The sequence below is a fragment of the Paraburkholderia lebeckiae genome (genome assembly GCF_014201005.1).
GTDB classification, from domain to species: domain Bacteria; phylum Pseudomonadota; class Gammaproteobacteria; order Burkholderiales; family Burkholderiaceae; genus Paraburkholderia; species Paraburkholderia tuberum.
The window spans coordinates 1-104,324 of sequence record NZ_JACHDK010000020.1 but is presented as its reverse complement, the minus strand read 5'-3'; the positions used below and the strand labels follow the sequence as shown (position 1 = coordinate 104,324).

Genomic DNA, 104,324 nt, shown 5'->3' with positions numbered 1-104,324 from the left:
CCGAACGTGACTCAGTCGTTGAGATGGCGTCGATCGGCGCAAATAAACAGCCTCTGGCTGCATGAGTGAGGCGACAACCTGCTTGACGCGCGCCGTTTCGTACTCCGTTGCAGGCGTGGAAACCCATCGTTAAACCACGATTCTCGCGCGCGTGCAGGCGCGGGTCTACGATGGATTCGAACCGCCGTATCTTGCAAGCACGCGGTCGCCAATTCAGGTATTGGGCAGGACTCGCCCTCGGTTATCGATTGGAGTTCAACCATGTTGCCACTTCTCTCGCCTCACGCGCTCGCGGCCCAACGCGGCGACGGACTACGCCATGAACAATAACGCCTGGTGCAATCGGCTATGTCGGATGCATCGCGGCCATGCTTCATGGACATGCCACAATCGTGAAGGTCGGTCGTGGGGGCGAAGTGGAAGCGTTCGAAGCGGCTAAGACGGATGTCGTTTGCCGCCCGCTTCAAGGAAGATGAGGACTTCAATCCGGCTTGCCATCGGCTCGGGCGAGGAAAAGCCACGCGGCGTATCGGACGTAGTAGAGACCCAGCGCGGCCGCCCAGCATAGACCGGACGCGTATCTCCAGGCCATCGTGAACTGTGGCGCGAGCCACGGGCCGAGTACCCGGATCAAGGTCGCCAGAATGAAGAGGCCGTAGCAAGCGATCTCGACCCTACCGGCCACGAGTTCGCGTCCGGTATATTCGATCCTGATGGTCCGCTTCATGACTGCTCCAAACGGCAACCGACTGTTGATTCATCGTATACGCAGGCCTTTTCGCCGCATGCGACGAATGTTCGCGATAGGGGAAACGACTGGATTCCGATAAAGTGCCTATTTCCGATCGAACGTTGATTCGCTCCGTCATTAGCGATACCTTTACGTCTATCCAGGTCGTCTGGTGCTGGTCAACGAAGGGAGAACCGTTTCGTGAAGAGAGCGTGGGCTGTCTCCTGCATCGTCGCATTGAGCGCGATCTTCGGCGGATGCGGCAAGCAGGGACCGCAAAACGCCACTGAGGCATCGGGCGCATCCGCGAGCTCGGCGCCGGTTCAGCCGGTACAGGGTGCGAGCGATGCAACCGCTGCATCAGGTGCCCATGGAACGGGCGCGCTGGTCACGGTCACCAAGGCGCAGTTGCCGGCGGAGGCGGCCGAAACTCTGCGACTGATCAAAGCGGGCGGCCCCTTCCCGTTTAGCGATGACGGCGTCTTGTTTCGTAACAGTGCGGCTTTGCTGCCGAAGCATCCGCGCGGTTACTACCACACCTATACGGTTCGCACACCAGGCGCGACGGATCGCGGGCAGCGTCGGATCGTATGTGGTGGGCCGCGCAAGCAAACCGGCGAGTGCTATTACACCGACGATTACTACGCCAGCTTCAAGCGCATTGGAGAATAAGGACGGAATGAACCGCATCAGCGATGCTATCTGCGAACAGGCGGCGGCGTCGCAAGGCATCTTTTCGCTAGCTGCGATGCCGCCTGTTTCAGCGAGTTCGGCGACGCAGTCATCGTGCCATTGAGGCCCACAACGATGAGATACCTGCCGACAGCATCAATCCATCGACCAAAAGTCTGAACGTTGATGGCTTCATCCTGATCACCACAGATCTGGCGAAGAACGACCCCCAGCCATCAGCGCGGCACCTACGATCACCCCTTTGACGACCACGCCGAGCGGAAAGGCGCCGAACTGCGTTCAGCAGTACGTTCGAGCGCCTGGCCATCGCGGCGAGCCGACTGCGCCGAAGTGAAGTCGCGCCTCGGGTCTCGGGGATCGTGCGTGTGAACCCGGAGGGGTTTCCAGACAGTGCGAGTACACCGTTGAGGGCGGGTCAGTAGGAGATCTCTCAATCAGAAAACCTGAGGGCAGCCATCAGAACTATGAGATTTTCCTGGCATCAGGCTTCTGCGATAGTTGTTCTCAACCGTTGTGTTGGATTTCCGTACCGCGCGTCGTCGTCCAGGGAGAATCTGCATGCATCGTTTTGTGATCGTGGGAGGAGGGGCGGGTGGCATCGAACTCGCAACGAGGCTAGGCGATCGTTATGGTGGTCGGCGAAGAAGCGGGGCGCAACGTGCCTCCATTACGTTGATCGACCGCAACCCGACGCATATCTGGAAGCCCCTGTTGCACGAGGTCGCAGCGGGAAGTCTGGACCCATTCGCACAGGAACTGGCGTACGCCGCGCAAGCCCAGTGGCACGGCTTCCAGTTCATCCAGGGCGAACTTGTCGGACTCGATCGTGGCTCGAGGCAGGTCCTGCTTTCGCCACTGCTCGATGACGACGGAGCCGAACTGGTACCGCCGCGCCGAATCGGGTACGACTCGTTGATTCTTGCCATCGGTAGTACAACGCACTACTTCGGCGTGCCGGGCGCGGCGGAAAATTCGCTCGCGCTTGACAACGTCGCTCAAGCGGAACGCTTCAGAAAGCGCCTGATTTCAGCTTGCATTCGCGCCGAACAACAACGAAACGCCGGTGAGCGGAGTGCATGTGGAATGCCCGTCGATCACGCGCCTCGTGTCCAGGTCGCGATCGTTGGCGGGGGCGCTACGGGCGTGGAATTGTCCGCCGAATTGCGCAATACGGCGAAGGTACTTTCAGCATACGGCTTGCATAGGCTCGACCCCACACACGACGTCGGGATCGTGCTCATTGAAGCTGGGCCGCGGATTCTGCCAGCGTTGAAAGAACGCGTGTCCACCGCAGCTACGGGACTGCTGGGCAAACTCAATGTCAAGTTGATGGTCGGCGAGCGGGTCGCGGAGGTCGCGCCCGGACTCATCCGCACGAAAAACGGCAAGACGATACGTGCGGATCTCACGGTGTGGGCCGCGGGCATCAAGGCACCCGCGGTGCTTTCAACGCTCGATGGGCTGACAGTCAATCATCTGGGGCAACTCAGTGTGCGTCGCACGCTTCAAACGGATCTTGACGACCATATATTCGCATTCGGCGATTGCGCGGCCTGTCCATGGTTGGGTTTCGAGCGCAATGTTCCACCGCGCGCCCAGGCGGCTCATCAGCAGGCATCGTTTTTAGTCAAGGCACTTGCGCGACGCATCGAGGGGCAAAAGCTTCCGGAGTTTGCCTATCGCGATCTCGGCTCGCTAGTGTCGCTCGGGCACGCGAATGCGGTAGGGAGTCTGATGGGAGGTCTTATCGGCGGCAGCATGCTCGTGGACGGACTGCTTGCTCGCTTCATGTATTTGTCGCTGTATCGGATGCACGTTGCAGCGCTGCATGGATATGCACGCATGATCGTCAATACCCTCGCGCATCGGCTCCGTCGAAGCACCGCGCCGCACGTCAAACTGCACTGAGCACCATTTTGCTTTGGATGGCAAAAGGGTCTGGCTGCCACAAGTCAATCAACCGGTTCTAAACCCAGGAAGACGGAGGGAACACTATGAACAGCTCCGATCTATCGCCTTTCAGCGTCGACTCGAGCAGATGTGCCACGCGCGCTCGAAACGGCAAGAATGGCTCTGAAAATCGATCGCGCTCGGTGGCTACAACTGACACGCGTCGTCTGGACACGGAAGCGGAGCAGACATCCCTTCCCGCTTCAGACCCACGCACTTTCGCGACCTTCACGTACTGATCGTTGACCTGTGCGACAACTTTCGGCGACCAATGATCCGACACATCGGCGAACGCGGCTTCAAGGTCGAACGATTCGGCGAACGGATGGGAAGACATGCTTATCTCCAGGTCGGGATGAGGGATGCGGCGAGCAGCACACCCATCGCGAGATTGAGAATGCGCCAGTGGCGCGGCGTCCGAAACAGCCGCGCGAGTAGCACGCCGAGCGCACACCACAGCGCGAGCGATGCGCACGCAGCCACCCCGAACGCTGCACCGAGCAGCATCGCGAGGTGGTTCGGATTGTTTGCGAGCAGCGCGAAAGACGCCGCCGCGCCAACTGTCATCGCCCAGCCTTTCGGGTTGAGCCAGAGCAGCAGGAAACCGTTGACGAGCGAAACCGGGCGCACGGGGCCATTGCTCGCGTTTGGCGGCCCGCTGCGCGCGATGCGCCACGCGAGCCACAGCAGATACGCGGAGCCGAGCGTCCTCACCGCCGTTTGCAGCGACGGCAGCGTGAGAAGCAGACCGCCAAGCCCGAGTGCGGCGACCGCAGCGAGCAAGGCGAGGCCCATAGCGATGCCGAGCATCAGCGGTATCGAGCGTACGAAGCCGAAGCGTGCGCCTGAGGCGGTGGCGAGCGTGGTCGCGCCGCCGGGCGTCACGGTTGCGACGGCGACGAAGAGCAGAAGCGGCAGAATCGAGGTCATCGGTGCACATTCGGATCAGTGAATTTGCACTGTACGGATCGTCAAAGCATCGTGAAAGCTAATAATATTGATGCGGTACATTACGCCGCATAATGCATAGATGAGCCGAAACCTCGACCTCGATCTGGTCCGCACCTTCGTTGCCGTCGCCGATAGCGGCAGCATGACGGTCGCCGCGAATCTGCTGCACATGACGCAAGGCGCCGTGAGCCAACAGGTGAAGCGCCTCGAAGATGTGCTGGATTGCCTTCTATTCGTTCGCAAGACGCGCCGGCTGGAACTGTCGCACCAGGGCGAGCAGTTTCTCGTGAAGGCGCGCAAGCTGCTGCGGCTGAACGATGAAATCTGGGCCGACATGACCGGCCAGCCGTTGCGCGGCGCCTTGCGTGTGGGCGTGCCTTACGATCTCGTGACGCGGCTCGCGCCCGCGATGAAGGCATTCGCCGAGGCGCATCCGCACGTCGAAATTTCGTTGGTGTGCGCGGCGTCCCCAGAGCTGAGCGAAGCGGTGAATAGCGGTCGCGTTGACGTGTCGTTGGTCGAATATGTCGCAAGCGAAGCCGAAGGTGAAGTGGTCTGCATCGAGCCGTTGGTGTGGGTCAAGGGGCGCGGCAGTGATGCATGGCAGAAGCGGCCGTTGCCGCTGTCGATGGTAGACGAGCGTTGTGCTTTCCGTCCGGTGGTGCTCGGCGCGCTCGCGGACGAGGGCATTGCGTGGCGCACGGTGTTCGAGAGCGGAAACATCGAGGCGACCGCCGCAACGGTGCGCGCGGGCCTCGCGATCACGGCCTGGCTCGCCTCCACGGTGCCGGCCGATCTGGAGACGCTCACGTTTCGAGTCAGCGGCTTGCCTGCACTGCCTCCGTTCGCGATCTGTCTGCGATTGCCCGCGACGGTTCAGCCCGCGGCACTGGAATTCGCGCGTCATGTGCGGGATTCGATGTCGAGCGACGCAGGCACTCGACGCGCGCCGCTCGCGAACATTGCGTGACGTACGGCGTTTGAAGTGCGCGCCGGAATCGACTGATTCAGATGCACGCAGTGCCGCCGGCCATCTTTTAGTTCACGGACGTCGCGATCCTACAAGCGCTGCGGAAGCGCAGCCGCAAAAAAGTCAGTCACCCTGCGCACGCGCGCAGGCACGAAACGACGCCTCGGCCAGATGATGCTGACATCACGGGCGTCGCGAATGAAGTCGTCCAGCACGGTCACAATGTCGGGGTGCTTGAGTTCGTCGGCGAGCGAGAGCTTCGCGAAGAGGCCGATTCCCACGCCTGCGAGCACGGCCGATCGTATTGTCTCGACGCTATTCGACGACAGGTTGCCTCGCACCGGTACGCTGAATCGGCCTCGTGGCCCATGAAACGGCCAGTTTGCCGACTCCATCAGACCGCCGTAGAGCAGGCAATTGTGATTGGCGAGTTCGGTAGGATCCTTCGGAACACCGTATTGCTCGAAATAGCGACGCGATCCGACGCAGACCAGCGGGGTGCTGGCAATCCGCTTCACGACCGAATCCGGGTCGTTGACGGAGCCCACTCGAATCGCGAGATCGATTCGATCCTCTACCATATCGCGTACGAAATCCGACAACACGAGATCGACCCGAAGACCAGGATAGCGCGACAGCAGCTCGGGAATGAGCGGAACGACGTGCAGGCGACCGAACGTAGAGGCAGAGGCGATCCGGACAAGCCCCGAGACATCCAGCGTGCTGCTGGTCAGTTCGCTGTCGGCCACCTCAATCTCGTCCAGCAACGGCTTGGTGCGTTCGTAGTATTTCTGCCCCTGATCCGTCAGGGTCACGCTGCGTGTGCTTCGATTGAATAGCAGCACGCCAAGGCGCTTTTCCAGCGCGCCGATCGACTTACTGATCGCGGACTGTGACTCGCCGGTTCTGCGCGCCGCGGCGGAAAAGCCACCCGCTTCAACCACGGCGAAGAAGGCGTTCAATTCGTGAAACCGATCCATTGTATTTCTCTCGTGCGATCTATTCTCTCGGTGAATGGATCTTATGATAAATCCGCCGATTATCATTCGCAGGGGCCGCAATTACGATGTCACTTCCATTCACCAACAGGCAGAAGCTTCAATGTCTACTCTCACAGGGAAGATCGCGGTTATTAGCGGCGGAACGACCGGTATCGGCCTGGCGATCGCCAGGCGATTCGTCACCGAAGGTGCTCACGTCTTTATCTTCGGTCGGCGCCAAGGCCAGCTCGACGAGGCCGTCAAACTGCTCGGACGCAACGTTACCGCGCTTCAGGCCGACGCCGCGAATCTCGATGACCTCGACCGTGTCGCTGCGGCAGTCAGGGACGAAAAAGGCGTCGTCGACATCATCGTGTCGAACGCGGGCTTTACCGAGCAGGCTTCGATCGACACCATCACGCCTGAGCATTTCGACAAGGCATTCAACCTCATGGCGCGCGGCCCGGTATTTCTGGTGCAGAAGCTGCTGCCGATGATGACAGGTGGCGGGTCGATCATCCTGGTTTCGTCGGCCATGCACGTCATGGGCATCCCTGGTCATACCGCCTACGCGGCGACCAAGGCCGCGTTGCGTTCTTATGCTCGCACGTGGGCCGCCGAATTCAAGGATCGCGGCATTCGCGTCAACATGCTTAGCCCTGGTGTGACCGACACCCCGATTCTCGACTCCCAGTCGGCGACACGCGAGGATCTGGTGAGCATGTACAAGAGCATGGTCCCGATCGGTCGACTCGCCCGCGCCGACGAGATGGCCAGCGCGGCACTCTTTCTCGCCTCCGAACAGAGTTCCTATATGACGGGCGCGGATTTGATGAATGACGGCGGCATCGGCCAGGTCTGAGGCCCGAGGCTTTCACCTCCGCGATTTTTACTCGTGCTATTTAGCGCCCGCGTTGTACCACTCGACAGCGTCCTCGCCGGCGGGGATGTTGAACGGGCTCGATGAATCGGTCGCTGCGAGCCAAACCGCTTCGGCGACATCCGATGCGTGCGTGACGGCCGTTTCTTTCTGCCAGTTTGCGAAAATCTGCTCCACGAGCGCGCCGTACGGCTCGGCGAATCCGTCTTTCATACGTGCCTGCGCGTTCTCGCCGAAGCGGGTGGAAGGCGCGCGTCCCGGCAGCACGACACGCACGCGCACATTGAACTGCTCCAGTTCGAGCGCGAGCGATTCGCTGAACGCGTTGACCGCGGACTTGCTCGCGGTGTAGACCGACAGCAAATGCAGCGGTCTGCAGGTGACGGTCGACGTCACATTGATGACCACACCTTCGCGGCGCTCGCGGAACTGCGGCAACACGGCCTGCGCCATCGCAATGGTACCGAGCGTATTGGTCTCGAAGATATCGCGCACGGTGTCCATCGGCGTTCCTTCGAGCGCGTTCAGAAAACCGATACCCGCATTGTTGACGAGCACGTCGATCCGACCGGCGGCATCGATGACGGCGCGAATGCTTTGCGGGTCCTTCACGTCGAGGGCGAGAATCGAAAGACGATCGGAGCGCGGCAAGAGGTCTTCGCGTGGCGCGCGCATCGTGGCGATAACGCGCCAGTCGCGATCCAGAAAATAACGCGTGATTTCGAGGCCAAAGCCGGACGAGCAACCGGTAATCAAGACGGTCTTCATATCGAATCCTGTGGTTGGTGACAGTCCCAACACAATAAGTCCTGACCACCCGGACTCGCTACAATTGAGCGTCCAGGTTTCATTCGAAATCGTCCGATCATGATCGACCCGCTCGCCGAAATCGTCACATTGCTGAAGCCGACGCCCACGTTCTCGAAAGTGCTGAGCGGCGCCGGGCGCTGGCGCGCGAGCCGCACGGAAGTCGGCCAGCCGTTCTATTGCGTGGTGCTCGAAGGTTCCTTCCGTCTATCCGTCAATGGTTGCGAGCCGCTCATTCTTCAGGCCGATGACTTCGTGCTCGTGCCCGAAGTTTTTAGCTTCACGATGACGAGCATCAACCCGCCCGACGATGACGACGTCTCCGATATCGCGCCCGCGGCACTGCCCGACGGCAGCTTTCGTTTCGGCGATGCATCGGTCGCGCCAGAAGCCCAATGGCTTGCGGGCCTCTGCGCGTTCGGTTCGCCGGATGCGGCCTTGCTTGTCTCGCTCTTGCCCAAGCTCGCGCACGTGCGCGGTGAACCCAGGCTGGCGACGCTCGTCAAGCTCGTGAGGGAAGAATCGCGCGCGCAGCGGCCCGCGCGCGAGGTCGTGCTGGCGCGACTGCTCGAGGTGCTCTTCATTGAAGCGTTGCGAGCCACGGGGACGGGGGCATCGCCCGGACTCGTCCGCGGCCTCGCCGACGCCCGTCTCGCGCTTGCCATCCGTCATATGCACGAGAGTCCGCACAAGCCCTGGACGATCGCACAACTCGCAAAAACCGCCGCGCTTTCACGGTCCTCTTTCTTCGATCGATTCAGCCGCGCAGTCGGCGTGGCACCGATGGAGTATCTGTTGTCGTGGCGCATGGCCGTCGCGAGGAGCCTGCTGCGCCGGAACGAAGTCAGCATCGCAGTGATCGCGGAACGTGTCGGTTACGGCTCGGCGAGCGCATTCAGCGTCGCGTTCACGCGTCATGTCGGTCTGCCGCCCACGCAGTATGCTCGAGACGCAGCGAATGTCGTCGCTCGATAGCGTCATGAAAAGGCTATCGGGCCTGGGGCCGCGAGCTTTCGCCGGATTGCAATCCGTTCGAGGCAGGCCTGGCGTTCGCCCGCAAGCTCGACCAGGACATCGCCTTCCGCGGTCGCGACGCCCTTCTGCGTCTGCGCGAGGCGCCGCTGCGCCGGCGTCTCGCGATCCTGACGGTCGACGGCGCCGAACATCTGATGCTGTGGGGTGGCGAAGCTATCTTGCGCGACGGCAAGCCGGTAGGGGCGGTAACCTCAGCCGCGTTTGGAGCATCGCCTTCGCCGAAGCGATGAAAATAACATCGAGCCTATCCGGCCGATGCCGCGAGACGTTGCCCAATGCTTGCTGCATCGCTCTCTCGCACTGTCAATCTGTTCGTCACCGACTTGACTCCCAGCACTGATCTTGCTGCATTGCCAGCGCGCGAGATCTGCCAGCTTTCCGGCACCGACCCGGTGAGCGTGACGATGCCGTGGCTCACCCTGATGTGAATCTCTGAATCATCCATATCCGGTACACGCCTGAGGGCACGGCGAACGTCGCGAACTATCGAAGTATCCGGCCTGGGTCGAGGCGGTGAGCCCGAGGCCGCCACCCGTTGTGCGACCGCGCCAGCCGTCGCGCTTACACCTGGTTGCGCTTTCGCATAGTCCGCGCCACTCGCGATGGCCGCAATTAACATTGCGCCGATTATTCTGCTCGCATTGCTTATGTTCATGCTGGCTCCTTTGGGCCCTGTGAACCTTGCAAAATCCGCTGTCCGTGTCGAACGATTTCTTTGACCAGCAGATCCAGGTCGTCCTTGCGGGTTCGGTGGTTGCATATCGCGACCCTGAGGCAATGCACGCCGTTCACCGTTGTGTCGGACAACGCCGCGATGCCTGCTTCCTGAAGCTGCAACATGATCTCGATGTTGAGCGCCTTCAATGCCGCCTCTTCCATCTGCTCCGGGCGATATCTGAAGCATACGATGTTGATGCTGGTTGGCACGACTAACTCGAGGTGTCGCGCGGAGTCGATGAGGTCACTGAGGTAGCGAGCCTGCGCGATGTTCTGGTCGATCAGACGGCCGAACTTCTCGACTCCATGCTCTTTTAGAGCCATCCAGACTTTTAGCGCACGGAAACCTCTGGACGTCTGTAATCCATACTCGTATAGCCAGGGGGCCGAAGCAATTCCGCGCGCTGTTGGTTGCAGATATTCCGGTGTCACCGAGAATGCGCCTCGATGCGCGGCAGCGTCGCGAACGAGGGCGCAGCCGACCTCGAACGGAGCGTGCAGCCACTTGTGAGGATCGAGGGCGATCGAATCAGCGCGTGCAATGCCCGCAACGCGATATGAATTGTCGGGTGCGATCGCAATCAGCGCGCCGATGCATCCGTCTACGTGTAACCACACGTCCTCTTCAGCGGCCAGATCCGCCAGCGCCATCAGATCGTCGATCGCACCTGTGTTGACTGTCCCCGCCGTTGCGATCACGCAAGCAGGCTGAAAGCCCGCTGACCGGTCCTCTGCGACCGCAATCCGCAGAGCGGCGACGTCGATTCTCAGCGCCGCGTCTGTCGGGATCCGCCGCAACGCCGTGTTTCCCAGCCCTAGCGACTCCATCGCCTTACGATGGCAGCTATGCATCTGATCCGAGCCATAAAATCGCAACGGTCGGTCGATGGCGGCTACACCATGCTCGCGCACGTCGATTCCAGCCTTCGCGTTGCGTGCCACTGTCAAGGCAATGATATTTGCCATTGAGCCGCCGCTGACCAATGTGCCGCTGGCCGAAACGGGAAAGCCAACCATCTCCTTGCACCAGTTGACGACCTGCTGATCCATCAAAGCCGCCGCGTGATTGCCGCCACCCAGATTAGAACCCTGAATTGCCGCCAGGAAGTCCCCGAGTGCCCCGGTGAAGTTGCTTGCACCCATATACCAGGACCAGAAGCGAGGATGTACGTTGCCCAGTGGATAGGGCATCAAATTCTCGCCAAGCTCGTGATAAATACTTTCCACTGGTGACGCGGAGCGTGGCAGCGCCTGCTCGAACAAGGCCCTGGCCTCCTCGGGCATGCTTCGCCACACTGGCCGGCTGCGCACGTCGCGCAGGTAGTCGACCGCATCGTCGACGATGCGGTGCGAGAGTGTCCGCAGCGCAGTCCAATCGTCCGGATCGAGCGTTTCCTCGGAACGCGGCTGAACGCCGTGCATAGGGAGCAAACCGGCTGCGTTGTTCTTCTCCATCACGGCACCTGTCGGGTTCAATGTTGAGCAAACAAGAATAGCCCCAGGAGGAGGCAAGATCGGCGCCGTAAGCCGTCACCACTCGGACACGATGCGATACACGCTTGCCCTGCCGTGGAGGCCGCGAAGCGGAGCCTCAAATTCGACGACCGTGCGGCCATCAAGGAGGTCGCGGACCCCAGGCGCACTATAGAGCGCTTCCGAAATGCAAATCTCCCCGGCGTCAGCGAGAGACTGCACGCGCGCGGCGACGTTGACGGCCTGACCGAAATAATCGAGATTGTCGTTCAGTGTCACCGCAATCGACGGCCCGCAATGTGCCCCGATCTTCAGGATGATCGCCGGTTCTCCACGTTCGCGATTGAAGCGCCCGATTTCCTCCACGATACTCAACGACGCGGAAACTGCGTCCGTTGGTCGACAAAAGACGGCCATCACAGCGTCGCCAATCGTCTTTACGATAGCGCCGGAGTACCGTTGCGCGATCATCTCAAGCAAGGCGAAATGCTGTCTGACGAGGCCGTACGCATTCAGATCACCGATGCGTTCATACATGGCCGTCGAACCCTTGAGATCCGTGAAAACGAATGTCACTTGCCGAATCCCAAGGCCTTCCTTCTCGTCAACGTTCTCCGAGCGGAACAGGCGCCGGAAGGTTTGTCGCGCCACCAGCGCCCCTCCGGAGAGATACGGTTCGAATTCGAGCGGTGGCTTGATGGCCTGAGCGACGACCTCTGGAGGCCAATTGATCAAGAGCAGCGACCCACGCGTGCTCCCGGTATTCCTTACTTGAATGACGACAGGACCAGGCGGCACAACGGAGAGCGCCGGGGCAAACCGGTGACCGTCATAACCGACCTGCAACAGTGTCGGCGAGGTGGCGGGCTCACCAGCGATCGGAACAATGAGAGCGGCTTGCGTCTCGACATTCACACCCGTCAAGGCACCGGGGCCAAGAACAGCCTGCAGGGTCGTCGTCGAACCTGGCGGCAGGAACGTGAGGCCGCGCACGAGCCCTCGCAAGAAGTCGAGAAACCGGACTTGCTGGCCGGCGAACCGACCGTCACCGTTAAATCGCAGTTTCCAGTGGAAATCTTCAACGGAAAGCGACTCGGGATCGTGGAACGTCAGCCTCCGAAGTTCGGGCGATATCGAAAACGTGACCTGGATGAAATCGTCGAGGTCGGTTTCGCCCGTAACGTCGCATAGCCCACAGACGTAATGGGTCTTGAGAGTGCGCAATGATCCGAAGCTGTGGAGGACCATTCCCGACTGCGGACAAAGAACGTCCCAGTTCATCTCGAACAATCCGTATCGCGCCGCATGAAGAAAGAGGTCAATGCATTCAGCCTCGCTTATGCCGCGATCTCGCGCAAACGCCAGCGGATTGACCCGGTAGACGGAAAGCTCGTCGTCGCTCCTGATCAGAGTCTCGAGCTTGGAAATGACGCGTGGACTCCATGATCTCGCCTGTTCGATCGCGATCATTTTGCTCTCGAGAAGCCGATCGTCAATGTTCATCGTCGTGGCCAGGTCAACGGAAAACAGTCAGACACAACCGCCGTGTCATGTCGCTTTACCTTGGATTGCAAGATACGGTGACGGTTGGACGGTGTCAACAGGAGTGAGCGCGGCGACCTGATCCTCCTCTATCGGGCTTCGCCCGAAAGCGCGGCCTCGATCGCCTGGAGCGCATAAATGAAACCCAGGCTGCTGCCCTCCTGCCGTAGCCGCTGGAGTTCCTTCAGCGATGCCGGATCGCGATTGCCGGTTCCATACGAGACAAGCGCCCGTGCGCGCGCCACGAAAAATCCGGAAAAGGGCGATGGCTCGCGGCGTGCATAGTCTTCAAGGGCCGCAGCATGATGCGCGGCCGCATCCCAGCGTTTGCGGTCGATGCATGCATCTATCGCATCACGTCGAAACAGAAAGTGGTTGTGGCTCACCGCTCCGGCCGCGAGCAAAGCTTCGCCTTCCGCGAGCGCCTGTGCGAAGACAACGGGATCGTCCGTCGTGCGCGCGAGCACGCCGAGATAAGCGGGGCCCAGGTAGTTCATGCCGGTTTCCCGGCTGATCGACAGCGCCGCTTCGATATCGGCGCGCGCTTCGCGCGAACGGCCGGCGACCCGATGCAATTCCGCGCGAAACGCGAGCGCTTCACCTTCGAAGCGCCTTGATTTCAGCTCGCGCGCGCACTGCAGCGCAGGAGCGACGTGCTCCCACGCACGATCCCACTCCGCGCGATCGTGCAGGCAGTGCCAGGCAGCGTGATGGGCGACGGCGAGTGCGCGGGGGTGCCCCACCTTCTGCGCTGCGGCGACGCTGGCAAGCGCGGCGTCGAGTGCGCTCGCGGCTTCGCCGGTAAACCACGTCGTGATCGCCCGCATCGGAAGGTTGGCCACCTCGATCCGTCCGAAGCCATGGCATTGACAGAGTTCGATGCAGCGGCTGAAGGCCGCGTGGGCGCTGATCATCCGGCCGCGCATGTACTCGCCGTCGCCCAGGCCGCCGAGTGCGGCCGCCTCCTGTTCGGGATCACACGCGTCGCGCGCGAGGGCAAGGCTGCGTCCGTGCTCACGCACGCAGCCGTCGATATCGCCGCGGGGAAAACACAGATTGCCGCGCAGGAAGTGAATGCGCGCCTCTTCGCGCAACAGGCCTTGGGAGGCTGCAGCGGCGTAGTCGAGGTCGGCCCATGCACCGTCGAGATCGTCGATGATCCGCTTCACAGTGGCCCGCCCGATCCATGCGCGGCAACGCTCCGCGTCCGTCGTCGCATATTCGAGGGCGCTTTCGAATGCATGAAGTGCCGACTTCATGTCGCCGAGGTCATGCAGGACGCTGCCCCGTAGACACTCGAGTGCGGCGCGGTCGCTACGTTGATCCGCGAGATCGAGCCCTCGTTCGACAAGCCGGAGCGCGGCTTCATGGCGGTGCCCCGACGCCTGCGAGCGCGCTGCTTCGCAATAGGCGAGCGCTGCCCCGGGTTCTCCCGCGCGATCGAGATGTTCGGCTCGCAGGACGAGGTCGCGCTCGCCGTACCACTGTGCAGCGCGACGATGCAAATCGCGGCGCCGGCTTTTCAGCAGCCCGTCATAAATGGCGTCGCGAATCAGTGCGTGATGGAAGATGAATCCGGTGCCCTGACGTCGTAACAGCAGACCGATCACAAGCGGTTCCAGCGCAACGCCGGCATCAGCATCGGCGCCACCGCCATCGACGAGAAAATCGACCGCCTCCTTCTCGAACAACTGGCCGAGCACCGAGGCAGCCTGCAGCACTGTCTTATCGGCGGGATCAAGCCGATCCAGCCGCGCCTGTACGAGGCTTCGCACCGACCCCGGCACACCGGTCCCTTCACCGTCCTGCGCATCGTTCAGCAACTGCTCGAGAAACAGCGGATTGCCCGCCGCCCGTTCGATGCAGCGTCCCGCCAGACCTGCCTGCGCCCCGGGAAACGATCTGGCCATCGCATGCGCGTCGCCGGCGCTCAGCGGACCCAGATCGATCAGCGAATACGGTTCGCCGGTCGCCACGCGCCACGGCTCCTCACTCGAATCGCCGTGCGTCCGCACTGTCAGCACGAGTACGGCCGGACATCCCGCCGTGGTTTCCGATAGTCCGGCGAGGTCGCGAAGCGTCGATTCGTCCGACCAGTGAATATCCTCGACGACCAGTACCCGAGGTTGCTGGCGGCTCGCGCGTTGGACTAGCCGGGTCAGGGCGTTGCGTCGGCCGCGAACGCGCATTTCATTGTCCATGGCCTCGTAGACTGCCCGGTCCTCGAACCCCATCGGCAAATCGACCAGATCTTCGAGAAAGAGTGTGTCGCCAGCGTCGATCAAACCGCTGGCGAGCGCGTGCTCGACGTCAGTGGCACTCGCGGCTTCGTCGGTTGAGCCGTCGGCTGCCAACAGGCCGCGCACGAGAGACTGGATTGCGCCACGTCCGGTTGACGCACCGAAGTCGAGCACGAGGCCAGTATGAGAAAGGAATCCTGACTCCCGTGCCTCGCGTACGAATTCCTCGACCAGGCGTGTTTTGCCGATTCCGGCCTCACCGCGCAGCAGAACGGTGCGTCCGCCTCCGGTGTCGCGGCACGACTGGAGCACGGATCGAAACTGCCGCATCTCATGATGCCGGCCGACGAACGGCCGGCCCGGGCGTGAGCGCCGAAGGCCGGCAACACACCACGCCGTCACCGCTTCCGCGAAGCCTTTGACCGACAGCGCGCCGCCTTCGACACAGTCCAGGCGGTCAGCCAGCGGGCGTCGCACGCTTTCCGAGATCAGGATCTTCCCCGGCTCAGCCGCATCGGTGAGACGCGAGGCGAGGTTGACCGTGTCGCCGGTGACGGTGTATTCCCTGTGAGTCGCGCCACCGGTGCCGCTTGCGACGACTTCGCCGCCGGCTATGCCGATATGCACGCAGACCGGGCGGCCGAGCGCACGCGACAGGTCGGGCATCCCGTCCCTGATGGCGAGTGCCGACCGCACGGCGCGTTCGACATCATTTCCATGCGAGACCGGCGCGCCGAATACTGCCATGACGCAGTCGCCGACGTGCTTGTCGACGTGCCCGCCATGCTGCTCGACGGTGCGGTCAACCTGCTCGAAGTAGCGATCGAGCACGGCGAGTACTTCCTCCGCGTCGACTTCACGGCTCATCCGCGTGAAGCCACACAGATCGGCGAACAGGACGGCGACTTGCCGTCGTTCCCCTTTCGCCTCGCCAGGGCTCGCGGCGCTATGTCGGGGCCCGGTTTGCGCCCGCAATTCGGTCAAGGCATCGAGCAGTTTGCGGCGATGACCGACCGACGCAATACCCAGTTCTTTCAGATCGTCCGCGGTGAGATCGCGAAGCACGTCGGCGTCGATGGCGTTCTCGCGAAACACCGGTTCATACCGCTCCATTCCGAGGCTGTGCAGCCACACGGCGACGTCCACGAGCCCTCCTGAGAGGAAGGTGTCGAATTCGTCAAAGATAGCACGGGGCTGGTTTCGTGGAGCTCGGCGCCCCGGGCGGCGGCCGACGCATTGCCGCCGCCCATCGGCGCGGTTGTCGACCGGTGGGAAACAGCGGAGAAGGGGGTGTCTCGCGCGTTGCCGATTGGACGCCTGGGACTTCAGCGAGGCAGATATCGACGAGCCAGCGCCTCATATAGCGGCGGGGCGAACAGCTTCGGCACTGGCTCGAAACCAGCGCGGTGGTCGTCAAGGAAATCACCAGCCGCGCGAAACGGCAGTGAGGCTACACCGCGCCTGTCCTGGGCTTTGAGCGTGCCAACGCTAGCGCCAGCCTTGCTCCGACCTCGGCGTTGTGTTTCACGAGCGCGATGTTTGTGGCCAGGCTGCGCCCGCCTGTCAACGCCTTGATGCGCGCCAGCAGGAAGGGGGTGACGGCCTTGCCGGTGATTCCTTGTGCAGCGGCTTCGTCGAGCGCCTGCCCAGTCAGCGCGTCGATCTCTTCGAACGACATCGCTGCCGCTTCCGGCACCGGAGAGCTCAACACCACACCGCCGGCGAGGCCCAGGTCCCACTTGGTGCGAATGAACCGTGCCTGTTCCTCCGCGTCGTCCAGCCTGAAGTCCGCGCGAAAGCCGCTGTCACGCGTGTAGAACGCCGCAAAATTGTCCTGTTCGCAACTGAGCACCGGCACGCCGTGGGTTTCCAGGTATTCCAATGTGAGCCCAATGTCCAGGATCGACTTCGCACCGGCACAGATCACCGCCACCGAGGTCTTCGCCAGTTCCTGCAGGTCGGCCGAGATGTCAAAGGTTTCCTGCGCGCCTCGATGCACGCCGCCAATGCCTCCGGTGACGAAGACCTCGATGCCGGCCAACGCCGCGCATATCATCGTGCCAGCCACGGTCGTGGCGCCCAGCCCGCCGCCGGCCAGCACGGCCGGCAGGTCGCGGCGGCTGACCTTGTGTACGTGGTCGGATCGGCCGATCGTTTCCAGTTCGTCATCCGAAAGGCCGATGTGGATTCGCTTATCGATCAGCGCGATAGTCGCCGGCTCGGCACCCGCGTCACGGATCAAGGCTTCCACTTCGCGCGCAGTGCGAACGTTCTCCGGGTAGGGCATGCCGTGGGCGATGATCGTCGATTCCAGCGCTACGAGCGGGCGACCGGAGGCCTGCGCAGCGGCTGCAGGCGCGCTCCAGGTCAACCAGGAGCGTGCAAGGTCAGCAACCATGTCGATCCTTTCGGTGGTGTGATTCACTGAAGTTTGCGGTGCAAGAGGCCCTCAGCGAGTGCTTAGGCGTCCGTGTGCCCTTGGCGCCTTAGGACGACATGCGTGGCCTTCTCCGACGCTACGAATTCAACGCATTCGTACCTCAGAGCCCGCAAGTCGACCCCTTCGAACAGCGATTCTCCCCGACCGAGCAGGACCGGCGCGACGGCAATGTGCAGATCATCGATGAGGCCCTCGCGAAGATACTGCTGAATTGTGTCCGGCCCACCGCCGATCCGCACGTCCATTCCGGCAGCGGCCTCGCGTGCACGGTCGAGCGCCTCGCGGATGCCTCCTGTTATGAAGTGGAACGTCGTGCCGCCTGCCATCTCGATGGGGGGACGAGCGTGATGGGTCAAGATGAAGACTGGAACGTGATACGGTGGATTGTCTCCCCACCAGCCTTTCCAGTTTGTGTCCGGCCAGTCCCCACGAATGGGTCCGAACATGTTGCGCCCAAGAATCCAGGCCCCGACATTCTGAAAACCACGGGCGGCGAAATCATCGTCAACCCCGGTCGTACCGTCGTCCTTGCCGAACAAGGCTTGCTGGAACGTGTGTGTTGGGACTAGCCACTGATGCAGTTCCGTCCCGCCAACGCCGAGCGGATTGTTGATGTCTTGATTCGGGCCTGCACCATATCCGTCGAGCGAGATGGTGAAGCCCGCAACGCGAACGCGTGTCATCGTTTGCCTCCGTTTAGACGCCTAACGTAATGTGGACCGCAAAGCTGCATGGTTTACCGGAACTACGCGAAATAGTCTGGCAGCAGATTTTTGCTCAACCATATGTCTCCAGGAGAAGTTTTCCGAATTTGTAAGCTGGCATACAGCGGCGACCCTCGATCCAAACACGGCACGCACCTGCCCAGAGCCAACTTTTGCCTGCCACAGGCGTACGATGAACGTCATCGTCCCGTTTGAGGACGGCTTGATTGATGGAGGGTCGAGATGAGACGTCTTTATTTCCTCGCATCTGACACGTCGACGGCGAAGGCGATCGTAGACGACTTGCTGCGGACGCGGATCACATGGCGACATCTCCATGTTCTCGCGAATCACAGCGTCGCACTCGAACCGTTACCCGAGGCAACTTTGCTGCAGAGCAGCGACGTCGTGCACTCGCTCGAACGAGGCGTGGCGCTCGGCGGTGCGACCGGAGCGCTTGTCGGCCTCGTGGCGCTGGCGTTTCCTCCCGCGGAGCTCGCGATTGCGGGCGGAGCCGTCATCGCATTGACGTTGGCGGGTGCCGGCTTCGGGGCCTGGACGGCCGCGATGATCGGCGTCTCCGAACCGAATGCACGACTCGAGCGCTTTCGGGACGCCATCCGTGACGGCCAGCTCCTGATCATGGCCGACGTGCCTGGATCGCGCGAGCAGGAGATCGAGCAGATGGTCGCGCAGCATTTTCCGAAGGCCGATATCGAGGGCGCGGAGCCCACGACGCCGATCTTCCCCTGAGAAGCAGTCGGGAGGAGGCGAGCGGCGCCATCTTTGGGGCGACAGCGATCGAAGAAGGGCGGGGACGTCTCGGCCGATACCGTTGCAGGCGGCTTTCGTTAGAATCTGTTTTCGATTCTTTTACCCGTCAATTACCGGAGGCGAACGTGCCAGGTTTACTTCCCGATGTCGACCGCGAGGGACTCCTCGAATATTCGGTCGTCTACACCGACCGATCGATCAATCACATGTCGCAGCTCTTTCAAGGAGTCGTACGCGATATTTCCGGCGCCCTGAAAAAAGTCTACAACGCGAAGTCGGCCGTGATCGTCCCGGGCAGCGGGACTTTCGGCATGGAAGCCGTCGCCCGGCAGTTCGCGACGAACAGGAAGTGTCTGGTCATCCGCAATGGCTGGTTCAGTTTCCGCTGGTCGCAGATTTTCGACATGGGCGACATTCCGTCTGAATCGATGGTGCTGAAGGCGCGTCCGGTCGAACGAGGTAGGCAGGCCGCATATGCACCGGCTCCGATCGAAGAAGTCGTCGCTGCGATCAAGGAAAACAAGCCGGATCTGGTCTTTGCGCCGCATGTCGAAACCGCATCCGGGATGATGTTGCCTGATGCCTACTTGCGCGCGGTGTCCGACGCGGTGCATGCCGTCGGCGGCATGTTTGTACTCGATTGCATCGCCTCCGGTACGGTCTGGGTGGACATGCAGGCCAGTGGCATCGATGTCCTGATCAGCGCACCGCAAAAAGGATGGAGCGCGTCACCCTGCTGCGCAATGATCATGCTCAGCCCTCTCGCCCGCGAAAGAATCGACGCAACGACCAGCACCAGTTTCGCTTGTGATCTTGGGAAATGGCTGCAGATCATGGAAGCCTACGAGAACGGCGGATTCGCGTATCACGCCACGATGCCCACGGACAGTCTCGCGACGCTGCGCGACGTCATGAAGGAAACCGAGGCATATGGCTTCGAGAAAGTCAGAGCTGAGCAGCTTGAACTCGGCAAGCGCATTCGCTCACTCCTGACTGACAAAGGTTTCAAAAGCGTGGCGGCTGAAGGTTTTCAGGCTCCTGGCGTCGTGGTCTGCTATACGGACGATGACGGCATACGATCCGGCAAGAAATTCGCCGATGCCGGCTTGCAGATCGCGGCCGGTGTTCCCCTTCAATGCGACGAGCCAGAAGACTTCAAAACCTTCCGCGTCGGTTTATTTGGCCTGGACAAACTGCATGACGTCGAAGGCGTGGTCGCCAGGCTCGCCAAGGCGTTGGACAGTATTCTTTAGAGCGTTTTTCCAAAGCACGTGCGCGTGGCTCGCTCTCGCGACCGTATCGGCGGGAGCATTCCGGAAGCTGCTGGAATAGTTACGCCGCAGGATCGTGACAACAAACGCAAATCTTGTTTCCCTCCGGGTCGCGGAAGTACGCCCCGTAATAGTCCGGGTGATAGTGTGCTCGCAAGCCGGGAGGACCTTCGCAAGAACCTGAGTTTGCCAGCGCGCTAGCGTATGCGTTGTCCACTGAACGACGATCAGGCGCAAGCAATGCCACCATTTGGCCGTTTCCGTGTTCTGCTGCGTTGCCGTCATATGGCCTGCCGATAAGGAAAAGCGGACGCGGCATACCCTCAGCCATCCAACCAGCCCACGGTTTATCTGGCTCGCAAAACTTCAGTCGATGTCCCAACTCGCTCATGACGACCGAATAGAACTTCAACGCACGGTCAAAGTCATTAACCCCAACGAAAACATGCGAAATCATCCTGATCTGTTCCTGTTCGAGTCGCGATGTCTTTGCACGTTATCACGGCGGAGTCGCGCTCGACCTGTTAGACACTCGCGAGCGTCGGGCACGCGAGGGCACCCTGAAAGCCTGGTTTAATGAATGTGTAATCGCAAGCGACAGAACCGTGCACATATGCCCCCGATTGGGCGGACGACGGGAAACCGCGCTCGCACATGGTGCCTCGGTACATCCAGTCCGTACGCCGAATTCCGCCAAGAAGCCTTCTGACAGGTCAGCTGCCCAATCCCGCTCCGTTCCTCACAACATCCATCCGAGCGACATAGGACCCGAAGCGCGGCTCCGTCGATAACTCCCCGCTCCAGTACCTGCCGTGCGAATGGCATGACAGTTGCTTTGAACGTCTCCGCGCTGAGCCACGGTCATTCGCGGCCAACATCGGGATCGACGTTCAACGGAGAGGCAAATTGAAACTAATCAGTGCAGTCATCAAGCCATTCAAGCTTGATGAGGCTCGAGAAGCCTTGTCATCGCTTGGCGTCTCTGGAATCACGGTTACGGAGGTCAAGGGTTTTGGGCGTCAGAAAGGGCACACCGAACTGTATCGGGGCGCGGAGTACGTCGTCGATTTCCTGCCGAAAGTGAAGATCGAGGTCGCCGTCCCGGACGACATCGTCGATCAGGCTATCGAGGCGATCGAGCGTGCGGCGCGTACCGGAAAGATTGGTGACGGGAAGATCTTCGTGACGCCGATCGAACAGGTGATCCGGATCCGCACCGGCGAGACCGGCGCCGACGCCCTATAAAAAACACTGGGATAAGAGGAAAGAGAGATGCGCAAACTGTTGATGACGTTGTTGATGGCCGGCTCATTGCTCGCCGGCGGGCTGGGCTCCGCATTCGCGCAAGACGCCTCGGCGCCCGCGGCCGCCTCCGTGCCGGTCGCGCAAGCGTCCGCGGCTCCAGCAGCACCGGCCGCGGCGGATGCCGCTGCATCGGCACCGGCCACCCCAACCGCACCGTTCTCGGTCGATTCATCGAAGATCAACTCCGGCGACACCGCGTGGATGCTGACCTCCACCGCGCTGGTGCTGTTCATGACGATCCCGGGTCTCGCGCTGTTCTACGGCGGCATGGTCCGCAAGAAGAACGTGCTCGCGACGCTGATGCAAAGCTTCGCGATCACCTGTGTCGTGACGATCGTCTGGACCGTGGTGGGCTACAGCCTCGCGTTCACGCCTGGCGGCTCGTTCATCGGCGGCTTCTCGCGTGTATTCATGACGGGCATGAACTACATCAAGGGCGACAAGGCCACGACGCTGACCGTCAGCCACCTCGCGCCGACGATCCCCGAGACGGTCTACTTCGTCTATCAGATGACCTTCGCGATCATCACGCCGGCGCTGATCACCGGTGCGTTCGCGGACCGCATGAAGTTCTCGGCGATGCTGGTGTTCATGACGCTGTGGTCGATCATCGTCTACTCGCCAATCGCGCACATGGTGTGGGAGCCGAGCGGCTGGCTGGCTAGCGCGGGCATCCTCGACTTCGCGGGCGGCACGGTGGTGCACATCAACGCCGGTATCGCGGGCCTGGTCTGCTGTCTGGTGCTCGGCAAGCGCGTCGGCTACGGCAAGGAAGCGATGGCGCCGCACAACCTGACGCTCACGCTGATCGGTGGCGCGATGCTGTGGGTCGGCTGGTTCGGCTTCAACGCGGGTTCGGCTGTGGCAGCGGACGGCCGTGCCGGCTTCGCGATGTTCGCGACGCAGGTGGCGACCGCCGCGGCGGCGCTCGCGTGGATGTTCGCCGAATGGGCGGCCAAGGGCAAGCCGTCGGTGCTCGGTATCGTGTCGGGCGCGGTCGCGGGTCTGGTGGCGATTACGCCGGCGTCGGGCTTCGTCGGTACGCTCGGGGCGCTCGTGATCGGTATCGTCGCGGGTGTGGTCTGCTTCTGGGCGGCCACGTGGCTCAAGCACAAGCTCGGTTATGACGATTCGCTCGACGCATTCGGCGTGCACTGCGTGGGCGGGATCGTCGGCGCGCTGTTGACCGGCGTGTTCGCGGTCAAGGACATCGGCGGCGCGGACGGTGACGTGATGCTGCAACTCAAGGGTGTCGCGACGACGCTGATCTACAGCGGGGTGGTCTCGTTTGTTCTGCTCAAGGCAATCGACGCAGTGATGGGGTTGCGTGTCGCCGAGGAAGAAGAGCGCGAAGGACTGGACCTGGTCCTGCATGGCGAGGCGGTCGAATAACGGTTGCGCCGCGGATGGAGCGGGGACGACGGTCACTTTCCGTTCGCTGGGGTGGCCGCCGGTACTGCCGAAGCACGCCCGGACGAGCGAGGAGGTCGTGCCGGGTCCGAGCAACCGGATTTCCGCCAGCCGATGAAAAAGAATAATCAGCAGCATGTTGTCGTACTGGTTGTTCTCATGTCGCAAATCGCCTTTTTGGCAATGTTCGCATTCGCCGAACATGTCGTCAGGCATAACAGATGGCTTGCCGCAGGATTCGGGTTCGACTTTTTATTCGGGCTGATTCTGTCGGTCGGCTTTGTCGGGATGTGGCGCACGCGCTCCGCCGATTCAGATTTTCTCGGATTTCTTCTGGCCAATCCGGTTGATCTGGCGATCGTGATTGCGACCGCCGGTCAGCTAGTGGCTATTCTGCTTGTTTGATGCGATTGGAAAGCGCATTTCGATTTAGAAGCAGATCGGTGCGAGTTGACCATCCCACGTGGAATGTGCCGGATGGAACTCCAATCAAAAAGAGCTGTTCTATTTTTCTGCAATCGCAAATGGGACATAAAGGCATGAAAAAAACCTTGGTGGCAATCGGGGTCTTGGGCGCATTTTCGGTTTCCGCGTATGCGCAAAACAGCGTGACCCTGTACGGTCTTATCGACACGGGACTCATCTATACCAACAACCAGGTCGGTCATAGCAATTGGCAAATGGCGACCAGCTCCACGCAGAATACGGTGTTCGGCCTCAAGGGTACTGAAGATCTGGGAGGTGGTGTTCGTACGATCTTCAAACTCGAGCAGGGCTTCAATCTAAACAACGGTAGCCAGGCTTTTCCGGGTGACGCCTTCGGTTCTCAGGCCTGGGTTGGGCTGCAAAGCGACAATCTCGGCACCGTGACGTTGGGCCGCCAGTTCGACGTGCTGAACGACCAGCTCGGACCGATCTCCGCGGGCAGCAACACGTGGGGCGGCAACCTCGCCGCACACCCGTTCGAGAACGACAACCTGGCGGCTGATTCGGTAGTCGTCAACAACTCGGTCAAGTATGTGAGCCCGACCTATGCCGGCGTGACGTTCGAAGGCATGTATTCGTTCAGCAACAAGGCGGGAGGATTCGCTGACAATCGCGCGTACGGCTTTAGCGTAGGTTATGCGCAGGGCCCAGTGAATCTTGCTGGCGGATACCTGCAGTTCAATAACGCAGGCGGCGGCTTATCGGGCACGAATCCGAATGGGGCAATCGCGCAGGGCGACGGCAGCGCGAACTTCATCGCGGAGCGCCAGCGTATCTGGGGCGCCGGCGGCAATTACACGTTCGGCCCCGCAACTGTCGGATTCGTGTGGAGCCATACTCAGATCGACAACATGGCGGGCGTCATCTCGCTGGGCCTCGGCAGCTATCTGCCGCTTGGCGGCAATCTGCGATTGGACAATTACGAGGTGAACGCACACTACTCGGTGACGTCTGCGTGGAGCGTATCCGGTGCCTATACGTTCACTGACGGTGCTTACAACCAGGGGGCCACGAAAGCCTCTCCAAAATGGAATTCGGTCATGCTGCAGACCGACTATTCGTTGAGCAAGCGTACCGACGTGTACCTGGAAGGCGTCTATCAGCATGTTCATGGCGCGCCGGCGGATTCCGTGCTCGCAGATGCGATGATCAATACCCTCTCGCCATCGTCGACGGGCACGCAGGTCGCGGTCACCGTGGGACTGCGACACCAGTTCTGATCTTCTGATTGCACGAATCGTGCGCTGTAGCGATGCGGCTGTGGGCGTAACGTGATGCACGGACACAGCCGCGTCGCAACAGAGGTCGCCTGACTCGCAACTCGTCGCCCCGGGCTACGAGACCTATCGTGGCTTCGGCCGGGACGGGTTATCCGTCAACGTCTTACGCAGGTCGGATCGACCGTAGGCAGCGCGCGGACTCAGCGAGTGCGGACGCTCAGCTATCGGGATGGCCCGCGACAAAACTGGCGAACGCATTGTACGGAAGCGCAAGCGCCGTGCCGTTGATCATCAGACCGTAGGTTGCGTCCCCGCTATCGAGCTCGTAATACATCGCCGATTGAATGTTCTTCGTCTTTCTCGCCTGATAGTAAGTGAGCAGGCGCGACGTGATGTAGTTGGCCCGGTACGCCTCGGTCTTCTCCGGTCCTGTGTTCCATTCCGAGATCACGAAGGGGACGCCATATCGGGCCTTGCAATAGGTGGGCAAATCGAAGCCCGGGCCGGACCCGTCGGAGCCGATATCGAAGATGTCGCCGTATACCTCGTAGTTGTGCCATGTAGTCAAGTCCCACCTGACGGTCGAATGGCCGCTCGTGCCATCGGGCTGCTTGCCATCCCACAGAGCGTCGGATGCGCCGGTGTCCGCGACGCAAAAGTTGACGCCGCATTTAGCATCCGCCTGCACCGACTTGACCCCGTCGATCATGCCGCGCATCGCGCCGCGCATCAGCGGCCAGTTCGCATTGTTGAAGTCGACGACGCTCGTTCCTGCGTTGGTGGAGTCGAGAATGATCCCGTTCGCGCGCGTCAGTTCGTTGCCGCATTCATACAGGGTCACGCCGTGGGGTTGCAATGCCGTCGCGACAGTTACCGCGCAATTGAAGCCGCGCGTGTAGGCGGCCGATTCGCTCGTGAACAGGTTGCCGTTACCGTCGTAGATGCCGACATCGATCAGCACGAAAAGGGTCAAGCCCGCTGGCTGGAACGCTTGTGCCAACGCCACGACCGCGGCGAGTTGCGGTGCGTAGTCGGTACAACTGAGCCGGTACGTCGAGCAGCCCAGGGCTTGCATGATCGACACGAGCTGCGACGTCGAATACAAATAGTCGTAATGCCCGTTGATACCGTGAAACGAGCCGGCCGGCGCCGCGGTCACGATGCGCGGATCGTTGCACGGCAACCATTCATCCGCATCGGCGCACACGTAGAACTGGCCGCCGGTCGATTGTGCCCAGAACTTGCCGCCGTACCACAGCAGAAGCGCCGCATTCGACATCGTGCCGACGGCACTCCGATCGCGGTACACGACACCGTTCACGACGGTCCATATCGTGCCGACCTTGTCGATCAGATACGACGCCGGCGGGATCATGGTGCCGTCGGCGGAGGTGCCGCCCAAACGTGGGTCATTGCACGACTGCCATCCCGAACCATTCCATCCGTAAAATTGGCCGCCGGTTCCCTCGTGATAGATCGTACCCCCGTACCAGAGTATCAACGAGACGTTGTAGGTGTTGCCCTCCGCGACACCGTTCCTGTAGACAGATCCGCCGACCAGGGTCCACGACGCGTTCTGACTGTCGATAATCACTGTCGCCGGCGGGATGGTCGTGTTCTGTGGCGAAGCGTTCGAAGCGTTGCCGGGTGACCCCGAGTTCGGGTCCGACGGAGAGCCAGAACTGTCGCCCGAGGTCGAGCCGGACGTACCGGTGGACGCTGTTCCAGTCGAGGCGGTCGGCGACGAGCCGTTCGCCACCGTCGTCGTGCCGCCAGTCGAAGTCGTAATACCGGAACTGGTCGTGCCCGTCGAGGTCGCGAGACCGGAGGTTGCCGTGCCCGTCGAGGGTGCCGCCGTCGTGCTCGACGGGTTCGTGGAATTGCCCGTGGAAGAGCCGCCGGCATCCGCAGTACCGCTATCACCACCACCACCACCACCGCCGCACGCGCTCAATACGACGCCTCCGCCGAGCGCAGTGAGACAACCAAGAAATTGACGTCGCGCAATCATGACAATAGCGCGAGCTGCCGCGAGGCGGCCCGCAAGGAATCCGGAGGGAAGTTGGGGAGTCCTTCGGGTCGCGAGTGCGTCGCGTGAGCCGTTCAGGACATTCGATGCGCGGTCGTGGGTGGTCTCTCGTTGCGACCGATCACTGAGTGCGGCAAGTCATGCCTGTCTGTCGGCACAATCTGCGCATGGGAGCAGGGTTGTGCCGAAATAAAATCTTTTCGCTCGCAATGGACGAACTGCGAAAAGATTTCACTCTGCGGGTGAAGGCGTGGGAATCGGACGCTGGCTGCACAGCGGCAGACTCAGACGGGCGATCGCAATGCCGCTTATGTGTGATGCGGCCCGACGATGCCCAGCCGCGCGATGCTGTACCGGCGCATCGTCAGGCTCGGGATCGTGGGGCCTCATCGGGTTTAACGGGAGCCGTTGGTTTGCTTCGGTTCTGAAGGGCAGTTTTCAGGACAGTAAGTGGTTCACATGATTGCATTCCGGCGCAGATTGCGAGACACCCAGCCTTTGGCTGCGGCAGTCACCCCCAGAAGCCTGCTGCAGTCTGGATAAGACCTCGCGCATCTTGAGCAGGTCGAGAAATCCGACGATGCGCACCGTCCTCTTTCTCATCGCCGGAAAGCTGGATTGCTCCAGCTTCAACCCGCACCCCCCGTGAGCCCCGTTACCCACAGCATTTTTGAAGAAGATGCCAAGTTTCCGAGGATGGCATCGAGGTTCCGCGGGTCGATGAGCAACCTCCGCCCGGGATAAGTGCTTGCGAAAATCGAGCCAAGGGCGGCCTGCTGATCGTCTTCGGACCGTAGCGATAGAGCGAGCTGCCGGGACAATTGATCGCGTCGTACTGACCACTGAGCTGCAACGTCAGCAATCTTCGAACGGCGACGTAGCGAAAAGTGTTTCGTCGACTGACGGCGACAGACCAGTCCTGGTCAGTAACAAACCATCGCACCACACACGTTCGACGCGTCCCCACACACAGGCTGAAGCAGCGTCCGGGAAGAAACCTCGTCCGTGATAGTTGGCGCTCGTGTTGCAGAGCAACGGAATTCCCGTCAGCTTTTCGTATTCGACCAGAAGTTGCGCCACCGGATGCTCGGAAGTCCTTGAGATGGTCTGCAATCGGGCAGATCCGTCAAGATGCACGACGGCAGGGATTTTTTCTCGCCATTCCGCGCGCGTCTGATGATCGAACAACATATAGGGATCAGGGCTGCCCGGGCTAAAAATGGTCGGCGCACGATCCTCAAGGCAAATTGGCGCCACGGGACGGAAGTGCTCTCGAAACTTGATGTCGTTGAGATGATCCTTCATTGTGGGCAAAGTCGCGGCGGCCAGAATGCTTCTGCCCCCCAATGCTCGTGGTCCGAGCTCGGCCCGGCCGGCAAGGAAAATGACGGGCTCGCTACTGGCGAGTATGCCGGCGAGTTCTGCAATGGAGCAAGTAGACGCCGTCCATCCGGGCGGTACTTGGCAACCTTTTAAGGCCGGTCCGCTATATACCGACCACTCTAGCGGCACGAACCCCTTCTCAGCTGCCAGCGCGCAACAAGCGGCGCCAATCGCAGACCCGCTATCGTTGGGAAACGGCGGCACCCAGATTGCGTCGAACAAACCGCTCGCGCGCAGGGCGCTGTTCCATTTGATATTGAGTCCGCATCCGCCGGCGATGCACAGATTTTTCGGCCCCGCAATCGAATGGCGCTGCAGCGCGATACCCATTTCATGAACGAGAAGACGCTCGAGGAATACATGGAACGAGGCGAGTACGTCTTCGGGCGGCTTGGCTTCCAGTCGCAGCGCGCTTGCTTCGAAGAACTCTCCTACAGCCGCTAGTGACGCGTCCGCGCTGTGGATGTTCTCGCGATAAGCTTGCGCACACTCCGTGTCGCCAGCAAAGCGTGCCTGATAAAGCTCGCGAAATACCTCAACGATATCTTCGTCAACGGAGCCCAGCGCGATGTAAGCCATCAGCTTGCCGGCCACACCCAGATCCCACCGGGCGCCGCCCGGCTTCTTATAAGGACCAAAGTGATGACCCGCCGCAGCGTAGATGTGACCTATCACGGGGAACAGGCAGTCAACATGGCGGGCGTGGTGGCGTTCTACATGATAGAGGCGTGGGACGATGCCACCATCCCACACCAAACAGAATGCGGGTTGCTCGCTTTGGGCAAAGGGACTGGTGCAGTACGCGGAGGCCACATGGCCTGACACGTGAGGATAGCTTTTATAAGGAAAGGACTGGCCGCCGACAAGCAGTCCGGAGCCGTCGAGCGAAGCGAGAAGATCATCGGCTCGGCGTTCGGCATAAGGGGCCCCTTTCAGGCTGACGGGAATCGACCCACTGAGGACGCGAAACTGCGACTCGACTACTCCGTCCCAGCCGTCGATGACAAACTGGTCGATATCGTGCGCATCGAAACCATGCTCGGCCAATGCGATCGCGATCGCGTCGAGGTCGTCGATCGCCTGATACCGCGGATTGTTGTCTCGCTTTTCCTGCTCCACGCAAAAAACCAGTTTTCCATCCTCGACAAGGGCGATTGCTCCGTCGTGCGTCAGTTTGATCCCACAGATGCGCATAATATCTCCCGGCCTAACGCTGGTAAGTTGATCCACACGAAGGCGAAGCCGCGTTCCGAAAACAGGCGAGCAGACAGTCTTCATTCAACGACTGACCGACGCACCTCAAACGATCGATTTCAACCAGCTCTTCTTCCAGGATGGCTATGACCGTCTCGGCTCCGGCAATGTGGCCCCATCGCCGGCAATTGGCGTCATGTGCCGATCCGAAAACCAGCTGTCCACCGGGCGCAAGCATCCGTGCTAAATTGCGGACAGCCGCACGCACCTCGGCGCTGCCGTCGAGGTAATAGAGAACCTCCGCGACCACGACCAGATCGAACTTTTGCTCAGTCGAAAAATGCTGGACATCGGAGACGATCCAATTGATGTGTGGTGGGTCCATCATCCGTTCGCGTGTCTTGGCAATTGCGTGTGGCACGATATCGATCACGGTGAGCCGTTGGCAGTGCGGTGCCAATTTTTCCGTGAAGGCTCCGCCTGCGCATCCGACTTCGAGCGCATGTGTGACGGATCCCTGCGAAAGTGCCATCCGAAGCATTTGCCTGTGGCGCTCGTGCTCAAAGGGATTGCTGTCGAGCTGCCATGGATCGTCTGCGTCCAATTCCCGACGCAGCAATTCGAAGTTCGTTTGATGTGTCAATTCCGCCTACCTTTATGGTGCGCCGCTGCAAGTGTCCGGACCTTGGGCCGGGACTGGTGCTCCGTTGGACACCGGCGTGTTGGTACAAGAACTACACGGCGGCCAAACGCTATTGTTTAAAGTTCTAGAAAAATAGCTCGCGAGCGCTGTTACCTAGCTTCAGATCTTCAGCCACTCATTGGAAGGGTGTCGTTACCGTGATAACGTCCGTGAGGGATGTAGCCGAACCCGACGCTGTTCCCACAATCCGCGCAGCTCATTGACGAGGGCTTCACGTCGAGTCTGCTCTGGCGTAATCGTATCGAGAAGATGTCCGAGCACGGCTTCGCCTTCGATCCGCATCAGCAGATCGAACAACTCATGTGAAATACGCACACTGTCACAGTTCGAGCCGCCGGTGCGAATTTCGCACACCGTCTCCTGACGATCCCGCGCTGTGTGAGCGCGGACTCGATAGAGCGATGCATAGGGCGGCAGTGAAACCGCGAGCGCAGTCCAATGTTCCTGCGTTGCGGGCCGCTTTTTGACGAGGAACGGCCCGACCACAAGTCCATCCAGCTCTGTCGTCAGAAACGTGGCAATCGCGTCTGCAACCGAATCTACGATCGGCTCAGCATTGTTATTAAAGGAAGTATTGAGCAGAATTGGGATTCCTGTGTGCTTCTTGAACGCATTAATAACGTCCCAGTAGGCGGGATTGGTCTTGCGCGAAACTGTTTGCAACCGCGCTGTACCGTCAATGTGCGTGATTGCGCCGAGCAAGGCACGCTTGGAGTCGCGCACGCGAACTACAAAATTCATAAAAGGGAATTCGCGGGTGCCCTCAGGGAGGTCAAAAAATTCGTGCGCATCGTCCTCGAGCACTGATGGCGCGAACGGTCGGTAACCCTCGCGCTTCTTGACCATGGCGTTGATCCGGTCCTTGTTGGCGGCCGGCCTGGGATCGGCAAGAATGCTGCGGTTGCCAAGCGCGCGTGGCCCGAACTCCGAACGACCCTGCACCCAGCCGATCACGGCGCCATTGGCCATCCAGTCGGCTGCTCTGCCTGCCACGTCATCACTGCGTTCAACGTCGAGGTGTCCGGCCCACGCATTCAATTCTTGCTCCACGACTAGATCGCGCCCAATATCGGGCCCCCAATAAACGTCCTGCAATCGCTCACGCGGCGGGGGCCGACCGAAGTCGTTTGACATCATAAGGGCAGCGCCTAATGCGCAACCGGCGTCATGCGCTGCGGGCTGCACGAAGATGTCTTCGAAAAGTCCCGAATACAGCAGCTTACCGTTCATGCTGCAGTTATGAGCTACTCCTCCGGCTATACACAGCCGCTTCATACCGGTGACCTCGCGATGATGGCGGAGAATGTGAAACACGATCCGCTCCAGCGCTTCCTGCAATGAAGCACCCACATCTCGATGCTGCTGTGTGAATGGCATTCCCTTTCGCCGGACCTGGATGCTGCGGAGCAACGTCGGACCGATGCGGTCCAGGTAGACGCGGTACTCACCGTTGGCGGACAGTTGATAGAATTGCTCGAAGAGCCCGCGATAGGGAGCGGGATCCCCAAAAGGTGCAAGCCCCATGACCTTGTATTCGTCGAACAAGCCGTAACCGAGATACCGGATGGTTTCGAGATAAAACAGCCCTAGAGAATCATGCTCTGCGAAAGTCGCGAGTTGCGTAATTTCGGTTCCAGATCCGAGCGCCAAGAGCCCCGAGAGGAAATCACCGCCGCCATCGACCGCGAGGATCAGACTTTGCTCGAATCCAGACATCGCAAACGCGCTCACGGCATGCGCCAGATGGTGACTCACGAATGAGACTCGCGAAGGATCGACCTCGGTACCGAATTCCCGCATTAGTAAGTTACGCAGAAACAGCTTGGCATCCACCGGAATGGAGATGTTCGGCTGGGACAGGAACAGGCGTTCGAGCATGACGTTGCAATAGGCCTCGGTAGCGTAAAACGCGATGTGGTCGATATCGCTGAGCTGAATCCCTGCGGATGCGAGGCAGTATTGAATTGAACTGCTCGGGAACTTGTTAGAGTGCTTGATCCGGTTGAGGCGCTCCTCTTCGACGGCCGCTATTACGCGTCCGTCCCGGACAAGCACCGCAGCGCCGTCGTGCAGAAATGTGTTCGGCAGTTCGAGTGAATTTTCATGAACTTTGTCTAGCCCGCCGCTCACTCCTAAGCACAGCATGTCTCTCTCCTTCATCGTGGTGGGAAGGCCCTATTGGCAAGACTCGAATCCCTACCACCTAAGTAAGGCAGGGTATCGCTCACCGCTGGGAACACCGGTCAGACGTCACCAGCCCCAAAGAATCTCGCCGCAATTCATGAAAATTCTGTACCGTTTGGTCCAGGGGTTGCGTTTCTTGGCGCTGAAGGATGGCGCCAAGAAAGCTGAAGCGCTGGAACCCCGAGGAAATCTCCAATCTCTGCCAAACATGCGGCGGGTTCGCGAGGAGGCTCCCGATGCATGTGATTGGTCGACAACTGCGGCAACGTGATTTCCTCGGCTTCGCTCAGTTCTACGACACACTTCATCCACTACCTCGGCACCACGATGGCGCCAGCAGGTTTGTGAAATTGAAATGGATCTACCAGGAACACTATCCTCCATGTCGTACAATTCGTAAAATCGATTGTTTTGATGGAACACATCTACATTATGGATAACTTGGGATCATGCGTTTCAAGGGCCTCGATCTAAATCTCCTCGTCGCGCTCGATGCTCTGATGACCGAGCGTAATCTCACCGCGGCGGCACGCAGCATCAACCTGAGCCAGCCGGCCATGAGCGCGGCCGTCGCCCGGCTACGCACCTATTTTTGCGACGAACTATTTACGATGAGGGGCCGGGAATTTGTCCCAACACCGCGTGCAGAAGGGCTCGCTGCGCCAATCCGCGAGGCTCTGGTGCACATCCAGCTCTCCGTTATTTCCCGGGACGTCTTCAACCCAGCCAAATCGGATCGCCGCTTCAGGATCATCCTTTCCGATTTCATGGCAGTCGTATTTTTTCGAAAGATCGTGGAGCGTATTGCACGGGAAGCTCCCGCCGTCAGCTTCGAATTGCTGCCACTTGCCGATGATCCCGATGAGGTTCTCCGGCGCGGCGAAGCCGATTTTCTTATCTTGCCGGAAATGTTCATGTCGAGCACGCACCCTAAAGCGAAGCTGTTCGAGGAGACGCTCGTGTGCGTAGGCTGCCGCACGAACAAGCAGCTATCAGGGCAGCTCACATTCGAGAGATATATGTCGATGGGGCACGTTATGGTCAAGTTCGGACGTACGCGGCAGCCCTCCATCGAGGAATGGTTTTTGCTTGAGCACGGTCTCAAGAGACGGGACGAGGTCATCGTGCCGAGCTTTAGCATGATCCCGCCTATGCTATTAAACACTGACCGTATAGCGACGATGCCCTTAAGGCTGGTCAAGTATTTCGAAAAAATGATGCCTCTGCGGATCGTCGAACTTCCGCTGCCACTTCCCGCATTTACCGAGGCCGTCCAATGGTCTGCCCTTCACAACAGTGATCCGGCAAGCAATTGGATGCGGGAGATAATATTGCAGGAGGCGTCACGCATGATTGCTCCGCGTAAGACCACGCGAAGACCAATCCAGCCAAGTTAGGAAATGGGATCTTTCAGCAAGGTTTTTGCGGCATGAATTCGTGGGGTTTCGAGGGTTTTGTGGCGATATAACGTGTATCGCCACACCAGGCCTCATTCGGCGCGGTGACGGCAAACGCCTGATCGAGCAGGTTCGACGCGACCGGCAAGCCGTGTGTCAATTTGGTTGTTGCCTTGATTTGCGTTTCTGGTTGCAACGCAATCCCTGCTTGCGACGCAGTCTCTTGATCGGATGTACGCCGAATTGTCGGCACCGCTGGGCTACCGGTTTCCACGGCTCGCTGAAAAAAACGTCCACGGCATGGCGCGCGCGCCCGCCCGAATTTGCGGTGAGCGTCGGCTTTGACTACTGAAACGATCGCCATGAACTGCAATGGAGTTCTGCCATAGCCGTGCCGGGGACATATTGTCAATCTGTCAGTTGATCTTCCGGCGGCGATTATCGGGACCCGGACTGTTCGAGCAAGGCTTCCACGACGTCCAAGCCTATGCAATCGATGGGGTCTAGCCTGCGCAGCTTGGCGATCAGCTTCAGTGCAACGGCGCGCTCACCGCGCCGCACGCTAATGAACGCGAGCGCCTTCAGTGTGAAGAGCCAGAAGCGGCCCGGACCAGGAATGGTGAAGTCGGTGTCGCCCGGCTGTACCGCACACCAGTCGCTGTCGAGCGACGCTTGCCGGGCGGCGACCGCCAAAGCCTTGGTCGCGACCTCCTGCGCCTCGCCAAGTTCACCCCGGTTCGCATGGAACTTATACAGCAGAAAGTAGGGTGGCAGGCAGCGCGGGTACGACAGGACCGCAGTCCACAACGCGGCGGCCACATCGTCATTGCTGCCGCCGCGGGTTCTCTCGATCAGCTGTAGCACAGGGGAGGGAACGTTGCCGCCGAAGAGATCGGTCGATTCGATACCAGTAGTGAGATTCATCAATTTGCTCCGATATGGTGAGTGGTGAGGCGCCCGGCCGCTTTTGCGGCGCTCGGAAGCCGATGTGACGATGGATGTGTTTGTCTACGCGAACCAGAACTGGATGCGATGCCCGCCGCGCGGACACGCCCATTCGAGGTTGTGATGGTCCGCGCACAGAATGCGGCAACTACGGGTCAATGTTCAGCTCAGTGCAGTGGGCGGTGAGGCCGGTCAAGAGCGTCGTTGCGACAGATCCGGCGAGATCCCGGCCCATCGAGGTTGCACCGAGCAGCAGAATCTCGGGGCGGTGCACGAGTTTCAGCGAGACGTCGCGCAGGCTGGACGCTTTGAAGACCTTTTGCTCCGCGGGCGTGGATACAACGAAGTCGTTGTAGGCCTTCTGCAGTAAGCATCGATAGACGGCGAGCACGGCCGTCGCGTTGTTACGCGGCAGTTCTTTCTGTTGCTCGATGTACTGAAAGAAGCGCTTGAGGATGTGCAGGCGGCTCACTTTCACTACCTTCTCGTCGAATGCGATGTCGAAGAATCGCAGGAAATTTTCGGCCGACGACAGGTGACGCAGTTGTTCGATAACTTCTTGCATGTCGTTACTTCTATTGGACAAGTTTGGCCGCCGTAACCACACTCACGACACCCTCACCCGCGTGCCGTGGGCTTGGGTCAGGAAGCGGCGCAGATCGCTTGCATTCGGCGCCTGCTTGTACTGCGTGACGAAAGAGCGGATGTGCGCAAGCAGGAGCGGGATGAGCCGCTCCGACACGCTCACGCCTAGAGCGTCGTAGGCCTCACGCACACTTTGAGATCCAGAATGTTTCCCGAGTATCGTCGACCGTTGCCGGCCGAGCTCTGCTGGATCGAATCCCTCGTAGGTCGTGGGGTGCTTCGCGAGGCCGTCCGTGTGAATGCCCGACTCGTGAGTAAAGATGCTCCTACCGATGATGCTCTTGTTGAAGGAAACTGCGCGGCCTGAGGCTTGTTCGACCAGCGACGAAATGTCGGGCAGCGCTCTGGTGTCGACGCCAGTGTCTCGTCGCAGCAGGTGCCGCGCGCCCATCACGACTTCTTCCAGCGCTGCATTGCCGGCGCGCTCACCCAACCCGTTGACGGTGGTGCTCGCATGGGTCGCGCCGGCCCCAAGGGCGGCCAGTGTGTTGGCTGTGGCGAGCCCGAGGTCGTCGTGCGCATGGATTTCGATCTCCAGATCGACGGCGACGCGCAGCGCTGCAATGGCGTAGAAGGTCTTAAAGGGGTCCAGGATACCGACAGTGTCGGCAAAGCGCACGCGCTGGGCCCCATGCTGCTGCGCGCATTGAGCCACTTCTATGAGAAATGAGGGATCCGCGCGCGAGGCGTCTTCCATGCCGAGGGAAATCTTGGGATGGTTTTTCGCTGCCTCGTCGACGACGCGCGCGATCTGCGCCAGGACCCAACTGCGCGACTGCCGCAGCTTGTGTTGCAAATGAATATCCGAAACGGGAACCGAGAGATGGACGATATCGGCATCGCAGCGCAATGCCGCGGTGAGATCCTCGTCGGTGAGGCGCCCCCAAACCATCAGGCGGGCGTCGAGGTTCAGGTCGACGATTGCAGCGATGCACGCGATTTCGTCTTCGCCCATGGCAGGAATTCCGATTTCGAGTTCGGCCACGCCGGCTTGCGACAGTGCGGCGGCGATTGCGCATTTTTCCTCGGTGCGAAAAGCGACGCCGGCGGTCTGCTCGCCGTCACGAAGCGTCGTGTCATTGATGATCGGAGTGAGCATGTCAGGTCTCTTGAGTTGTCGGCGATGGATCGCAAGCGTTGTGCCAAGCGAGCATCTACAGTCGGAGCACAATTTGCGGGATGTTGACCGGCACAATGTCGGGTTATGGCGGTGCATCGTCCGATTGTTCGTGTCGCGAATGTTACGTTCCGGACAATGCGGCAGTGCTGGAGGTGGCTCGATCGGTTCCGCAAGACCCGTCGCGATCAGGGCCGCAAAAGCGGGATACGGATTGAGATCCGCAGCGCCAATGCGGCACTCAACGCGGACGGCATCCGAGCCTTCGCCGTAAAGGCGGAAACCGACCGTCCGATTGTCTTGTCTCCATGCGACCTTGGTCGGCGCGAACGTACTGATCTGGAATCGCCTGTAGGAGTTGATGTGGGGCGCCAGAAAGAGGGTGATGCCCTTCGAATATTTCAGCAGGGCCCCAAGGTAATGGTGCATCAGATTGAGACGTTTATATGCGGATGCGGTACGAACGCTTTGCCGCGCGGCAACGTTTCACAGGGGAATCTTCCTGTCCGTGCAAAGTCTGGCGGTGGGCGAGTGCCGAGCTGCTTGCGGTAAGGCTCAGTAGCTCCCAGTTTTCACGGAGTCGACGGATGCACAATTCGTTAGTCGGTAAGGGATTTTAGAAACCAACTGCCAGGTTCTCAACGGAAAGCGCGATCGTCTCTAGATGCTTGCACGATCACTCGTCGCTACAAACGCTGTCATATGCCACCACCAACGTCGAAGAACCGCGCGTAAGATCGGCTCTGCGAAGCGCCATCGCGATACCGAACATTCTGTAGCGTTCGGTCCCGCCTTCGGGTTTCCGGTGGCGGCCTGTTTCCACCCCGGTATGGTACGTTGGCAGCAGCGCTCCGTGACAGCCAATCGCTATTGCTCATGTAAACAGCGCATAGGCTTTCAGGGGGAGCAAGAGCGCATAAAACGAGACAGCGACAGTGCTAGTTGCGCCAAGCATGTTCATAGGGTGTCTGGTTCGTCCGGTTAGGTTGAGGAAGCGATCGGATTGCAAACCCCCGGTCATGCAATGCTGGAATCATGAGGGAAAGCGCCATGAGGGTCTGCTCGCGCCGACCAGCGTGAGTGCATCGTCCCAACTCATCGGGAGGGCATCCGTCGTGCAAGAGCACAATTGCACCCGGCCGGACAGAGGCCAGCACTGCGCTGACAATCGCGTCCACGCCGGGACGAGACCAGTCTCGCGGGTCTACCGACCAGTGGAGGGGCGCCAGACCAGCGCTCGCTGACGTAGTGAACACTGCTTCGGTCCACATGCCATACGGGGCACGCATATACCGCAGCGAAGCATGGGGGCTCGCCATCCTGATGACCCTGCTTGCCGTTAGTATTTCCTGTTGTACTGCGGTGGGTTCGCATCTGGACAGGTCCGGATGAGTCATCGTGTGGTTTGCGACCTCGTGTCCTTCTGCGATCATGCGTCGGATCAGCTTCGGCTGGTCCGCTGCGTACGCGCCGATGACGCAGAAAGTCGCTGGCACCCGGTGTTCCGCCAGCACATCGAGGACGTCCGGTGTGCAGAGTGGATTAGGGCCGTCGTCAAACGTCAAATAGACGTCGCGACGTCCGTTGGTGTCAGCGCACTGGCTGCGCGCTTCGGATAAGCAGTACCTCACAGCTCTGGCCCGTTCCGATCAATTATCGTTCCGGTCGGCCAATCGCTCATTGACCGTCCAATCGGTAAGACGACAATGAGTACGTCCTCGATGCGTGTGGGCGGCGTGTCGAGATGCACTTCTCGAAGGGTCGACCTCACGCGAACTCCAGACACAATAGTCGCCAGACCGGGTCGGCCGAGCAGCCTTGCAATATGTTGCCGCAACGCGTGTCGAACCGTGCCGAAGCCAAATGGAACGCCAAGTTCCTGCAACACGGGATACATCACGCGCATTAATTGAGGGATTCCGAGTCCCTCAAGATCCGGACGTACCGCGTACAGTCCTAGTTCGGCCACTAGTAGATCGACTGCGCCAACCTTGATGAAACGACGCAGTGCGCCGATATGAGCCGCTACGCCGCGCGCGTCGTAGCCGATTGCACGGAACTCTGGCCTCGCACCAGCCCAACTGTGATTGCCTTCGAATGGTTTTGCATTAAACGCCCCGGTCGGTCCGTAGGTCTTTCGGAAGAACTCGGACAGTTCGATGTGGTCGGCGAGTCGCAATTCATTTTCCCAAACCAGCCTCCACCGCACCTGAGAGCGCATGGAGAGAGGTCCTCTATCTGTGGACACGGCCAAATTCACGACTGCCTCCTATGCGCCGTCCGGCCTTTGAGGGTGGACCTGACACACGCGAAGGACTTGCTGAGAAAGCGGTTCGATTTCAAGAAATCATCCGCACTCTGGAACAGTTCTGGGATGAAGCCCGAAGAAAAGAGTATTTCCGTCAATGCTTCACGGACCGATCGAACCTCATCCACGATGGAGATTACATCGAGTGCGCGTGCCTTTCGCATCAGATCTACCAAAGACTTCCCCCGCATCTTCCGCACGATCTGACCGCGATTGACACGAGATCCATTTGGCCGGGTCGCTGAAGCATTTGGCACCTGCAATCGGCTGCTCCCGATTCGTCGCGAAACCAAGGCGAAGTCGAGGGTTGCCTCAACTGTACGAAGGTAAGCGGTCGATATAGAAAGGGTTTGGAGAACTATGCGAAGTTTTGCCGGTAGTAAGCTGCCAGACGCTTGTCGCGTCGTGTCGGCGCGATCCAGCTTGCCCATGCCGCCGAAGACCGTGGCCGCATTGGACATGTGCCTCGGTTGATGCTCGGCGTACACCTGAGGATTTTTCTCGGAGTCAGGGCAAAGACTGACAACCATCTTGATATGCCCAAATTCTATTTCTCCGGCCCGACGTTTTGCTACAGTATTCATGAGAGCGTCCACGAGAAACTGACTTGAAATTTGGTGCCGTGTCCGCCGAGAAAGTTCAGCGAGTTCGGGATCTGCGATTTCCTTCATCCAGGTGATGAAGCGTCGCCAGTGGTGCTTCATGTGCCCACCGTTATGGCCGCCCATCGGGCCGGACACGCCGCTGTTGCGCCATGCGTGAGCCAGTCACAGATCGACTGCCCGCTCACGCCGAGTTGCTCGGCGGTGAGCTTGCGCTTGATCCTGTGTCCGAGCGGCGACAGGGCCGCCGCTCGCGTGCGCGAGTCCCGATGCATGTGATTGATCGACAACTGCTGCAACGTCATTTCCTCGGCTTCGCTCAGTTCTACGACACACTTCATCCGCTACCCCGGCACGACGAAGGCGCCAGCAGGTTTGCGAAATTGAAATGTATTTACCAGGAACACTATCCTCCATGCCGTACATTTCGTAAAATCGATTGTTTTGATGGAACGCATCCACACTATGGATAAGTTGGGATCATGCGTTTCACGGGCGTCGATCTAAATCTGCTCGTCGTGCTCGATGCTCTGATGACCGAGCGTAATCTCACCGCGGCGGCACGCAGCAAGGCCCAACTCAACGTCGTTCGCTACGCCGATGACTTTATTGTGACCGGTATGTCGAAAGAAGTGCTCGAATTCGAGGTGCTTCCGGCGGTCAGGCAGTTTATGGCCGCTCAAGGTCTGGAGCGCTCGGAAGAGAAGACCCGGATCACGAACATTGCAGACGGTTTCGATTTCCTTGGCCAGAACGTGCGCAAGTACGACGGCTACTGGCCCAGCGCCTGCCCGCGTTGCCCGCTCAAGGAACGATGTCACCCAGCGACTACCGGCGCATTCGACGATGGGAACATGAGCATATACTTGAGGCCATGCAGCGTCGGCTAGAGCGCAAGCCTGACGCAATGACCATGCGCAGAAGCACTGTCGAACCTTTCTTCGGCACGCTGAAGCACTGGATTCGGGGCCACACACTTCCTGACCCGAACGCTCGGACGGGGCAGCACCGAAATGAGTCTACAGGTGTTGGCCTACCAACCTGAAGCGCGTCGTGAAGATACTTTGGGCTGCCAAAACAATAGAGGTAGGGAGGATGGCTGGGACCTAGAGCCCGGAGGGGCTTTTTTTGCACTGGAAACGTTACGCTAACGCAGCCATGACTTACCAAACCAGATTAATCGGACCGATAGGCTCGGATCTGACGATCTGAAAACAGTTTCCATACGTCCTCGGCCAGTTCAAGACGGACATTTTGTCGCCCGACATGGAAGCGCTTCTTGTGCCAAATATCCCGCTGCGCCGGGCGGGCATGCCCGAAGAGGTCGCAAAGATAGATCGTCTTCGTCCTAGGCTCGGATGCGGCGAGTTATCTCACGGGCACCGAGGCAGCAATCAATGATGGACGACACCTGTAATCGGCTGCACCAGGAGTAGACAAATCGCAGTTGATTTGAGCGACATCAATGGAACTCGCTTTCCTAACGGAATTTACGCAGCGAGATCGCCAAAGCAAAAGATAAGTAAAAAGGCATTACAGTTTCACCGTCCTTCCATGAAAGGGCATTATCTTTTGAAGTCAGCCCGTGAAATTGGGCGCTAGATCGAGGATGATATGCAACACAATGCCCGCAAATCCGAACAAGGTGACGGGGAGCACGGTCCCAACAACGGGGACGTCGTCATGTTGCATATCGCTTCCGTACGCGAAAGGCCTAGCTCAAAGTCCGAGACGGACCACGCCGTCCCTATTGTGCAGTGGCACGAGAGCGTGCTTACCGGCATCTTCGAAATATCGAAGGTACTGACCGCCCCCTACCGGCTCGAAGTCACGTTGGCCAACGTCATCAATCTCCTGCAATCGTTTGTTCAGATGCGGCTCGGTATCGTCTCTCTCTTCGACGATGATGGCGTACCGGACATTACCGTTGGCGCGGACTGGAGCGAAGGCAGCGATGAGCACTACCGGACGCGCCTGCCGCAGAAGGCAATTGACCAGATCATGGCGACGGACAGGCCGCTCGTCGCCGAGAACATAGCGGTGCATTCGGGCTTCAATGCCGCCGACATGGGCGTGCTCGGTGCCTCCGACAACATGCGCGTATCGTTCATTGGCGTCCCTATTCGCATCGACGCGAAAGTCGTAGGCACGCTGACCATCGACCGCGTCCTGGACTATGGGTCGAACTTCCGGCTCGATTACGACGTGCGGCTGCTTACCATGGTCGCCAACCTGGTGGGGCAGACGGTGAAGCTGCATCGCTTTTTCAAGAGCGACTGCGAGCGACTGATGGCGGGGAAGGACGGGCTGCAAAAGCCATTGTCCGAGCTTAAGCGCCCTGCAGGAGAGCGTAAGAAGTCTCAGATCGAGGGGGTCATTGGCGACAGCCCGGCGCTGCGCGGTCTGCTCGCGAAGATCGCGGTGGTAGCCGAATCGAACAGCACGGTTCTGTTGCGCGGCGAATCCGGTACCGGGAAGGAGCTGGTCGCCAAGGCGGTTCACGAGCTGTCACCGCGCGCCAAGCGGCCCTTCATCAAGCTCAATTGCGCGGCGCTCCATGAGACGGTGCTGGAATCCGAATTGTTCGGTCATGAGAAGGGTGCCTTTACCAGCGCCTTCAATTCGCGCAAGGGGCGCTTCGAGCTCGCCGACAAGGGGACGCTGTTTCTGGACGAGATCGGCGAGATCTCGGCCTCGTTCCAGGCAAAGCTGCTGCGCGTCCTGCAGGAGCAAGAATTCGAGCGCGTCGGCAGCAACCAGACCATTAAGGTCGATGTTCGCGTGATTGCCGCCACGAATAAAAACCTGGAAGAGGCGGTGGCAAGGAACGAGTTCCGCGCCGACCTTTATTATCGCCTCTGCGTGGTTCCCTTGCTGTTGCCGCCGTTGCGTGAAAGGCGCAGCGATATTCCGCTCCTCGCCGTTGAGTTTCTCAAGAATTTCAACAGCGAGAACGGCCGTACGCTGACCTTCGATGCGAGTGCGATTGAAGTATTGATGAGCTGCGGTTTTCCCGGTAATGTCCGCGAGCTCGAGAATTGCGTGCAGCGGAGCGCGACCCTGGCGCCGGGACCAGCGATCGTGAGAAACGACTTTGCCTGCTGCCACGGCCAGTGCCTGTCCGCGATGCTGTGGAAGAGCGGATCGGACGAAACCGCGCTGCAGCCCGGGCGATTCGTACCCGTGCCCGTGAAGCCGGCTACGCCGCGGGCTGAGGTTGTTACGTCGGGCGCAGTTGCGGTCCAGCCTGTCGACAGCGAGCGGGCTCCGTTAGCGGCTTGCGGCGCAGTCCTCGGAAGTGATGCGAAGATGACCAACCGCGAGCGTCTCATCGCCGCCATGGAAAGATCCGGCTGGGTGCAGGCAAAAGCGGCGCGGCTGCTCGGACTGACGCCGCGCCAGATTGGCTACGCGCTGAGGAAATACGGTGTCGAGATCAAGCGTCTCTGAAAGGACTGTCGGACTTGCGGCGTGTCGGGGCCGCGACATCGCGACTGAGGCGAATGGCTCGGAGAAGTCAAATCTGGATTTGGCGCGGACCTTGGCACGATCACGATCGGAAGCGGTCCGTATCTCGACTAAGGTGGTGCGAACGCGGCGCTGTCATCGCCGGTTCGTTGACCATGTCGCGCTCAGCGCACGGTCGGCTGCTGCCACGCCGCCGGCTGCCAGATTGTCGTCGGCCAACGATGCGATGGCGGGCTGTTTGGACATCGTGTGTCTCCTCAGACGGACCGTTGCAGCAACGCTTCCACTACGAGCCGAGGCAGCCCGAATACGTGATCGCGACGGTATCGGGCGGCTGGCGTTTCTGCTGTTCCGCCCAGAAGGCCTTCAGCAGCGCGGTCGAGCCCTTGTCGCCCGGCGCCCCGCGGATGCGGCGGCGGCCGGTTCTCGGTGCAAGCAAACACATGTCGTTCTGGTCTGGCAATGACGATGTTCCTCAACCGAACTTGAACAGGATGCCGTGACCACCGCGCGGGTAGTCCCACTCGATATTCTGGTGGTCGGTACAGAGGATGCGGCAACTGCCGCATTCGAGGCAGCCGTCGGTGATCAGCGTCACCGCGCCGTTGCCTTCGGCCTTGTAGCACGAGGCCGGGCAGACGAAGGTGCAACTCTTCGCGCTGCATTCGCTCTGGCAGACGTCGGCATCCTTGATGTGGACATGCGGCCGTCCTGCATCGACGCGATAACGGTTCTGGAACAGCTTTTCCTCTACGTTGACGGGTAGGGTGCTCATCGGAAGGCCCTCAGGAGTTTGTAGGCGTCACCCACGATGCCGGAAAGCGAACGGGCTGTGCGGAAGCTCGAAAAAATCTCGCGCTCCTTGCTTTTCTTGTCCTTACCGTCGACCGTGATCATCGTGCGCGCGGCGCGTGCCATGAGGTCGGGGTAGGTCGTGAAGAACTGCGGATTCTGGTGCAGCACGGCCGGCATGTCGCGGTACTTGTGCAGGTCTTTCATCACGAAGCTCTGATCGAGCGCGGCCTTGTAGGCCTTGAGCGTGCCGGCGCGGTAGCCTTGGCCCGCGGCTTTCGCGTGGATCACCGTTTCGGCGGCGAGGCGTCCCGTGGTCATCGCAAGATTCGATCCTTCTCGGTGCGCGGCGTTCACGAAACCGCCTGAATCGCCAACGATCATCCAGCCGTTGCCGTAGACCTGCGGGATTGCGTGAAAACCGCCTTCGGGAATCAGATGCGCGCAATACTCCTTCATCTCGCCGCCCGCAATCAGCGGTGCGATCGACGGGTGCTGCTTCATCTTTTCGAGGAGCACGTAGGGGCTCGTGCGGTTGGGGTTTTTCTTGAAGTCGCTCAGCATGCAGCCCACGCCTATGGTGAGCGATTCCTTGTTGGTATAGAGGAAGCCAGTGCCCATCATGCCGTCGGTGATCCTGCCGACCATCTCGATCACGACGCCGTCGTCCTCGCCGACGTTGAAGCGCTGGCGGATCGTCTCCTCTGGCATGAAGAGAATCTCCTTGACGGCGAGCGCAACGTTGCCGGCCCCGATCTCTCCATGAAAGCCCGCCTTGCGCGCGAGCGTCGAATTCACGCCGTCGGCTAGCACCACCACGTCGGCATAGACATCGCCGTGCTCGCGGTCGCACTGCACGCCGACCACCCGGTCGCCGTCCATGATCAGTTCCTTCACCGTGGTCTCGCAGAGCAGCAGTGCGCCGGCTTCGCGCACTTTCGATGAAAACCACTTGTCGAACTGCGCGCGGATGATCGTGTAGCGGTTATAGGGCGGCTTGTTGTAATCCTCGCTGCGCACATGTGTACCGACAAACGACGTATCGTCGAGCATCCACATCCGCTGCTCGATGACGTGGCGCTCCAGCGGCGCATCGTCGCGGAAGTCCGGGATGATCTCTTCGAGCGCCTTCGCGTACAGGATCGCACCCTGAACGTTTTTGCTGCCCGGATATTCGCCCCGCTCGATCTGCAGCACTTCCAGACCTGCCTTGGCCATGGTGTAAGCAGCAGCGTTGCCGGACGGACCGGCGCCGACCACAATCACATCGAACTGTGAAGGTTTTCTCATCGTGATTCTCCTCAGGCAGCCTGCTCGCGGCGCCGGGTCAAATGCTCCACAAAAGCCTGCTTCAGCGCGGGCAACACTTGCAACGCATTGCCGACAATCCCGTAGTGTGCAAAATCGAAGATGGGTGCGTTCGGGTCGGTGTTGATCGCCACGATCACGTCTGCGCTTTCCATGCCCACGCGGTGCTGGATCGCGCCGGATATGCCGGCGGCGATGTAGAGCTTGGGCCGCACCGTCTTGCCGGTCTGTCCCACCTGGCGCTCCCCCTCGACCCAGCCGGCCTGCACGCATGGCCGGGTCGCACCCACTTCGCCGCCGAGCACGTTCGCCAGTTCGAACGCCAGCTGGAAGTTCTCCGGGCTCTTCAACCCCTTGCCGCCGCTCACGATCACATCGGCATAGGGCAGGTTGATCCGGTTGCTGCTCGCATCCGGGATAAAGTCGAGCAGCCTCGTGACGATGTCCGTCTCGATCATCCCCAGCGTTCCATGGACCATGTTGCCGGTGCGTTTGGCGTCGCGCAGCGGCATCGGCATCACGCGCGGGCGCACCGTCGCCATCTGCGGACGGTACGCGAGCGTCATGATCGTGCACAACAGCGAGCCGCCGAAGGTGGGGCGCGTCGCCGCCAGCGCCCGCGACGCGGGATCGATGTTGAGTTCGGTGCAATCGGCGGTCAGCCCGGTCAGCAAGGTCGTCGCTACGGAGCCGGCGAGGTCGCGGCCCATCGACGTCGCGCCCAGCAGCAGGATCTCGGGCTGATGCCGGTTGACGAGGTCGGTCAGCCCTTTCGTGAACGGCTCGTTGCGATAGCCTTGCAAGACCGGGTCGTGGACGATGTACGCATCGTCCGCGCCGTAAGTGAAGGCTTCTGCGGCGAACTGTTCGAGCGGTTCATTCGCGCCGCCGAGCACCGCGATGCCCACTCGGCTGCCGAGCGTGTCGGCCAATTTGCGCGCTTCACCGAGCAGTTCCCACGAGACGCTGTGCACGTGTCCACGGTCGTGCTCGATAAAGACCCAGACGCCTTTGTAGGCCTTCAGGTGTTCCGGCAGTTCGAGGTTGCGTCCTGCGCGGCCGGCGGGTTTCTTCGCGGGGGCGGCGGGTGCGTTCATGACCCCTCCTTCATCAGCAGGTCAGCTTCCAGGGTTGGATGGCGCGTGAAGATCTTTTGCAGCAGGTTCACCGACACGTCGCAAAGATTCGATGCGTCGAGGTCGAGCATCTCCGCTTTCTCGCTGCGCGGCGTCGGTCCAAAGACTTTGCTGACCACTGTCGGCGAGCCCTTCAGGCCGATCTTGCTGAGGTCTTCGATGCCGGCCTGTTCGCAGTTCCATTTGTGCACCGGATAGCCGGCCGCATGAATCATCGCGGGCAGCGTCGCAAAACGCAGTTCGTTGGTGTTCTCCAGCATTGTGATCAGGCACGGCAGCGCAGTCCTGAGCACCTGCACGCCGCCCTCGGCGCGGCGCTCGACGGTGATCGTGCGCGCATCGAGAGCGGTCTCGACGATGCGCGACACGTAGGTCAGCAGTTGCAGCCCGAGGCGTTTGGCGATACCGGGACCGACTTGCGCGGTGTCGCCGTCGATCGTCTGCTTGCCAGTGAACACGATGTCCACCGCCTGCTCCTTCGCGATCTGCTGGATACCCGCTGCCAGCGCGTACGACGTAGCGAGCGTATCCGCGCCAGCGAATGCACGGTCGGTGAGCAGCACGGCGTCGTCCGCGCCGAAGCTGATGCACTTGCGCAGCGCTTCCTCGGCCTGCGGCGGGCCCATGCAAAGCAACGTGACCTTGCCGCCGAAGCGGTCCTTCAGTCGCAGCGCCTCTTCGAGTGAAAACAGGTCATACGGGTTGACGATCGCCGGAACACCCTGGCGCATGATCGTGTTGGTGACCGGATGAACGCGGATCTGCGTCGAGTCCGGGACCTGCTTGATGCAGACGACAATGTGCATGGTCTTAACGATGTGCATGGTCTTGCTCCACCTGTCAGGCAAGGGTGCGCGCGGGCAGCGATGCGCGCAGACTGTCGAGTGAAACGTGCTGCCGCCCATTTGTGTCCCGGAACACCTTGAACACTTTTTCCTGCGCCGGCGTGGAGGTGACGAAGTCGTCGTAAGCCTTCAGCAGCAGCGCGTGATATGACGCGAACAGGGCGGGTTCGTCGCCTTCCGGCAACGCGTCCTGTTGCTGGATGTACTGAAAGAAGCGCTTGAGGATGTGCAGTCGACTCACGTTGACGACCTTCTGGTCGAACGGAATGCCGAAGAACTGCAGGAAGTCCTCGGCTGAGGACAGCGCCTTGAGTTGCTGGACAAAGCTTTCCATCGCGTTTACTCCTTGCAAGCGGATGAGGATAGGTATGGACAGAGCGTCGGCTCGGCGAAGTACTTGTCGCAGGCGCCGCTGGTGGCGCACGGCGTCGTCGTGCCCGACTGTTCGGGTCGCGCGACGCACTTCGTGAAGCCGACCACAACGCCGCTCATGACAATTCTCCGACGGTGTAGCGCAACTCGATCAGGAAGCGATACAGGTCGGCGGCGCTGGGCGTTTGCTTGTGTTGGGTGGCATGGTGGCGGATCCGGGTCAGCAGCAGCACGAGCAGCTTTTCACTGACGGCCAGGCCGAGCGCGTCATAAGCCCGGCGCACGCTTTGCGAACCCGAATGCTTGCCGAGCACGACCGAGCGTTCGCGACCGAGTTCGGCGGGATCGAAGCTCTCGTAGGTCGATGCATTCTTCGCGAGCCCGTCTGTGTGGATGCCGGACTCGTGCGTGAATACGCTGGCGCCGACAATGCTTTTGTTCAGCGCGACCGGGCGTCCTGAAGCCCGTTCGACAAGCCGCGAGATGCTCAATAGCGCGGTCGTGTCGACGCCGATGTTGCGACCCATGATATGGCGCACGCCCATCACGATCTCCTCTAGCGCGGCATTTCCGGCGCGTTCGCCGAGACCATTGACAGTGGTGTTGGCGTGGGTTGCGCCGGCGCGCAGTGCGGCAAGGGTGTTCGCGCTCGCGAGCCCGAGGTCGTTGTGCGCGTGGATTTCGATTTCCAGATCGACCGCGTCGTGCAATCGCGCAATCGCTTCATAGGTCGAAGAAGGATCGAGGACGCCGAGCGTGTCCGCAAAGCGGATGCGTTGCGCACCGCACTGTTGCGCGTACCGCGCCACGTCGGCAAGGAACGAGGGGTCCGCACGCGAGGCATCCTCCGCGCCCAACGAAACCTTGCTGCCGCTCTTGACGGCGGCGCTGATCACGCGATTCACCTGCGCGAGCACCCACGAGCGCGGCTGGCGCAATTTGTGTTGAAGTTGGATATCGGACACGGGAATCGACAGGTGAATGATGTCGGGATTGCAGCACAAGGCCGACGCCAGGTCCGCGTCGGTAAGACGGCCCCAGACCATCAGATCGGCGTCGAGATTCAGCGCGACGATGGTCTGGATGCAATCGATTTCCTCGGCACCCATCGCGGGAATACCGATTTCCAGTTCGGGTACGCCGGCGCTTGAGAGCGCCTCGGCAATCGCGCATTTTTCGGCAACCGTGAATGCGACGCCAGCGGTCTGTTCGCCGTCGCGAAGTGTGGTGTCGTTGATGATCGGATTCGACACGGGAAGTTGTCCTTTAGGCATTTGAACATACGGTTTGCAAGTACTGCGCCATGCACGGTTAGTGCGAATAGCCGCTTGCCGCGGGGCTTTCCGGTGTTCGCTGGCGCTGTGATGAAGCGGTTCCAACGAAGACCTGTCGCGAATGTCCTGTTTCGAACAGCCAGGTGTAGCGATGAACACAGCGCTGCAGAAAGCGATGCGCGATGCGATGGCGTCGTCAGCCAGGATGTACGGATGCGGTCGGCGCGATGCAAACGCTGTAGGGATTGGCTATCCATAGGAACGGCGATCCGGGAAGACAAACACAGGCGGCGGCTATCAGCGCGGATATGCGCTCGCGGCGATTGACCGCTATGGCGCTTGAAGAGGCCGCACAGCGCTAAGGACGCACGCCCTCAATGCTCACGCGCGAGCTCGCGCGTATGTGGCGGCAGTTCGATCGTCAGGTCGGCGTCGCAGCTTCACGCAGCACGCGAGACGCGATTGCACGTCAACGTCCCACGCATTGTCGAACTGGTTGTTCTCCTCGTCGTCGGGAGGCGCCAGTCAGTGAGATTTTCATGATTGCCTCACACGGAAAACGAACTGCCGCAGCCACAGGTGCTCTGCGCATTGGGGTTGTGAATGACGAAGCGCGAACCTTCCAGGCCGTCTTCGTAGTCGACGCGCGCGCCGGGCAGGTATTGCTGGCTCATCGAATCGACCAGCAGCGTGACGCCGTCCGTGACGGTCTGCATGTCGTCGTCCGCCACCTGGTCGTCGAACGCGAAGCCGTACTGCAAGCCCGAACAACCGCCGCCGGACACGTACAGCCGCAGCTTCAGGTTGGGATTGCCTTCTTCCTCGATCAGCGAGGCCACTTTCGCAGCGGCCTGAGGCGTGAATTCGAGTAGGCCGGGCATGACGCCGGGTGTGGCGGAAGCCGGTTGGGTGAGCGTTTCCATGGAGGTTCCTCTCAGGCTTGAATGGACTCACTTCGGGTTAGACGAGCAGGTTGGTTGCTCGGCGAGTTACAGGTCGTCGGCTGCTGCGCCTCGAATCGTCTGGCGCGAGCGAAAGTCAGACACGGCCGCCTTGACCGCGTCCTCGGCGAGAATCGAGCAGTGGATCTCGACCGGCGGCAATGGCAGTTCCTCGAGGATCTGATGCGTGCACAACGTCCCCGAGCGCATGCCGCGCTCGTGGACGCCGCCGTGCATTTGGCACGCGATCCGCATGCGCGGCCGGAGCTCCACGAGGTCCAGACAATCTCGTGCGGGTCCCCGTTGACGAGCGAGCTGACCTGCTCGCGGGCCAGTTCCACCGCTTCTTCGCCGACCCAGCCGTAGGCATGCGAACGGCTGGTGGGATTGCCGTACATCTCGGTCAGGTAAGGCGGCATGCGTCTGATCACGCGCGGATCGACCGGCGTGGTGGCGGCATGACCCAGATGCACCGGGTTGGCGCCGCGCGGATGGAGGCCGGTACTGACGCGTTGGAAATCCGACATCGCAGGCTCCTGAAAGCGGGGTAATGCGACCTTCAGGGCAACTTCCATGCCAGTGGATTTTCACGCTCTAGTGGCCTCTTTCAACTGGGCCGCTGTTGTTTCGCTGTTGTTTTTGTGTCGATGCGCCCGACGAGTGAGGATTGCCGCCGTTCTTTTTGTCGGATTTGTCGTTACGCGCGCGGGATTGCCATGCGCGATGGCTGAAAAGCGTTGGACGGCGTCTACGAGGTGAGCAAGACGCTGGTTTCGTCGCTCGATGTGGCGAAAGCCTTCCGCGAGTCCCTGAACTATCTTGTGCAGACGATGGAGTGGCGGCGCGCCGTTGTGGTGCTGGCCGAACCGGACGGGCAACTGCGCGGCCTGAGCGCTACGGGTCCTTCGCGGGACGAGCAGTAGCGTCTTCAGTTCCGGCCCGGCGAAGGCACCGTCGGCCGCGCGCGAAGGAGCGGCATTGGGGTGATCGTGCCCAACGTGAACGATGAACCGGCGCTCCTGTTCGCATGAGTGGCGCGGTCCAGATAGCAGCGAGTCGTTGGTCGCGGCAATTGCGCGGCGTTGATGGAGTGCCTGCGGGAAAGCGGGCTGTTCGGCCAAGAGAACGGTGCGTTCACCGGCGCGGAGGGGCCAAGTAAGCGCTGCTTCGAACTGGCGCACGGCGGTAGGCTGTTCCTTGACGAGATCGGCGATATCTCGCCGTCGTTTCAGGCCTCGCTGGTTCAGAACATGCTGTCCGGGTCGTGTGAGATTTGTCGCAACACCGACACGACGCAACGAAATTGTAGGGATACGTCGCGCGCCGAGATCAAACAGAACTGCGAAATATATCCTAACTCGTTGATTCCTGGCGTTCTTGTCGAGTGGCATGGATCTGGCTCTATGGCTTGCGCGCGGCCGCCGTCGGTTGCGAGGAGATATCCATGCAAGCGAGTTCCAATGCGAGCGACTTGCCCGCAGCGGCCTATATCAGCATCGGGCAGATTAAACCGCTCGGCGTAAAGATCGAAGACCCGTCCACCGGTGGCGGCTGCGGCACGCACGGTGGCGAGGGTAAGGCCAGCTGCGGTGCGTCGGGTAGTCTCGACGACATGCCGCCGGACATCTGGGAGAAGGTCAAGAATCACCCATGCTACTCGGAAGAAGCCCATCATCACTATGCGCGCATGCATGTGGCGGTGGCGCCGGCTTGCAACGTCCAGTGCAACTACTGCAACCGCAAATACGACTGCGCGAACGAGTCGCGTCCCGGCGTGGTCTCTCAGAAGCTAACGCCGCAACAGGCAGTGAAGAAGGTCGTGGCGGTCGCAAGCGAGATTCCACAGATGACGGTGCTTGGCATCGCCGGTCCCGGTGATTCGCTGGCGAGCCCGAAGAAGACCTTCGAGACGTTCCGGATGCTGCAGGAACAGGCGCCGGACATCAAGCTGTGCCTGTCGACCAATGGCTTGGCGTTGCCCGACCTCGTGGACGAAATCTGCAAGTACAACATCGACCACGTGACAATCACCATCAACATGGTCGACCCGGCGGTGGGCGAGAAAATCTATCCGTGGATTTTCTGGAAGCACAAGCGCGTGACCGGTTACGAAGCAGCCCGCATCCTTCATGACCGGCAGATGGAGGGTCTCGAGATGCTCACCGCACGCGGCGTGCTGACCAAGATCAACTCGGTGCTGATTCCCGGCATCAACGATGAGCATCTGATCGAGGTCAACCGCGACGTCAGGAAACGCGGCGCGTTCCTGCATAACATCATGCCGCTGATCTCGGAGACCGAGCACGGCACTCACTTTGGCCTGAGCGGCCAGCGCGGACCGACTGCGCAGGAACTCAAGGCCGTGCAGGACGCCTGCATGGGCGGCGCCAACCTGATGCGTCATTGCCGCCAGTGCCGCGCGGATGCGGTTGGCCTGCTGGGCGAGGACCGCAGCGAGGATTTCACGCTCGACAAGATCGAGCAGATGGAAGTGGTCTACGACCTCGACCGCCGCCGTGAATACCAGCAGCGCGTCGAAGCCGAGCGTCAGGCGCAGCACGACGCGAAGCAAGAAGCGCTGGCTGTCTCTCGCGAGATCGACGTCGCCGACGACATGAAGGTGCTGGTCGCGGTCGCAACGAAGGGCGGCGGCCGGGTCAACGAGCACTTCGGCCACGTCACGGAGTTTCAGATCTTCGAGGTCTCGGCAGCCGAAGCGCTGTTCGTCGGCCATCGCCGGGTGGACCTGTATTGCATGGGCGGTTACGGCGACGACGAGCAACTCCCGTCGGTCGTGCGCGCGCTTCGCGACTGCCACGCGGTGCTGGTCGCGAAGATCGGCGCCTGCCCGAAAGACGAACTGGCGCAAGCGGGCATCGAGCCGGTCGATCAGTACGTCGGCGAATTTATCGAAAAAGCGGTGCTTGCTTGGTTCAACGACTACCGCAGTCGCATCGCCAGCGGCGCCATCGTGCACCGGGACCGCGGCGATGCTTCGATTCGCCAGGGTGCTTATACCTCGTCAGCCTCAGCTGCGTGACACCCCACACCCTTCCAGACAGGACAACAGGAGAGCCTCCATGCCTCTGAAGATTATTGCGTCCACCTGTACGGGATGCTCGGCCTGCGAACCGGAATGCCCCAATGTCGCGATCAGCGAGAAAAGCGGCGTGTTCGCGATCGACCCCAAGAAATGCACCGAATGCGAAGGCCACTTCGACGACCCGCAGTGCGTCGCCGTGTGTCCCGTGGACGGCTGCATCGTTCAGGTTTGAGTCTGGCTCGTGGCCGGGCCGACCATTCATCCATCAGGAGACTACGCATCATGCTGTCCAACGTAACTGTGACGAGTGCCGCCGAGAAGTTCATGCGTCGTATCGTGCGCTTTTCGGGCCTGCCGGCTGGCGCCGGCTTTCGTCTGGTGGTGAGCGCCGGCGGCTGTTCCGGCTATACCGCGAAATTCACCGCCGAGCCGGCGCTGCAACCAGGCGAACAGGAACTCGACATCAACGGCCTGCGCGTATTCCTGCCGGCTGAGAGCCGGCTGATGCTCGAAGGCATAACGATCGATTTCGCCGACACGCCAACCCAGTCCGGCTTGATCTTCTTCAATCCGAACCAGGCCGCTTGTGGTTGCAGCAGCAGTGTGGAGTCGGCGCCGCCGGGCGTGGCGACCATCGATGTCAGCGCGATTGGCCGCGGGCGGCCGCCGCTGCCGCGTCAGATCTCCTGAAGAGGAGCGATGGCGATGGAGTCTAGCGACCGTGCCCTCGACGACGTAATGACCGCGTTTGCGCAGAGCGCGATCGGCGGCGGCTTGCCGTCAGGCGTCAACGCATTGATCGCCGAGGCGGGTCGGCTGCGCGAGCGCCCCGACGAGGCGCTCGCGCTGTTGCAACGCGCCCGAGCCGCCGCGCCGCGCCATCCGGTGCCGTTGATCGCGCTGTACCGCTTTTACTTCTACGGCCATCAATTGGCGCAGGCGCGTGCGATCGGCGAAGACGCGCTGGCGGTCGCCCGCACCGCGCTGGGCTCAGATCTCGGCGACGACCCGCTTGCGGCCGCGATCGTGACCACGCGTTATGACGCGGCCGCGCGTTTTTATCTGTTCACGCTGAAGGGCCTCGCGTACCTCAACATGCGTCTCGGCGACTTTGAAGAAGCGCGCATGCTACTGCGCGAATTGCGCCGGCTCGATCCCGAAGACCGGGTGGGCGGCGCGCTGCTTTCGCAGGTCTTGGATCGTCATGAGACCGGCGTCGGGTCCGACGATGCAATGGATGCGCTGAGTGAGTATCCGACGCGCGGCTGGACGGGGACGCAACCATGAGCGTACAGAACGCGCGCGTACCAGGCGGCGACATTGCACCGCGCCACTGGCAGGGCGGTCCGCTCGACTGCACTGGCTGCGGGTACGTGCAGTTCCGCGAGTTGCCGGCGGAGCACGGTTGCAGGCCAGCGAGTCACGCCGATGTGTTTTGTCTGCCGGCATTGCTCGGCGACCCGGACGAGATGGTCCGGCTGCAGCTCGCGTTGCGATTGCCGCAGGCGCAACTGGCGCGCCTGATCCACGATCCGCATCGCGAGGTGCGGATTCGCGTGGCGCAGCGCCTGTCGCCTGCTGCATTGGTCGGCATGCGGGGCGTTTCCGACTACGGCGTGCGCGAATGGGTGGCGCAGCGTCTGCCGCTCGCGCTGCTGCCGCAGATGATCGGCGACCCTGATCGCGTATTCCGGATGCGACTGGCCGAGCGTCTTGAGATGCCCGCGCTGCTGCGTATTGCCGACGACAGCGAGGCCGAACGATCAGCAGGAGTGAAGCATGGCTGACATCAACCGCGACGACGACCTGATCGAGGTCGCGTTTCCCCCGCGCTTCAACTACGGCGAGCGCGTGATCGCACGCGCGGTGATCCGAAACGACGGCACCTACAACGGCAAGGACATCGGCGAAGTGCTGGTGAACAAGGGCGAGTTCGGCTACGTCACCAGCATCGACACCTTCCTTCAGCGGTTCTATATCTACGCAGTGGATTTCGTCGAGAGCGGCCACCGTGTCGGCATGCGCGCGAAAGAGCTATGCACGCTCGACAATCTGCCGGACGACGTGCTGCAAGGCTTGGGCGAGCGGGCCGAAGCGCTGCACAAGATCGGCACACGGGTCCAGCCGGAGACGTCGCAACCGCAGGAGCCGTCAGCATGAGTATCGAACCGGTTCAGCCTGCTTATCAGTGGGGCATGCGCGTGATCGCGCTGGATGACCTGTGCAACGACGGCAGCTTTCCGGAGCGCGGCCAGGACGATTGTCTGGCCGAGGCGGGTACGGTCGGCGAAATCGTCAACGTCGGCCAGGTGGTTGAGAGCGGCGAGCCGGTCTATCTGGTGGAGTTCGGCAACTGTGTCGTCGGATGCACGGAGAATGAAATTGCGCCCGCACCCGCCGGCCTGCTACCCGAAGAAGGAGCCATTTCATGACGGTTCAGGCGAGCGCGCCAGAAGCGGCGCCGCCGCGCGACGGTTTGCGCGCGGGCCGCCCGTTCGACCTGACCCAGCGCCAGATCGAGCAAGCGTTGCGCGAGCGTACCCGCTACCGCTATGTGCAGCCGCGCGTGCTGCGCGATGGGCAGGGGTTCCGTGTCGAGAGCCCGTGCTGCTCTCGCAATGTCGACGCGAATGGCGGGCTGATCGACATAGCCTGGCTCACGCGCGATGAAGACGGTATGTGGCACCTGAGCGCGCGCGATCATGCGTCGCACCGATGGATGCCCCAGCATGAGAGCACCGACCTGGCCGAGCTGCTGGACATGCTGTGCATCGATCGCGAATGCGTGTTCTGGCCGTGAAGCAAACTAACGGAGCCGGGCGACGATCTATCTCGACCACAACGCGACCATGCCGCCAGCCTCCGCCGTGGCGGGCGATGCTGTCCATCCTGACGGATGTGTGGGGCAACGCGTCGTCGCAGCATGCCGTCAGGCAGCAGGCGAAGGGCACGCTCGCTGCGGCCCGCGCGACGATCGCGCGAGCGCTCGGTTGCAAGCCCGCAGAGTTGATCTTCGCCAGCGGCGCCACCGAAGCCAATCACCTGGCCGTGTGCGGGCTGCACGCGGCGGCGCCGGAAGGCCGGCACCGTGGCGTATTCAGCGCGATCGAACATGCAGCGCATCTGAAGCTGGCGCGTGCGCTGGCTGCACGCGGCGTTTGCTTCGTCCACTGCTGGAGGAAGCAGCGCATCCCGCTTGAACCTGGTTTGAACCTGTCATCAATCTCCGGAGTCCGCAACCATGAAAGTCATGATCCGCAAGGACAGCAAGGGCGCGCTGAGCGCCTACGTGCCAAAGAAGGACCTGGAAGAGCCCATTGTCGCGATGGCGCAGCCCGGGATGTGGGGCGGACTGGTCACGCTCGCGAACGGCTGGCAACTCGAATTGCCCGCGATGGCCGACGATACGCCGCTGCCGATCACGGTCGAAGCGCGGCGCATTGCTGGCGTGGAGGAGTGAGATGAGCCTGAACGCCGAGCAATTGGACTTCGCGGCGGACCTGCTCCGCACGGCACCGACGCTACGCGACGCCGCCGCGCAATGGCACGAACGTTATCCCGAGGTGCGCACAATGCATGTCAGCGCAACGGTGATGCGCGACGAGACAGCAGCGCTCCGGTTCGGTGTGCGCAGTATCTATTTCGCGATATCGGCCGGGTATTACAGGTCCATCACGCAGCGGCCTGAAGAGGCCGATGCGTTGATCCTGACCGAGGACAAGGCGCATGGAAATCGATGAGATCGCGTTGAGCGAACCGGCTTGCGCGGCGCGCGAGATCGATCTCGTCAACGCGGTGCTGCAATCCTCGCGTTGGAGCGACGGGCCGATGCTTGATTCGTTCGAGCGCGCGTTTGCGGGCTGGGTTGGCCGGGAATATGCGGTCGCGGTCGCGAGCGGCACGCTCGCCACCTGGATTGCGTTGCGCGCGACGGGGATCGGCGCGGGAGACGAGGTGGTCTGCGCGTCGCACACCTGGCATCAGGTGGCGCAGGCGATCACGCTGGCGGGAGCCGTGCCGGTGTTCGCCGACATCGACTACTGGAGCGGTTGTCTGAGCGCCGAAAAAGCCGCGCAGAAGATCGGCCCTCGCACACGCGCGATCCTCGCCGGCAATACCAACGGCCACCCGGCCGCGTGGGCGCTGCTGCGCGAACTGGCCGACGCGCAACGCTTGCGGCTGATCGAAGACAGTACTGAGGCGTTGGGCTCGCGCTACCGGGGCCGCAACGTCGGCTGTTTCGGCGACGTATCAGTGTTCGACTTCTCCAGCCCGTCCGCGCTGTGCACAGGAGCGGGCGGCATGCTCGTCACCGACGATGACGAACTCGTCCATGAACTGCGCTATCTGCGCGAGCGGCGCGTCACAGACCGCGCGTCCGTCTCGGTCGGCTCGCGGGTGCCGCTGCAGGCGGGCATCAGCGATCTGACCGCCGCGCTCGGTCTCGCGCAACTGGCCGAACTCGACACGCGCCTCGCGCAGCGAAAGCAGGTCGAGACCTGGTATCACGAAGAGATGCAAAGCTTCGAAGGGATCAAGCCGGCCTACGTGGCCCAGGACGTCGAAGAAGTGCACTGGATGCTCTATGTTGTGCATTTGGGCAAGCGTTTTACGCAGAGCGCGCGCGCCCAGATGATCGACGACATGAAATCTTGCGGCATTGAGACGGTGGCCTACAGCCATCCGCTGCATCGGCAGTTCCACTACATGAACACGGGCGATGCGATCGGCCGCAAGAGCGGCCTGTTGCCCGACACCGAGCGCATCGGCGATCGCGCGCTGGCGCTGCCGCTGCACACGCTGCTCGACACCGACCAGGTCAAGTACATCGTCAAGACGCTGAAAGACACCGCGACCAACGTGGGCGCTGGCGCCGCCATTTATCTGTGAGGCGCACTCCATGACCGTCTCAGTCCAGACCATCGCCGAACGCCTGTGTGCGGGCGGCGTCATTCCGTACCTGGGACCGGCGCTGCTCGCGCTGTGCCCCGATACGGCCGTCCCTGCCACGCCGCTCGCGCTCGCCGAAATCATCACGGCCAAGGTCAGCGTGCTGCACAAGATCCGCACCCGGCTGACCCAGGCGGCGCAGTTCATCGAAAACTTCAAGCATCGCAAGTCGCTGGTGAGCGTCATGAATGAGGCCTTCGCCATGACGCCGACGCCGTCGGCACTGCATTGCGCGCTGGCGCAGGCGCGGCCGCAGGGCGGCTGGGCGCAGTTGCAGGGGCTGTCGCAGGCCGAGCATTTCGGCCATTGGTTCGCGGCCTATAGCGCAGACGGCGCGTTGCTGGATGACGTGCCGGCCTCGGGCGCGCTGCTCTACAAGCCGATTGGCGGCCATGCGCCGGCCTCTAACTACCTGGGCTCTGACAGCGACTTCGTCGAAGTCATGACCGAGATCGATATCCAGACGCCCATTCCGCCCGCCGTGCAGGCGTGGCGCAGCGGTCGCAGTTTCTTGTTTCTGGGCTGCCGTTTCGATGACCAGCTCACACGCAGTTTCGCGCGCCAGATCATGAAGCGCTCCTCCGACACGCACTGGGCCGTGCTGCCCGACGAACCGACGCGTATGGAGGCGGGCTTTCTCGAAGAGCAGGGCATCACGTGTATCGCGATGCCGCTGGGCGGGTTCGCCGAAGCGTTGGTGGATGCCTTGCAACCCGCACTGGCCGCGTGAAGCGTGGCCGCTATCCATCGTTCTTGATCCGTAGCCTTTTATCAAGATCGCCATCATGACCACACTGAACGTACTGCCTTCGGGCAAGACCTACGACGTTGCCGCCGGCGCGACCCTGCTGCAGGCAACTCGGCCTCGCGCTGGCGCGCGTACTGCATGCGCAGGACGTTTCCGTCGTGGTCATCGAAGCGCGCGAGCGCGAGGGCGGCCGTGCTGACGCAATGTTGCGAAGCCACGCGTCGAGATACGGGCAGATGCCCTTCGCGCGTTCCAGCAGGCTGTCGGCGGTGGCCTGATCCAGCGTGCCGGCCATGAAGACGGTGAGACGGAGTGCCATCCCGTAGGCGCCCTCGGGGTTCATATACATCGACCTCGCGATTCCCCGTTGAGCTCAGCGCAGCAGCTTGCGGCGCTCGGCCGGCGAATAGTTGCTGAGGTGCCCTTCGCGCGCCGCCTGACGCCGCGCGCGGGAGATGATCGCGCGGCTCTTGCCGGGCGAGGCCGGCGCGCTGACCTGCTTGTCCAGCGCGGTGCCGCCGCATTGCGGGCAGACGGGCGTGTGGCCGGCGCGCACCAGCGTTTCGAATGCGTGGCCGCAGGCCGCGCAGCGGTAGTCATACAGAGGCATAGTGACCAGATCTCCGTTTCAGGTGGATGGGGCGGAGCGGATCGCCCGTTGGTGCGAGCTGTGGTCTGTCATTGCGCGCTCGCTAGAACTTCATTCCGACGCCTATTCCCAGTACCAGTGGGTCGATGTCCAGCCGGCCCAACGAACTATCGCCGACCGAGGCGTCCGTGTGCATCCAGATCTTCTTGATATCCGCGTTGAGAAAGACGGTCTTCGTGATCTGCACGTCGACGCCAGCCTGCACCGCCGGACCGAAGCTGCTGCGTGACACCTGGATGCCTTCGGAGCCCGCGCTGAGGCCGTCGTTGTAGAAGTACGTGTAGTTGACCCCCGCGCCGACATACGGTCGGATCATGCCAGCATGGTTGAAGTGATATTGCAGCAGCAGCGTCGGTGGCAGCACGTTCACGCCACCGAGATCGCCGAGGCCAGACGTCACGTGATGCCGCGAGGTGGCGAGAATCAGCTCGATGCCGATCGCGTCGCGGATCATATAGGTCAGGTCCAACTCCGGCACGAGTGCGTTATTGACACCCACGCCGAGCGACGACAACGTGCCGCTGGTGTGTACTTCGGGCTCGATCGAGATGGCACGCAGACGCACGAGCACGTCACCGGCGTGGATCCCTTCCGCCGTCACCTCGCCTGCCATCGTGCTTCCGTTCGCGCTTACGTCATCCGCGTATGCCAGCACTTCGAACAAACCCGTAGCGCACAGGCTTGCCACGATCATGACGGCCTTAATCATGTGCTTCATCGCTTTCCCCTTGTTGATGTATGCGGGGAATTGTCGACGCGCAAATCAGGGCTGCCCTTGCGCAGGGTCAACCGGTCCCGATCCCGAAGTCAAGATGCGACATCGGGTCACGCGTGGGAATGTCGAGATAGCGGGAGCCTTGAGGCCGGACTATTGGCCTTCAACCGCATTGACTGGTACCCAAGATGTTTCTCGCACCCGGAGACACCGATTTCGCAGCCATTGCCGGACTGGCTGCAGCCGCCGAACGGCACGCAGATCACTCTGCTACTTCTGCGCATGCAACAAGGTCATTACGCACGACCATGGCTGCAGCGCTAGATATCTGAGCTACCTCGTTCGTGAGATGGACCTGGTCGCGTCACATCTCGGACCTGACCGGCGAACCGTGCAGCTGCATCTGGGAGGTGGAACGCCGACCTTCTTCCCTGTTGCCGAACTCGAAGAGCTTGTCCAGCAACTGCAGAACCGCTTCGCGTTCTCGATCGCCGCAGAACTTGCCATCGAAATTGATCCGCGAACCGTCAGCACCAAAACGCTTTCACCACTCGCGCGCCTCGGCTTCAACCGAGCGAGCTTCGGCGTACAGGAATTTGCTACCGACGTTCAGCAGGCTGTCAATCGCATCCAGCCACTCGATGTGGTGAAACGCGCAGTCAGCGGCGCACGCGATGCGGGATTTCTCTCAATTAACGTCGACCTGATCTACGGTTTGCCGCAGCAGACTGTCGCCTGATTTAGCCCGCGCACTGCGTCAGTGCACCGCACCCCGCCGCTTTGTTCGTCCTTGATCGGCATCAATCACAAAGCTGGCCGGTTGTCGGACCATGATGCTGCGAGTGTGACGCCGCATGCGTCAAGCCAGCTTCAGGTCAAAAGTGCCACAACCCGGACTTAACCACTATGACAGACAGAAAAACCTTAAGGAAACGGTCGATAGCCATCGTCACGACATTGAGCGCCTGTCTATCGGGATGTGATCTGACTGTGCTTGATCCAAAAGGGAGCGTCGGCGCGGCCGAGAAGTCGCTGATCGCCACCGCCACGTGGGCGATGCTGATCGTCGTGATCCCGGTGATCCTGCTGACGCTGTTCTTCGCGTGGCGCTACCGTGCGTCGAACCGTTACGCGGTCTATGCACCCAAATGGGCGCACTCGACGGCGATCGAGATCGTCGTCTGGACGATCCCCGCCCTGATCATCCTGTACCTCGGTATCCTGACGTGGCGCACCACGCATGAGCTCGACCCGTACCGGCCGCTGCAGTCGAGCGTGAAGCCGATCGACGTCGAGGTGGTCGCGCTCGACTGGAAGTGGCTCTTCATCTACCCGGACCTCGGCATTGCGTCGGTGAACCAGCTCGCCGTGCCAGTCGATACGCCGGTGAATTTCCGGATCACGTCGGACTCGGTGATGAACTCATTCTTCATCCCGCAACTCGGCACCCAGGTGTATGCAATGGTCGGCATGCAGACCCGTCTGCACCTGATCGCGGATGCCCCGGGAAATCTCGAAGGCATGTCCGCCAACTTCAGCGGCAAGGGATTCGCCGACATGAAGTTCCGCACGCTCGCGACGAGCGTCACCGACTTCGACGCATGGGTACGGAAGGTCAAGGCTTCGCCGGACCGCCTGAGCATGGACGAATACGCCGAAGTCGCGAAGCCGAGCGAGAAGCAGTCGGTACGCTACTTCTCATCGATCGACCAGCACCTGTTCCGCAACATCGTTGCCCGATACAACAACGGCAATGTCACGGCCTTCCGCGACGCCGCCTGTCGCACGCAGACCACGGAGTAAGCCATGTTTGGAAAACTCACGCCCGGCGCGATTCCGTTCGATCAGCCGATCATCATGGGCGCGGCCGCGTTCATGGCGCTCATCGTGCTGGCGGTCATCGCCACGCTCACGAAGCTCGGCCGCTGGAAGTGGCTCTGGACCGAGTGGCTGACAAGCGTCGATCACAAGAAGATCGGCATCATGTACATCATCGTCGCGGTGCTGATGCTCATGCGCGGTTTTGTCGACGCCGTAATGATGCGGCTTCAGCTCGCGATCGCGTTTCACGGCCCCGGCTACCTGCCGCCGCACCACTACGACCAGATATTCACCGCGCACGGTGTCATCATGATTTTCTTCATGGCGATGGCGCTGATGGTCGGCCTCTTCAATCTTGTCGTGCCGCTGCAGATCGGCGCGCGCGACGTCGCCTTCCCGTTCCTGAATTCGCTGAGCTTCTGGATGACGGCGATCAGCGCGATTCTGATCAATCTGTCGCTCGTGATCGGCGAGTTCGCGCAGGTCGGGTGGCTCGCGTATCCACCGCTGTCGGAGCTGCAGTTCAGTCCCGGCGTCGGGGTCGACTACTACATCTGGAGTCTGCAGCTCTCCGGCGTCGGTACGCTGATTACCGCGATCAACTTCTTCGTGACGATAGTCAAGCTGCGCGCGCCCGGCATGACGCTGATGAAGATGCCGGTGTTCACGTGGACCGCGCTGTGCTCGAACGTGCTGATCATGGCAACGTTCCCGATCCTAACCGTGACGCTCGCACTGCTCGGCCTCGACCGCTACGCAGGCATGCACTTTTTCACAAATGAGCTCGGCGGCAACGCGATGCTGTACCTGAACCTGATCTGGGCGTGGGGCCACCCGGAGGTGTACATCCTCGTGCTGCCCGCGTTCGGCATCTACTCGGAAGTGATCGCGACCTTCGCGAAGAAACCGCTGTTTGGCTACAGAACGATGGTCTACGCGTCGTGCGCGATCACGGTGCTCGCATTCCTCGTGTGGGCGCACCACTTCTTCACGATGGGTTCCGGCGCAGACGTCAACGCGTTCTTCGGCATTATGACGATGGTCATCGCGATCCCCACGGGCGTGAAAATCTTCAACTGGCTGTTCACGATGTACCGCGGTCGCATCGAGTTCACCGCACCCGTGCTGTGGACGATCGGCTTCATGGTCACGTTCACGATCGGCGGCATGACGGGCGTGATGATGGCGATCCCGGGCGTGGACTTCGTGCTGCACAACAGCCTGTTCCTGATCGCGCACTTTCACAACGCGATCATAGGCGGCGTCGTGTTCGGCTATCTCGCAGGCTTCCATTACTGGTTCCCGAAGGCGTTCGGCTTCAGGCTTAACGAGAAGCTCGGCAAGCGGGCGTTCTGGTGCTGGTTCGTCGGCTTCTACGTGTCGTTCGTGCCGCTCTACGTGCTCGGCTTCATGGGCATGACCCGGCGCCTGAATCACTACGACAACCCGACCTGGCATCCCTGGCTGTTCGTCGCCGCATGCGGCGTGGTGCTGATCGCACTCGGTGTCGTGCACCAGATCGCCCAGCTCGTCGTGAGCGTGATCCATCGCAACGAGCCGGAATACGGCGACCTGACGGGCGACCCGTGGAACGGCCGTACGCTCGAATGGGCCACCGCGTCGCCGCCCGCTGTCTACAACTTCGCGCGCATACCGGTCGTCCACCAGCTCGACGCGTTCGCGCACATGAAGGAAAGCGGCGCAGCAAATGCCGCACTGGCGCATTACGAGGACATCCACCTACCGTCGAACACCGCGGACGGGTTCCTGATCGGCGCATTCAGCCTCGTGCTCGGCTTCGCCGGCGTCTGGCACATCACGTGGCTCGCCGTGCTGGCCTTCGTCGCAATCGTCGCCGCGCTGATCGCGCGTAGCTTCCGCGACGACCATGGCTACGTGATTCCGGCCTCGCGCGTGCGCGAAATCGAAGCACGTCGCGGCAGCGCACCCACCCCGGCCGCCCTTGAACTATCCGAATCCGCGGAGACCTGATCCATGTCGCAATCTGCATTACTCGTCCATCACGCCAGGTCGAGCGCTGACCACGGCCCAACGCCCACCGTGTTCGGCTTCTGGCTGTACCTGATGACCGACTGCATGCTGTTCGCGTCGTTGTTCGCCGTGTTCGCCGTAATGGCGCACCAGTTCGCGGGTGGCGCGTCCGGACGGGACCTGTTCGACATCCCGGGTGTCGCACTTGAAACCGGCGCGCTGCTGCTGAGCAGCACCACCTACGGCTTCGCGATGCTCGGCGCGCAGCGCCAGGGGCGTGGTGCCGTGATCAGCTGGCTCCTCGTGACGTTCGTGCTTGGCGCGCTGTTCCTCGCGTTAGAGCTGCGCGAGTTCTCGCACCTGGTCGCCGACGGTGCTGGCCCCAGTCGCAGCGCCTTCCTGTCGTCGTTCTTCACGCTGGTTGGCACCCACGGCCTGCACGTGACAGCCGGCCTCGTCTGGATGGCCGTGCTCGTCGTGCATGTCGTCCGCTCGCCTGAACTGTCCGGTCGCGACCTCACGAGTCTGACATGCCTGAGCCTCTTCTGGCACTTCCTCGACATCGTGTGGATCTGCGTGTTTTCGTTTGTCTATCTCGGGAGCGTGCTCTAAATGGTCCATTCACACTCGACGTCCACGACCGCCTCGCGTGGTGACGTCGCCGGTTATATCACCGGTTTCGTGCTCGCCGTGGCGCTGACGGCTGGCTCATTCTCGATCGTCACGCAACGGTTGCTGCCGTCCGGCTCCGCGATTATGGCGCTCGCGTTGCTGGCGTTCGTGCAGATCGTCGTGCAACTGGTGACGTTCCTGCATCTGGACCTGTCGCGCGGCCAGCGCTGGAACGTGCTGGCGTTATGCTACACCGCGCTCGCCGCGCTGTTCCTGATCTTCGGCACGATCTGGGTGATGCACAATGTCAGCATGAACATGATGTCGCGCTGACTCGCCACCAGCGCGAAACGGTCTGATCACATCATCGCGGACACGGCATGCAGCCGTCGGCCGCGTGCGTAGTGTTGTGCTGCACCGCTCTACCGGTCACTCTTCATGAACAGTCCGAATCACCCCGTTCCCGCCAATGAGCCATTGCCCCATCGCAAGGTCATCCGCTCGTGGCTGACACCGTTCGCCGAACGCCGCACCGCCTACGCGCTTCTGCTGCTCGTGTTCGACTACGTTTTGCTATTGTGTGCGCTCGCCGCGAGCGTGTTCGCGCACGGGTTCGTGCTGAAGACCGTATTCGGATGCATGGCGGGCTTCGTCATCGGACGGCTCTTCGTCATCGGTCACGACGCATGTCATGAGAGCCTGACCCGGCACCGCACGCTCAACCGCTGGCTGGGCCGGATCGCCTTCCTGCCGTCGCTCACGCCGTACAGCCTGTGGCAAGTGGGTCACAACGTGGTGCATCACGGCTACACGAACCTGAAAGGCGTCGATTTTGTGTGGGCACCGCTGACGATCCAGGAATATCGCGCCTTGAGTGGGCCACGGCGCGCACTGGAACGTATCTATCGCAGCGGCTGGGCGCCTGGTCTCTACTACATGATCGAAATTTGGTGGACGAAGATGTTTTTCCCGTCGCGGGCCGCAATGCCGACGCGGCGCCCCGTGTTCTTCCGTGACTGCACGCTGGTATCGGTGTTCGCACTGCTGTGGATCGGCGCGCTCGCGTGGATCGCTCGCGCGACGCAGCGGGGGGTGGTCCCGTCAATCGCATGCGGGTTCGGGGTGCCGTTCCTGTTCTGGTGCGCGATGGTGGGTTTCGTCGTGTACGCGCACCACACGCATCCGCAAATCCGCTGGTACGACGATCGCGCGAAATGGGGGCGTTCGGATCCGTTCGTATCCACGACGGTGCACTTGACCTTTCGCTGGCGTTTTGGCGCGCTGTTTCATCACATCATGGAGCACACCGCGCATCACGTCGACATGAGTCTCCCTCTATACGGGCTCGTCGGTGCTCAGCGAACCCTCGAAGCGATGCTTCCGGAACGGATCGTCGTGCAGCGGTTTTCGTGGCGTTGGTACTTCGACACCGCACGAGGCTGCAAACTATATGATTTTTCGACTGATCAGTGGACCGATTTCGCTGGTCGCGCGACGCACGTCCTTCTTAAGACTCGCTAACAAAGCCTGTCATCCGAAAGCAAGCAGCAGTTGCAGCCCGAGGTCGGCTGCCATGTCGAGCGCGCTGCGGCCATCCGGTGCGCACAGTTCTGCGTTCGCCCCATGCGCAAGCAGCATCTGCAGGACGTCGAGGCGACCGCTCGCGGCTGCCTGCATCGGGCATGTGATGTCGTCGTCGTTCACATGGTCGATCGGCGCGCCGGCGTCGATCAGCCGCAGGATGGTCGCGGGGCCGCCGTGCAGGCACGCGAACCAGAGCGCATGGTTGCCGTCGTCATCGAGCGCGTCGGCGCGTGCGCCGAGTGCGAGCAACGCTTCGACGACCGCGTCCTCGCCATGCTGCGCGGCGCGCATCAACGGGGTTTCGCCGTTCACGCAGCGCGAATGCGGATCAGGGAAGCCGTGGTACGCCAGCCACGTGGAAAGTGCGGCGGGCACGATCGTTTCGAGTTGTGCATCGGCGTTCCGGACAACGCGCGAGGCCAGGCGTTCGCGGAGGACGAAAGCAGTGTTGGTGTGCATGATCATGGTCGCGTTCGGGTGCAAGGGAACATCGGTTGGCGCAGCCGTGCGGGCGGCAGCAGTCGGGACCCGCGCCTCAGACGGGCCGGTTCTCGTTGGGGTTGCGCACTGGCCCCATCAATTCAAGTCCTTCGCTGTAGGTGATCGTGTCGAAGGTCACGTCGAACTTGATGGCCGCGTCCGCTACCGCATCCAGCTTGCCGCCTGAGTCCTTTTTCTTCAATTCGTTCTTTTCGAGGTACAGCAGTTCGAGCATCTCGTTGTAGACGGTGGACTCGAGAATCGGCAGCACATAGAACATCGCGCCCTTGTACGGCACCTGATATCGCTTGCTCAGGTCGATGTTGTCGCAAAACAGAAAGTACTTGCCATCCGCCGAGAGCGTGTCGCTGAGCACCTCGGCCACGTCCTTCAGATGCTCGAAGCTCAACAGATACCCGGCAAAGAACGGCAAGTGCTTATGGCCGATCGTCGCGCATGCCATCACCTGATCGCAGGTCAGCTCCGGCGGCCGCGCTTCGTCGGCGAGCTTTGGGGCAAACCGCAGCGCAAGTTCGCCGCGGAAGCCGACCCGGCCGAATTTGTTCGTCAGCCCCTTGAAAACCGGGTTGAGCAGACGGCCTTCATGTTCGAGACGGGCGAACGCGGTGTCGTCGATCTCCTTGTGCGCGAGCGTTTCGGTCATCACAGATCCTTGGGTTAAACAGCGTTGAAGAGGGATTCACGTCTGCGTATTGCGCATCCGGTCGGCGATTTTGAAAAAGGCCTGCATCAGTTCATCGCGTAGCACCGGCTCGACACCCGTCTCGTCGAGCGCGGCGCGCATGCAAGCTAGCCACGCATCCCGTTCGGCGGTGCCGATCGCGAATGCGGCATGACGCGTGCGCAGCCGTGGTTGGCCGCGCTGTGCCGAGTACCGCTTGTCGGCGCCGAGCCATTCGCACAGATACAGCACCAGCACGGCCTTCGTCGAAGACAGGTCCGGGTGATGCATCGCGCGAATGCGCTGCGCGTCGGCCCGCGTATCCATGTGCCGATAGAACGCATCGACCAGGCGGATGACGGCGGTCTCGCCGCCTAGACGGTCGAAGTGCGTCTCGCGCGGCACGGGTCGCGAAGCTTGGGTGGCTGGTGTGTCCATGGCGCGATCGACGCAATAACCGAACCAGGCCACAACCCGGCGATTGTCCGGCTGCACGCAGGCCAATGCGACAGAAATCGCACGACAAACGCGCCCGAATGGTTTCATTGGCGACGAAGTTCGCGTGGTTTGTCGCGAAATCGACACGACAGACGAGGAGTCCGCAAAAGTCCCGAACCAGCCGCCGCAGCGCGGCGGGGCGGACGCGTCGCAGTACCGCTGGTGACGTGGCACAGAAGCTGCGTTTGGAGTCCAGCGCGGACACAGGTCCGGCCGATGCGTGACTCGATATAAGAAGACCCATACAGGCACGACAGGCTGACATGGTCGCGGTTACGCAACCCTGATTTCAACCCTTCTTCCTGAATGGAGAAATGCAATGTCTAAACTTCGGCAAATCGCGTTCTACGGTAAAGGCGGTATCGGCAAGTCGACCACCTCGCAGAACACCCTGGCAGCCCTGACTGAACTCGGGCAGAAAATCCTGATCGTCGGCTGCGATCCCAAGGCGGACTCTACCCGCCTGATCCTGCATGCAAAGGCGCAGGACACCATCCTGTCGCTAGCGGCCGAAGCCGGCTCGGTGGAGGACCTCGAACTCGAGGACGTGATGAAGATCGGTTACCGCAACATCCGTTGCGTGGAGTCCGGCGGTCCGGAACCGGGCGTCGGCTGCGCGGGCCGTGGCGTCATCACGTCGATCAACTTCCTCGAAGAAAACGGCGCCTATGACGGCGTGGACTACGTGTCGTACGACGTGCTCGGCGACGTGGTGTGCGGCGGTTTCGCAATGCCGATTCGTGAGAACAAGGCGCAGGAAATCTACATTGTGATGTCCGGTGAAATGATGGCCATGTATGCGGCCAACAACATTTCAAAGGGCATTCTGAAGTACGCGAACAGCGGCGGTGTGCGGATCGGCGGGCTCGTGTGCAACGAGCGTCAGACCGACAAGGAACTCGAACTCGCCGAAGCGCTGGCGAAGATGCTCGGTTCGAAGCTGATCCACTTCGTGCCGCGCGATAACATCGTGCAGCACGCCGAGCTGCGCCGCATGACGGTGATCGAGTTCGCGCCCGAATCCAAACAGGCCGAAGAGTATCGCCAGCTCGCCACCAAGGTGCACAACAACGCGGGCAACGGCACGATCCCGACGCCGATCACGATGGATCAACTGGAAGACCTGTTAATGGAGCACGGAATCATGACGTCCATCGACGAATCGCAAGTCGGCAAGCCAGCAGCGGAACTGACCGCCTAAGCGAGCGCCGCTGCGCGCGGCCCGGTGTTCTTCTTCACGCGATGAACCGGGCCATGCCGGCTACCCGCTGCCAGGCTTGATACTCACCCTATGGAGCATTCCCCCATGAGCGTCACTGTTGAAGAGCGCAAGGCCGCGAACAAGGCCCTGATCGATGAAGTGCTGAAGGCCTATCCGGAGAAGATGGCCAAACGGCGCGCCAAGCATTTGGGCACCTTCGAGGACGGCAAGCCCGACTGTGGCGTGAAATCAAACATCAAGTCATTGCCGGGCGTGATGACGATTCGCGGTTGCGCGTACGCCGGCTCGAAGGGCGTGGTCTGGGGACCCATCAAGGACATGATCCACATCAGTCATGGTCCGGTCGGTTGCGGCCAGTACTCGTGGGCCGCGCGTCGTAACTACTACATCGGCACTACCGGTATCGACACCTTCGTGACGATGCAGTTCACGTCGGACTTCCAGGAAAAGGACATCGTCTTCGGCGGCGACAAGAAGCTCGACAAGATCATCGACGAGATTCAGGAACTGTTTCCGCTGAACAAGGGCATCTCGATCCAGAGTGAATGCCCGATCGGCCTGATCGGCGACGACATCGAGGCCGTCTCGAAGAAGAAGAGTGCGCAGTATGAAGGGCACACCATTTTGCCGGTGCGCTGCGAAGGTTTTCGCGGCGTCAGCCAGTCGCTGGGCCACCATCTGGCTAACGATGCGATTCGAGACTGGATATTCGACAAGGCCGATCCGGACAAGCGGCCCGAATTTGTTTCGACGCCTTATGATGTTGCGATCATCGGCGATTACAACATCGGCGGCGATGCCTGGTCGAGCCGGATTCTGCTCGAAGAGATCGGCCTGCGCGTGATCGCGCAATGGTCGGGCGACGGCTCGATCGCCGAGCTCGAGAATACGCCAAAGGCCAAGCTCAATTTGCTGCACTGCTACCGCTCGATGAACTATATCAGCCGGCACATGGAAGAGAAGTACTGCATTCCGTGGGCGGAATACAACTTCTTCGGCCCGTCGATGATCGAGAAGAGCCTGCGCGAGATCGCCAGCCACTTCGACGACACCATCAAAGCCAACGCGGAGAGGGTGATCGCCAAGTATCGTCCCCTGGTCGATGCGGTGAACGCGAAGTTCAGAGCGCGCCTGCAGGACAAGACCGTGATGCTGTTCGTTGGCGGCCTGCGTCCGCGCCACGTGATCGGCGCCTACGAAGACCTCGGCATGAACGTGGTCGGCACCGGCTACGAATTCGGCCACAACGACGACTATCAGCGCACCACGCACTACGTGAAGGACGGCACGCTGATTTACGACGACGTGACCGGCTACGAGTTCGAGAGGTTCGTCGAACAGGTCCAGCCCGATCTGGTCGGCTCCGGCATCAAGGAAAAGTACGTGTTCCAGAAGATGGGCGTGCCGTTTCGCCAGATGCACAGCTGGGACTATTCCGGTCCATATCACGGCTACGACGGCTACGCCATTTTCGCGCGCGACATGGACATGGCCATTTCCAGCCCGGTGTGGGGGCTCGCCAAGGCGCCCTGGAAGAAAAACCCCTAAACGCCGGCCACCGCACCGATCACCGCACTGATCACCGGCCGGCAGGCCATTGAATTGAATATCAGGAGCATCCCGTGCCCCAATCCGCAGACCAGATTCTCGACCAGGAACTCCTGTTCCGTGAGCCCGAGTACCAGAAAATTTTCCGGGCGAAAAAGGAAAATTTCGAGTTCAACCATTCAGACGAGCAGGTCAAGCAGATCGTCGAGTGGACCAAGAGCGAAGACTACCGGCAAAAGAACTTTGCACGCGACTCGCTCACCATCAACCCGGCCAAGGCCTGCCAGCCGCTCGGCGCAGTGTACGTGGCCAACGGCTTTCACAAGACGCTCAGTTTTGTGCATGGCTCGCAGGGCTGTGTAGCGTTTTACCGCTCGCACTTCTCGCGTCACTTCAAGGAGCCGACCTCGTGCGTCAGCTCGTCGATGACCGAGGACGCGGCGGTGTTCGGTGGCATGAACAACATGATCGACGGCCTCGCAAATGCGTACAACCTGTACAAGCCCGACATGATCGCGGTCTCCACGACCTGCATGGCGGAAGTGATCGGCGATGACCTCGACGCGCTCATCAAGAGCAGCAAGCAGAAGGGCAGCGTGCCGGAAGACTATGACGTGCCGTTCGCGCACACGCCGGCCTTCGTCGGCAGCCATGTGACCGGCTACGACAACGCGCTCCTCGGCATCCTCAAGCACTTCTGGGACGGCAAGGCCGGTACAGCGACGCCGCTTGAGCGCGTGCCCGACGACAGCGTCAACTTCATCGGCGGCTTCGACGGCTACGTGGTCGGCAACATGAAGGAAATTCGCCGCATCTTCGATCTGTTCGGCGTGACGGTGAACATCATCTGCGACCCATCAGAAACGTGGAATACGCCGACCGACGGCGAGTTCCGGATGTACGAAGGTGGCACGACCAAGGAGGAAGTCGAGCGCGCGTTGAACGCGAAGGCGACCTTCGTGTTCCAGGAATACTGCTGCGAGAAGACCAGCAAGTTTATTGGCGAGCATGGCCAGGAAGTGGTGGTGCTGAACTCGCCGGTTGGCGTCGCGGGCACCGATCAGTTCCTGATGGAAATCTCGCGCGTGACCGGCAAGCCGATTCCGGCGCAACTGGAGAAGGAGCGAGGTCAGCTCGTCGATGCGATGGCCGACAGCCAGGCTCACCTGCACGGCAAGCGCTTTGCACTCTACGGCGACCCGGACCAGATGCTGGGCTACACGCAGTTCCTTCTGGAACTCGGCGCCGAGCCGGCTCACGTGCTGGCTACCAACGGCAACGACACCTGGGCTGCGAAGGTGCAGGCGCTGTTCGACGCGTCGCCCTACGGTGCCGGCTGCAAGGTGTATCCGAAACGCGATCTGTGGCACATGCGCTCACTGCTGTTTACCGAGCCGGTGGATTTCCTGATTGGCAACACCTACGGCAAGTATCTCGAGCGGGATACCAAAACGCCGCTGATACGCATGGTGTTCCCGATCTTCGATCGCCACCATTACCATCGCTTCCCGACCTGGGGCTATGAAGGTGCGTTGCGGGTGCTGGTCACGCTGCTGGACGAGTTCTTCGAAGCGCTCGACGCCAACACGATCGACGTGGCGAAGACCGACTACAGCTACGACATCATTCGCTGACGAGGAGAGCGCGGCCATGGCAGACACAGCGGATGCATCGGGCGCGGCAGACGCAGCTCTGGTCAAGATGACGCAGGACGGCCGTAACGTCGAGGTCATCAACGACTAGGTTTGCCTGGCCGGTGTGGGCGAGGCCGACCACCTCGTCCCGCTGCCCGAACACCGGAACCCGCAGATGATCGCCCACGTGCTGCCCGGGGGCCCGCGCATGTGGCCGGCCGGTTGCCATTGACGCACGAGGAGATTGCGATTGCACAGGGTGCGATGTCGGCGGCTCGACGGCAGTTCGACGCGAGCCCGGCGGGCATCGCGCCGCGGTTACCTCGTGCGGTGTGGGCGAAGATTGCGGCGGAGGGTGTCGAGTAGCGGGGCACCGCTGAAAACGAAATTGCTGCGCTGTATGTAGCTAGCTGTAGCGACTCGTTGTTGCGCGTTCGCATCGGTACTTGGCGCCGCCATCTAATATCAAAGAGTCCGTTCATGAACCAGTTCACCAATATTGATCACAAGAACCTTGACCCGGTAAGGCAGCAATTTGCATGGGAAGCGCTAGCTGCGCATTTTGATGATCGGTCCCCGGAAGAGCTCACCTCCTCGCAGCGGCAGTTTCCCCATCACACGCGCCCCGAGCTTCAACAGACGCTCTCCCGCCTGCTGACGCCGTTCGCTCCGCGCCTTCTCGGCCTCAATCAGGTTCATGAGCGGTTTCCGTTGACAATTTCCTCGCTGTTTGTGCAGAGTACCGGCCCGATGTCTACCTCGGTGTCCCTTGCTCCTGTGAAATACCGGGATGTCGATGTCGGAGAAGAAACACCGGTCGCGGTACTCGACAACGGCTTGTGGCTGATCACCGATGGCGAGCTGAGAGCCGCTGTGCTGTTCGAGCAGCACATGGAAGGAATGAACACGTCTATCGCGAGCGTGGAGATTGTCAGTCTGCCCAACGCGCGCGGGCTGGCCTTCGGCAGCGAGGTGTATGCGGGGCTGGAGCAGGCAATTCGCGAGTCCCGTCTGTACCGGGGCAAGGTTCTTTCCCTCGAGGTAACCGAGGATTATTCAGGCCAGCCCCGCAGCATTGTCGTGCACCGTCTGCCTGCCGTGGAGCGTCAGGACGTCATCCTGTCACCGCAAACCATGGAGCTGCTGGATCGCAATATTTTTGAATTCGCACGCACCAGCGAAGGATTAAAGACATTACGCCAGTCGTTGCAAAAGGGTGTCCTGCTGTACGGGCCGCCCGGAACGGGCAAAACCCATACGATCAAGTACCTCGCCAGCAATCTGCCAGCGCATACCACCCTTCTGATCAGCGCCAATCAAGTGGGGCAACTCGACAACTATATGCTGCTGGCCCGGTTGCTACAGCCAAGCATGGTGGTCATCGAGGACGTCGATCTGATCGGGAGACATCGCACCGAGATGCGCGGCCCGAAGGAAGAGAGTCTGCTCAACCGCTTGCTCAACGAAATGGACGGACTTCACCAGGACGCCGAGATCCTGTTCGTGCTTACCACCAACCGGCCGGAGGAAATCGAGGAGGCGCTCGCGGCCCGTCCAGGCCGGGTTGATCAGGCCATTGAAATACCGGCACCTGATGCGGATTGCCGGGCGCGCCTGCTCCGCCTCTACGGTTCGAGGATGAGCATCCCGGCAGACGTCGCAGCGTTTGCAGTGGAGCGGACTGAAGGCGTCAGCGCTGCATTCATCAAGGAACTGGTGCGCCGGTTGGCCCAGCAAAGTATTGCGCGTAAGGCGCAGGGCGAAGTGAGCATGGAGGATGCTGAAAACGCGTTGCAGGACATGCTGGTGCGCAGCGGATACCTGAGTCAGGCGCTCCTTGGCGGCGCACCCGCACGGGAAAAACCGCAAGTACGAATCGTGGGTGACCAGTGCTTCTGAGCGTTGCAGGGAGCGAGGGGTCAGCGAGGGAGCGGGGCATGATTTATGTAGTCGAGCAGTCTGACTCAGTGCCGCTGCGTGCGTGGTTCGCCTACGACGACTTTGAGCGCGAGGTGGCGGCGTCCGACCCGTTGAGCCTCGCGGAGATCAATGACGAGGTAACGCCGCGCGAACTGCTCGCGCTGGTCGACGACGACTGAGCCGCCCAGCGGGGCAGGCGGCGCGAATGGCGCATACACACTGGAAGAGCGTTCGGGATATGCGCGCAGGCGCGCTCGGTGCATTGCTCGAACGCGTACCGGCCGAGATCAGGCCTGAGCGCTTCGAGCGCTTGCTGGAAGTCTGTCTCTGCGACGTTGCGGCGTATCCCGGTCATGGTAGACGGACTACGCGAAAGCTCCACGGATGCGCCGCGCGCTGACTGCTTACCTGGCGGTTCGCGAACCCTTGAGGCCGGATGCGTTGCTGGAGGCGCGCGCGAATGCGATCGCACGGGTCCTGCTCAATACGGAACGGCAAGGCAGGCAGTGAACGTGTGTTGTCGTTTTCTGTGTCGCGAACCGTCTGTCGCAAACCGTTCAAACTCGCCATGACGATGCGCGCGAGCGACTGCTTCAGCGCCAATTGGCACGTTTTCAAGGCGTTTCCCGGTGGTATGGAACTTGCCACTAGAGAAACGTCCATCCATCAGGAGCACGTCATGTCTGCTTCGCTCAATGCCCAAATCGCCGAAGTATTCGACGAGCCGGGTTGCGACAAGAATCAAGGCAAGAGCGAGAAGGAACGCAAAAGGGGCTGCACGAAGCAGCTTTCGCCGGGTTCGGCCGCAGGCGGGTGCGCGTTCGACGGCGCGAAGATCGCTTTGCAGCCGGTGGTGGACGTCGCACACCTCGTGCACGGGCCGATTGCTTGTGAAGGTAACTCGTGGGACAACCGGCACGCCGCTTCGTCCGGTTCGCAACTCTATCGCACCGGCTTCACCACCGATATCAACGAACTCGACGTGGTGTACGGCGGCGAGAAGCGCCTGCTCAGGAGCGTGCGCGAAATCATCGAGAAATACGATCCGCCCGCAGTGTTCGTCTACCAGACCTGCGTCACTGCGCTGATCGGCGACGACATCGAGGCAGTCTGCAAGCGCGCCACCGAACAATTTGGCAAGCCGGTGATTCCGGTCATTTCCCCCGGTTTCGCCGGGCCGAAGAATCTGGGCAACAAGCTTGGCGGCGAGGCGATCCTCAATTATGTGATCGGCACGCGCGAGCCCGAGTACACGACGCCGTATGACATCAACGTCATTGGCGAATACAACCTGTCGGGCGAACTCTGGCAGACCAAGCCGCTGCTCGACGCGCTAGGCATCCGTATCCTCTCGTGCATCTCCGGCGACGGGCGTTACAACGAGATCGCAAGTTCGCATCGCGCCAAGGTCAACATGATGGTCTGCTCGAAGTCGATGATCAACATCGCGACAAAGATGCAGCGGCGCTACGGCATCCCTTACTTCGAGGGCTCGTTCTATGGGATCGGCGACATGAGCGACACGCTGCGCCATATCGCCAGCCTGCTCGTGCAGCAGGGCGCGCCGGACGATCTGCTCGATCGGACCGAGCGCCTGATCGCCGCCGAGGAAGCGCGTGCGTGGGAGCGCATCGCGCACTACAAAGCGCGCCTTACCGGCAAGCGGGTGTTGCTCATCACAGGTGGCGTGAAGTCTTGGTCGGTGGTTTCCGCGCTGCAGGAAGCAGGGCTCGAAATCGTCGGCACCAGCGTCAAGAAGAGCACTAAGGAAGACAAGGACAAGATCAAGGAGATCATGGGCGACGACGCCCACATGATCGACGGTATGACGCCGCGGGAGATGTACGCGATGCTCAGGGACGCGCGGGCCGACATCATGCTGTCGGGTGGCCGCTCACAGTTCGTCGCACTGAAGGCCCGCATACCGTGGCTCGACATCAATCAGGAACGCCGCCACCCTTATGGCGGCTACGAGGGGATCGTCGAGCTGGTCCATGAGATCGACCGCGCGATCTACAACCCGGTGTGGCAACAGGTGCGGATCCCTGCTCCGTGGGGCGACGACGGGGAAGCGCTCGGTGTGGTCCAAGCGCAAGCCGCGCGCCCGCTGTCGAGCGCCCCGGGGTGGGGGCGATGAGCCTCGAACCCGGTATACCGACCTGACGCCCCCGAACTCGAGAAAATGCCATGGCCGATGTCGTCGAATCTATGAAAGCCTGTGCGGTCAATCCGCTCAAGATGAGCCAGCCGCTGGGCGCGAGCCTCGCGTTCCTTGGGCTCGATGCCTGCATGCCCGTGATGCACGGCTCGCAGGGCTGCACGTCGTTCGGCCTCGTGCTGCTGGTGCGCCACTTCAGGGAGGCGATCCCGCTGCAGACGACAGCCATGGACGAAGTCACCGCGGTGCTCGGCGGATACGAGAACATCGAGGCCGCGCTGCTCAACATCCGCAAGCGCGCTGCGCCGAAGGTCATCGCGATCTGTTCAACAGGTCTCACCGAGACCGAGGGCGACGACGTGGACGGCTATCTCGTCACCGTGCGCAAGCGCAAGCCCGAACTCAACGACACTGAGATTGTCTATGTGTCGACCCCCGACTATGTCGGCGCATTCGAAGACGGCTACCGGCATGCGATTACCGGCATCGTCAACGCGCTGGTCAAGGCGTTGCCAACGGTGGCCAATCAGGTGACGCTGCTGCCCGGCAGCCATCTGTCGCCTGGCGACATCGACGAACTGCGCGAGATCATCGAAGCGTTCGGCTTCGATGTCATTGTGCTGCCCGACATTTCCGGCTCGCTCGACGGCCATATCGCGCCGGACTGGCGCGGCACCACGCTGGGCGGTACCACGCTCGCGGAGATCCGGGCCGCGGGTGCATCGGCATTTACGATCGGCGTGGGCGAGCAGACGCGCGACGGCGCGGAGGCATTGCATGCTATCGCCGGCACACCGTTCGAAGTGTTCGGGCGGCTCACCGGACTGGAATCCAACGATCGTCTGCTGCAATTGCTCGCGCAGCGCTCCGGACGACCCGTTCCCGCGAAATACCGGCGTCAGCGCAGCCAATTGCTCGATGCGATGCTAGACGGCCATTTCTACACTGGAGGCATCAAGGTCGCGATTGGCGCAGAGCCCGATCTGCTGTTCGCGGTCGGCAGCATGCTGCACGAGATGGGCGCGCAGTTGCGCTGCTGCGTCAGCACGACGCGATCGCCCGCGCACGCGTTGCTGCCCGCTGATCAGGTCGTGATCGGCGATCTCGAAGACATGGAGCGCGCCGCGGCGGACTGCGACCTGCTGATCACCCATTCGCAAGGCAGACAGATGGCCGAGCACCTGCAAAAGCCGCTCTTCCGGATCGGTTTTCCGGTCTTCGACCGGGTTGGAAACGCACATCGGCGCTACGTCGGCTACCGCGGCACGATGAACCTGATCTTTGAGATCGCCAACCTGATGATTGAGCAGATTCCGCATCACGATCCGGGCGACTGGCCGCTGCCGCAGGCCGCTATCGATCTGGCCGCGCGCGATCCGGCGCGCGAAGCGAACATTCCTGTCGTCGCGGCCGGTGCTTGACCCACCTAAAGGAGCACACAGCATGAAGATCGCGTTCGCCACCCAGGACAGGCAGTTCGTCGATGCGCATTTTGGCTGGGCGAGGAGCATCGTCACCTACAACGTCACACCGGACGGCTACCAGTTCGTCGAGGCGTTCGACTTTGGTGGCAAGCTCGAAGAGGACGGCGACGAGGACAAGGTCGCGCCCAAGCTCGAAGCCGTCAAGGATTGCGCGATCCTGTACGTCGCCGCAATCGGCGGCTCGGCCGCGGCTCGCGTGGTCGCGCTGAAGATTCACCCGATCAAGGTGCCGCGGCCCGAATCCATCGAGGAGATTCTCGGCAAGTTGCAACAGGTGCTGAAGGGCACGCCGCCGCCGTGGCTGCGCAAGGCACTGGCGAAGGGTGGCGAACGTGTATACGACTTTGAAGACGATGAGGTATCCCATGGCTGAATCATCCGCAATTCCGTCCAAGGCCAGCGACGAAATGCTACTGGTCGCACCGTTTGTGCAACAACTCGTCAGGCAGTTGCGCGCGCAGGACACCCACGGCGTGTGGGACGGAAAGACCGACCTGCAACTGCTCAAGCCGTACATCCACACGCCGGAGGAACGCCGCGCGATTCCGATCATGGGCGACCCCGACCCCGAAACGCTGTGGCGGCTCGAGCTTTTCTATAGCGCGATTGCGGTGGCGATCGAGCATGAGACCGGCCAAATGGTTTCGCCGATGATGAAGATGAGCCACGAGGGCTTCGGCCGCATGGTGTTGCTCGCGGGGCGGCTCGTTGTCGTCAACAAGCAGTTGCGCGACGTACACCGGTTCGGCTTCGCTTCGCTGGAGAAGCTCGCCGAGGCGGGCGCAAAGCTTCTCGACGAAGCGGTCGAGGTGATCCGGACGTACCCCGCCGTCGCACAGTACGGAGCCTGAAGGAATCGTGAGGGGACCGAGACGATGAGCACCGATGCCGATGAACTCAAGGCGCACCTGAAGAAACTCAACGCGCAAGCGACCCAGGCGAAGTTGGACCTGCACGACCTCTCAGAGGAACTCCCGACCAACTGGGAGAACATTCTCGCTGTCGCCCAGCGCTGCCATGACGCCCACGCCGCGCTGATGGCAGCCCGCAAGGCTGCCGCTGCGGCAGCTGCCTGAACCAGCGAAGCCATGGAGCCACATCATGAGCGATATCTTCAGCGTTACGCTGCCGAGCGGCGCCACCTGGACGCCGACCTTCGTCAACAGGCTCGACGAAGAAAAATGCATTGGTTGCGGACGTTGTTTCCGTGTCTGTCCGCGTGGCGTGCTGCAACTCGTCGGGCTTAACGAGGACGGCGCGCACATCGCACTGGACGGCGACGACGAAGACGACGAGTACGAGAAGAAGGTGATGACTATCGTGCATCGGGAACTGTGCGTCGGCTGCACCGCGTGCGCGAAGATCTGCCCGAAAAAGTGCTACACGCACGCGGCGGCCGTTCTCTGAGCGATGCCGCGATGAACGCCTATGCAACCCTGATGGCGTGCGCGGTGGATACGGGCGATCCCACCGTGCTGGCACTGGCCGGCGTGCTGTCGAGCGGGTTCGAGCACCACGGCGTCGATGTGCTGCCGATGCCCGGACTGGACGCCAACCAGACGCGCCGAATGCTCGCGCGCTGGTTTCCGGGTGCCGGGCCGGCGCTCGGTCTTACGTGCGTCTTGTCGCCCGCCTCGATGCCGCGTGACGACGAACTGGAAGACCTGGTGGCATTGCTCAATCACCATGCCGATCCTCGCGCCGGCCCGGCAGAAGAGGCGAACTGCGTGGCCCATGCATTGGCCTGCGCGAGCCTCGGGCAAAACCACCTTTGGCAAGACCTGCTTCTGCCGTCGCGGCGCGAGTTGTCCGCATTGATCAGCCACTGGTTTCCGCGGCTGGCCGCGAAGAATACGCATGACATGAAGTGGAAGAAGTTCTTCTACAAGCAACTGTGCGAGCGCGAGGGCCTGTTCATCTGCAAGGCGCCGAGTTGTGGCGTCTGTTCGGACCACGCGCTTTGCTTTGGAGCGGAGTAGGCAGCACGCGTCGGTCACCGCTTCGATTGTGTCGCGTCGCGGGTGGCCGACTTCGTGGTCGAGTCCCGCGGCGGTCTGCTGTATTACGGCGAGCGGCATGCGCATCTGCAGGCGGGCTCCGGGCCGCCGTTGCTGCTTTACGAAGGATACCGTCGGCGGATGAGGCGCGTGCGCGGATGCACGAAGCGTTCGCGTTGATACGACATGGTGCTTTTCCTGGTCACTCGTACTGGCCATAGCTGGCATTAAGACATGAGGCGTCGACGTAACAGCGCCACCGACAGGAAGAACGGCAACACCGTGCAAATGCAGAGAGCGCCAATATGCAGGGCAACACTGCCCACCGGGCGTCCGAGCATCGCGGGACGGATAAGGTCGACGGAATGTGCGAGCGGCAAGAAGCGCGCTACGTCGCAAAAAACGGCAGGTAGCTTACTGATCGGGAAGATCACGCCGCTCAGGAGCACCATGGGCGTGAGAACGAGCGTTTGATAGAACACGAAGTAATCGTGACTGGGTGCAAGCGCCGTGAGGATCATCGCCAGACTCGCGAAGGCGAGGCCAGTCAGGGCGATGGCAGGCAATGCATAGAGAATGGATGACCACGCTGCATAACCCAGCACGGTGGCTACCACCATGACGGCGATGCCGGCAAAAAAGGCCCTAGTGGCGGCCCATGCCAGTTCACCGAGAACGATATCGCCGAGCGTGAGCCGTGTACACAGGATCGCTTCCCACATGCGCTGAACATGCATGCGAGAGAAAGCTGCGTAAATCGTTTCGAAGGTCGCGGAGGTCATCGCGCTCGTCGCGACCATACCCGCCGCGAGAAACGCGATATAAGATGCGCCATCGACGCGACCTACCATTATCCCGAAACCAAAGCCGAGGCCGAACAGATAAATCATAGGATCGGCAAGGTTACCGAGAATCGAGGCAAACGCGACTTTTTTCCATGCCAGATAGTTGTGGCGCCACACTGCAACCCAGTTCCACACGTTCGCGGGCAGGGCCGCTGCATAAAACTCTCTCATCGTTCACTCCTTCATCCCGCGCCCGGTTAACTGCAAAAAGACATCCTCGAGATTTGCTGGACGCTGTAAAAGCCGCAGCGCCGCGCGCCCGCGCAACTGTAGACACACCCGTTCCGGATCGGACACATAGCAGAAGAGGGTCCCACCACTGACCTCGATACGCTGCGCGTGCGGCGCGATCAACGTGCGCAGCTCATGCGGATTGCCGCCGTGGATCTCGACCACGTGGCTCCCGATCTGTTCTTCGATCAGCACGCGAGGCCCGCCTTCGGCGATCTTTCGCCCCTCCTCCAGCACACACAGTCGGTCGCACAACCGCTCGGCCTCTTCCATGAAATGGGTGGTCAAGAGGATCGTCTTGCCGCGCGCCAACAATGAACGCAGGCTTTCCCAGATCAGGTGGCGCGCATGCGGGTCGAGACCCGTTGTAGGCTCGTCCATGACCAACAACTGTGGATCGTTGATCAGCGCGCGTGCCAGCATCAGCCGCCGCTTCATGCCACCGGATAGTTCGGTGACGCGCGCATCGACCTTGCTTTCGAGGCAAGCGAATTCGAGCAGAGACGGCACGACCGCTTCAATTTCACGTGTGCTCATGCCGAAGTAGCGCCCAAACACCAGAAGGTTCTCGCGCACGGTGAACCCGGGCTCGAGGTTGTCGAATTGCGGCACCACGCCAATGCTCATACGTGCCGAGCGAGCGCGCGCCGGCACTGGCTCCCCGAGCACGATGATCTTGCCTGCGTCGGGCGGCGCCATGCCGAGAACCATACGCACCGTCGTGCTCTTGCCCGCGCCATTTGGCCCTAGCAGACCGAAGCACTCTCCAGGCGCGACGCTGAACGACAATCCGTCGACTACGATCTTGTCGCCATATGACTTACTTACGCCGGTGAAGCTGATTGCTGCTTTGGACATGGGGATAAGAAGGAAAATTACGCACTCGTCTTAGAGAAAAAGAAGCCGTTCTGCTGCCGCGGCCCGATTGAAAACGCCCTGGTCGATAGAAGATCCTTGCCTGCCAAGCGCGAGAGTTACTGACAATGGAGTACCAGGATTTCGGTGAATGCACTGGCGTTGGGAAGACGACAATCGAGCCTTTGCGTGAGACGATCGCACTCAAGCGGACCAGTGCCGATGGTGGGCGGTTCTGGGTTGGCGCAATACTCGAGATCTATATGTACGATTAACTAATCGCCATCGAATGCTTCGTCAGACGTCGCTAATGTTGAAGACTCGCACGCGTGATCCTGCCGACGGTGTGGAGTCGCAGATCTTGACGCTGAAGGCGCGTTCGGCTTTGTAACCGGATTCGGAGTATCGACCTGTTTTTCACGAACGTTCGATACGTTCCCTGCAGAGCCACGGGACAGCCAATCGCTATTGCTCAATGTACACAGCGCATAGACTTTCAGGGGGAGCAAGAGAAAGAGGTTAATGGGTGTGTGAAGAGAAAAGCCAAGAAATCGAAGCTGGCGAGCGCGAACCGATGCCACGCTACAGCGGATCATGGTCGATGATGCGATTATCAGGGCAGTCCACCACGGCACTGTCGCTGTCAATGCGAGCTGCGCGAGCCCCGCTAGAAGCGATAAGGCGAGAAATAGCGAGCCCAGATTCAGTCCGATCACGTCCAGCGTAAGGTAACGATCGAGACAGGGCAGCAGGCGCAGCGAAAGCAACGTGTCCCGATAAGTACTGCGCGCCCAGCGCAGTTGTTGGCGCAGATACGCCCCCAGTCTGTCCGGAACGACTGTCGCCGCAATGGCGTCCGGAACGTACTCGGTCCGATAACCTGCCGTCAGCATGAGAATCGTTAGATGACGGTCCTCGCCGAAGTCGCTCGGCTTCCCGCGAAAAAGTTGCGTCTCGTACTGATCTAGCAGCAAAAGGAGCGCGGACCGGCGGTACATGGCACAGGGACCGCAGCAACACATAACAGCGCCGAAGCGAGCCTGTGCGGCGCGTTCTTCATTGCAAGCCAGCCAGTACTCCATATCGATCAGACGGGTCAACCAGGTGTCGCTGCGGTTGCTGGCCGTCAACTGCCCCATGGCGGCGCCTATCGTCGCGTCTCGCATTGTCAATACGAGCTTCTTGACGACATCGGGCGCCAGCGTTGTGTCCGAGTCGACGTTGAGTACCAGTTCCCCGGATGAAGAGCGTATCGCGGCGATCTGCGCCTTGCGCTTTCCCATATTTTGGGGAAGCGTAATGAAGTTGAATCTGGGGTCGCGCGTGTATGCATCGTATACCGACCGCACGGCGTCGAGATTCGCAGAACCATCATCAACCACATAGACGCGCAGTTTTCCGGCGTAGTCCTGGTTTGCGATGGACTCCAGGCATGCCGAGAGCGTGCGCGGGTCCTCATTGAAGCAGGGAACGATGACATCCACGCCCGGCAGAGTGTCGGAGTCGATCAGGCCGTCCGACAGCGATGACACGTTTGTCGGCTGAGCATAAAGCGCCTGCGTGCTTTTATAGACAGTCGAGAGCAGCGCATAAAACGAGACAGCGACAGTGCTAGTTGCGGCAAGCATGTTCATAGGGTATCTGGTTCGTCCGGTGAGGTTGAGGAAGCGATCGGATTGCAAACCCCCGGTCATGCAATGCTGGAATCATGAGGGAAAGCGCCATGAGGGTCTGCTCGCGCCGACCAGCGTGAATGCATCGTCCCAACTCATCGGGAGGGCATCCGTCGTGCAAGAGCACAATTGCACCCGGCGGACAGAGGCCAGCACTGCGCTGACAATCGCGTCCATGCTGGAACGAGACCAGTCTCGCGGGTCTACCGACCAGTGGAGGGGCCCCAGACCAGCGCTCGCTGACGTAGTGAGCACTGCTTCGGTCCACATGCCATACGGGGCACGCATGTACCTGCCCGAGTAAATCGAGCAAATTCGGTATGAAAAAGGAATTGGTACTGTCGTCAAAGGTTAAGTAGACGTCGCGACGTCCGGCGCGATTGTGGCACTCGTCGCGCGCCTCGGATACGCAATTGAGGATCTTCACAGCTCCGGACCGTTTCGTTCAATTATCGAGCCAGTAGGCCGATCCACGGTCGATAGTCCCAACCGAAACGCTGCGACGGGCACGGTTCCGGTAAGCTTAGGTGGCGCGTCGAGAGATACATCTAAAAGTATGGTCATCATGGAGACATGTCTAAACATTGTCGTACTACTTATAAATTTTAAGTATTCGATCAATCAACTTCGATTCCGATTTCCGCAACGAGAGGCTTCACTGTGCAACACAAAAATTGATTTGTAAAATCGATTGCGTTGATGCCTTACATCTATAGCGTGGATACGTTGAGAAATGGGTTTTAAGGGTTTCGATCTAAATCTGCTCGTTGCGCTCGAGCGTATAGACCAATCCGCTGGCGTTAAGGTAGCTCCGTTTTTGGAGCGACCGACGATGCCGGCTGATCGGACAACCATGCGCAAAATCAAGGAAGTACTCCGCCTGAAGTGGGCATGCGATCTCACGCACCGCCAGCGTGCAGGGCGCCCTCAGCGTCGGTCTGGGGACGATCACGCAGTATCTTCAGCTTGCCACACCGGCAGGACTGGGCTGGGCGTCGGTCGAACATCTGGAAGAAGACGAGCTTGAGCGGCGCGTCCTGTCGCTCGCGTCGTCACCTTTGCGGTACTCGACTGCGAAAGTCATATCAGTATCTGGTCGTGGTCATGCGCAGATTGCTCTGTCACAAAGGATCATTTAGGCGCGACACGACAGGTAGAGCACACTTGCAATAATTATGACCGTTCCGAGTGCTACCTGTAGAGAAATGACCTCCCCCCAAATCAAATAGTCGAAAATGATTGCCCATACAATGCTGAGGTAACCAAATGAGGCGACGATTGGGGTGGTGACAATCGCGACTGCGATCGTTAGCATAAGTTGCGCTACACCTGCAGTCAGCCCAAATAGAACCATGTACCCGAAATCCCTTAGATCCGGCGTTACCCAAGCGACGGGAAGTGACACTCCGCTAACAATCGTCGCTATGATTGTGTAATAGAAGACGATTGTCGCTGCCTCGTCAGTTCGCGAGAGTCTCTTGACCTGGATGACTGAACCCGCGCTAAACATAGCACTCAGCAGAATTAGAATCATTGCGCGCAGCGACGCACCATTGGCAGTAAATGGTGAGGAAGCCACCGCGACTCCCACGAATCCGAACATCGACGCGATCGCCGTAGGCAGACGAAAACGCTCACCCAAGAACACGATGCCGAAAAAGCAGACAAAGATTGCTTCTGTCTCCTTCAGCGTTACGGCAGTTGATAAAGGCAGATATGGCACGCCGGCAATGAAAAATCCTACTGCGGCAAGCCCTGTGACGGCTCTGATGAAATGACCGCCTAAGCGATAAATCGTGAGTTCCTTCCATTGAATGCGACGAGTCCCGAACACGAACGCGGCGGGAATTAATCCGGATAGCATCCGAAAGAACATCATCTCGTTCGCCGGATATCTTGCCGGAATGAGCCTCGCAACCGCATTGCTTATTGCGAAGAGAAGAATTGCGTAGAACATGAAGGCAATCCCGCGCAGCTTTCTAAATCGTGTGCAAGAAAGCCTATTTTCGGTTGCCAACTTGTAGCCAGACTGCTCCGATGTCTCAAAAGAATCGTGACTTATATGAGGATTCCCTAACGTAAAACGATTCAAACCGACATACCGAAGAAGGCAGAATTTCGTTGTGCGCGTCATCACGAAAAGTTTTCCCATGTTGCGAAGGTCCCGCGAAAAAGGAGTGCCAGCGCGATCGCGTGTGGTAACGAAGCCCACTCGGCGCATACAGGCTAACTGTCGGGGCCATTTCAGCGTGGACGGAATTGAGCCGCGTTACGGGACGTCGCGGTTTGTCGAAATATCCCAGGTCGGATAGCTATCTGCATGCAGCTTTCGCACCATGTCGGCCTGAGAGCTTGAAATCCCCGGTGAACGAACTTTTGGCGCATTTCGCGAAATTGCCCTCGGCTGACATTGCCGACGTCGGATTCCCGACAAACGGCGCGCGGTTTGACGCAAGCGGTGCCTTCGTGTCCCGTCCTGGCGCGCGATTGGGTCTGTAACACTTCACAACGGATGACCCAGTCGCGCAGCGTCGGCTACTACGCGACGACAAATGGAATGAACGCCGCTACGTACAGAGTGGGAGGCTCTATTGGAGGTGTTCGCGGGCCTACGGCACTAGGGCGCCAAATTGAAGATCATTGAGATGTATCCGTCAGCGAAACTCGTGTTGTAAGAAGCTCGCACCAACATACCTACGCGATCCGGGTGCCAAAACACCGTTTTGGCCTTATAACCTTTCCGCACAGATGATTGTTCAGCGGTGGTTAATACGCATTGCCTTACAAACACGTCGAGATTCGGACAGATCTAACTCAAGATGCTGGATTTGTAACGTTCGCGACATGCTCTGCACTGGACGAGGAATCGCGTCTTGTTCTGCTCACCACATTAACCGGTATATGAGCCGTTTAAAGAGGTGGCCTCGTTCCGCGGTGGCACGTTCGTTGCTTGCCGTCGTCGTGCTAACGCACAACTACTGATCGGCGTTCAGCCTTGCACGACGTCGCAATATTGGGTGGCGTCACAGAAAACTTCTGTTTGTTTATGCGGAGAGGACATGCCATTAAGGTTTCCAGTTTCAATCATCGGTGCCGGAAATTGTGGATGCGCTTTCGCGGCCGATTTGGCTAGCCGTGGATTCGAGGTTCTCCTTTACGGGAATCCAGATCATCGTCGTAATATTGATGCGATCCGAGCGAACGGTCGCTTGTTGGCTAGCATGGCTATCACGGGTGAGTTTTATCCGACTGTAACTACTGATATGGCTGAGGCTGTAGACTTCTCGCGTTTTCTCGTGATTGCTGTTCCGGCATACGCGCATGACGACCTCATCGGGGATCTAAAAGGCTTCGATTTGAGTCGACATGTCATCATAGTCAATAATGCCAATTTTTTTTCCCCAATGGGTTCAAGAGAGCTAAACCCGCAGGCAGTTCTAGAGACAAATTCCTCGCCCTATGCGTCGTCGGTCAGGGACGGCGAAGTCCGGATCACCGGTATTAAGAATTGTTTGCCGATTGCTGCTTTTTCGAACGCCATGGATGAGAAACAGTTATCGCAAATCACCGCAATCTTTCCGGAAAGGCTCTTGTGGTGGGATAACATTTTCGCAATTGGAATGCAGTCGAATAATGGTGTCATCCATCCTGTCGGGGGTATTTTAAATACGGGATGGATAGAAAGCACAAAAGGAGATTTTTTCTTCTATCGTGACGGGATCTCACCCTCTGTCGGAAGGGTCGTAGAGGCGTTGGACAATGAGCGATTGAAAATCGGAGAGGCTTTCGGTTTTCGACTGCCGACAGTCCTCGAGGAAATGATCGGCTTTTACGGCGGAGATTGTGCCAACTTCTCCGATTTCGCTTTCCAATCCAAAACTCATAACTCCACGAAGGTCAAAACGCCTGATCGTATGCAACATAGATATATATGTGAGGATATTCCATATATCTTGGTCCCGTGGTACGAACTCGGCGCCAGAGTGGGCATAGAGTCTCGGGCAATCAAAGCCGTGATCGAAATCGCTTCCTCCATCAACGGCGTTAACTATTTTCAAACCGGCCGTAATCTGAAGCGCCTCGGTGTAGACCACATGTCGAAGGCGGAGCTTTTGCGATTCGTAGATAGCGCGACTTTCCGATTGCCGTTAGCTTCGGCTACTAAGAAGTGACCGAATCCATCGGGTAAATTGGATCGCCTTCGGAATCCTGGAGGCCGCTTGGTTTAAGTCGAAACCGGCTGCAACAGTATTGTTGAATTGCCGGCAGTAGTTTGCTTCAGCATCGTCAGGCGGGGCGGGATATGGTTGAGCCGTTCCATCACCCTATGGCAGTTGGGCGCCGAAGAAACGGCCGACGCAGGCACGCGCTGATGCGACGAACGCGCGTACATGTGCAAGCCCAAACATCACTCGCAGGAGATCACCGCGGAGGGCCGGCATGTGGGTGCGCTTGTGAGGACGCCCTCCGCTTCTGTAGGCACTGGGCTGGCGCAAGGCGCCGCCCAACAGGTTCGCTCGGAACGTGGACGAACGTCAATCGAGCGATATCTGGCCGCTTTAGAATTTATGACGCAGGCCGACGCGCGCAACCACCTGATTGCGATTCGACGATACGTCATCGGCCACCGGCACAAAGGCGAAGTCGAGGGCGCTTCCAGTACGGTCCCCACCGACGTGCTGATACGCACTCTGTACATAGACGTCCGTGCGCTTTGACAGTGAGTAATCAGCCATCAGCCCCGCAGTTTCGTAATTCGGCTTTAGCTTTCCAGTGGTGGCGTTGAAACCGCTCAGGGTGTACGTATACATCGCCCCGACGAAGAAGGCTGGCGTGAACTGGTACTTGCCGTTGATTTCGAAATTCTGGTAACGCAGGTTGGAAAGCGTGCCCGAGGCTGGCGTAATCTTTCCGACGTATCCCGAAGACACCGGATTGGCGACGAAGGTATTCGAATACGAGATGCCCACGTTGGCCGAACCAAACGTGTAGGTTGCCCCCGCGCCGAAGATGCGCAGCTTGTTCCCCAGAAAATTTTCATCCGCAGCGGGATTGTTCCCGATTGCACCACCGGCGGTGGATGACTGGTTGTTCGCCTGCAGATAGGCGGCTTCCAGCAGCAGTCCGCCTATGATGTATTGGGCGCCCATGCTGTACGCGCGATTGTTGGCGAAGTTGGTGTCGTTGCTAAAGCTGTACGTGCCGCCAAATTTTAAGCCAGCAATCTCGGGGCTTGTGTACTTGACAGTATTGTTGACACGGAAGGTGTTGTCCGTGTTGTCGTTGTCGTACGGATGGGAGAACATGCCCCCGCCCCATGTGCCATTCGCCGTCGTTTGAGCCAGATAGTTGACGACGGAGTCGTACTGTCGACCGAGAGTAACCGTCCCGTATTGGTTGGATGCGACGCCAACCCACGCCTGTCGCCCAAACATCAGGCCACCCTGACCGAGCTTGCCATTATTGACATTAAAGCCGCTCTCCAGCTGGAAAACTGCTTTGAGACCGCCGCCGAGATCCTCCGCTCCCTTCAAGCCCCAACGACTCCCTTGGACCGTACCGCTCTGGAGCTCGAACAGCTTGTTGCCACCGACGTTATTCGTATAGTTGATTCCTTCATCGATCAGACCGTAGAGCGTCACCGTACTTTGGGCCATTGCGGGAGCCGCGGCGGCTGACATCACGAAAGCTGCAAGAAGTTTGATTTTCATTAAGGTCTCCAAACCTTATATTGTGTGTGTCGATGTTTTTTTATGCGCAACCCCGGGTCGGGCACGCGGTCTGTTTTGCTGGGCAGTTTGGCGTCGGACTCGGACGCCCATCGAGCGGCGCGCCGGATGTAATGGCATCTAGGTTGGAACGGCATAACCGTCGACCACAAGCCTCTTGAGGGTGTCGATTTGAAGCGGTCCAATCTCGGGAAGAATGTCGTTGTCCGCCACAAAGTCCCGACCGTAACAAGCGCCGAGAATTGCCACGCCGCCCTCGTGCAAGGGTGCTCTCACCCCAGCCAGCTCGGCGAGTCGAAGCGTCGGTACCAACCCGAACGGCACGTCTTCGAGCACGTAGCGTGTGGCGATGTCTGTCGGGCCGAGCGGATCACTCCCTTGCCGGACCAGTTGCTCCGATATTGCCGAAAGTGAGTCACCAACCACGCCAAAAGACAGCCTGCAATGATCAAAGGTCGTTCTCACTGACTTTCCGAATGCTGCTGCGATGGTAAGTCTCTCTTGGTCTAGAGCCTCAAGGAGCCTCCCGACTGTTGGTGTCAGATTGGAGTTTTGGCTCCAGCTTTCGCCCTTCTCAATACGGGTCAAGTTGACTAGCGCAATACCCATGTGATCTTGCGGATTAATGTTGCTGAGCGTCAGCGTCAGCATGTCGTCTTTCAGTGCGAACCGGTCTCCGAAGAGTGAAACGCAAGTGGTATGAATCCGGTGGATGTGGCGGGTTGGAAATGCGGCCATGTCGACCTTGGCGCGGATCGTGCCTACCGTGATAGCTCTCGCGGACTGAGTCTGGCACGTTAGCACCGTGGTGCTCCAAGCTGCTATGGGGATGACGATCCCCCGCGCCGCAAGGCGCTGGGAAATGTAGAGAGCGGCAAATGAAAGATGAGCGCTGATGATTACGCTATGGTGTGCGCGGATATAAGGGATGATGCTGTCGAGGACGAATCGGTATCCGTAGGCCGGCAATGCCAAAATAATGACATCGGCGTCGCCAACATCTTCCGCTTTCCCGCAGACTTCTAAGTAGAACTGCCCCTCGACCGCTCCCCTCACGTGAAGGGGGAGTCCAGCAACGAAGTCTGCAGTCCGGGCTCCCGATGGAGACCAAACTTTCGGTTTATGTCCATTCTGTATGAGATATGCCGCATAACCCAAAGCGATTGCGCCGGCTCCCACGATTGTCACCTGCATGTACCTTCTACCTTGAAATAGTCCACTGGCCGTGCACGACCTGGGCGGTGATGTACTAAATTTCTCTGCCCAAGCCCGAACCCATCGTCTTTAGAAGAGGGCAAACGAAACGTCACGTAGACGTTCTTCGCATATGAGATAGCATCGATCTGCAAAACTACATTGAGTGTGGTGGGTTTTGGTGCTCAATGCGATGCTCTTACGTGCGAAAACACTATCGGTTGCGAGACAAGCGTTGGTCCTTGTAGAGGCTTTTATTGTCTGCATAAAACTGCGGAAGAAAAGGCACGTTCCGTCTTATCCAGTGAGAAGCAAAGCTAATGGGGCTCAGAATAGAGAGGCAAAAGTCTCGTGTCAAAGTCCGGTTTGATCGTGGATGTATTCTGAGAGGTTATGGCTGCGGAGTTTCATTTAGGGAAGCGAGCAACTCAGGGCAGTTCACCTCGCACCTTTGCTCCAAGCCAATCGTCTTCCTCGTTTCAGCACCGTCTGCAGCTTCGTGATCTCCCGCGCTGGACGTCGAGATCAGTGCATCATTCGGTACGCTGCGCGTGGATAGGGGTTTTGGTGCAGGACAAAAGCGGACTCCGTCCGTAGTGCGATGTTCTGCGTATGGTTCAGCTCTCTTCCCTTCGCACACGGACCGGGGTCATTGCGCAACGACATATCTCCGTTTGTTTCTGGCGTTTAGGCAGAGACGATGTACTCGCCAATAAACCTTGCATTTCGTTAAATGCTCGGGAGAAAGCAATGCAGCGCTATAACCTTCTGGAATGTTGACGTTTGAAAATCAGACTTTGATTTTTCGACGAGACGCGCCTAACATGTCTCACTCGCTCGAGTGAGGATCGGGAGGGTTGGCAGTAGCATCAGCGCACAATTGTTATTAAGGACGGTCGGGCGTCGCAGATCGGCGTAGATGTTGCCAGAGGTGGTCGGGTTCGGGGTTACTTGCGAAAAGCGGCATGCCGATTTTTCACGGCAAGTACTCGCATGCTCATTGACAAAGCTTCGAGTCCCCCTGGAGACGTTACGACTTGTCCGTCGTATCCGTGGCGACGACCAAGGGCTGCCATCGGATCCCTGGTCGGTCGCACGCGGTGCAATCATTTTGAACATAGATTTGTGCATTACGCACGTTTGGTCGGTCACATAATTCTGGAACGTCATGAACAATCCTCCGCCTGATGACGAGCTTTCTCTGCAGCAAAGCACGATTCATCGTATTGCATCTTATGTCGTCGAAGCTCGCGGTAGGCGGGTGTCCGGGGTTGTCAGGGAATCTGCGCTAAAACGCATCCTCGACCTCTTATGCGCGGTGGGGGCAGGGGCTAGCGAGCCAGGTGTTGTCGCGATTCGCGCGACAGCATGTAGATATCTGGGATCGGGCGATATACCGATGTGGTTCACGGGAACGGGCAGTTCGGTCGTCGGTGCTGCGTGGGCGAATAGCGCGGCTGCGTCGGTGCTAGATCTCGACGACGGGCATCGACGCGCGCGCGGGCACCCGGGCGCGGCGGTCATTCCGGTGGCCTTTGCAGTTGCGGCTGAAATGGGAGCCGGGCTGGAAGATTTGATTGCGTCAATCGTCATCGGTTATGAAGTCGGCGTATCGATCGCTGCGGCCCGTACAACATACGGTACGACAGGTACGTGGTCATCCTACGCAGTTGTCGCTACAGCCGCGGCCTTGAGGTGTGCCTCGTGTAGTGTCGTCGAGCATGCGTTGGCTATCGCAGGCGAAAGCGCGCCCAATTCGTCGTTCATGAGCGCGCCACCGCTCTCCTTCCCAACACCGGAGAGCAGCGACATTAAGGAGGGCATACCATGGTCCGTAGTGACCGGGATGCTCGCGCTCGATCTCGCAGAAGGCGGGTTCACCGGTCCCCGGAACATACTTGACAGCGGTCTGCTCTATAGGTTTGCCGACGTATCGCCCCTCGGGGAGTCTCTACATATCTGCAACGCCTACTACAAGCTCTATTGCTGCTGCCGGCACGTTCACCCGCCCTTGGAAGCCACCCTGAGGCTGATCGAGCAATATCAACTCGACGCGAAGGCGATTGAGGCGATCGACATCGAGACGTACGGCGGGGCGCTGCGCATCGCGAATCAGACCTGCCCAGCTACCCTTGTTGACGTTCAGTACAGCATCCCTTATTGCGTGGCCCTCGCCGCCCTCGCGGGACGAGAGTCGCTTTTGCCCCTCACGATAGACTGCTTAACTTACGAGGGAGTGAGCGCACTCGCCAACAAGGTCTCGCTAACGGTCGACGCCGAAATTGATAAACAATTCCCTGCCAGAACACTCGCGCGAGTCAAAATCGTGTGCGGGGGACGGCGGTATGTATCGGAGGTTACCGAGCCACGCGGCGAAGCCGGTGACTCCCTCTCTTGGGAAGAACTCAAGGCAAAGTACGTTGCGGCGACGCGGTTTCACGCCACTGGTGCGCAGCAAGAGCAACTGCTCGCCGCGGTTGAAGAACTGCGCTCAAAAGCTGACTTGGAGCCGTTAAAGGCCTGTATGAGTACTTCGTTCGAAAATAGTATTGCGCGTGCCGAATGTCTAAGAAGCTCTAATAATATGATTTTTGGGGGGGATAACTTCAAGGATTGAGGTTAGCCTCATCATCGTTTCGGTGATGAAATGCGTGCGAATCGGCGAGGACATCCGGGAGAAACTCGACTACGCACCGGGTGTATTTACGTTAGAGGGACATATCCGGGGCAAGTGGTATGCCGCTTCGGCTACAGCCGTGCGAGCTTCGTGCGCTTTACCGCCGGCGCAGACGCGCGTATCGGCCGGTGGCTTACTACGCTTCGCGCAACTCAATAGGCAAGACCCGCACGCAATCTCAAGGACATCCTCACGCGCCTGCCCACGAGGGCCAGCCCATCGCCGCATTTTTGCCGCATCGCTGGCAGCCCGAGGCAAGCCAGCGCCTACCTCGCCCGTCAAGAGATCATTGGTCGCTTATGACATTGGTAGTCAAATTGCGGGCGCCCTGCCGATCGGCTGGAGGCAAACGAAAACCTTGGAACAATTTCGACCCTCAAGCGATCGTTAAATTGGATCGAAGAGTAAAAGGGGCTCGATCACGGAAGGTTCTGTGATGTGTTGGCGCCTGGAGACGGCCATTTTCGGAGGCGTGCGGCGGTCTCCTTGACATCAGAATGCTTGCATTGCGTACGCGGTGCAAATTGTGCCAAATCCAGAACGAGCACGCGGCCGAAGTCTTGGGGCGCAACCTCAAGATGCGCTCGTGCGACCCGCAAACGTGCCCGATGCAACGCAAGGTAGGTATAACCCGGAGGAATACCAACGTGTCTCAACTCGACTTTGACACCCAATTTGGGCATACGTATTCTGAGCTTATCCGCAATCGCTGGGCGCAGAGACGGGCGTAAATCGAGCGAACGACCGGCCGGCCGCCTTTTTTCGTCCGTCGAGTGTGCTTGGCGCTTCCATTGCGTTCATTGCAGGTCCGACAGCGCAAGGCAGTACAACGTTTAATGAATATCTATAACGATAATCCTTCTCAGGTTGACGTAAATGTCAAACCTGAGATGTTAAGTCATGAGGAGATGAGATGAAGGTGGTTAATGCACTTCGATCGGCGTACCAATCTGCGAGTTACGCCTTGTCAATGACCCCAGAGGTGGGCGGGACCACGATCGGCATGGTGGGCCATAAAACACCGGCTCTCGTAGCCGATGGCATATACAAAAGTTACGGCGTTCACGAAGTGCTAAAAGGGGTCTCGCTTCAGGCTGAGCGGGGCGACGTGATCTCGTTAATTGGCAGTTCTGGGTCGGGGAAAAGTACGTTTTTGCGATGCATGAATCTCCTTGAGGTCCCTACCAAAGGCCGCATCGCGGTGGGGCAGCGCGAGATCAGCGTGGAAACCGACGCAACCGGTCGCGTCGTCGGGATGGATCGCAAGAAAGTTGACCAGATGCGCACGCAACTCGGCATGGTCTTCCAGGGCTTCAATTTGTGGTCCCATATGACCGTGCTGCAAAATGTGATGGAAGGGCCGGTTCATGTGCTGAAGCTGCCAAAGAACGAAGCGCGCGATAGGGCAATGGATTTCCTTGGGAAAGTTGGCGTTGCGGACAAGCACGCGTGTTACCCATCCGAGTTGTCTGGTGGGCAGCAGCAACGAGTAAGTATTGCGCGTGCGCTCGCGATGCAACCGGCTGCGCTCCTTTTCGACGAGCCGACCTCCGCACTCGATCCCGAATTAGTGGGAGAAGTGCTGAAAGTCATCAGGAAGTTGGCGGAAGAGGGACGCACGATGATAGTCGTAACTCATGAAATGGGTTTCGCTCGTGATGTCTCCAACAAGATGATCTTTCTTGAAAGGGGACGCATTGAGGAAGAAGGAACGCCAGAAAAGGTTTTCAAAAATCCAGCATCGCCGAGATGTCGTGAATTTCTCTCGCGTGTACTTTGACTGACTTAAAACGCGATATTGAAATTCCGAGAATCGTAAAACGAAGAAGATAGGACATAGTCCAGGAGATGCTCATGAAGTTCCTGAAAATCGGCGCGCTTATTGGAATGCTGTCTGCTGCATTGATGCTCTGCGACCCTGTTATGGCCAAGGAGTACAAGAGAATCACGATTGGTACCGAAGCTTCGTATGCTCCGTATGCCTTCAAGGACAAGAGCGGCAAGATGGTTGGCTTTGAGATCGATGTAGCTAGCGACTTGTGCCGACGGATGGGATTGCAGTGCGAAATCGTCGATCAGGCCTATGACAGCCTAATTCCCTCTCTTTTGTCCGGTCGGTTCGATTCAATTATGGCTGCAATTGGGATTACACCCGCCCGAGAAAAAGTTATCTCATTTTCCAGGCCGTACGTAACCACTCCGATGGTTTTCGTCACCACATCGGCGAGCGATCTGACCGCTCTCAAAATATCGCCATCAAATCTGAATTTGGACAAATTTGATGCTGATGAGGAGTCAGCGATAAAAAAAATCACCTCCGCTCTGAAGGGAAAAACCGTTGGAGTACAGGTGGGCAGCAACTTCGAGACATTCATGAAGAAGTTCATGCCGACCGTGAGAGTTTCGACATATGACACCACGGATAACATGATGCTCGACTTGACGGCGGGGAGAATTGATGCGGGAATGGTTTCCTTCAATTTCCTCAAGCCGTTGATGGACAAGCCCGACGGCAAGAACCTGCGGACATTTGGCCCTAGTATGACGAACGGGCCGTTCGGCAGCCGAGTGGCCGCTGGATTTCGCAAAAATGACGATCAACTACGTGCGATGTTCGACAAGGCGATCGGGGAAGCAATTTCGGATGGCAGCCTGCGCAGACTTGCCATCAAGTGGTTCGGCTTCGACAATTCGCCGAAGGAATAGGTAAATGAATACGGTCGTTTATGCATAGCCGAACTCAATTTGATGGGGAATGATAGTGGATATTTCAGTGCTCGCATGGGGAAGCACAGCGTGGGTTGATGAATTTGCGCGTGGCACCCTTATGACCGTTGCCGTCGCGGTGTGTTCATTTCCCGTCGGCATTTTGCTCGGCTCGGTTTTTGCCGCGGCAAAACTCTCTCGCTTCAGTTTGCTGCGTTTTCTAGCTGACGTCTATACGACGGTCGTACGCGGAATTCCCGAGCTGCTGATAATTTTTCTGGTGTTCTTTGGTGGGGATACGTTGCTCCGCTATGTCGCGAACGCTGTTTTCGGCTTCGAAGGTTATATAGAACTGCCCGTGTTCGCAGTCGGTGTGCTCTGCATCGGCATCAGTGCCGGCGCCTATGCGACAGAGGTCATACGGGCGGCGGTCATAGCCATTCCAACAGGACAAATTGAAGCGGCAGTGGCAATGGGATTGGAGCGGGCAGTGCTACTTCGTCGGATTCTTATCCCACAGGCCGCGAGATTCGCCTTGCCTGGTCTGGGGAATGTCTGGCAACTGGCGTTAAAGGATACCTCGCTCATTTCCGTCGTTGGGTTGGTTGAAATCATGCGCACGGCTGCCATCGGAGCTGGATCTTTCAAAGAACCGTTCACGTTTTATCTGGTCGCCTTCGTGATTTTCCTTTTGCTTTCTTCGATTTCTAACCAGGGATTTCTGAGAGCAGAGAAGTGGGCTAACCGCGGCGTAAGGAGTCGGTGATGGATTTTCAGCTGATATATGAGTCGTTTCCCAAGCTTCTTGCGGCGGTTCCTGCGACCGTCGCATTGGCTTCCGTGTCCCTTTTTGTTGGTTTCCTGCTTGCGGTCCCAGTTGCATTGGCTCGGCTTTCACACAGTAGACTTTTGGCTTCTCTCGGTTATGGTTACGTATATGTAGTGCGGTCCACGCCGCTTCTGGTGCAAATGTTCCTGATTTATTACGGATCGGGGCAGTTTAGAATTGTCTTGGAACACCTCGGCCTGTGGGCGCTATTTCGCGATGCGTGGTTTTGTGCGATTTTAGCTCTGTCGCTGAACACTGCGGCATACACCAGCGAAATCATTCGTGGTGGTATTCAGTCAGTACCATGGGGACAAATTGAAGCGGCGCGGTCAATTGGCATGTCGAGCGTCCTTTTATTCCGCAGAATTGTCTTCCCGATTGCAATGCGGCAAGCACTCCCAGCTTATGGAAGCGAACTTATGATTATGATCAAGTCAACGTCACTTGCGTCGACAATCACCATAGTCGAAGTGACAGGAGTGGCTAAGCAAATCATCTCTGACAGCTACCGCCCCCTAGAGGTATTTCTGATAGCTGGCTGCATATATCTCAGCATGAACTTTCTTATCAGCAGAGTTATATTCATGATCGAAAGGCGGATTAGTCCGAAGAGACGCGATCGCGGCACGTTCGGATCTTCTGCTGCAGCGGCCATGCATTAAGCACTTCGGTACGGTGTCCGTCGCCCATGAACGCATCAACAGTTCGACGACATAGAAGTGGCCTGACGGCACGAACCGACATTGTCCCGTTACGGGCAGCTCCGTCCGGGTATACGAGGGTAGTTGGCCCTTGTGTACAGCTTTTTTCTCATGGCCGACGGCTTTATGTTTGAAGAGTGCCCGGCTGCGTCGATTATGGCAGGCCGACAGCAAAACGGGATCGTGGGTGGACATCGCGGTGTGGCGCATTAAAGTGTCACTTGCAGCCAACTATCAAGTTAGAAATGTTCAATTGATGTTATCGAGGCACCATGACGACTAATGTTATCGAGGATGACCGTTATCCCCAAGGCGGGATCGTCCAAAAATTTTCCGCTTATATCGTGGAGGCGCGGGAAAATCGAGCTCCAGAAGAGTCGCTGGAATTTGCGCTCAAATGTATCCTGGATCTGCTCAGTGCTGTTGGCGCTGGAGTTGGGCAGGCGGCGGCCCTTGCGATCCGAAAGACGGCTCATGAAACGCGACCTCCTGGCGACATTCCTATTTGGTTCACGGGAGAGACCAGTTCCGTCATTGGAGCTGCTTGGGCAAACAGTGCGGCCGGTTCTGCGCTAGACCTCGACGATGACACGCCGGCATCTCGGGGCCATCCTGGAGCCGCCGTCATTCCAACAGCCATTGCCGTTGCCAAAGAGACGAAAGCCACCTTGGGAGAGCTATTAAATGCGATTGTCATCGGTTATGAAGTGGGTACAGCGATTAGCGCTGCGCGCGCCTACGGAAGTAGTGGTACGTGGGCGCCTTATGCGGTCGTCGCAACGGCTGCGGCGCTTCGCCGGTCCTCCCGCGAGGTGATTGAACACGCTTTGGCGATTGCTGGGGAAAGTGCACCCAATCAGTCGTTGGCGAGCGCTCCCGCTCCCCGAAAACCGCATCCCGAGCCAAACCATGTCAAGGAAGGCATCACGTGGGCTGTCGTGACCGGCTTGGAGTCGCTTGCATCAGCGCAAAACGGATTTCACGGCGCCCGCAATATCTTGGACGCAACGCGTTACTACAATTTTCCGAACGATCTAGACCTCGGTTCTTACCAGTACATTCGCACGACGGGCTTTAAGCCGTATTGCTGTTGCAGGCATCTACACGGTGCGCTTGATGCATTAATCGAGCTGATCAATGAACATCGGTTAGTGGGTCGAAATATCGACAGGATTGAGGTCGAAACATACGGGCCGGCCTTACGCATTTCGAACTGGAAAGAACCTCGAGACATAATGGATGTTCAGTATAGTCATCCATACTGTCTCGCGTTGGTCGCGCACTACGGTCACGAGGCTCTGTTGCCACTGACTGGCGATGTCCTAAACAATCCCTCTGTCACTGCGCTTTCACACAAGGTGGAGCTTTCGCTAAGTCCGGAGCTGGACAAGATCTATGCGGAAAGCGGCATGCTGCCGGCCCGTGTCACGGTCACATGCGGGGATCGGCGCTTTGTTTCACCTGTAACCTTCCCGAAGGATAACGGTCTTCCGTGGGATAAACTCGAGGATAAGTTTCGACAGGCCACGCGTTTCGCTGCCACTCCCGAGCAGCAGAACATTGTGGTCGGGGCTATTTCGGACGCCAGACGGGGCGACAAGCGTGGTTTGACGGAAAGCTTGTCGGAGATCCAGTTCGTTTAAGAACGGTATTTGTGCAGCCCGCGTAGTTCGGAAACTCATCGGTCATCGATGTAAGAAATGACAAAAATGTCTCCGCTTGTTGAGGATCGTCCGCAAGCTGTGGCTACCGTTGCATACAGCGAACGAGTTGCATTGTCTACCCGGCATCCAAGGAGCTGAAAATGGGTTGCATATGGAAGTGACTGCTAGCAGGGACGCTCAGCGGTGCCGGGTAAACGCTGCGACCGTCAGAACAAGTGTTCTTCACAGCTTCAAAAGGACAGATCGGCGACGCGGGCTACATCGGCGTGTACAAGCGCGAGGAAACCAAGAGGCTCGTTTACGAGCCAAATTCACCGAAATGAGCGCCGATTCGATTCGTTATCCGGAAATTTCGATGCCTGTTCTTCTCCATGCCGAACGGGCCGCACATTAATCAGCATTTTCCTAGTCTTAGGAATGACATTAGAAAAAGCAGCCGGCATATGAAAAGACAACTTCAACTACGGCAGATAGAGGCATTTAAAGCTCTCATCGAGCAAGGCACGGTGAGTCGAGCGGCCGAGGTTCTTCACGTGACCCAACCTGCCGTGAGCAAACTGCTAGTCCACCTTGAGGAGGAGACAGGTCTTCTACTGTTCGAACGAGTTAAAGGCCGACTAACTGCGACGGCACAAGGCATGCGCTTGTACGGTGAAGTCGATCGAGTATTTGCGGGTCTAAGACAAATTGAAGAGGCGATCGCAATCATCCGGCGGAAGGACATGAGTCACTTTGCTATCGGAGTGCTTCCGGAATTATCCGGATCATTCATCAGGCGGGCAACGATGAAGTTCCTCTCTCGGTGTCCAGACGTTCGTCCGACAATCCATATGCGAGCATCCAACATTGTGTCGGATCGCGTCGCCACGCGTCAGATGGACGTTGGATTCACAACGAGCTTGATGAGCAGCCCAAATTCGGTGGTGACGCCTATCATGGAGAGCCCGTTAGTTTGCATCATGCCAAAAGGACACCCGCTGAGCCGACTTGAATTTATCACCCCCGAGCATATTGAGGGAATCCCTTTTATCGGATATGCGGCAGATAACCGGACGACCAGTGCTTTCAATGACGCTATCCGTTCCTACGGCGTCGACCTCAACGTCGTGTTAGAAAGCGAAACTACGCCCACCCTGTGTGAATTCGTCTCGGCGGGACTGGGGATTTCCTTGGTACATCCCCTATCTGTCATCGACATGAACTGTCGCTTAGATATCAGGCGGTTCAAGCCCGATATTCCCGAGTATTTTCATTTCTGTCATGCGAGATTGGCGAAAAACATTGAGCGCGTTCAGGAATATGAACGATGCGCTAAACAGGTTGCGGAAGAGGCGTGGACGGAGATATTCGGTGAGTCGGCGACAAAGCAAACCTAGCAGAACGCTGAGATTGATCATCGTACTGATGAGTGCACCAAATAGTGCGGGATGCGTTATGCGGGCATGAAGACGAAGCGTTCGCGAGAAGACGGATTGAAAGCGCTCAGACCTGGCAAACATGACCGCCGGCCGGGCAGTGGCTGATTGAATCATGACCTTGCCCCTGTTTGGCGAATCCCATAGCTGAGAGATTTATGCGGCTCGCCCCTGTTGAGCGGCGAACCAGTTTTTCTCGAACGTCATGGGGCTGGCTGACGTAGTCGAGCGTCGAGTATAGTCGGCGCGAATTATACAACGCTGTACGCTTGCATTCGATTTTCGGGTATCTGTCGCCCGTTGCCTACGAGGCGAAACCGACAATGAAAAAAGAACCTATCTGCCTGTCCGAAATAACTTGACCACTACAGAACGGCCTTGATTCCGCGTCGGCTTCAGTTGTCATTTGCCACTACTACATGCTGACCTGTGTTTGGGATAGCACGAACACGAGATCGTAGGGGCTTACGTTGAGCGCGCGAACATCCCGTCACCTTCTTCAGCGTGCGCACCGTTGCTTGCCGAATGCTCCCGCGAGGCTCGCCAACCAAACCCTTGCTCGATTGAGTTGCCTTTTTTTCAGCGAGATGGCGTAACCCAACTGGGGCGTTTGTCTCGACCACAGCCGAACGCCGCCACAGAAGTTTCGTTCGCTGACTAAATTCGCGGTCAGCTACGGCCGCGTAACACAGTCCATTGATCGTATCGCCTTGGCAATGAAGTTATGCGTTGGGACCAATCATGGAGTGTGGCGTCTCGTTGCTGGGTTTGGGGCTTTTGTGAGCGCCCGTGCTGCCGAGATTGTTGTCGTGATGGAAGCGGTCGTCGCACTCTATTTTCGTATTCCATGGGCACGCGTGGTTTAGCGTGTCGTCCGCGCTGGTTTGTTTGCCTGAGAGTCGGCCCGTGCGCTCAGCGATGGCTACCGCCTCGTTGAAGAATCTGGTGAGCGAGCGTTGCTCGAGAAATCGCTCGCGGTTTTTTCGTGGAGCTCTATCCCCTACCGGGGGCGCCCGCGTTTTAGACCATAACCGCTGAGAATACCTCGTACCTGAAATTCGACTTTGACGCCTTGCTGCGACGATCATAGAGTTAACCAAAATCATTCAGGAAAAGAGGCGGGCTTGATACGCGAAAACCATGACGTCATCATAGTTGGCGGCGGTGTTGTCGGCTGCGCATTGGCGCACGGGATGCTGGGGCGAGGGAAGCGTGCGCTTGTGCTCGACGGGGGTGATTGCGACCCGCGCGCGTCGAAAGCGAATTTCGGTCTTGTCGGCGCATACGGGAAGGGATATGGCGCGCCCCGCTACCAGCAGCTGTCACGCGAGAGCGTCGCACTTTGGTCCGTTTTCGCAACAGCGCTGCACGATGAAACTGGCATTGATGTCGAGTATGAAAACGATGGCTGCTTGCGCTTTTGCCTAAGCGAAGCGGATTTTGAAGAGGAAGCCGAATTCCTCGCGAGCTGGAATGCGCAAAGCCCGAAAATCGATCCGTGTTCGCGCATGATCGATCGATCGGCATTAGAAAGGCTGCTGCCTGGTACACGGCTCGGGCGGGAAGTGGTGGGAGCTGGAATTGGCGTTGCCGATGGCCATTGCAATCCGCTTAAGCTGTTGCGGGCGCTGCAGCAAGCCATTGAGTTACGTGGCGGCACTCTAGCTGGCAATCACACGGTGTCGAAGATTGAGCCATGTCCTGACGGTAGTTTTCGTGTTCATGTGCAAACCTCGACAGGTCCGCGTTGTTTCGAAACAGGACAGTTGATCATTGCGGCCGGGCTTGGTTCCACAGCCCTAGGGGCAATGGTGGCGCTCGACGTCCCGTTGCGTCCCCAGCGTGGCCAGTTGCTGGTCACTGAACGGCTCGACCCAATTCTGCGCCTCCCCGCTAGCGGCATTCGCCAGACTCGCGACGGTACAGTAATGATAGGTGTAAGTCATGAGGAAGTCGGTATGGATCTCGGTACTACTACCTTCACCGCTGCCAAGATGACAAAGCGAGCCCTACGAATTTTGCCGGACCTTGCCATGGCTCGCCTTGTTAGGCATTGGGCATGTCTGCGCATCATCACCCCGGACGGGCATCCGGTGTACGCACAATCTTCAACGTATCCTGGTGCTTGGATCGCGCTCTGTCATTCCGGTATCACCCTCGCGGCGGTTCATGCTGGACCAGTAGCGGATGCTCTCGCGCGCAACGTACTGCCAGAAAACTTCGAGTTCTTCCATCATAGGCGCTTTGATGTTTCGCAAGTTATCTAGTCCCGCCGAGGACGCTTTAGTCACGGTATCGATAGACGGCAGGCGTGTGAACGCCGAGCGAGGCGAATCCGTGGCGGCAGTCCTCGTGCGCGAGGACAACCCCGTCGCTCGCACCACGCCGCGAAGCGGCAGTCCACGCGGACCTTTTTGCATGATGGGTGTGTGCTTCGAATGTCTTGCTGTCGTCGATGGTGTAGCGTCCACGCAGACCTGTCTGACGATCGTGCGCGACGGGATGCGCATCCAACGCCAACACGGTCGCCGCAATCTCAGTGAGGCGATCGCTGAGTCAGAAGACGGTAGTGGCGATCTTCGTAGTGGTGAGGTGCATTCGTGATGCGAACGTTCGATATTCTGATTGTAGGTGCAGGACCTGCCGGCATGAGTGCCGCAATACGTTCTGCTCGTCTTGGAATGACCACGATCCTCGTAGACGAACAGCAGGCACCGGGCGGTCAGATATGGCGCGCCATCGAAGAAAACGTCCGACGCGGTGTTCATCAAGGGTTAGGCGCTGCGTACAGCGCAGGCGCGGCAGTGGTACAGAACTTTCGCGAATGCGGTGCGCACTACTTGCCGGAGACCCGTGTATGGCAGATCGAGCGAGCGCCTAGCCCAGGGAAACCGGCCGGTTCCGGGGAGTGGATTGTCTTTTTGAGCCGTGCGGATGGCGCCGAAAGTATTCGCGCGCGCCATGTGTTACTAGCGACGGGCGCACAGGAACGGCCCATGCCTTTCCCAGGTTGGACGCTTCCGGGTGTAATGACAGTCGGCGCCGCGCAGATTCTGCATAAAAGCGCTCACCAGATACCCGATCAACCCGTCTGGATAGCGGGTAGTGGTCCATTGCCACTGCTCTACATGACCCAGCTGCTCGACGCCGGCGGTAGGATTGCAGGTTGGCTTGACACGACTCCCCGCGGCGCCCTCCGTCGGGGCCTTCCGACTCTACGTGGTGCAGTTGACGGCTGGCATGATCTCCTTAAGGGGCTACTGTGGTCGGCAAGATTGCGCGGGAGGGGGTTCCCCATTGTTCGAAACGTCAGTAGCCTTCGCGCTTTCGGTATCGGCCGTCTTGAACAGATTGTCTACCGCACCGAGAACGGGCTGTCGGGCGATGTGGCTGCCGACATTCTTCTGGTTCATGAAGGCGTCGTGCCGTCTATCCACTTCACTCAGGCGATGGGATGCAGCCATCGATGGAACGAAGCACAACTTTGCTTTGAGCCCGAAGTTGATACGTGGGGTGAAACCAGCATGACTGGTCTCTATGTCGCAGGCGACGGCGCCGGCATCGGCGGCGCGAAAGCTGCGTGCACACGCGGTGAACTTGCTGCTACCGGCGTCGCGCTTTCCTCGGGCGCACTCTCGGTCGAGCGGGCAAGCGAGCTTGCAGCGCCGCTGCATCGGCGGCTCGGACATGAGCTGGCGATGCGGCCTCTGCTTGATTCGATCTATCGGCCGCGTACGGAGATTTTCACGCCGCCCGATGAGACGATTGTCTGTCGCTGCGAAGAGGTAACCGCTGGCGATGTACGGCTGGCCGCGCAGCTCGGCCAGCCGGGGCCGAACCAGCTAAAAGCGTTCACGCGCGCGGGCATGGGCCCGTGTCAGGGTCGTCAATGCGGCTACACCGTTGCTAATTTGCTTGCATCTGCGCAATGTCGCTCCGTTGGTGCGGTTGGTTTGCAACGCGTGCGGCCCCCACTAAAGCCGATAACGCTCGCGGAGCTTAGTGCACTTGAAGAGTCGTCATGAGGGCGCGTGGGCATGCCTCGGAGCTCACGCCATGGCAATAAGAGAGTGTGGTTGCGGATGTTTCAGGTCGCGGAAAGGTGGAGCGTGTCGCGAGGGTAATCGGATTTCCCCCTTTCTGAGAAGCGTGCGCCGCTGCACACGGCGCTCGTCATCGAAGTTGCCGTAATGTCGCACATTGGACGTGAGCCGCAAGCAATCATTCCATCAAGCTTTCGCGTTTCTGATCTGATGGGGAGGGCTTGCTGTTATTCCCCGACGGGCACTAATAGCGGCCCAATAGTTCTCCGGGATCATTCATAACGAGTCTCCTGAAAGATTGATGTGAGCATGATGGTTCTTCGTCCAGTTGTACAGGCCAGATGCGCTTTGCCGATCGCTGTTGTCCGGCGTGGATTTCTGGCTGGTTGTACGACTCCGGATCAAGGAGAAAGTGTCTCATTAACGGACATCCAGATCGGCGGTGCCGCCTGCTTGTACTACCAGGTGTCTGACATGATCGGCACAGCCCCGTTGCCTTTGCAGCACGGCGCGCGCACCCTCGACTTACAAGAGAACTGCCTGCTGCAAAAGTTCCAGCGCCTTCAATTCGTCCAGTCGACCCGTCCGTGCCTTACCTGCCAGCGTCTTGATCAATGCTTCGGCGATTGGCGCGATGCCGTGAAGATTGTTCAGGCTTGTCGCGGAAGCGGGTTGCGTCGCCGGATCTCGCTGCGACGTCGCTGCGACTCCCCCCGCGTCACAATGGTTGTCGCCTGGATAAAATTGGAATCTGGGGGCGATAAAGAGAGAACAAGTTGGCGCGTTACGGAAATACATTCAAGG

Annotated in this window: 95 protein-coding genes and 15 pseudogenes; 60 read left to right on the top strand and 50 right to left on the bottom strand. The window is 59.7% G+C overall.

Going from position 1 to position 104,324, the window contains the following annotated elements; all coding sequences use genetic code 11:
• Positions 1 to 481: 481 nt before the first annotated feature.
• A complete protein-coding gene (locus tag HDG39_RS27860; RefSeq protein ID WP_260328301.1) occupies positions 482 to 727 on the bottom strand; it encodes an NnrS family protein in 246 nt (81 codons plus the stop codon).
• Positions 728 to 931: 204 nt separating this feature from the next.
• Here HDG39_RS27860 and HDG39_RS27855 point away from each other — a divergent pair, with 204 nt between their 5' ends.
• A complete protein-coding gene (locus tag HDG39_RS27855; RefSeq protein ID WP_184010492.1) occupies positions 932 to 1,402 on the top strand; it encodes a ribonuclease in 471 nt (156 codons plus the stop codon).
• A gap of 579 nt (positions 1,403 to 1,981) precedes the next feature.
• Positions 1,982 to 3,331 (top strand): NAD(P)/FAD-dependent oxidoreductase, encoded by a 1,350-nt coding sequence (locus HDG39_RS27850; RefSeq protein WP_184010491.1) that lies wholly within the window; start codon positions 1,982 to 1,984, stop codon positions 3,329 to 3,331.
• 250 nt (positions 3,332 to 3,581) lie between these two features.
• On the opposite strand, the pseudogene HDG39_RS27845 reads toward HDG39_RS27850, so the two are convergent.
• Both HDG39_RS27845 and HDG39_RS27840 read right to left on the bottom strand, forming a co-directional pair.
• A pseudogene (locus HDG39_RS27845) lies at positions 3,582 to 3,710 on the bottom strand (cupin domain-containing protein); the annotation flags it as partial.
• 2 nt (positions 3,711 to 3,712) lie between these two features.
• Positions 3,713 to 4,303 (bottom strand): LysE family translocator, encoded by a 591-nt coding sequence (locus HDG39_RS27840; RefSeq protein ID WP_184010489.1) that lies wholly within the window; start codon positions 4,301 to 4,303, stop codon positions 3,713 to 3,715.
• 100 nt (positions 4,304 to 4,403) lie between these two features.
• Between HDG39_RS27840 and HDG39_RS27835 the strand changes: the two genes are divergently transcribed.
• A complete protein-coding gene (locus tag HDG39_RS27835) occupies positions 4,404 to 5,294 on the top strand; it encodes a LysR substrate-binding domain-containing protein (protein WP_184010487.1) in 891 nt (296 codons plus the stop codon).
• 89 nt (positions 5,295 to 5,383) lie between these two features.
• Here the strand turns inward: HDG39_RS27835 and HDG39_RS27830 are convergent, their stop codons facing one another.
• Entirely contained in the window at positions 5,384 to 6,274 is an 891-nt protein-coding gene (locus tag HDG39_RS27830; RefSeq protein WP_184010485.1) for a LysR family transcriptional regulator, read from the bottom strand.
• 121 nt (positions 6,275 to 6,395) lie between these two features.
• Between HDG39_RS27830 and HDG39_RS27825 the strand changes: the two genes are divergently transcribed.
• A complete protein-coding gene (locus HDG39_RS27825; RefSeq protein WP_184010516.1) occupies positions 6,396 to 7,136 on the top strand; it encodes an SDR family NAD(P)-dependent oxidoreductase in 741 nt (246 codons plus the stop codon).
• Between the two features lie 36 nt (positions 7,137 to 7,172).
• On the opposite strand, the gene HDG39_RS27820 is transcribed toward HDG39_RS27825, so the two are convergent.
• Entirely contained in the window at positions 7,173 to 7,922 is a 750-nt protein-coding gene (locus tag HDG39_RS27820) for an SDR family oxidoreductase (RefSeq protein WP_184010482.1), read from the bottom strand.
• Between the two features lie 99 nt (positions 7,923 to 8,021).
• Between HDG39_RS27820 and HDG39_RS27815 the strand changes: the two genes are divergently transcribed.
• Both HDG39_RS27815 and HDG39_RS27810 read left to right on the top strand, forming a co-directional pair.
• Positions 8,022 to 8,936: an AraC family transcriptional regulator gene (locus HDG39_RS27815; RefSeq protein ID WP_184010480.1), complete on the top strand. Its 915-nt coding sequence runs from the start codon at positions 8,022 to 8,024 to the stop codon at positions 8,934 to 8,936.
• Positions 8,937 to 8,944: 8 nt separating this feature from the next.
• Positions 8,945 to 9,202: pseudogene (locus HDG39_RS27810) on the top strand (glycine cleavage T C-terminal barrel domain-containing protein); the annotation flags it as partial.
• A 38-nt stretch (positions 9,203 to 9,240) separates the two neighbouring features.
• Here the strand turns inward: HDG39_RS27810 and HDG39_RS35295 are convergent.
• From HDG39_RS35295 to HDG39_RS27780, 6 genes are all read right to left on the bottom strand, one after another.
• Complete coding sequence (locus tag HDG39_RS35295) at positions 9,241 to 9,441, bottom strand: BON domain-containing protein (RefSeq protein WP_260328299.1); 201 nt, start codon at positions 9,439 to 9,441, stop codon at positions 9,241 to 9,243.
• Positions 9,442 to 9,647: 206 nt separating this feature from the next.
• Entirely contained in the window at positions 9,648 to 11,168 is a 1,521-nt protein-coding gene (locus HDG39_RS27800; protein WP_184010476.1) for a pyridoxal phosphate-dependent decarboxylase family protein, read from the bottom strand.
• 75 nt (positions 11,169 to 11,243) lie between these two features.
• Positions 11,244 to 12,689 (bottom strand): adenylate/guanylate cyclase domain-containing protein, encoded by a 1,446-nt coding sequence (locus HDG39_RS27795; RefSeq protein ID WP_184010474.1) that lies wholly within the window; start codon positions 12,687 to 12,689, stop codon positions 11,244 to 11,246.
• A gap of 128 nt (positions 12,690 to 12,817) precedes the next feature.
• Positions 12,818 to 16,114 carry an adenylate/guanylate cyclase domain-containing protein gene (locus tag HDG39_RS27790; protein ID WP_184010472.1) on the bottom strand — a complete coding sequence of 1,099 codons (3,297 nt, stop codon included), beginning with the start codon at positions 16,112 to 16,114 and terminating at the stop codon, positions 12,818 to 12,820.
• A 304-nt stretch (positions 16,115 to 16,418) separates the two neighbouring features.
• Positions 16,419 to 17,366 (bottom strand): pseudouridine-5'-phosphate glycosidase, encoded by a 948-nt coding sequence (locus HDG39_RS27785; RefSeq protein WP_184010514.1) that lies wholly within the window; start codon positions 17,364 to 17,366, stop codon positions 16,419 to 16,421.
• A 62-nt stretch (positions 17,367 to 17,428) separates the two neighbouring features.
• Positions 17,429 to 18,091: a dihydrofolate reductase family protein gene (locus HDG39_RS27780; protein WP_184010470.1), complete on the bottom strand. Its 663-nt coding sequence runs from the start codon at positions 18,089 to 18,091 to the stop codon at positions 17,429 to 17,431.
• Between the two features lie 264 nt (positions 18,092 to 18,355).
• Here HDG39_RS27780 and HDG39_RS27775 point away from each other — a divergent pair, with 264 nt between their 5' ends.
• Together HDG39_RS27775 and HDG39_RS27770 are read left to right on the top strand one after the other, a co-directional pair.
• Positions 18,356 to 18,865: a DUF1269 domain-containing protein gene (locus HDG39_RS27775; RefSeq protein ID WP_184010468.1), complete on the top strand. Its 510-nt coding sequence runs from the start codon at positions 18,356 to 18,358 to the stop codon at positions 18,863 to 18,865.
• 146 nt (positions 18,866 to 19,011) lie between these two features.
• Positions 19,012 to 20,139 carry an aminotransferase class V-fold PLP-dependent enzyme gene (locus HDG39_RS27770; protein ID WP_184010466.1) on the top strand — a complete coding sequence of 376 codons (1,128 nt, stop codon included), beginning with the start codon at positions 19,012 to 19,014 and terminating at the stop codon, positions 20,137 to 20,139.
• Between the two features lie 79 nt (positions 20,140 to 20,218).
• Here HDG39_RS27770 and HDG39_RS27765 read toward each other — a convergent pair whose 3' ends face one another.
• Positions 20,219 to 20,614: a VOC family protein gene (locus tag HDG39_RS27765; RefSeq protein ID WP_184010464.1), complete on the bottom strand. Its 396-nt coding sequence runs from the start codon at positions 20,612 to 20,614 to the stop codon at positions 20,219 to 20,221.
• 449 nt (positions 20,615 to 21,063) lie between these two features.
• Between HDG39_RS27765 and HDG39_RS27760 the strand changes: the two genes are divergently transcribed.
• From HDG39_RS27760 to HDG39_RS27745, 4 genes are all read left to right on the top strand, one after another.
• Positions 21,064 to 21,402: a P-II family nitrogen regulator gene (locus tag HDG39_RS27760; protein WP_026226100.1), complete on the top strand. Its 339-nt coding sequence runs from the start codon at positions 21,064 to 21,066 to the stop codon at positions 21,400 to 21,402.
• A gap of 27 nt (positions 21,403 to 21,429) precedes the next feature.
• On the top strand, positions 21,430 to 22,854 hold the full coding sequence (locus tag HDG39_RS27755) for an ammonium transporter (RefSeq protein WP_184010462.1): 1,425 nt from the start codon (positions 21,430 to 21,432) through the stop codon (positions 22,852 to 22,854).
• Positions 22,855 to 22,905: 51 nt separating this feature from the next.
• On the top strand, positions 22,906 to 23,277 hold the full coding sequence (locus tag HDG39_RS27750) for a hypothetical protein (protein ID WP_260328297.1): 372 nt from the start codon (positions 22,906 to 22,908) through the stop codon (positions 23,275 to 23,277).
• 134 nt (positions 23,278 to 23,411) lie between these two features.
• The gene (locus tag HDG39_RS27745) at positions 23,412 to 24,578 is read left to right on the top strand and encodes a porin (RefSeq protein ID WP_184010510.1); all 1,167 of its coding nucleotides are present in this window, start codon (positions 23,412 to 23,414) and stop codon (positions 24,576 to 24,578) included.
• 217 nt (positions 24,579 to 24,795) lie between these two features.
• Here HDG39_RS27745 and HDG39_RS27740 read toward each other — a convergent pair whose 3' ends face one another.
• The 4 genes from HDG39_RS27740 to HDG39_RS27720 form a co-directional block, all read right to left on the bottom strand.
• Positions 24,796 to 26,589 (bottom strand): hypothetical protein, encoded by a 1,794-nt coding sequence (locus HDG39_RS27740; RefSeq protein WP_221305882.1) that lies wholly within the window; start codon positions 26,587 to 26,589, stop codon positions 24,796 to 24,798.
• Between the two features lie 873 nt (positions 26,590 to 27,462).
• The gene (gene nodU / locus HDG39_RS27730) at positions 27,463 to 29,220 is read right to left on the bottom strand and encodes a nodulation protein NodU (RefSeq protein WP_311667496.1); all 1,758 of its coding nucleotides are present in this window, start codon (positions 29,218 to 29,220) and stop codon (positions 27,463 to 27,465) included.
• Complete coding sequence (gene nodS / locus HDG39_RS27725; protein ID WP_184010456.1) at positions 29,198 to 29,827, bottom strand: nodulation methyltransferase NodS; 630 nt, start codon at positions 29,825 to 29,827, stop codon at positions 29,198 to 29,200. The genes nodU and nodS overlap by 23 nt, the downstream gene beginning before the upstream one ends.
• A gap of 192 nt (positions 29,828 to 30,019) precedes the next feature.
• Positions 30,020 to 32,032, bottom strand: coding sequence for a carbamoyltransferase family protein (locus tag HDG39_RS27720; protein WP_184010454.1), 2,013 nt, complete (start codon positions 32,030 to 32,032; stop codon positions 30,020 to 30,022).
• A 488-nt stretch (positions 32,033 to 32,520) separates the two neighbouring features.
• On the opposite strand from HDG39_RS27720, the gene HDG39_RS27710 reads away from it, so the two are divergent.
• Positions 32,521 to 33,468, top strand: coding sequence for a LysR family transcriptional regulator (locus HDG39_RS27710; protein WP_184010451.1), 948 nt, complete (start codon positions 32,521 to 32,523; stop codon positions 33,466 to 33,468).
• A 58-nt stretch (positions 33,469 to 33,526) separates the two neighbouring features.
• Here the strand turns inward: HDG39_RS27710 and HDG39_RS35290 are convergent.
• The 10 genes and pseudogenes from HDG39_RS35290 to HDG39_RS27670 form a co-directional block, all read right to left on the bottom strand.
• Positions 33,527 to 33,714, bottom strand: a pseudogene (locus HDG39_RS35290) (IS3-like element ISBvi4 family transposase); the annotation flags it as partial.
• A 192-nt stretch (positions 33,715 to 33,906) separates the two neighbouring features.
• Positions 33,907 to 34,392 (bottom strand): hypothetical protein, encoded by a 486-nt coding sequence (locus tag HDG39_RS27700; RefSeq protein WP_184010447.1) that lies wholly within the window; start codon positions 34,390 to 34,392, stop codon positions 33,907 to 33,909.
• 172 nt (positions 34,393 to 34,564) lie between these two features.
• Positions 34,565 to 34,684, bottom strand: a pseudogene (locus HDG39_RS34700) (electron transfer flavoprotein subunit alpha); the annotation flags it as partial.
• Between the two features lie 36 nt (positions 34,685 to 34,720).
• A pseudogene (gene nifW / locus HDG39_RS27695) lies at positions 34,721 to 34,978 on the bottom strand (nitrogenase-stabilizing/protective protein NifW); the annotation flags it as partial.
• A 42-nt stretch (positions 34,979 to 35,020) separates the two neighbouring features.
• A complete protein-coding gene (gene nifV, locus HDG39_RS27690; RefSeq protein WP_260328303.1) occupies positions 35,021 to 36,157 on the bottom strand; it encodes a homocitrate synthase in 1,137 nt (378 codons plus the stop codon).
• 96 nt (positions 36,158 to 36,253) lie between these two features.
• Positions 36,254 to 36,604: pseudogene (locus tag HDG39_RS35285) on the bottom strand (hypothetical protein); the annotation flags it as partial.
• Between the two features lie 509 nt (positions 36,605 to 37,113).
• Complete coding sequence (gene nodB, locus HDG39_RS27685) at positions 37,114 to 37,806, bottom strand: chitooligosaccharide deacetylase NodB (protein WP_184010443.1); 693 nt, start codon at positions 37,804 to 37,806, stop codon at positions 37,114 to 37,116.
• Positions 37,803 to 38,396 (bottom strand): NodA family N-acyltransferase, encoded by a 594-nt coding sequence (locus tag HDG39_RS27680; protein ID WP_131244821.1) that lies wholly within the window; start codon positions 38,394 to 38,396, stop codon positions 37,803 to 37,805. Before HDG39_RS27680 ends, nodB begins: the two co-directional genes overlap by 4 nt.
• 35 nt (positions 38,397 to 38,431) lie before the next feature.
• Entirely contained in the window at positions 38,432 to 39,187 is a 756-nt protein-coding gene (locus HDG39_RS27675) for a response regulator (protein ID WP_184010441.1), read from the bottom strand.
• On the bottom strand, positions 39,184 to 39,426 hold the full coding sequence (locus tag HDG39_RS27670; RefSeq protein ID WP_184010439.1) for a hypothetical protein: 243 nt from the start codon (positions 39,424 to 39,426) through the stop codon (positions 39,184 to 39,186). Before HDG39_RS27670 ends, HDG39_RS27675 begins: the two co-directional genes overlap by 4 nt.
• 141 nt (positions 39,427 to 39,567) lie before the next feature.
• Here HDG39_RS27670 and HDG39_RS36065 point away from each other — a divergent pair.
• From HDG39_RS36065 to nifA, 3 genes and pseudogenes are all read left to right on the top strand, one after another.
• Positions 39,568 to 39,651 (top strand): annotated as a pseudogene (locus tag HDG39_RS36065) (LysR family transcriptional regulator); the annotation flags it as partial.
• Positions 39,652 to 39,654: 3 nt separating this feature from the next.
• Positions 39,655 to 40,195, top strand: a pseudogene (locus HDG39_RS35280) (transposase); the annotation flags it as partial.
• A 504-nt stretch (positions 40,196 to 40,699) separates the two neighbouring features.
• Entirely contained in the window at positions 40,700 to 42,535 is a 1,836-nt protein-coding gene (gene nifA, locus HDG39_RS27655; RefSeq protein WP_184010436.1) for a nif-specific transcriptional activator NifA, read from the top strand.
• 304 nt (positions 42,536 to 42,839) lie between these two features.
• Here the strand turns inward: nifA and HDG39_RS27650 are convergent, their stop codons facing one another.
• The 12 genes and pseudogenes from HDG39_RS27650 to HDG39_RS27600 form a co-directional block, all read right to left on the bottom strand.
• Positions 42,840 to 42,992 (bottom strand): hypothetical protein, encoded by a 153-nt coding sequence (locus HDG39_RS27650; protein ID WP_260328295.1) that lies wholly within the window; start codon positions 42,990 to 42,992, stop codon positions 42,840 to 42,842.
• A gap of 36 nt (positions 42,993 to 43,028) precedes the next feature.
• Positions 43,029 to 43,328: a ferredoxin family protein gene (locus tag HDG39_RS27645; RefSeq protein ID WP_018423212.1), complete on the bottom strand. Its 300-nt coding sequence runs from the start codon at positions 43,326 to 43,328 to the stop codon at positions 43,029 to 43,031.
• Positions 43,325 to 44,635, bottom strand: a complete 1,311-nt coding sequence (locus tag HDG39_RS27640) for an FAD-dependent oxidoreductase (RefSeq protein WP_184010433.1) — start codon at positions 44,633 to 44,635, stop codon at positions 43,325 to 43,327. The genes HDG39_RS27645 and HDG39_RS27640 overlap by 4 nt, the downstream gene beginning before the upstream one ends.
• An 11-nt stretch (positions 44,636 to 44,646) precedes the next feature.
• Positions 44,647 to 45,750, bottom strand: coding sequence for an electron transfer flavoprotein subunit alpha/FixB family protein (locus tag HDG39_RS27635; protein ID WP_184010430.1), 1,104 nt, complete (start codon positions 45,748 to 45,750; stop codon positions 44,647 to 44,649).
• A complete protein-coding gene (locus tag HDG39_RS27630; RefSeq protein WP_184010506.1) occupies positions 45,747 to 46,595 on the bottom strand; it encodes an electron transfer flavoprotein subunit beta/FixA family protein in 849 nt (282 codons plus the stop codon). The genes HDG39_RS27635 and HDG39_RS27630 overlap by 4 nt, the downstream gene beginning before the upstream one ends.
• Positions 46,596 to 46,629: 34 nt before the next feature.
• Complete coding sequence (gene nifW / locus HDG39_RS27625) at positions 46,630 to 46,968, bottom strand: nitrogenase stabilizing/protective protein NifW (protein WP_184010427.1); 339 nt, start codon at positions 46,966 to 46,968, stop codon at positions 46,630 to 46,632.
• 5 nt (positions 46,969 to 46,973) lie between these two features.
• Positions 46,974 to 47,126 carry a hypothetical protein gene (locus HDG39_RS27620; protein WP_184010424.1) on the bottom strand — a complete coding sequence of 51 codons (153 nt, stop codon included), beginning with the start codon at positions 47,124 to 47,126 and terminating at the stop codon, positions 46,974 to 46,976.
• The gene (gene nifV / locus HDG39_RS27615; protein ID WP_184010420.1) at positions 47,123 to 48,259 is read right to left on the bottom strand and encodes a homocitrate synthase; all 1,137 of its coding nucleotides are present in this window, start codon (positions 48,257 to 48,259) and stop codon (positions 47,123 to 47,125) included. Before nifV (HDG39_RS27615) ends, HDG39_RS27620 begins: the two co-directional genes overlap by 4 nt.
• 395 nt (positions 48,260 to 48,654) lie before the next feature.
• A pseudogene (locus tag HDG39_RS35275) lies at positions 48,655 to 48,805 on the bottom strand (2Fe-2S iron-sulfur cluster-binding family protein); the annotation flags it as partial.
• 23 nt (positions 48,806 to 48,828) lie between these two features.
• Positions 48,829 to 49,203, bottom strand: a complete 375-nt coding sequence (gene erpA / locus HDG39_RS27610) for an iron-sulfur cluster insertion protein ErpA (protein WP_131242322.1) — start codon at positions 49,201 to 49,203, stop codon at positions 48,829 to 48,831.
• Positions 49,204 to 49,269: 66 nt separating this feature from the next.
• Positions 49,270 to 49,404 (bottom strand): annotated as a pseudogene (locus tag HDG39_RS27605) (iron-sulfur cluster assembly scaffold protein); the annotation flags it as partial.
• An 89-nt stretch (positions 49,405 to 49,493) separates the two neighbouring features.
• Positions 49,494 to 49,748 (bottom strand): annotated as a pseudogene (locus tag HDG39_RS27600) (aminotransferase class V-fold PLP-dependent enzyme); the annotation flags it as partial.
• A gap of 210 nt (positions 49,749 to 49,958) precedes the next feature.
• On the opposite strand from HDG39_RS27600, the pseudogene HDG39_RS35935 reads away from it, so the two are divergent.
• From HDG39_RS35935 to HDG39_RS27530, 14 genes and pseudogenes are all read left to right on the top strand, one after another.
• Positions 49,959 to 50,468 (top strand): annotated as a pseudogene (locus HDG39_RS35935) (sigma 54-interacting transcriptional regulator); the annotation flags it as partial.
• Between the two features lie 197 nt (positions 50,469 to 50,665).
• On the top strand, positions 50,666 to 52,261 hold the full coding sequence (gene nifB, locus HDG39_RS27590) for a nitrogenase cofactor biosynthesis protein NifB (protein WP_184010414.1): 1,596 nt from the start codon (positions 50,666 to 50,668) through the stop codon (positions 52,259 to 52,261).
• 40 nt (positions 52,262 to 52,301) lie between these two features.
• Entirely contained in the window at positions 52,302 to 52,496 is a 195-nt protein-coding gene (locus tag HDG39_RS27585; protein WP_184010411.1) for a 4Fe-4S binding protein, read from the top strand.
• Positions 52,497 to 52,546: 50 nt separating this feature from the next.
• On the top strand, positions 52,547 to 52,954 hold the full coding sequence (locus HDG39_RS27580) for a HesB/IscA family protein (RefSeq protein WP_184010408.1): 408 nt from the start codon (positions 52,547 to 52,549) through the stop codon (positions 52,952 to 52,954).
• A gap of 15 nt (positions 52,955 to 52,969) precedes the next feature.
• Positions 52,970 to 53,551: a hypothetical protein gene (locus HDG39_RS27575; RefSeq protein ID WP_184010406.1), complete on the top strand. Its 582-nt coding sequence runs from the start codon at positions 52,970 to 52,972 to the stop codon at positions 53,549 to 53,551.
• Positions 53,548 to 54,024 (top strand): annotated as a pseudogene (locus tag HDG39_RS27570) (4Fe4S-binding leucine-rich repeat protein); the annotation flags it as partial. The gene HDG39_RS27575 and the pseudogene HDG39_RS27570, both read left to right, overlap by 4 nt.
• 19 nt (positions 54,025 to 54,043) lie before the next feature.
• The gene (locus HDG39_RS27565) at positions 54,044 to 54,424 is read left to right on the top strand and encodes a nitrogen fixation protein NifZ (RefSeq protein ID WP_184010403.1); all 381 of its coding nucleotides are present in this window, start codon (positions 54,044 to 54,046) and stop codon (positions 54,422 to 54,424) included.
• Positions 54,421 to 54,696 carry a nitrogen fixation protein NifZ gene (locus tag HDG39_RS27560; protein WP_184010400.1) on the top strand — a complete coding sequence of 92 codons (276 nt, stop codon included), beginning with the start codon at positions 54,421 to 54,423 and terminating at the stop codon, positions 54,694 to 54,696. The genes HDG39_RS27565 and HDG39_RS27560 overlap by 4 nt, the downstream gene beginning before the upstream one ends.
• On the top strand, positions 54,693 to 55,064 hold the full coding sequence (locus tag HDG39_RS27555; RefSeq protein WP_184010397.1) for a DUF3024 domain-containing protein: 372 nt from the start codon (positions 54,693 to 54,695) through the stop codon (positions 55,062 to 55,064). The genes HDG39_RS27560 and HDG39_RS27555 overlap by 4 nt, the downstream gene beginning before the upstream one ends.
• A pseudogene (locus tag HDG39_RS27550) lies at positions 55,046 to 55,366 on the top strand (aminotransferase class V-fold PLP-dependent enzyme); the annotation flags it as partial. The gene HDG39_RS27555 and the pseudogene HDG39_RS27550, both read left to right, overlap by 19 nt.
• 139 nt (positions 55,367 to 55,505) lie before the next feature.
• Positions 55,506 to 55,724, top strand: a complete 219-nt coding sequence (nifT, locus tag HDG39_RS27545) for a putative nitrogen fixation protein NifT (protein ID WP_007177241.1) — start codon at positions 55,506 to 55,508, stop codon at positions 55,722 to 55,724.
• Between the two features lies 1 nt (position 55,725).
• Positions 55,726 to 56,004 carry a hypothetical protein gene (locus HDG39_RS27540; protein WP_184010394.1) on the top strand — a complete coding sequence of 93 codons (279 nt, stop codon included), beginning with the start codon at positions 55,726 to 55,728 and terminating at the stop codon, positions 56,002 to 56,004.
• On the top strand, positions 55,991 to 57,154 hold the full coding sequence (locus HDG39_RS27535; protein ID WP_184010391.1) for a DegT/DnrJ/EryC1/StrS family aminotransferase: 1,164 nt from the start codon (positions 55,991 to 55,993) through the stop codon (positions 57,152 to 57,154). Before HDG39_RS27540 ends, HDG39_RS27535 begins: the two co-directional genes overlap by 14 nt.
• Positions 57,155 to 57,164: 10 nt before the next feature.
• Positions 57,165 to 57,944 carry an SIR2 family NAD-dependent protein deacylase gene (locus HDG39_RS27530; RefSeq protein WP_184010388.1) on the top strand — a complete coding sequence of 260 codons (780 nt, stop codon included), beginning with the start codon at positions 57,165 to 57,167 and terminating at the stop codon, positions 57,942 to 57,944.
• Between the two features lie 10 nt (positions 57,945 to 57,954).
• On the opposite strand, the gene HDG39_RS27525 is transcribed toward HDG39_RS27530, so the two are convergent.
• The 3 genes from HDG39_RS27525 to HDG39_RS27515 all read right to left on the bottom strand — a co-directional run bounded on the left by HDG39_RS27525 (position 57,955) and on the right by HDG39_RS27515 (position 59,329).
• Complete coding sequence (locus HDG39_RS27525; RefSeq protein ID WP_184010385.1) at positions 57,955 to 58,311, bottom strand: hypothetical protein; 357 nt, start codon at positions 58,309 to 58,311, stop codon at positions 57,955 to 57,957.
• A gap of 24 nt (positions 58,312 to 58,335) precedes the next feature.
• Positions 58,336 to 58,572, bottom strand: coding sequence for an FmdB family zinc ribbon protein (locus HDG39_RS27520; RefSeq protein WP_090811320.1), 237 nt, complete (start codon positions 58,570 to 58,572; stop codon positions 58,336 to 58,338).
• Positions 58,573 to 58,654: 82 nt separating this feature from the next.
• On the bottom strand, positions 58,655 to 59,329 hold the full coding sequence (locus tag HDG39_RS27515) for an OmpW/AlkL family protein (protein ID WP_184010382.1): 675 nt from the start codon (positions 59,327 to 59,329) through the stop codon (positions 58,655 to 58,657).
• Here HDG39_RS27515 and HDG39_RS35265 point away from each other — a divergent pair.
• The 6 genes and pseudogenes from HDG39_RS35265 to HDG39_RS27485 all read left to right on the top strand — a co-directional run.
• A pseudogene (locus tag HDG39_RS35265) lies at positions 59,304 to 60,062 on the top strand (radical SAM protein); the annotation flags it as partial. The gene HDG39_RS27515 and the pseudogene HDG39_RS35265 sit on opposite strands and share 26 nt — an antisense overlap.
• Before the next feature lie 170 nt (positions 60,063 to 60,232).
• On the top strand, positions 60,233 to 61,129 hold the full coding sequence (gene cyoA / locus HDG39_RS27505; protein ID WP_260328291.1) for a ubiquinol oxidase subunit II: 897 nt from the start codon (positions 60,233 to 60,235) through the stop codon (positions 61,127 to 61,129).
• Positions 61,130 to 61,132: 3 nt separating this feature from the next.
• Positions 61,133 to 63,139 (top strand): cytochrome o ubiquinol oxidase subunit I, encoded by a 2,007-nt coding sequence (cyoB, locus tag HDG39_RS27500; protein WP_184010380.1) that lies wholly within the window; start codon positions 61,133 to 61,135, stop codon positions 63,137 to 63,139.
• A 3-nt stretch (positions 63,140 to 63,142) separates the two neighbouring features.
• Positions 63,143 to 63,751 carry a cytochrome o ubiquinol oxidase subunit III gene (gene cyoC / locus HDG39_RS27495; protein WP_184010378.1) on the top strand — a complete coding sequence of 203 codons (609 nt, stop codon included), beginning with the start codon at positions 63,143 to 63,145 and terminating at the stop codon, positions 63,749 to 63,751.
• Complete coding sequence (cyoD, locus tag HDG39_RS27490) at positions 63,752 to 64,084, top strand: cytochrome o ubiquinol oxidase subunit IV (RefSeq protein ID WP_121325257.1); 333 nt, start codon at positions 63,752 to 63,754, stop codon at positions 64,082 to 64,084.
• A 105-nt stretch (positions 64,085 to 64,189) separates the two neighbouring features.
• Positions 64,190 to 65,272 (top strand): fatty acid desaturase, encoded by a 1,083-nt coding sequence (locus HDG39_RS27485; RefSeq protein WP_260328290.1) that lies wholly within the window; start codon positions 64,190 to 64,192, stop codon positions 65,270 to 65,272.
• Positions 65,273 to 65,281: 9 nt separating this feature from the next.
• Here the strand turns inward: HDG39_RS27485 and HDG39_RS27480 are convergent, their stop codons facing one another.
• The 3 genes from HDG39_RS27480 to HDG39_RS27470 all read right to left on the bottom strand — a co-directional run bounded on the left by HDG39_RS27480 (position 65,282) and on the right by HDG39_RS27470 (position 66,935).
• A complete protein-coding gene (locus HDG39_RS27480; protein WP_260328288.1) occupies positions 65,282 to 65,794 on the bottom strand; it encodes an ankyrin repeat domain-containing protein in 513 nt (170 codons plus the stop codon).
• Between the two features lie 76 nt (positions 65,795 to 65,870).
• Positions 65,871 to 66,479, bottom strand: a complete 609-nt coding sequence (locus HDG39_RS27475; protein ID WP_184010374.1) for a hypothetical protein — start codon at positions 66,477 to 66,479, stop codon at positions 65,871 to 65,873.
• 36 nt (positions 66,480 to 66,515) lie between these two features.
• Positions 66,516 to 66,935, bottom strand: a complete 420-nt coding sequence (locus tag HDG39_RS27470) for a group II truncated hemoglobin (protein ID WP_184010372.1) — start codon at positions 66,933 to 66,935, stop codon at positions 66,516 to 66,518.
• A gap of 379 nt (positions 66,936 to 67,314) precedes the next feature.
• Between HDG39_RS27470 and nifH the strand changes: the two genes are divergently transcribed.
• From nifH to HDG39_RS27405, 12 genes are all read left to right on the top strand, one after another.
• Complete coding sequence (gene nifH, locus HDG39_RS27465) at positions 67,315 to 68,196, top strand: nitrogenase iron protein (RefSeq protein ID WP_018423167.1); 882 nt, start codon at positions 67,315 to 67,317, stop codon at positions 68,194 to 68,196.
• A gap of 105 nt (positions 68,197 to 68,301) precedes the next feature.
• Positions 68,302 to 69,765 carry a nitrogenase molybdenum-iron protein alpha chain gene (nifD, locus tag HDG39_RS27460; protein ID WP_184010370.1) on the top strand — a complete coding sequence of 488 codons (1,464 nt, stop codon included), beginning with the start codon at positions 68,302 to 68,304 and terminating at the stop codon, positions 69,763 to 69,765.
• A 74-nt stretch (positions 69,766 to 69,839) separates the two neighbouring features.
• The gene (gene nifK / locus HDG39_RS27455; RefSeq protein WP_184010367.1) at positions 69,840 to 71,399 is read left to right on the top strand and encodes a nitrogenase molybdenum-iron protein subunit beta; all 1,560 of its coding nucleotides are present in this window, start codon (positions 69,840 to 69,842) and stop codon (positions 71,397 to 71,399) included.
• Between the two features lie 480 nt (positions 71,400 to 71,879).
• The gene (locus tag HDG39_RS27445; protein ID WP_184010363.1) at positions 71,880 to 73,298 is read left to right on the top strand and encodes an AAA family ATPase; all 1,419 of its coding nucleotides are present in this window, start codon (positions 71,880 to 71,882) and stop codon (positions 73,296 to 73,298) included.
• Positions 73,299 to 73,336: 38 nt separating this feature from the next.
• A complete protein-coding gene (locus tag HDG39_RS27440) occupies positions 73,337 to 73,498 on the top strand; it encodes a hypothetical protein (RefSeq protein ID WP_018423161.1) in 162 nt (53 codons plus the stop codon).
• 500 nt (positions 73,499 to 73,998) lie between these two features.
• Positions 73,999 to 75,456, top strand: coding sequence for a nitrogenase iron-molybdenum cofactor biosynthesis protein NifE (gene nifE / locus HDG39_RS27435; protein ID WP_184010360.1), 1,458 nt, complete (start codon positions 73,999 to 74,001; stop codon positions 75,454 to 75,456).
• A 50-nt stretch (positions 75,457 to 75,506) separates the two neighbouring features.
• Positions 75,507 to 76,898, top strand: a complete 1,392-nt coding sequence (nifN, locus tag HDG39_RS27430) for a nitrogenase iron-molybdenum cofactor biosynthesis protein NifN (RefSeq protein WP_184010357.1) — start codon at positions 75,507 to 75,509, stop codon at positions 76,896 to 76,898.
• Positions 76,899 to 76,920: 22 nt separating this feature from the next.
• A complete protein-coding gene (gene nifX, locus HDG39_RS27425) occupies positions 76,921 to 77,334 on the top strand; it encodes a nitrogen fixation protein NifX (protein WP_184010354.1) in 414 nt (137 codons plus the stop codon).
• Positions 77,327 to 77,812 carry a NifX-associated nitrogen fixation protein gene (locus HDG39_RS27420; protein WP_184010351.1) on the top strand — a complete coding sequence of 162 codons (486 nt, stop codon included), beginning with the start codon at positions 77,327 to 77,329 and terminating at the stop codon, positions 77,810 to 77,812. The genes nifX and HDG39_RS27420 overlap by 8 nt, the downstream gene beginning before the upstream one ends.
• Before the next feature lie 24 nt (positions 77,813 to 77,836).
• Positions 77,837 to 78,037: a CCE_0567 family metalloprotein gene (locus HDG39_RS27415; protein WP_121325245.1), complete on the top strand. Its 201-nt coding sequence runs from the start codon at positions 77,837 to 77,839 to the stop codon at positions 78,035 to 78,037.
• 25 nt (positions 78,038 to 78,062) lie between these two features.
• Entirely contained in the window at positions 78,063 to 78,368 is a 306-nt protein-coding gene (gene fdxB / locus HDG39_RS27410; RefSeq protein ID WP_184010348.1) for a ferredoxin III, nif-specific, read from the top strand.
• Between the two features lie 11 nt (positions 78,369 to 78,379).
• Positions 78,380 to 78,940 (top strand): nitrogen fixation protein NifQ, encoded by a 561-nt coding sequence (locus HDG39_RS27405; RefSeq protein WP_184010345.1) that lies wholly within the window; start codon positions 78,380 to 78,382, stop codon positions 78,938 to 78,940.
• A gap of 245 nt (positions 78,941 to 79,185) precedes the next feature.
• On the opposite strand, the gene HDG39_RS27400 is transcribed toward HDG39_RS27405, so the two are convergent.
• From HDG39_RS27400 to HDG39_RS27380, 4 genes are all read right to left on the bottom strand, one after another.
• Positions 79,186 to 79,974: an ABC transporter permease gene (locus tag HDG39_RS27400; RefSeq protein WP_090811273.1), complete on the bottom strand. Its 789-nt coding sequence runs from the start codon at positions 79,972 to 79,974 to the stop codon at positions 79,186 to 79,188.
• A gap of 3 nt (positions 79,975 to 79,977) precedes the next feature.
• Entirely contained in the window at positions 79,978 to 80,892 is a 915-nt protein-coding gene (nodI, locus tag HDG39_RS27395) for a nodulation factor ABC transporter ATP-binding protein NodI (RefSeq protein ID WP_184010342.1), read from the bottom strand.
• 272 nt (positions 80,893 to 81,164) lie between these two features.
• Entirely contained in the window at positions 81,165 to 82,523 is a 1,359-nt protein-coding gene (nodC, locus tag HDG39_RS27390; protein WP_184010339.1) for a chitooligosaccharide synthase NodC, read from the bottom strand.
• A 1,174-nt stretch (positions 82,524 to 83,697) separates the two neighbouring features.
• Positions 83,698 to 84,579 (bottom strand): DMT family transporter, encoded by an 882-nt coding sequence (locus HDG39_RS27380; RefSeq protein WP_260328302.1) that lies wholly within the window; start codon positions 84,577 to 84,579, stop codon positions 83,698 to 83,700.
• 1,042 nt (positions 84,580 to 85,621) lie between these two features.
• Here HDG39_RS27380 and HDG39_RS27375 point away from each other — a divergent pair.
• The gene (locus HDG39_RS27375) at positions 85,622 to 86,734 is read left to right on the top strand and encodes an NAD/NADP-dependent octopine/nopaline dehydrogenase family protein (protein ID WP_184010333.1); all 1,113 of its coding nucleotides are present in this window, start codon (positions 85,622 to 85,624) and stop codon (positions 86,732 to 86,734) included.
• Between the two features lie 387 nt (positions 86,735 to 87,121).
• Here HDG39_RS27375 and HDG39_RS27370 read toward each other — a convergent pair whose 3' ends face one another.
• Together HDG39_RS27370 and HDG39_RS27365 are read right to left on the bottom strand one after the other, a co-directional pair.
• The gene (locus tag HDG39_RS27370; RefSeq protein WP_184010330.1) at positions 87,122 to 88,273 is read right to left on the bottom strand and encodes a porin; all 1,152 of its coding nucleotides are present in this window, start codon (positions 88,271 to 88,273) and stop codon (positions 87,122 to 87,124) included.
• A gap of 138 nt (positions 88,274 to 88,411) precedes the next feature.
• The gene (locus HDG39_RS27365; RefSeq protein WP_184010327.1) at positions 88,412 to 89,485 is read right to left on the bottom strand and encodes an NAD/NADP octopine/nopaline dehydrogenase family protein; all 1,074 of its coding nucleotides are present in this window, start codon (positions 89,483 to 89,485) and stop codon (positions 88,412 to 88,414) included.
• A 1,168-nt stretch (positions 89,486 to 90,653) separates the two neighbouring features.
• On the opposite strand from HDG39_RS27365, the gene HDG39_RS27360 reads away from it, so the two are divergent.
• The 11 genes from HDG39_RS27360 to HDG39_RS34690 form a co-directional block, all read left to right on the top strand.
• Positions 90,654 to 92,102 carry an MmgE/PrpD family protein gene (locus HDG39_RS27360; protein WP_184010324.1) on the top strand — a complete coding sequence of 483 codons (1,449 nt, stop codon included), beginning with the start codon at positions 90,654 to 90,656 and terminating at the stop codon, positions 92,100 to 92,102.
• Between the two features lie 1,063 nt (positions 92,103 to 93,165).
• On the top strand, positions 93,166 to 93,942 hold the full coding sequence (locus tag HDG39_RS27355; RefSeq protein WP_184010498.1) for an ABC transporter ATP-binding protein: 777 nt from the start codon (positions 93,166 to 93,168) through the stop codon (positions 93,940 to 93,942).
• Positions 93,943 to 94,016: 74 nt separating this feature from the next.
• Entirely contained in the window at positions 94,017 to 94,868 is an 852-nt protein-coding gene (locus tag HDG39_RS27350; RefSeq protein WP_184010321.1) for a transporter substrate-binding domain-containing protein, read from the top strand.
• 49 nt (positions 94,869 to 94,917) lie between these two features.
• Positions 94,918 to 95,634 (top strand): ABC transporter permease, encoded by a 717-nt coding sequence (locus HDG39_RS27345; protein WP_221305879.1) that lies wholly within the window; start codon positions 94,918 to 94,920, stop codon positions 95,632 to 95,634.
• Entirely contained in the window at positions 95,634 to 96,359 is a 726-nt protein-coding gene (locus HDG39_RS27340; RefSeq protein WP_184010318.1) for an ABC transporter permease, read from the top strand. Before HDG39_RS27345 ends, HDG39_RS27340 begins: the two co-directional genes overlap by 1 nt.
• A gap of 311 nt (positions 96,360 to 96,670) precedes the next feature.
• Positions 96,671 to 98,041, top strand: coding sequence for an MmgE/PrpD family protein (locus HDG39_RS27335; protein WP_184010315.1), 1,371 nt, complete (start codon positions 96,671 to 96,673; stop codon positions 98,039 to 98,041).
• Positions 98,042 to 98,505: 464 nt separating this feature from the next.
• On the top strand, positions 98,506 to 99,438 hold the full coding sequence (locus HDG39_RS27330; protein WP_184010312.1) for a LysR substrate-binding domain-containing protein: 933 nt from the start codon (positions 98,506 to 98,508) through the stop codon (positions 99,436 to 99,438).
• A 1,163-nt stretch (positions 99,439 to 100,601) separates the two neighbouring features.
• The gene (locus tag HDG39_RS27325; protein WP_221305878.1) at positions 100,602 to 101,744 is read left to right on the top strand and encodes an NAD(P)/FAD-dependent oxidoreductase; all 1,143 of its coding nucleotides are present in this window, start codon (positions 100,602 to 100,604) and stop codon (positions 101,742 to 101,744) included.
• A complete protein-coding gene (locus tag HDG39_RS27320) occupies positions 101,665 to 102,081 on the top strand; it encodes a (2Fe-2S)-binding protein (protein WP_311735899.1) in 417 nt (138 codons plus the stop codon). The genes HDG39_RS27325 and HDG39_RS27320 overlap by 80 nt, the downstream gene beginning before the upstream one ends.
• Positions 102,081 to 103,502: an FAD/NAD(P)-dependent oxidoreductase gene (locus tag HDG39_RS27315; protein WP_184010306.1), complete on the top strand. Its 1,422-nt coding sequence runs from the start codon at positions 102,081 to 102,083 to the stop codon at positions 103,500 to 103,502. The genes HDG39_RS27320 and HDG39_RS27315 overlap by 1 nt, the downstream gene beginning before the upstream one ends.
• A 327-nt stretch (positions 103,503 to 103,829) precedes the next feature.
• Positions 103,830 to 104,324, top strand: a 495-nt coding sequence (locus tag HDG39_RS34690; protein WP_221305877.1) for a hypothetical protein, incomplete at its 3' end; no start/stop codon positions are given.

Excerpts from the sequence above, each read along its gene's own strand:
- HDG39_RS27720 (WP_184010454.1), bottom strand. The coding sequence starts at position 32,032 with ATGCTGTGCTTAGGAGTGAGCGGCGGGCTAGACAAAGTTCATGAAAAT.
- HDG39_RS27640 (WP_184010433.1), bottom strand. The coding sequence starts at position 44,635 with ATGAGAAAACCTTCACAGTTCGATGTGATTGTGGTCGGCGCCGGTCCG.
- nifX (WP_184010354.1), top strand. The coding sequence starts at position 76,921 with ATGAAGATCGCGTTCGCCACCCAGGACAGGCAGTTCGTCGATGCGCAT.
- HDG39_RS27765 (WP_184010464.1), bottom strand. The coding sequence starts at position 20,614 with ATGATTTCGCATGTTTTCGTTGGGGTTAATGACTTTGACCGTGCGTTG.
- HDG39_RS27370 (WP_184010330.1), bottom strand. The coding sequence starts at position 88,273 with ATGAAAATCAAACTTCTTGCAGCTTTCGTGATGTCAGCCGCCGCGGCT.
- HDG39_RS27860 (WP_260328301.1), bottom strand. The coding sequence starts at position 727 with ATGAAGCGGACCATCAGGATCGAATATACCGGACGCGAACTCGTGGCC.
- HDG39_RS27350 (WP_184010321.1), top strand. The coding sequence starts at position 94,017 with ATGAAGTTCCTGAAAATCGGCGCGCTTATTGGAATGCTGTCTGCTGCA.
- HDG39_RS27375 (WP_184010333.1), top strand. The coding sequence starts at position 85,622 with ATGCCATTAAGGTTTCCAGTTTCAATCATCGGTGCCGGAAATTGTGGA.
- HDG39_RS27565 (WP_184010403.1), top strand. The coding sequence starts at position 54,044 with ATGGCTGACATCAACCGCGACGACGACCTGATCGAGGTCGCGTTTCCC.
- HDG39_RS27340 (WP_184010318.1), top strand. The coding sequence starts at position 95,634 with ATGGATTTTCAGCTGATATATGAGTCGTTTCCCAAGCTTCTTGCGGCG.
- HDG39_RS27755 (WP_184010462.1), top strand. The coding sequence starts at position 21,430 with ATGCGCAAACTGTTGATGACGTTGTTGATGGCCGGCTCATTGCTCGCC.
- HDG39_RS27360 (WP_184010324.1), top strand. The coding sequence starts at position 90,654 with ATGAACAATCCTCCGCCTGATGACGAGCTTTCTCTGCAGCAAAGCACG.
- HDG39_RS27700 (WP_184010447.1), bottom strand. The coding sequence starts at position 34,392 with ATGAATCTCACTACTGGTATCGAATCGACCGATCTCTTCGGCGGCAAC.
- HDG39_RS27675 (WP_184010441.1), bottom strand. The coding sequence starts at position 39,187 with ATGAAGCACCACTGGCGACGCTTCATCACCTGGATGAAGGAAATCGCA.
- HDG39_RS27440 (WP_018423161.1), top strand. The coding sequence starts at position 73,337 with ATGATTTATGTAGTCGAGCAGTCTGACTCAGTGCCGCTGCGTGCGTGG.
- HDG39_RS27825 (WP_184010516.1), top strand. The coding sequence starts at position 6,396 with ATGTCTACTCTCACAGGGAAGATCGCGGTTATTAGCGGCGGAACGACC.
- HDG39_RS27635 (WP_184010430.1), bottom strand. The coding sequence starts at position 45,750 with ATGAACGCACCCGCCGCCCCCGCGAAGAAACCCGCCGGCCGCGCAGGA.
- HDG39_RS27815 (WP_184010480.1), top strand. The coding sequence starts at position 8,022 with ATGATCGACCCGCTCGCCGAAATCGTCACATTGCTGAAGCCGACGCCC.
- fdxB (WP_184010348.1), top strand. The coding sequence starts at position 78,063 with ATGAGCGATATCTTCAGCGTTACGCTGCCGAGCGGCGCCACCTGGACG.
- HDG39_RS27400 (WP_090811273.1), bottom strand. The coding sequence starts at position 79,974 with ATGAGAGAGTTTTATGCAGCGGCCCTGCCCGCGAACGTGTGGAACTGG.
- HDG39_RS35295 (WP_260328299.1), bottom strand. The coding sequence starts at position 9,441 with ATGGATGATTCAGAGATTCACATCAGGGTGAGCCACGGCATCGTCACG.
- nodI (WP_184010342.1), bottom strand. The coding sequence starts at position 80,892 with ATGTCCAAAGCAGCAATCAGCTTCACCGGCGTAAGTAAGTCATATGGC.
- HDG39_RS27680 (WP_131244821.1), bottom strand. The coding sequence starts at position 38,396 with ATGCGCTCTCAGGTGCGGTGGAGGCTGGTTTGGGAAAATGAATTGCGA.
- HDG39_RS27445 (WP_184010363.1), top strand. The coding sequence starts at position 71,880 with ATGAACCAGTTCACCAATATTGATCACAAGAACCTTGACCCGGTAAGG.
- HDG39_RS27835 (WP_184010487.1), top strand. The coding sequence starts at position 4,404 with ATGAGCCGAAACCTCGACCTCGATCTGGTCCGCACCTTCGTTGCCGTC.
- HDG39_RS27795 (WP_184010474.1), bottom strand. The coding sequence starts at position 12,689 with ATGAACATTGACGATCGGCTTCTCGAGAGCAAAATGATCGCGATCGAA.
- nifB (WP_184010414.1), top strand. The coding sequence starts at position 50,666 with ATGCAAGCGAGTTCCAATGCGAGCGACTTGCCCGCAGCGGCCTATATC.
- HDG39_RS27345 (WP_221305879.1), top strand. The coding sequence starts at position 94,918 with ATGATAGTGGATATTTCAGTGCTCGCATGGGGAAGCACAGCGTGGGTT.
- HDG39_RS27740 (WP_221305882.1), bottom strand. The coding sequence starts at position 26,589 with ATGATTGCGCGACGTCAATTTCTTGGTTGTCTCACTGCGCTCGGCGGA.
- nifA (WP_184010436.1), top strand. The coding sequence starts at position 40,700 with ATGCAACACAATGCCCGCAAATCCGAACAAGGTGACGGGGAGCACGGT.
- nifD (WP_184010370.1), top strand. The coding sequence starts at position 68,302 with ATGAGCGTCACTGTTGAAGAGCGCAAGGCCGCGAACAAGGCCCTGATC.
- HDG39_RS27475 (WP_184010374.1), bottom strand. The coding sequence starts at position 66,479 with ATGACCGAAACGCTCGCGCACAAGGAGATCGACGACACCGCGTTCGCC.
- HDG39_RS27580 (WP_184010408.1), top strand. The coding sequence starts at position 52,547 with ATGCTGTCCAACGTAACTGTGACGAGTGCCGCCGAGAAGTTCATGCGT.
- HDG39_RS27830 (WP_184010485.1), bottom strand. The coding sequence starts at position 6,274 with ATGGATCGGTTTCACGAATTGAACGCCTTCTTCGCCGTGGTTGAAGCG.
- HDG39_RS27535 (WP_184010391.1), top strand. The coding sequence starts at position 55,991 with ATGGAAATCGATGAGATCGCGTTGAGCGAACCGGCTTGCGCGGCGCGC.
- HDG39_RS27785 (WP_184010514.1), bottom strand. The coding sequence starts at position 17,366 with ATGGTTGCTGACCTTGCACGCTCCTGGTTGACCTGGAGCGCGCCTGCA.
- HDG39_RS27820 (WP_184010482.1), bottom strand. The coding sequence starts at position 7,922 with ATGAAGACCGTCTTGATTACCGGTTGCTCGTCCGGCTTTGGCCTCGAA.
- HDG39_RS27710 (WP_184010451.1), top strand. The coding sequence starts at position 32,521 with ATGCGTTTCAAGGGCCTCGATCTAAATCTCCTCGTCGCGCTCGATGCT.
- nifE (WP_184010360.1), top strand. The coding sequence starts at position 73,999 with ATGTCTGCTTCGCTCAATGCCCAAATCGCCGAAGTATTCGACGAGCCG.
- HDG39_RS27320 (WP_311735899.1), top strand. The coding sequence starts at position 101,665 with ATGCTCTCGCGCGCAACGTACTGCCAGAAAACTTCGAGTTCTTCCATC.
- HDG39_RS27520 (WP_090811320.1), bottom strand. The coding sequence starts at position 58,572 with ATGCCTCTGTATGACTACCGCTGCGCGGCCTGCGGCCACGCATTCGAA.
- HDG39_RS27670 (WP_184010439.1), bottom strand. The coding sequence starts at position 39,426 with ATGAAGTGTGTCGTAGAACTGAGCGAAGCCGAGGAAATGACGTTGCAG.
- HDG39_RS27555 (WP_184010397.1), top strand. The coding sequence starts at position 54,693 with ATGACGGTTCAGGCGAGCGCGCCAGAAGCGGCGCCGCCGCGCGACGGT.
- HDG39_RS27530 (WP_184010388.1), top strand. The coding sequence starts at position 57,165 with ATGACCGTCTCAGTCCAGACCATCGCCGAACGCCTGTGTGCGGGCGGC.
- HDG39_RS27485 (WP_260328290.1), top strand. The coding sequence starts at position 64,190 with ATGAACAGTCCGAATCACCCCGTTCCCGCCAATGAGCCATTGCCCCAT.
- HDG39_RS27775 (WP_184010468.1), top strand. The coding sequence starts at position 18,356 with ATGAGACGTCTTTATTTCCTCGCATCTGACACGTCGACGGCGAAGGCG.
- nifN (WP_184010357.1), top strand. The coding sequence starts at position 75,507 with ATGGCCGATGTCGTCGAATCTATGAAAGCCTGTGCGGTCAATCCGCTC.
- HDG39_RS27405 (WP_184010345.1), top strand. The coding sequence starts at position 78,380 with ATGAACGCCTATGCAACCCTGATGGCGTGCGCGGTGGATACGGGCGAT.
- HDG39_RS27470 (WP_184010372.1), bottom strand. The coding sequence starts at position 66,935 with ATGGACACACCAGCCACCCAAGCTTCGCGACCCGTGCCGCGCGAGACG.
- HDG39_RS27585 (WP_184010411.1), top strand. The coding sequence starts at position 52,302 with ATGCCTCTGAAGATTATTGCGTCCACCTGTACGGGATGCTCGGCCTGC.
- HDG39_RS27335 (WP_184010315.1), top strand. The coding sequence starts at position 96,671 with ATGACGACTAATGTTATCGAGGATGACCGTTATCCCCAAGGCGGGATC.
- HDG39_RS27515 (WP_184010382.1), bottom strand. The coding sequence starts at position 59,329 with ATGAAGCACATGATTAAGGCCGTCATGATCGTGGCAAGCCTGTGCGCT.
- cyoC (WP_184010378.1), top strand. The coding sequence starts at position 63,143 with ATGTCGCAATCTGCATTACTCGTCCATCACGCCAGGTCGAGCGCTGAC.
- HDG39_RS27560 (WP_184010400.1), top strand. The coding sequence starts at position 54,421 with ATGAGTATCGAACCGGTTCAGCCTGCTTATCAGTGGGGCATGCGCGTG.
- HDG39_RS27645 (WP_018423212.1), bottom strand. The coding sequence starts at position 43,328 with ATGAGCACCCTACCCGTCAACGTAGAGGAAAAGCTGTTCCAGAACCGT.
- HDG39_RS27415 (WP_121325245.1), top strand. The coding sequence starts at position 77,837 with ATGAGCACCGATGCCGATGAACTCAAGGCGCACCTGAAGAAACTCAAC.
- HDG39_RS27745 (WP_184010510.1), top strand. The coding sequence starts at position 23,412 with ATGAAAAAAACCTTGGTGGCAATCGGGGTCTTGGGCGCATTTTCGGTT.
- HDG39_RS27315 (WP_184010306.1), top strand. The coding sequence starts at position 102,081 with ATGCGAACGTTCGATATTCTGATTGTAGGTGCAGGACCTGCCGGCATG.
- nifV (WP_260328303.1), bottom strand. The coding sequence starts at position 36,157 with ATGCTCACTCCGATCATCAATGACACGACGCTTCGTGACGGCGAGCAG.
- HDG39_RS27630 (WP_184010506.1), bottom strand. The coding sequence starts at position 46,595 with ATGCACATTGTCGTCTGCATCAAGCAGGTCCCGGACTCGACGCAGATC.
- HDG39_RS27525 (WP_184010385.1), bottom strand. The coding sequence starts at position 58,311 with ATGTATATGAACCCCGAGGGCGCCTACGGGATGGCACTCCGTCTCACC.
- nifT (WP_007177241.1), top strand. The coding sequence starts at position 55,506 with ATGAAAGTCATGATCCGCAAGGACAGCAAGGGCGCGCTGAGCGCCTAC.
- HDG39_RS27420 (WP_184010351.1), top strand. The coding sequence starts at position 77,327 with ATGGCTGAATCATCCGCAATTCCGTCCAAGGCCAGCGACGAAATGCTA.
- HDG39_RS27330 (WP_184010312.1), top strand. The coding sequence starts at position 98,506 with ATGAAAAGACAACTTCAACTACGGCAGATAGAGGCATTTAAAGCTCTC.
- cyoA (WP_260328291.1), top strand. The coding sequence starts at position 60,233 with ATGACAGACAGAAAAACCTTAAGGAAACGGTCGATAGCCATCGTCACG.
- HDG39_RS27840 (WP_184010489.1), bottom strand. The coding sequence starts at position 4,303 with ATGACCTCGATTCTGCCGCTTCTGCTCTTCGTCGCCGTCGCAACCGTG.
- HDG39_RS27620 (WP_184010424.1), bottom strand. The coding sequence starts at position 47,126 with ATGAGCGGCGTTGTGGTCGGCTTCACGAAGTGCGTCGCGCGACCCGAA.
- nifH (WP_018423167.1), top strand. The coding sequence starts at position 67,315 with ATGTCTAAACTTCGGCAAATCGCGTTCTACGGTAAAGGCGGTATCGGC.
- HDG39_RS27540 (WP_184010394.1), top strand. The coding sequence starts at position 55,726 with ATGAGCCTGAACGCCGAGCAATTGGACTTCGCGGCGGACCTGCTCCGC.
- HDG39_RS27575 (WP_184010406.1), top strand. The coding sequence starts at position 52,970 with ATGGAGTCTAGCGACCGTGCCCTCGACGACGTAATGACCGCGTTTGCG.
- erpA (WP_131242322.1), bottom strand. The coding sequence starts at position 49,203 with ATGGAAACGCTCACCCAACCGGCTTCCGCCACACCCGGCGTCATGCCC.
- HDG39_RS27800 (WP_184010476.1), bottom strand. The coding sequence starts at position 11,168 with ATGGAGAAGAACAACGCAGCCGGTTTGCTCCCTATGCACGGCGTTCAG.
- cyoB (WP_184010380.1), top strand. The coding sequence starts at position 61,133 with ATGTTTGGAAAACTCACGCCCGGCGCGATTCCGTTCGATCAGCCGATC.
- HDG39_RS27365 (WP_184010327.1), bottom strand. The coding sequence starts at position 89,485 with ATGCAGGTGACAATCGTGGGAGCCGGCGCAATCGCTTTGGGTTATGCG.
- HDG39_RS27355 (WP_184010498.1), top strand. The coding sequence starts at position 93,166 with ATGGTGGGCCATAAAACACCGGCTCTCGTAGCCGATGGCATATACAAA.
- nodC (WP_184010339.1), bottom strand. The coding sequence starts at position 82,523 with ATGAACATGCTTGCCGCAACTAGCACTGTCGCTGTCTCGTTTTATGCG.
- HDG39_RS27480 (WP_260328288.1), bottom strand. The coding sequence starts at position 65,794 with ATGCACACCAACACTGCTTTCGTCCTCCGCGAACGCCTGGCCTCGCGC.
- nifW (WP_184010427.1), bottom strand. The coding sequence starts at position 46,968 with ATGGAAAGCTTTGTCCAGCAACTCAAGGCGCTGTCCTCAGCCGAGGAC.
- HDG39_RS27780 (WP_184010470.1), bottom strand. The coding sequence starts at position 18,091 with ATGACACGCGTTCGCGTTGCGGGCTTCACCATCTCGCTCGACGGATAT.
- HDG39_RS27850 (WP_184010491.1), top strand. The coding sequence starts at position 1,982 with ATGCATCGTTTTGTGATCGTGGGAGGAGGGGCGGGTGGCATCGAACTC.
- cyoD (WP_121325257.1), top strand. The coding sequence starts at position 63,752 with ATGGTCCATTCACACTCGACGTCCACGACCGCCTCGCGTGGTGACGTC.